This is a genomic window from Bradyrhizobium sp. USDA 4369, assembly GCF_054056435.1.
The window spans coordinates 4,486,628-4,600,099 of sequence record NZ_JBSRYH010000001.1 but is presented as its reverse complement, the minus strand read 5'-3'; the positions used below and the strand labels follow the sequence as shown (position 1 = coordinate 4,600,099).

103 protein-coding genes, 1 other RNA gene, 2 pseudogenes and 2 riboswitches (2 of these 108 only partly in view) are annotated in these 113,472 nt (G+C 65.9%); of the genes and pseudogenes, 48 read left to right on the top strand and 58 right to left on the bottom strand.

All coding sequences use genetic code 11. The annotated features are described in order from the left end of the window. The 4 genes from ACVIJ6_RS20640 to ACVIJ6_RS20625 form a co-directional block, all read right to left on the bottom strand. Nucleotides 1-106 carry the start of a TRAP transporter small permease gene (locus tag ACVIJ6_RS20640; RefSeq protein ID WP_456774194.1) on the bottom strand. 461 nt of this gene lie to the left of the window's left edge, so the window shows 106 of its 567 coding nt (coding positions 1-106); the start codon lies at nt 104-106; its stop codon lies beyond the left edge, outside the window. Nucleotides 107-252: 146 nt separating this feature from the next. Continuing rightward, nucleotides 253-1,287 carry a TRAP transporter substrate-binding protein gene (locus ACVIJ6_RS20635; protein WP_456774193.1) on the bottom strand — a complete coding sequence of 345 codons (1,035 nt, stop codon included), beginning with the start codon at nt 1,285-1,287 and terminating at the stop codon, nt 253-255. A 221-nt stretch (nt 1,288-1,508) separates the two neighbouring features. Continuing rightward, nucleotides 1,509-3,080, bottom strand: a complete 1,572-nt coding sequence (locus ACVIJ6_RS20630; protein WP_456774192.1) for a 2-isopropylmalate synthase — start codon at nt 3,078-3,080, stop codon at nt 1,509-1,511. A gap of 126 nt (nt 3,081-3,206) precedes the next feature. Further along, nucleotides 3,207-3,332 carry a hypothetical protein gene (locus ACVIJ6_RS20625; protein ID WP_456774191.1) on the bottom strand — a complete coding sequence of 42 codons (126 nt, stop codon included), beginning with the start codon at nt 3,330-3,332 and terminating at the stop codon, nt 3,207-3,209. Nucleotides 3,333-4,005: 673 nt separating this feature from the next. Here ACVIJ6_RS20625 and ACVIJ6_RS20620 point away from each other — a divergent pair. The 5 genes from ACVIJ6_RS20620 to ACVIJ6_RS20600 all read left to right on the top strand — a co-directional run bounded on the left by ACVIJ6_RS20620 (nt 4,006) and on the right by ACVIJ6_RS20600 (nt 12,341). Beyond that, nucleotides 4,006-4,740: an alpha/beta fold hydrolase gene (locus tag ACVIJ6_RS20620; protein WP_456774190.1), complete on the top strand. Its 735-nt coding sequence runs from the start codon at nt 4,006-4,008 to the stop codon at nt 4,738-4,740. A gap of 407 nt (nt 4,741-5,147) precedes the next feature. Further along, nucleotides 5,148-6,710: a serine hydrolase domain-containing protein gene (locus ACVIJ6_RS20615; RefSeq protein WP_456774189.1), complete on the top strand. Its 1,563-nt coding sequence runs from the start codon at nt 5,148-5,150 to the stop codon at nt 6,708-6,710. Nucleotides 6,711-6,955: 245 nt separating this feature from the next. Beyond that, the gene (locus ACVIJ6_RS20610; protein ID WP_456774188.1) at nt 6,956-8,407 is read left to right on the top strand and encodes a sensor histidine kinase; all 1,452 of its coding nucleotides are present in this window, start codon (nt 6,956-6,958) and stop codon (nt 8,405-8,407) included. A 412-nt stretch (nt 8,408-8,819) separates the two neighbouring features. Next, nucleotides 8,820-11,120 carry a TonB-dependent siderophore receptor gene (locus tag ACVIJ6_RS20605; protein WP_456774187.1) on the top strand — a complete coding sequence of 767 codons (2,301 nt, stop codon included), beginning with the start codon at nt 8,820-8,822 and terminating at the stop codon, nt 11,118-11,120. Between the two features lie 54 nt (nt 11,121-11,174). Beyond that, complete coding sequence (locus ACVIJ6_RS20600; RefSeq protein ID WP_456774186.1) at nt 11,175-12,341, top strand: PepSY-associated TM helix domain-containing protein; 1,167 nt, start codon at nt 11,175-11,177, stop codon at nt 12,339-12,341. Nucleotides 12,342-12,364: 23 nt separating this feature from the next. Here ACVIJ6_RS20600 and ACVIJ6_RS20595 read toward each other — a convergent pair whose 3' ends face one another. Then, nucleotides 12,365-12,925 carry an HXXEE domain-containing protein gene (locus ACVIJ6_RS20595; protein WP_456777038.1) on the bottom strand — a complete coding sequence of 187 codons (561 nt, stop codon included), beginning with the start codon at nt 12,923-12,925 and terminating at the stop codon, nt 12,365-12,367. Nucleotides 12,926-13,094: 169 nt separating this feature from the next. Beyond that, a complete protein-coding gene (locus ACVIJ6_RS20590) occupies nt 13,095-13,328 on the bottom strand; it encodes a hypothetical protein (RefSeq protein WP_456774185.1) in 234 nt (77 codons plus the stop codon). A gap of 132 nt (nt 13,329-13,460) precedes the next feature. Between ACVIJ6_RS20590 and ACVIJ6_RS20585 the strand changes: the two genes are divergently transcribed. Beyond that, a complete protein-coding gene (locus ACVIJ6_RS20585; RefSeq protein ID WP_456774184.1) occupies nt 13,461-14,186 on the top strand; it encodes a Crp/Fnr family transcriptional regulator in 726 nt (241 codons plus the stop codon). A 120-nt stretch (nt 14,187-14,306) separates the two neighbouring features. On the opposite strand, the gene ACVIJ6_RS20580 is transcribed toward ACVIJ6_RS20585, so the two are convergent. From ACVIJ6_RS20580 to ACVIJ6_RS20570, 3 genes are all read right to left on the bottom strand, one after another. Next, entirely contained in the window at nt 14,307-14,660 is a 354-nt protein-coding gene (locus ACVIJ6_RS20580) for a hypothetical protein (RefSeq protein ID WP_456774183.1), read from the bottom strand. A gap of 189 nt (nt 14,661-14,849) precedes the next feature. Next, the gene (locus ACVIJ6_RS20575; RefSeq protein ID WP_456774182.1) at nt 14,850-15,491 is read right to left on the bottom strand and encodes a CAP domain-containing protein; all 642 of its coding nucleotides are present in this window, start codon (nt 15,489-15,491) and stop codon (nt 14,850-14,852) included. Nucleotide 15,492: 1 nt separating this feature from the next. After that, the gene (locus ACVIJ6_RS20570) at nt 15,493-15,813 is read right to left on the bottom strand and encodes a hypothetical protein (protein WP_456774181.1); all 321 of its coding nucleotides are present in this window, start codon (nt 15,811-15,813) and stop codon (nt 15,493-15,495) included. Between the two features lie 208 nt (nt 15,814-16,021). On the opposite strand from ACVIJ6_RS20570, the gene ACVIJ6_RS20565 reads away from it, so the two are divergent. Continuing rightward, nucleotides 16,022-17,266, top strand: coding sequence for a multidrug effflux MFS transporter (locus ACVIJ6_RS20565; RefSeq protein ID WP_456774180.1), 1,245 nt, complete (start codon nt 16,022-16,024; stop codon nt 17,264-17,266). 6 nt (nt 17,267-17,272) lie between these two features. Here the strand turns inward: ACVIJ6_RS20565 and ACVIJ6_RS20560 are convergent, their stop codons facing one another. After that, a complete protein-coding gene (locus ACVIJ6_RS20560; RefSeq protein WP_456774179.1) occupies nt 17,273-18,994 on the bottom strand; it encodes a ShlB/FhaC/HecB family hemolysin secretion/activation protein in 1,722 nt (573 codons plus the stop codon). A 207-nt stretch (nt 18,995-19,201) separates the two neighbouring features. Here ACVIJ6_RS20560 and ACVIJ6_RS20555 point away from each other — a divergent pair, with 207 nt between their 5' ends. Together ACVIJ6_RS20555 and ACVIJ6_RS20550 are read left to right on the top strand one after the other, a co-directional pair. Beyond that, nucleotides 19,202-20,476, top strand: a complete 1,275-nt coding sequence (locus ACVIJ6_RS20555) for a FecR domain-containing protein (RefSeq protein WP_456774178.1) — start codon at nt 19,202-19,204, stop codon at nt 20,474-20,476. Between the two features lie 146 nt (nt 20,477-20,622). Further along, a complete protein-coding gene (locus tag ACVIJ6_RS20550; protein WP_456777037.1) occupies nt 20,623-23,364 on the top strand; it encodes an EAL domain-containing protein in 2,742 nt (913 codons plus the stop codon). A 19-nt stretch (nt 23,365-23,383) separates the two neighbouring features. Here ACVIJ6_RS20550 and ACVIJ6_RS20545 read toward each other — a convergent pair whose 3' ends face one another. The 5 genes from ACVIJ6_RS20545 to ACVIJ6_RS20525 form a co-directional block, all read right to left on the bottom strand. Beyond that, nucleotides 23,384-24,310 carry a polyphosphate kinase 2 family protein gene (locus ACVIJ6_RS20545; RefSeq protein ID WP_456774177.1) on the bottom strand — a complete coding sequence of 309 codons (927 nt, stop codon included), beginning with the start codon at nt 24,308-24,310 and terminating at the stop codon, nt 23,384-23,386. Further along, entirely contained in the window at nt 24,307-25,023 is a 717-nt protein-coding gene (locus ACVIJ6_RS20540) for an NUDIX hydrolase (protein ID WP_456774176.1), read from the bottom strand. The genes ACVIJ6_RS20545 and ACVIJ6_RS20540 overlap by 4 nt, the downstream gene beginning before the upstream one ends. Nucleotides 25,024-25,026: 3 nt before the next feature. After that, nucleotides 25,027-26,055 carry an ABC transporter substrate-binding protein gene (locus ACVIJ6_RS20535; RefSeq protein WP_456774175.1) on the bottom strand — a complete coding sequence of 343 codons (1,029 nt, stop codon included), beginning with the start codon at nt 26,053-26,055 and terminating at the stop codon, nt 25,027-25,029. Between the two features lie 161 nt (nt 26,056-26,216). Beyond that, nucleotides 26,217-27,002 (bottom strand): ABC transporter permease, encoded by a 786-nt coding sequence (locus ACVIJ6_RS20530; protein WP_456774174.1) that lies wholly within the window; start codon nt 27,000-27,002, stop codon nt 26,217-26,219. A 193-nt stretch (nt 27,003-27,195) separates the two neighbouring features. Continuing rightward, entirely contained in the window at nt 27,196-28,008 is an 813-nt protein-coding gene (locus ACVIJ6_RS20525; protein WP_456774173.1) for an ABC transporter ATP-binding protein, read from the bottom strand. Nucleotides 28,009-28,163: 155 nt separating this feature from the next. Here ACVIJ6_RS20525 and ACVIJ6_RS20520 point away from each other — a divergent pair, with 155 nt between their 5' ends. Together ACVIJ6_RS20520 and ACVIJ6_RS20515 are read left to right on the top strand one after the other, a co-directional pair. Next, nucleotides 28,164-28,958, top strand: coding sequence for an ATP-binding cassette domain-containing protein (locus ACVIJ6_RS20520; RefSeq protein WP_456774172.1), 795 nt, complete (start codon nt 28,164-28,166; stop codon nt 28,956-28,958). Continuing rightward, nucleotides 28,955-30,511 carry an ABC transporter permease/substrate-binding protein gene (locus tag ACVIJ6_RS20515; RefSeq protein WP_456774171.1) on the top strand — a complete coding sequence of 519 codons (1,557 nt, stop codon included), beginning with the start codon at nt 28,955-28,957 and terminating at the stop codon, nt 30,509-30,511. The genes ACVIJ6_RS20520 and ACVIJ6_RS20515 overlap by 4 nt, the downstream gene beginning before the upstream one ends. 90 nt (nt 30,512-30,601) lie before the next feature. Here ACVIJ6_RS20515 and ACVIJ6_RS20510 read toward each other — a convergent pair whose 3' ends face one another. From ACVIJ6_RS20510 to ACVIJ6_RS20500, 3 genes are all read right to left on the bottom strand, one after another. Further along, nucleotides 30,602-30,997, bottom strand: coding sequence for a rhodanese-like domain-containing protein (locus ACVIJ6_RS20510; protein ID WP_456774170.1), 396 nt, complete (start codon nt 30,995-30,997; stop codon nt 30,602-30,604). Nucleotides 30,998-31,117: 120 nt separating this feature from the next. Beyond that, nucleotides 31,118-32,827, bottom strand: a complete 1,710-nt coding sequence (locus ACVIJ6_RS20505; RefSeq protein WP_456774169.1) for a sulfatase-like hydrolase/transferase — start codon at nt 32,825-32,827, stop codon at nt 31,118-31,120. A gap of 216 nt (nt 32,828-33,043) precedes the next feature. Then, complete coding sequence (locus ACVIJ6_RS20500; RefSeq protein WP_456774168.1) at nt 33,044-33,988, bottom strand: DUF2380 domain-containing protein; 945 nt, start codon at nt 33,986-33,988, stop codon at nt 33,044-33,046. A gap of 188 nt (nt 33,989-34,176) precedes the next feature. On the opposite strand from ACVIJ6_RS20500, the gene ACVIJ6_RS20495 reads away from it, so the two are divergent. After that, on the top strand, nt 34,177-35,592 hold the full coding sequence (locus tag ACVIJ6_RS20495) for a histidine kinase (RefSeq protein ID WP_456777036.1): 1,416 nt from the start codon (nt 34,177-34,179) through the stop codon (nt 35,590-35,592). Beyond that, nucleotides 35,589-36,230, top strand: coding sequence for a response regulator (locus tag ACVIJ6_RS20490; protein WP_456774167.1), 642 nt, complete (start codon nt 35,589-35,591; stop codon nt 36,228-36,230). Before ACVIJ6_RS20495 ends, ACVIJ6_RS20490 begins: the two co-directional genes overlap by 4 nt. Before the next feature lie 30 nt (nt 36,231-36,260). On the opposite strand, the gene ACVIJ6_RS20485 is transcribed toward ACVIJ6_RS20490, so the two are convergent. Together ACVIJ6_RS20485 and ACVIJ6_RS20480 are read right to left on the bottom strand one after the other, a co-directional pair. Continuing rightward, on the bottom strand, nt 36,261-36,563 hold the full coding sequence (locus tag ACVIJ6_RS20485; RefSeq protein ID WP_456774166.1) for a hypothetical protein: 303 nt from the start codon (nt 36,561-36,563) through the stop codon (nt 36,261-36,263). Nucleotides 36,564-36,571: 8 nt separating this feature from the next. Then, nucleotides 36,572-37,429, bottom strand: coding sequence for an SDR family oxidoreductase (locus tag ACVIJ6_RS20480; protein WP_456774165.1), 858 nt, complete (start codon nt 37,427-37,429; stop codon nt 36,572-36,574). A gap of 48 nt (nt 37,430-37,477) precedes the next feature. On the opposite strand from ACVIJ6_RS20480, the gene ACVIJ6_RS20475 reads away from it, so the two are divergent. From ACVIJ6_RS20475 to ACVIJ6_RS20465, 3 genes are all read left to right on the top strand, one after another. Then, complete coding sequence (locus ACVIJ6_RS20475) at nt 37,478-37,600, top strand: hypothetical protein (RefSeq protein ID WP_456774164.1); 123 nt, start codon at nt 37,478-37,480, stop codon at nt 37,598-37,600. 364 nt (nt 37,601-37,964) lie between these two features. After that, nucleotides 37,965-39,077, top strand: a complete 1,113-nt coding sequence (locus ACVIJ6_RS20470) for a DUF2336 domain-containing protein (protein WP_456774163.1) — start codon at nt 37,965-37,967, stop codon at nt 39,075-39,077. A 98-nt stretch (nt 39,078-39,175) separates the two neighbouring features. Further along, nucleotides 39,176-39,392, top strand: a riboswitch (cobalamin riboswitch). Between the two features lie 110 nt (nt 39,393-39,502). Continuing rightward, on the top strand, nt 39,503-41,545 hold the full coding sequence (locus ACVIJ6_RS20465) for a TonB-dependent receptor plug domain-containing protein (RefSeq protein WP_456774162.1): 2,043 nt from the start codon (nt 39,503-39,505) through the stop codon (nt 41,543-41,545). 12 nt (nt 41,546-41,557) lie between these two features. Here the strand turns inward: ACVIJ6_RS20465 and ACVIJ6_RS20460 are convergent. After that, nucleotides 41,558-41,668 (bottom strand): annotated as a pseudogene (locus tag ACVIJ6_RS20460) (hypothetical protein); the annotation flags it as partial. Between the two features lie 8 nt (nt 41,669-41,676). After that, nucleotides 41,677-41,890: riboswitch (cobalamin riboswitch) on the top strand. A gap of 113 nt (nt 41,891-42,003) precedes the next feature. Here ACVIJ6_RS20460 and ACVIJ6_RS20455 point away from each other — a divergent pair. The 3 genes from ACVIJ6_RS20455 (at nt 42,004) to ACVIJ6_RS20445 (ending at nt 45,742) form a co-directional block, all read left to right on the top strand. Beyond that, nucleotides 42,004-44,073 carry a TonB-dependent receptor plug domain-containing protein gene (locus tag ACVIJ6_RS20455; RefSeq protein ID WP_456774161.1) on the top strand — a complete coding sequence of 690 codons (2,070 nt, stop codon included), beginning with the start codon at nt 42,004-42,006 and terminating at the stop codon, nt 44,071-44,073. A 30-nt stretch (nt 44,074-44,103) separates the two neighbouring features. Then, the gene (locus ACVIJ6_RS20450) at nt 44,104-45,102 is read left to right on the top strand and encodes a DUF6925 family protein (protein WP_456774160.1); all 999 of its coding nucleotides are present in this window, start codon (nt 44,104-44,106) and stop codon (nt 45,100-45,102) included. Between the two features lie 64 nt (nt 45,103-45,166). Next, nucleotides 45,167-45,742: a hypothetical protein gene (locus tag ACVIJ6_RS20445; protein ID WP_456774159.1), complete on the top strand. Its 576-nt coding sequence runs from the start codon at nt 45,167-45,169 to the stop codon at nt 45,740-45,742. A 322-nt stretch (nt 45,743-46,064) separates the two neighbouring features. Here the strand turns inward: ACVIJ6_RS20445 and ilvC are convergent, their stop codons facing one another. The 7 genes from ilvC to miaA all read right to left on the bottom strand — a co-directional run bounded on the left by ilvC (nt 46,065) and on the right by miaA (nt 53,728). Continuing rightward, a complete protein-coding gene (gene ilvC / locus ACVIJ6_RS20440; RefSeq protein WP_456774158.1) occupies nt 46,065-47,084 on the bottom strand; it encodes a ketol-acid reductoisomerase in 1,020 nt (339 codons plus the stop codon). Between the two features lie 150 nt (nt 47,085-47,234). Continuing rightward, nucleotides 47,235-47,840: a LysE family translocator gene (locus ACVIJ6_RS20435; RefSeq protein WP_456774157.1), complete on the bottom strand. Its 606-nt coding sequence runs from the start codon at nt 47,838-47,840 to the stop codon at nt 47,235-47,237. A gap of 235 nt (nt 47,841-48,075) precedes the next feature. After that, nucleotides 48,076-48,765, bottom strand: a complete 690-nt coding sequence (locus ACVIJ6_RS20430; RefSeq protein WP_456774156.1) for a class I SAM-dependent methyltransferase — start codon at nt 48,763-48,765, stop codon at nt 48,076-48,078. Between the two features lie 3 nt (nt 48,766-48,768). After that, nucleotides 48,769-49,311, bottom strand: a complete 543-nt coding sequence (ilvN, locus tag ACVIJ6_RS20425) for an acetolactate synthase small subunit (RefSeq protein ID WP_456774155.1) — start codon at nt 49,309-49,311, stop codon at nt 48,769-48,771. Between the two features lie 135 nt (nt 49,312-49,446). Next, a complete protein-coding gene (locus ACVIJ6_RS20420; protein ID WP_456774154.1) occupies nt 49,447-50,430 on the bottom strand; it encodes a threonine dehydratase in 984 nt (327 codons plus the stop codon). Between the two features lie 158 nt (nt 50,431-50,588). Then, on the bottom strand, nt 50,589-52,358 hold the full coding sequence (locus ACVIJ6_RS20415; protein ID WP_456774153.1) for an acetolactate synthase 3 large subunit: 1,770 nt from the start codon (nt 52,356-52,358) through the stop codon (nt 50,589-50,591). Between the two features lie 452 nt (nt 52,359-52,810). Next, complete coding sequence (gene miaA, locus ACVIJ6_RS20410) at nt 52,811-53,728, bottom strand: tRNA (adenosine(37)-N6)-dimethylallyltransferase MiaA (protein WP_456774152.1); 918 nt, start codon at nt 53,726-53,728, stop codon at nt 52,811-52,813. Nucleotides 53,729-53,731: 3 nt separating this feature from the next. Between miaA and serB the strand changes: the two genes are divergently transcribed. The 3 genes from serB to arsH all read left to right on the top strand — a co-directional run bounded on the left by serB (nt 53,732) and on the right by arsH (nt 56,370). Beyond that, nucleotides 53,732-54,622: a phosphoserine phosphatase SerB gene (gene serB / locus ACVIJ6_RS20405; RefSeq protein WP_456774151.1), complete on the top strand. Its 891-nt coding sequence runs from the start codon at nt 53,732-53,734 to the stop codon at nt 54,620-54,622. A 443-nt stretch (nt 54,623-55,065) separates the two neighbouring features. After that, nucleotides 55,066-55,347, top strand: coding sequence for a hypothetical protein (locus tag ACVIJ6_RS20400; RefSeq protein ID WP_172235699.1), 282 nt, complete (start codon nt 55,066-55,068; stop codon nt 55,345-55,347). Nucleotides 55,348-55,656: 309 nt separating this feature from the next. Next, on the top strand, nt 55,657-56,370 hold the full coding sequence (arsH, locus tag ACVIJ6_RS20395) for an arsenical resistance protein ArsH (protein WP_456774150.1): 714 nt from the start codon (nt 55,657-55,659) through the stop codon (nt 56,368-56,370). Between the two features lie 39 nt (nt 56,371-56,409). Here arsH and ACVIJ6_RS20390 read toward each other — a convergent pair whose 3' ends face one another. Further along, nucleotides 56,410-57,831, bottom strand: a complete 1,422-nt coding sequence (locus tag ACVIJ6_RS20390) for an MFS transporter (RefSeq protein ID WP_456774149.1) — start codon at nt 57,829-57,831, stop codon at nt 56,410-56,412. 118 nt (nt 57,832-57,949) lie between these two features. Between ACVIJ6_RS20390 and ACVIJ6_RS20385 the strand changes: the two genes are divergently transcribed. Next, nucleotides 57,950-58,849: a LysR substrate-binding domain-containing protein gene (locus ACVIJ6_RS20385; protein WP_456774148.1), complete on the top strand. Its 900-nt coding sequence runs from the start codon at nt 57,950-57,952 to the stop codon at nt 58,847-58,849. A 45-nt stretch (nt 58,850-58,894) separates the two neighbouring features. Continuing rightward, nucleotides 58,895-59,425 carry a GNAT family N-acetyltransferase gene (locus ACVIJ6_RS20380; protein ID WP_456774147.1) on the top strand — a complete coding sequence of 177 codons (531 nt, stop codon included), beginning with the start codon at nt 58,895-58,897 and terminating at the stop codon, nt 59,423-59,425. A gap of 940 nt (nt 59,426-60,365) precedes the next feature. On the opposite strand, the gene ACVIJ6_RS20375 is transcribed toward ACVIJ6_RS20380, so the two are convergent. The 11 genes from ACVIJ6_RS20375 to ACVIJ6_RS20325 form a co-directional block, all read right to left on the bottom strand. After that, nucleotides 60,366-61,862, bottom strand: coding sequence for a Do family serine endopeptidase (locus ACVIJ6_RS20375; protein ID WP_456774146.1), 1,497 nt, complete (start codon nt 61,860-61,862; stop codon nt 60,366-60,368). Nucleotides 61,863-62,107: 245 nt separating this feature from the next. Beyond that, nucleotides 62,108-62,314, bottom strand: coding sequence for a DUF2065 domain-containing protein (locus ACVIJ6_RS20370; RefSeq protein ID WP_008960820.1), 207 nt, complete (start codon nt 62,312-62,314; stop codon nt 62,108-62,110). A 107-nt stretch (nt 62,315-62,421) separates the two neighbouring features. Further along, complete coding sequence (gene hflC / locus ACVIJ6_RS20365) at nt 62,422-63,357, bottom strand: protease modulator HflC (RefSeq protein WP_012045973.1); 936 nt, start codon at nt 63,355-63,357, stop codon at nt 62,422-62,424. After that, nucleotides 63,354-64,487 carry an FtsH protease activity modulator HflK gene (gene hflK, locus ACVIJ6_RS20360; RefSeq protein WP_456774145.1) on the bottom strand — a complete coding sequence of 378 codons (1,134 nt, stop codon included), beginning with the start codon at nt 64,485-64,487 and terminating at the stop codon, nt 63,354-63,356. Before hflK ends, hflC begins: the two co-directional genes overlap by 4 nt. A 250-nt stretch (nt 64,488-64,737) precedes the next feature. Further along, on the bottom strand, nt 64,738-65,250 hold the full coding sequence (locus ACVIJ6_RS20355; protein ID WP_456774144.1) for a dihydrofolate reductase: 513 nt from the start codon (nt 65,248-65,250) through the stop codon (nt 64,738-64,740). Beyond that, on the bottom strand, nt 65,247-65,732 hold the full coding sequence (locus ACVIJ6_RS20350) for an N-acetyltransferase family protein (RefSeq protein ID WP_456774143.1): 486 nt from the start codon (nt 65,730-65,732) through the stop codon (nt 65,247-65,249). The genes ACVIJ6_RS20355 and ACVIJ6_RS20350 overlap by 4 nt, the downstream gene beginning before the upstream one ends. A gap of 3 nt (nt 65,733-65,735) precedes the next feature. Continuing rightward, a complete protein-coding gene (locus ACVIJ6_RS20345; RefSeq protein ID WP_456774142.1) occupies nt 65,736-66,530 on the bottom strand; it encodes a thymidylate synthase in 795 nt (264 codons plus the stop codon). A 147-nt stretch (nt 66,531-66,677) separates the two neighbouring features. Then, nucleotides 66,678-68,189 carry a tripartite tricarboxylate transporter permease gene (locus tag ACVIJ6_RS20340; RefSeq protein ID WP_456774141.1) on the bottom strand — a complete coding sequence of 504 codons (1,512 nt, stop codon included), beginning with the start codon at nt 68,187-68,189 and terminating at the stop codon, nt 66,678-66,680. A 7-nt stretch (nt 68,190-68,196) separates the two neighbouring features. Continuing rightward, nucleotides 68,197-68,976 carry a tripartite tricarboxylate transporter TctB family protein gene (locus tag ACVIJ6_RS20335; protein WP_456774140.1) on the bottom strand — a complete coding sequence of 260 codons (780 nt, stop codon included), beginning with the start codon at nt 68,974-68,976 and terminating at the stop codon, nt 68,197-68,199. Nucleotides 68,977-69,072: 96 nt separating this feature from the next. Continuing rightward, nucleotides 69,073-69,606, bottom strand: a complete 534-nt coding sequence (locus tag ACVIJ6_RS20330; protein ID WP_456774139.1) for a chromate transporter — start codon at nt 69,604-69,606, stop codon at nt 69,073-69,075. Next, nucleotides 69,603-70,199 (bottom strand): chromate transporter, encoded by a 597-nt coding sequence (locus tag ACVIJ6_RS20325; protein ID WP_456774138.1) that lies wholly within the window; start codon nt 70,197-70,199, stop codon nt 69,603-69,605. Before ACVIJ6_RS20325 ends, ACVIJ6_RS20330 begins: the two co-directional genes overlap by 4 nt. A 94-nt stretch (nt 70,200-70,293) precedes the next feature. On the opposite strand from ACVIJ6_RS20325, the gene ssrA reads away from it, so the two are divergent. From ssrA to feoB, 7 genes are all read left to right on the top strand, one after another. Continuing rightward, nucleotides 70,294-70,662: a transfer-messenger RNA gene (ssrA, locus tag ACVIJ6_RS20320) on the top strand. 271 nt (nt 70,663-70,933) lie between these two features. Beyond that, nucleotides 70,934-71,458 carry an SspB family protein gene (locus ACVIJ6_RS20315; protein ID WP_456774137.1) on the top strand — a complete coding sequence of 175 codons (525 nt, stop codon included), beginning with the start codon at nt 70,934-70,936 and terminating at the stop codon, nt 71,456-71,458. A 96-nt stretch (nt 71,459-71,554) separates the two neighbouring features. Further along, nucleotides 71,555-72,979, top strand: coding sequence for a class II fumarate hydratase (fumC, locus tag ACVIJ6_RS20310; protein ID WP_456774136.1), 1,425 nt, complete (start codon nt 71,555-71,557; stop codon nt 72,977-72,979). A 235-nt stretch (nt 72,980-73,214) separates the two neighbouring features. Then, nucleotides 73,215-73,400 (top strand): DUF4169 family protein, encoded by a 186-nt coding sequence (locus ACVIJ6_RS20305; protein WP_456774135.1) that lies wholly within the window; start codon nt 73,215-73,217, stop codon nt 73,398-73,400. Beyond that, nucleotides 73,400-73,687, top strand: coding sequence for a ribbon-helix-helix domain-containing protein (locus ACVIJ6_RS20300; RefSeq protein WP_456774134.1), 288 nt, complete (start codon nt 73,400-73,402; stop codon nt 73,685-73,687). Before ACVIJ6_RS20305 ends, ACVIJ6_RS20300 begins: the two co-directional genes overlap by 1 nt. Before the next feature lie 107 nt (nt 73,688-73,794). After that, a complete protein-coding gene (locus tag ACVIJ6_RS20295; RefSeq protein ID WP_456774133.1) occupies nt 73,795-74,070 on the top strand; it encodes a FeoA family protein in 276 nt (91 codons plus the stop codon). Between the two features lie 24 nt (nt 74,071-74,094). After that, entirely contained in the window at nt 74,095-75,972 is a 1,878-nt protein-coding gene (gene feoB, locus ACVIJ6_RS20290) for a ferrous iron transporter B (protein WP_012045987.1), read from the top strand. Between the two features lie 22 nt (nt 75,973-75,994). Here the strand turns inward: feoB and ACVIJ6_RS20285 are convergent, their stop codons facing one another. Continuing rightward, nucleotides 75,995-76,786, bottom strand: coding sequence for an NAD(P)H-dependent oxidoreductase (locus ACVIJ6_RS20285; protein ID WP_456774132.1), 792 nt, complete (start codon nt 76,784-76,786; stop codon nt 75,995-75,997). Between the two features lie 91 nt (nt 76,787-76,877). On the opposite strand from ACVIJ6_RS20285, the gene ACVIJ6_RS20280 reads away from it, so the two are divergent. Next, entirely contained in the window at nt 76,878-77,801 is a 924-nt protein-coding gene (locus ACVIJ6_RS20280) for a LysR family transcriptional regulator (protein WP_456774131.1), read from the top strand. A gap of 1 nt (nt 77,802) precedes the next feature. On the opposite strand, the gene ACVIJ6_RS20275 is transcribed toward ACVIJ6_RS20280, so the two are convergent. The 13 genes and pseudogenes from ACVIJ6_RS20275 to ACVIJ6_RS20215 form a co-directional block, all read right to left on the bottom strand. Beyond that, the gene (locus ACVIJ6_RS20275) at nt 77,803-79,674 is read right to left on the bottom strand and encodes a bifunctional sugar phosphate isomerase/epimerase/4-hydroxyphenylpyruvate dioxygenase family protein (RefSeq protein WP_456774130.1); all 1,872 of its coding nucleotides are present in this window, start codon (nt 79,672-79,674) and stop codon (nt 77,803-77,805) included. Continuing rightward, the gene (locus ACVIJ6_RS20270; protein WP_456774129.1) at nt 79,671-80,408 is read right to left on the bottom strand and encodes an ABC transporter ATP-binding protein; all 738 of its coding nucleotides are present in this window, start codon (nt 80,406-80,408) and stop codon (nt 79,671-79,673) included. Before ACVIJ6_RS20270 ends, ACVIJ6_RS20275 begins: the two co-directional genes overlap by 4 nt. A gap of 11 nt (nt 80,409-80,419) precedes the next feature. After that, nucleotides 80,420-81,165, bottom strand: a pseudogene (locus ACVIJ6_RS20265) (ABC transporter ATP-binding protein). Beyond that, a complete protein-coding gene (locus ACVIJ6_RS20260; protein ID WP_012045993.1) occupies nt 81,162-82,160 on the bottom strand; it encodes a branched-chain amino acid ABC transporter permease in 999 nt (332 codons plus the stop codon). Before ACVIJ6_RS20260 ends, ACVIJ6_RS20265 begins: the two are co-directional and overlap by 4 nt. Next, the gene (locus ACVIJ6_RS20255; RefSeq protein ID WP_456774128.1) at nt 82,157-83,032 is read right to left on the bottom strand and encodes a branched-chain amino acid ABC transporter permease; all 876 of its coding nucleotides are present in this window, start codon (nt 83,030-83,032) and stop codon (nt 82,157-82,159) included. The genes ACVIJ6_RS20260 and ACVIJ6_RS20255 overlap by 4 nt, the downstream gene beginning before the upstream one ends. A gap of 75 nt (nt 83,033-83,107) precedes the next feature. Beyond that, the gene (locus ACVIJ6_RS20250; RefSeq protein WP_456774127.1) at nt 83,108-84,247 is read right to left on the bottom strand and encodes an ABC transporter substrate-binding protein; all 1,140 of its coding nucleotides are present in this window, start codon (nt 84,245-84,247) and stop codon (nt 83,108-83,110) included. 78 nt (nt 84,248-84,325) lie between these two features. Then, on the bottom strand, nt 84,326-85,207 hold the full coding sequence (locus ACVIJ6_RS20245) for a shikimate dehydrogenase (protein WP_456774126.1): 882 nt from the start codon (nt 85,205-85,207) through the stop codon (nt 84,326-84,328). A 123-nt stretch (nt 85,208-85,330) separates the two neighbouring features. Further along, nucleotides 85,331-86,272, bottom strand: a complete 942-nt coding sequence (locus ACVIJ6_RS20240) for a LysR family transcriptional regulator (RefSeq protein WP_456774125.1) — start codon at nt 86,270-86,272, stop codon at nt 85,331-85,333. A gap of 31 nt (nt 86,273-86,303) precedes the next feature. Continuing rightward, nucleotides 86,304-90,080, bottom strand: a complete 3,777-nt coding sequence (locus ACVIJ6_RS20235; RefSeq protein WP_456774124.1) for an AsmA family protein — start codon at nt 90,078-90,080, stop codon at nt 86,304-86,306. Between the two features lie 170 nt (nt 90,081-90,250). Further along, a complete protein-coding gene (locus ACVIJ6_RS20230; protein ID WP_456774123.1) occupies nt 90,251-91,483 on the bottom strand; it encodes a cytochrome P450 in 1,233 nt (410 codons plus the stop codon). A 71-nt stretch (nt 91,484-91,554) separates the two neighbouring features. Beyond that, nucleotides 91,555-92,859: an MFS transporter gene (locus ACVIJ6_RS20225; RefSeq protein WP_456774122.1), complete on the bottom strand. Its 1,305-nt coding sequence runs from the start codon at nt 92,857-92,859 to the stop codon at nt 91,555-91,557. A gap of 811 nt (nt 92,860-93,670) precedes the next feature. Next, nucleotides 93,671-94,483, bottom strand: coding sequence for a DODA-type extradiol aromatic ring-opening family dioxygenase (locus ACVIJ6_RS20220; protein ID WP_456774121.1), 813 nt, complete (start codon nt 94,481-94,483; stop codon nt 93,671-93,673). Between the two features lie 243 nt (nt 94,484-94,726). Further along, nucleotides 94,727-95,161, bottom strand: coding sequence for a DoxX family protein (locus tag ACVIJ6_RS20215; RefSeq protein ID WP_012046003.1), 435 nt, complete (start codon nt 95,159-95,161; stop codon nt 94,727-94,729). A gap of 102 nt (nt 95,162-95,263) precedes the next feature. Here ACVIJ6_RS20215 and ACVIJ6_RS20210 point away from each other — a divergent pair, with 102 nt between their 5' ends. The 4 genes from ACVIJ6_RS20210 (at nt 95,264) to ACVIJ6_RS20195 (ending at nt 98,798) form a co-directional block, all read left to right on the top strand. After that, nucleotides 95,264-96,181: a LysR family transcriptional regulator gene (locus tag ACVIJ6_RS20210; protein WP_456774120.1), complete on the top strand. Its 918-nt coding sequence runs from the start codon at nt 95,264-95,266 to the stop codon at nt 96,179-96,181. Between the two features lie 42 nt (nt 96,182-96,223). After that, nucleotides 96,224-97,915: a SulP family inorganic anion transporter gene (locus ACVIJ6_RS20205; RefSeq protein WP_456774119.1), complete on the top strand. Its 1,692-nt coding sequence runs from the start codon at nt 96,224-96,226 to the stop codon at nt 97,913-97,915. Between the two features lie 117 nt (nt 97,916-98,032). Continuing rightward, nucleotides 98,033-98,263, top strand: coding sequence for a hypothetical protein (locus tag ACVIJ6_RS20200; protein ID WP_456774118.1), 231 nt, complete (start codon nt 98,033-98,035; stop codon nt 98,261-98,263). Nucleotides 98,264-98,534: 271 nt separating this feature from the next. After that, nucleotides 98,535-98,798 carry a GCG_CRPN prefix-to-repeats domain-containing protein gene (locus tag ACVIJ6_RS20195; RefSeq protein ID WP_456774117.1) on the top strand — a complete coding sequence of 88 codons (264 nt, stop codon included), beginning with the start codon at nt 98,535-98,537 and terminating at the stop codon, nt 98,796-98,798. 175 nt (nt 98,799-98,973) lie between these two features. Here the strand turns inward: ACVIJ6_RS20195 and ACVIJ6_RS20190 are convergent, their stop codons facing one another. Further along, nucleotides 98,974-100,395 carry an FAD-binding oxidoreductase gene (locus ACVIJ6_RS20190; RefSeq protein ID WP_456774116.1) on the bottom strand — a complete coding sequence of 474 codons (1,422 nt, stop codon included), beginning with the start codon at nt 100,393-100,395 and terminating at the stop codon, nt 98,974-98,976. Between the two features lie 72 nt (nt 100,396-100,467). Between ACVIJ6_RS20190 and ACVIJ6_RS20185 the strand changes: the two genes are divergently transcribed. Next, nucleotides 100,468-100,974 carry a thioesterase family protein gene (locus ACVIJ6_RS20185; protein ID WP_456774115.1) on the top strand — a complete coding sequence of 169 codons (507 nt, stop codon included), beginning with the start codon at nt 100,468-100,470 and terminating at the stop codon, nt 100,972-100,974. Nucleotides 100,975-100,976: 2 nt separating this feature from the next. On the opposite strand, the gene ACVIJ6_RS20180 is transcribed toward ACVIJ6_RS20185, so the two are convergent. Beyond that, nucleotides 100,977-102,476, bottom strand: coding sequence for an amidase (locus ACVIJ6_RS20180; protein ID WP_456774114.1), 1,500 nt, complete (start codon nt 102,474-102,476; stop codon nt 100,977-100,979). Nucleotides 102,477-102,739: 263 nt separating this feature from the next. Here ACVIJ6_RS20180 and ACVIJ6_RS20175 point away from each other — a divergent pair, with 263 nt between their 5' ends. From ACVIJ6_RS20175 to ACVIJ6_RS20160, 4 genes are read left to right on the top strand one after another with little or no spacing between them, the layout of a single operon-like run. Then, nucleotides 102,740-103,573 carry a roadblock/LC7 domain-containing protein gene (locus ACVIJ6_RS20175; protein ID WP_456774113.1) on the top strand — a complete coding sequence of 278 codons (834 nt, stop codon included), beginning with the start codon at nt 102,740-102,742 and terminating at the stop codon, nt 103,571-103,573. 60 nt (nt 103,574-103,633) lie between these two features. Continuing rightward, complete coding sequence (locus ACVIJ6_RS20170) at nt 103,634-104,395, top strand: oxygen-binding di-iron domain-containing protein (RefSeq protein WP_012046012.1); 762 nt, start codon at nt 103,634-103,636, stop codon at nt 104,393-104,395. A gap of 1 nt (nt 104,396) precedes the next feature. Next, nucleotides 104,397-105,209 carry an OmpA family protein gene (locus tag ACVIJ6_RS20165; RefSeq protein ID WP_456774112.1) on the top strand — a complete coding sequence of 271 codons (813 nt, stop codon included), beginning with the start codon at nt 104,397-104,399 and terminating at the stop codon, nt 105,207-105,209. Continuing rightward, nucleotides 105,206-105,850: a hypothetical protein gene (locus tag ACVIJ6_RS20160; protein WP_012046014.1), complete on the top strand. Its 645-nt coding sequence runs from the start codon at nt 105,206-105,208 to the stop codon at nt 105,848-105,850. Before ACVIJ6_RS20165 ends, ACVIJ6_RS20160 begins: the two co-directional genes overlap by 4 nt. A gap of 83 nt (nt 105,851-105,933) precedes the next feature. Here ACVIJ6_RS20160 and ACVIJ6_RS20155 read toward each other — a convergent pair whose 3' ends face one another. Beyond that, nucleotides 105,934-106,107: a DUF1328 domain-containing protein gene (locus ACVIJ6_RS20155; RefSeq protein WP_008964634.1), complete on the bottom strand. Its 174-nt coding sequence runs from the start codon at nt 106,105-106,107 to the stop codon at nt 105,934-105,936. Between the two features lie 272 nt (nt 106,108-106,379). On the opposite strand from ACVIJ6_RS20155, the gene ACVIJ6_RS20150 reads away from it, so the two are divergent. From ACVIJ6_RS20150 to ACVIJ6_RS20120, 7 genes are all read left to right on the top strand, one after another. After that, nucleotides 106,380-106,676: a UvrD-helicase domain-containing protein gene (locus tag ACVIJ6_RS20150; protein WP_456774111.1), complete on the top strand. Its 297-nt coding sequence runs from the start codon at nt 106,380-106,382 to the stop codon at nt 106,674-106,676. After that, a complete protein-coding gene (locus tag ACVIJ6_RS20145; protein ID WP_456774110.1) occupies nt 106,582-108,957 on the top strand; it encodes an ATP-dependent helicase in 2,376 nt (791 codons plus the stop codon). The genes ACVIJ6_RS20150 and ACVIJ6_RS20145 overlap by 95 nt, the downstream gene beginning before the upstream one ends. Before the next feature lie 118 nt (nt 108,958-109,075). Next, on the top strand, nt 109,076-109,492 hold the full coding sequence (locus ACVIJ6_RS20140) for a hypothetical protein (RefSeq protein WP_456774109.1): 417 nt from the start codon (nt 109,076-109,078) through the stop codon (nt 109,490-109,492). Then, nucleotides 109,492-110,160, top strand: coding sequence for an OmpA family protein (locus tag ACVIJ6_RS20135; RefSeq protein WP_456774108.1), 669 nt, complete (start codon nt 109,492-109,494; stop codon nt 110,158-110,160). Before ACVIJ6_RS20140 ends, ACVIJ6_RS20135 begins: the two co-directional genes overlap by 1 nt. A gap of 252 nt (nt 110,161-110,412) precedes the next feature. Next, entirely contained in the window at nt 110,413-110,964 is a 552-nt protein-coding gene (locus ACVIJ6_RS20130) for an Mpo1 family 2-hydroxy fatty acid dioxygenase (RefSeq protein WP_456774107.1), read from the top strand. Continuing rightward, nucleotides 110,964-111,989, top strand: coding sequence for an NAD-dependent epimerase/dehydratase family protein (locus tag ACVIJ6_RS20125; RefSeq protein ID WP_456774106.1), 1,026 nt, complete (start codon nt 110,964-110,966; stop codon nt 111,987-111,989). Before ACVIJ6_RS20130 ends, ACVIJ6_RS20125 begins: the two co-directional genes overlap by 1 nt. A gap of 41 nt (nt 111,990-112,030) precedes the next feature. Further along, on the top strand, nt 112,031-112,654 hold the full coding sequence (locus tag ACVIJ6_RS20120) for a methyltransferase family protein (RefSeq protein ID WP_456774105.1): 624 nt from the start codon (nt 112,031-112,033) through the stop codon (nt 112,652-112,654). Nucleotides 112,655-112,685: 31 nt separating this feature from the next. Here the strand turns inward: ACVIJ6_RS20120 and ACVIJ6_RS20115 are convergent, their stop codons facing one another. Next, a protein-coding gene (locus tag ACVIJ6_RS20115; RefSeq protein WP_456774104.1) for a LysM peptidoglycan-binding domain-containing protein crosses the window boundary here: on the bottom strand, nt 112,686-113,472 show its 3' portion. Its footprint extends 248 nt past the window's final position; 787 of the gene's 1,035 nt are visible here — the last part of the coding sequence; its start codon lies off the right edge, out of view; it ends in the stop codon at nt 112,686-112,688.

Below are 113,472 nucleotides of genomic sequence, written 5' to 3'. Positions count from 1 at the left end.
GGTAGCGGTGCAGCACGGCCACGAAAATGATCGAGGTCGCGGCCGCGATCAGGAATGCGATCAGAATCTCCTCGAGCCGATCGAGGATGCGCAACAGCAGACCCAAGTCCCCCACCCCCAAAAGTCCCCTACCCCCAAAGCCATCCGACGCCCGCGCGCTTTGCGCGCCGTCGGGTGATCTCGGCATCTCAGCCAGACGCCGCCACCTCACGATGCGCGGGCCACCCGCCCGCGCATCCGCGCCTCAGACCATCAGTTCGTCGTGCCGCGCGTCTCCTTCAGGAACTCGTCGATCAGCGGCTGGCCGACGCGCCCGGCGACGTCCTTGTAGACCGGCATCATCGCCTTGCGCATCGCCTCGTCCTGCGCCGGCGTCAGCTTGACGAACTCGGACTTGCCGGACTTGCGGATCTCTTCCAGCGCGTCGTCGTTCTCCTTGGCCGACTGGTTGTTGCCGTAAGCGGTGGCCTCCTTCATCGCCTTGTCGCAGGCTGCGCGGATGTCCGGCGGCAGGCCGTCCCAGAACTTCTTGTTCACGACCACGACGTAGCCGATGTAGCCGTGATTGGTGAGCGTGATGTATTTCTGCACCTCGTGCATCTTCTGCGTGTAGATGTTCGAGGGCGTGTTCTCCTGGCCGTCGACGACGCCGGTCTGCAGCGCCTGGTACACTTCCGAGAACGCCATCACCTGCGGAATCGCACCGAGCGTGCGGAACTGGGCGTCCAGCACCTTCGAGGACTGGATGCGGAACTTCATGCCCTTGTAGTCGGCGGGATCGACGAGCTTCTTGTTGGCGGTCATCTGCTTGAAGCCGTTATCCCAATAGGCCAGCCCGATCATCCCCTTCGGCTCGAGCAGCTTCAACAGCTTGGCGCCGAGCGGGCCGTCGGTCACCTTCCGCAAGGTGGCGAGGTCCGGCAGGATGTAGGGCAGATCGAACACCTCGAATTCCTTTATGCCGATCGGACCGAACTTGGAGTTCGACGGCGCCAGCATCTGCACCGCGCCGAGCTGCAGCGCCTCGAGCTCTTCCTTGTCCTTGTAGAGCTGGGAGTTCGGATAGACTTCGACCTTGACCTTGCCGTCGGTGTACTTCTCGGCCAGTTCCTTGAACTTGTCAGCCGCAAGCCCCTTCGGCGTGTTCGCCGCCACCACATGGCTGAACTTGATCACGATGGGATTGTCGGCCGCCATGGCCGGGCCGGTCAGCGCGAGCACCGCCAGCGAGGCGGCGGTTGCGATCACATGGCTCAAGCTGAGCTGGCGGAATTTGAACTGCTGCAAGGTGGCCTCCCGACGTTTCGGGGGGCATTGCAATGACGCCCCCGCTTTGTATGCCAAGGACATTGTTAGCGGCTCGCGGGACGGATTACCATTGACCGTTAGCCGCAGACACGGGATTCCCCGCGCTGCAATGCAACAATGATTGTCCCTCGCTTGTTCGTCCCGGCCGCTTCGCCATTTCGGGGGAGCCGCTTTGCGGTGCCCCGAATGACCTGGTCACATCAGCTTGCCGCCGCGGCCGCCGTACCCTGCGCCACATCGCGCTGGCGCTTCATCACCAGCTTGTTCAGCGCGCCGAGATAGGCCTTGGCGGACGCCACCAGCGTATCCGGATCGGCCGCGCGCGCCGTCATCGAGCGGCCGTCCTGCGACAGGCGGACCGAGACCTCGGCCTGCGCGTCGGTGCCCTCGGTCACGGCGTGGACCTGGTACAGCTCCAGCTTGGCCTCGTGCGGCACCAGCGACTTGATGCAGTTGAACACGGCATCGACCGGACCGTTGCCCTCGCTCTCCTCGATCTTGGTCACGCCGTCGACGTCGAGCTTCATGGTGGCGCGCTGCGGGCCGCGGGTGCCGGCGATGACGCTCAAGGACAGCAGCTTGATGCGGTCATGGGCGCTCACCATGCCCTCGTCGATCAACGCCTCGATATCCTCGTCGTAGATGTGCTTCTTGCGGTCGGCCAGGGCCTTGAAGCGGACAAAGGCGTCCTCGACCTGGTTGCCGGCGAGCTTGTGGCCCATCTCCTCCAGCTTGTGGATGAAGGCGTGGCGGCCGGAATGCTTGCCCATCACCAGCGAGGTCTGCTTCACGCCGACCGTCTCCGGCAGCATGATCTCGTAGGTCTGGGCGTTCTTCAGCATGCCGTCCTGGTGGATGCCGCTCTCATGCGCGAACGCATTCCGTCCAACGATCGCCTTGTTGTACTGCACCGGGAACGAGGTCGCCGCCGACACCACCTTCGAGGCGTGGGTCAGCTGCGTGGTGTCGATCTTGTTCCAGAACGGCAGCTTGTCGTTGCGCACGCGCATCGCCATCACGACCTCTTCCAAGGCCGCATTGCCGGCGCGCTCGCCGATGCCGTTGATGGTGCACTCGATCTGGCGGGCGCCGGCGCGGATGCCGGCCATCGAGTTGGCGACGGCCATGCCCAAATCATTGTGGCAGTGCACGGAGAACACCGCCTTGTCGGAGTTCGGCACCGTCTCGCGCACGCGCCTGAACAGGTCGTAATATTCTTCCGGCACGGCGTAGCCGACGGTGTCCGGAATGTTGATGGTGGTGGCGCCGGCCTTGATCGCGGCCTCGACGCAGCGGCACAGGAAATCGAATTCGGTGCGGGTGCCGTCCTCCGAGGACCATTCGACGTCGTCGGTGTGGTTGCGCGCGCGGGTGACCGAGGAAATCACCAGCTCGAACACGGCTTGCGGCTCCATCTGCAGCTTGTACTTCATGTGCACCGGCGAGGTGGACAGGAAGGTGTGGATGCGGCCACGCTTGGCGGGGCGGATCGCTTCCGCACAACGGTCGATGTCCTTGGCGCCGGCGCGCGACAGGCCGCAGACCACGGCGTTCTGGGTGCGCTTGGCGATCTCGTTGACCGCCTCGAAGTCACCGTCGGAGGCGATCGGGAAGCCGGCCTCGATGATGTCGACGCCCATGCCGTCCAGCATGGCCGCGATGTTGAGCTTCTCCTCGAACGTCATGGTGGCGCCGGGGCATTGCTCGCCGTCGCGCAACGTGGTGTCGAAAATGACGACGCGGTCCTTGTCGGACGGGGTGGTGCTGGACATCTGCTATTCCTTGGATTGTCGGGTGGTGCGCATGTTTGTCAGGATCTCTGATCAATTGGGCGCTGAAGGGTGTTTCGTGTCGAAGCCAACCCCTGAGTGCCCAGGCGCATCCCGCCCAGCCGGCCCTCAGGGGCAGCTAAGAAGCAGAAGCTCAAGCGCGCCGATCAAGCCGCGAGCCGGCAGCGAGGCGAGCACGATCGACCGGGCATCTGCCCCGGCGATGGCCTCGATCTCTGCGCTGCGAATCAGCATTGCCAAACCCTTTTGCGAGAACACGAAAACTGTGCGGCAAAACCGTTGATGGATCGTTGCTGCGATGTCCTCAATGGTGGTTTTACCGTGAATAAGAGGGCCCCGCAACGCCGAATAAGGGTCAGGAGATATGACGTATTGGGCCCCTGCACCCTCGTGGCCCGGGCCAATCGTGACGACGCGTACGCCCCTTGTGTGGAGAAGCTCTGCCAAGATGCGCAAACGGGCGGTTCTGACCAACCGCCCGTCGCTGGATCTGAGCCCGTTACGTCCTTACGTCCCAAAAGCGATGAAGCTTGTTTCAGAGCGAGGGACAGATCCGGTGTCTTCCTCAACCCGAACAGTTGCAAGGGCTTTGAGCCCGAACCGAGCAAGGAAGGGAGTCGAAGATGGCACAAACTGACAGCGTTGTCGCGGGCATCGATGTGGCAAAGGACAAGGTGGATACGTGCGTTCGGACAGTCGCCGAACGTCCAACTTTTCTGAGCGCCGCGGTAGGACAACGCCGGTTGGTCGCCTGGGTGCGTAAGCACAAGGTCACCAAGGTCGTGATGGAGGCGAGTGGAGGCTCTTCGACGAGGCGGGATGGCGAGAGATAAGCATAATTTCTAAAAAAACGAAAATGAAATTTCGCGCGGGACCGAAGCTCACGGATGATATGGTAACAGGCGCCATGACCAACCGCATCTTTCTCCACGGCGTGCCGGACACGCCTGCGATCTGGGGGCCGCTGATCGCGGTGCTCGGCGAGACCGTCGCAGTTCCCTGCCTGCCCGGCTTCTGCGACGAGGCGCCGTCGGGCTTTGCATGCACCAAGGACGCCTATGCGGACTGGTTCGTCGCGTTGATCGAGGCGCAGCATGCGACGTTCGGGCCGCTCGATCTGGTCGGGCATGATTGGGGCGCGCTGCTGGTGCTGCGCGCGGCGTCGCTGCGGCCGGAGCTGGTGCGCACCTGGGCCGTCGCCGGTGGCGCACTCGATGCGGACTATCGCGGCCATCGCATCGCGCGGATCTGGAACACGCCGATCCTGGGTGAGGTCTTCATGGCGCTGTCGTCACGGCGGATGATGGCGCGCATGTTTCGACAGAGCGGGCTGCCGGCCGACCTCGCCGCGCGCGAGGCCGCCGCATGGCAAGCGCCGATGCGGCGGTCGATCCTCGCGCTCTATCGTTCCGCCGATGGGCTTTGCTTCAGCGGCGACTGGATCGAGCGGCTGGCGCAATTGCCGCGGCGTGGCCTCGTGATCTCGGGCACGCAAGACCCTTACGTGCCGCTCGACACGCTCAGCCGCTTCGCACAACGCCATGGCGCGCCACTGCATGTCGAGCAGGACGCCGGCCATTGGAGCATCGTCGAGCGGCCACAGAGCATCGCGGCGGCGCTGCGGGCGCATTGGAACGACTGAGAGCTGAACCGGTGTGGATGCCCCCTGCGGGAAGCCCCCGTGCCTCGCCCATGTCGCTGAGGTGTGTGATCCCGGATCGGCGCGTGCGCTGCGCGCCTGTCCAGGACGACACCGAATAAGAGACGAACGCCGGCGGCAGCATGACGTCGTCAAGGGCACTCAGTCATGGATCCTCGTTTGGCCCACGACGCCAGCCTATCGCTCGTTGCTGCGCAATCTCGCCAACCACGCTTTGATCGATAGCAGCGGATCGGGCGAGAACCAGCCGTTCACAAATCGGCGTTGCACAAAATCACAACCGCAAAAGCCCCGCTTGTTCGATGCGCGCAGTGATCATCACGCAATCTTTGATTGATCATGTCGCGCTGATAGCATGTGCTGCGCGCAGTTGCCGAGGGGGAAATGCCATGTTGCGTGTCATGACCAGCATCTGGTTTGCGATCGCCCTGCTGCTTGCTTGTTCGTTCACCCTGCACCATGCGGTCGCCGACGAGGTGAGCCGAACCGGCTTTCCGCAGGCCGACTGGCCGGTCGCCACGCCCGAGGACGAAGGAATGGACTCGGCGGCGCTGGCCAAGCTCGTCGACGCGGGCAAGGCGTTCAGGTTCGATAGCCTGCTGATCACGCGCCATGGCCGCATCGTGCTCGATGCTTCCTACGCGCCCTACAAGTCGAACGAACTGCACATCATCAATTCAGCGACCAAGGCGGTGGTCGCCACCTTGATCGCGATGCTGCTCGAGGACGGCGTGCTCGACAGCCTCGATCATCCGGTGCTCGACTTCTTCAAGGATCGCCAGATCGACAATGTCGATGCGCGCAAACAGGCGCTCACCGTGCAGCATCTGCTCAACATGACCTCCGGCCTGGACTGGGACGAAGGCTACAATGGCGGCACCGAGAGATCGCTCTTCGAGATGGGTCGGAGCCCCGACTGGGTGCAGTACATTCTCGACCGGCCGATGGCGCATGCGCCGGGCGAGAGCTTCTACTACAATAGCGGCAACTCGCATCTGCTCTCCGCCATCGTCACCAAGCTGACCGGCCGCAGCGCGGAGGACTTCGCCGGAGAGCGACTGTTTGCCCCGCTCGGCATCACCGAGCACGCCTGGTTCAAGGATTCCAAGGGGATTTCCAGCGGCGGCTTCGGGCTGGCGCTGAAGCCGCGCGACATGGCGCGGATCGGCTATCTGTATCTACGCGGCGGCCGCTGGGGCGGACAGCAATTGCTGCCGCCCGGCTGGATCGAGGCCGTCAACCACGCCACGACCAGCATGAACGCGACATTCGATCCGGGCCTGCACTATGCCGATCAGTTCTGGGCCCTGCCGGACCGCAACGTTTTCATGGCGGTGGGCTATCATTGCCAGCTCATCATGGTGCTGCCCGATGCCGACATCGTGGCGGTGATGACCGCCCGCAATTTCTGTCCCTTCCGCAAGCTCGCGAACGATATCCTGGCGACGGTGAAATCGAGCGAGGCCCTGCCCACCGCGCCCGAAGCGACGGCGGCCCTCGCCGCAGCCGTCAGCGATGCCGCCACGGAGACGCGAAGTGCTGTCGGAGCCGTACCCGACATCGCGGCGGCCATTTCGGGCAAGACCTTCAGCTTCGCGCCGGGCCCGCTCGGCATCAATGCGATCACCCTCGACCTCACCGGACCCGACCCGCATGCCGCGTGGGACATTCCGCGGCAAGGCGGCGGTGGCGGCACCTTGCACCTGCAGAGCCCGATCGGCCTCGACGGCTCCTATCGCACGACGGCGCAACCCCATCCATGGCAGCCCTACGCCTATCGGGCCATGAAGGGCAGTTGGGTCGACGCCACGACCTTTGCGATCGACGTGCAGTTCATCGGCCAGGGCGAAGAGCGCAACTGGCGGCTCAGCTTCGATGGCGACAAGGTGACCCTCAAGACGAAGGGGCGATACGGCAAGGAACTCGCGGTCGAGGGGCAGGCGCTGCCATGAATTTCTGAGACCGCCACGAGCATGTTCGTCGCCTCGCCGGGCGGCTGGATCAATGCCCTCATCGTGCTGTCGCATGCCCGATGGGGAGATTTGGAACGGTTCTAATAGCGCTGCGCGTGCCGCAGGCGGCGGATGCGATCTCCCGTCGTTTTCTCAACCAACTCATCTCGTGTATGTCTGCCCTCCCGCCGGGCTGGAGCCTGCTGCTCGCCGGTGGGGGATCGTTTTTCGATTGCGGTGGCATAATGTTGAGATTGCTGGAGCGGCTGGGGCTGCGTTTCGAGGATGCCGTCGAGGAGCGGCGTTTCGTCGACCATTACGTCCGCGGCAGCACCGGCTGGACGCAGATCGCGATGCTGCTCGGCGCCTTCACCTTTGCCGGCTACACGCTGTGGGACTGGGTGCTGTATCCCGAGATCGTGCCGACCACGCTCGCGATCCGCGGCGGAACCGCCGTGCTGGTGCTGCTGCCGCTGACGGCGCTGCTGTCGACGCCGGCCCGCAAATGGGCTGAGCCGATCCATCTGCTCTATTGCGTCATCCCCGGCTGCGTGCTGCCGACGATCTATTGGGTGCTGCCCTCGGGCTTCACCTACTCCGCAGCCGGCATGATCATCGTCATCCTGTTCGTCTCGACCATGCTGCCGCTGCGCATCGGCTCCTACGCGACCTTCTGTGCGACGAGCTGGAGCGCGTTGGCGGTGGCCGAGAGTCTTGCGACCGAGCCGCTGCCGCCGGGCCTGCGCTTCATCGATCATTCGCTGGTCGGCAATGCCTGCCTGCTCTCGCTCTATGCCGTCGGGGCGCGCGAGTACCAGGCACGCAAGCAGTTCCGCACCGCCGAGGCGCTGCAGCGGGAAAAGGAGCGCTCGGAGGCCTCGCTGCGCGATCTGCATGCCACGCAGGCCCATCTGGTGCAGGCGGAGAAGCTCGCCTCGCTCGGCCAGCTCGTCGCCGGCGTCGGCCACGAGGTCAGCACGCCGCTCGGGCTGGCGCTCACGACGTCGACGGCGATGGAAGGCGACGTCCAGGCGATCGCCCGCATGCTCGGCAGCGGACTGGTGCGGCGCTCGGATCTAGCGAAGGGCGTCGCGCGGCTGCAGGAAGGCCTGCAGCTGACCACGCAGAGCCTGCATCGGGCCTCCGAGATGGTGCACAGCTTCAAGCAGGTCGCCGTCGACCAGGCCAACGAGGCGCTGCACAGGTTCGAGCTGCAGGGCTGGATGGCCGATCACATCGCCAAGCTCCGCCCGCTGCTGGCGCGGCAAGGCCTCACGGTCGCGCTGTCCTGCCCCGAGGGCATCGTGCTCACCAGCTATCCCGGTGCACTCGGACAGGTCATCAGCATCCTCGCTTTCAACGCCGCGACGCACGCTTATCCCGGCGAGATCGGCGGCATCTTCACTGTCGAGGTCGCGCCGCCCGCCGATGGCGCCGTGCGCATCCTGTGCGCCGATCACGGCGTCGGCATGCCCGGCCATGTGCGCGGGCGGGTGTTCGATCCGTTCTTCACCACGCGCCGCGAGAAGGGCAATGCCGGCCTCGGCCTGCACATCGCCTTCAACCTCGTGGCCTCCACGCTCGGCGGCCGCATCGAGCTCGACAGCGAGCCGCAGCAGGGCACGCGCGTCACGCTCGACATTCCGCTGTTGGGACCGAACAAGCCGGCCGAGCTGGAGCTCGCCGCGGCACAGTAGGCACGGCTGAGACGTCATCGCGACCGACAACGGCACCACGGGCATGATGAGTCCGCAGTCCGGCACGATCACGCCGAAGCGCTGAAATCAGCCGGCGCCTGGTCCCGAAAAATGAGACCGGCGGTGCTTCATCCACAGTGGATGGAGCACTGTCGTGCGCGCCGCGGTCTCCTTCATCTGCACGAATTGCACGCGTCCGCAGGACGCTCTGCGCAAGCCGTGATCAGCCAGGGCCGATGACGCAAAGTCGCCGCGCGCCGGCGCAGCTTCGCAGCATTTCGAACACTTCGGCACCGCACGACTTAGAGGGATTCAACGGCGCGCGACGTATTCTTGGCTGCACTGCATTGCTAGAGCTCACGTCAAGCAGACCGTTCGCTTGAACGGCGCGACGTTGGAAGTGTAGTGAACGATGACGGACGATGAAGGCCGGCGCGATGTTCGCGCGCGAACCGGCATGTGTGGCGCGATCGCGCTGGTGAGTGCCCTGACCGCAGACCTGGTTTGCTCCTCTCCGATCCATGCTGAGGCGACGCTGCCGGCAGTGACGGTGGACGCACCGGCGCCGAAGCGCAAGCCCGCGACATCGACCGGCGCGCCGCAGCGTCAGGCGCGCGCCACACCGTCGCGCCGCGCCATGCAGCCGCCACCGATGCCGACGCGCGCTGAGCGCGCCGCAGCGGACGCCGTGGTGCTGAATGCGGCCAAGCTGAATTATCGCGCGATGCCGAGCGCGACGACGCTGCGCAGCGGCACCTCGCCGCTCGACACCGCGCAATCCGTCAACGTCGTGCCCGAGCAGGTGATCAGGGATCAGCTGCCGCGCAACATCGACGATGCCCTCGCCAATGTCAGCGGCGTCACCCAGGCCAACACGCTTGCCGGCACGCAGGACGCGGTGATGCGGCGCGGCTTCGGCGACAACCGCGACGGCTCGATCATGCGCAACGGCATGCCGCTGGTCCAGGGCCGCAGCCTCAATGCCGCCGTCGAGAGCGTCGAGGTGCTGAAGGGGCCCGCGTCGCTGCTCTACGGCATCATGGATCCCGGAGGCATCGTCAACACCATCAGCAAGCGCCCCGAACTGTATCAGCACGGCTCGGTGACGCTGCTCGGCTCGGCCTATGCGAACGACAGAACCGGCGCGGACGGCACCATCGACGTGACAGGCCCGATCGGCGATGGCGGCCTGGCCTATCGCTTCATCGGCTACGGCGTCAGCGAGGATTATTGGCGCAATTTCGGCCGCCATCGCGAGATGCTGGTGGCGCCGTCGCTGGCCTGGTATGGCGACATGACGACGGTGCAGCTCAACTACGAGCACCGCGAATTCATCACCCCGTTCGATCGCGGCACCGCCTTCTTCAACGGCGCGCCGCTGGCGATCCCGGCCACGCGTCGCCTCGACGAGCCCTTCAACAACATGTGGGGGCAATCCGACCTGGTGCAGGCCTCGGTCGAGCAGAAGCTCAACGACGACTGGAAGCTCATCGCGGCCTACAGCTACAACACCGAGAGCTTCAGCGCCAACCAGCTGCGCATCACCGCGATCGATGCACGAACGGGCCGCGAGACGCGCAGCAATGACGGCACCTGGGGCTCGCTGAGCCGGGTCAGCTACGGCACGTCCTATCTGCAGGGCGGCTTCTGGCTCGGCGGCCTGCGCAACGAGGTGCTGTTCGGCGGCGACGCGCAATACCGTACGATCTACCGCCAGGACCTGATCCGCCAGACCGTCGCGACGCAATTCAATATCTACAACCCGGTCTATGGCCTTATCCAGCCGGGCACGACGATCTCGGCGACCGACAGCGAGCAGACCGACAAGCTCGGTCAGTACTCCCTGTTTCTGCAGGACACCCTGCATCTCACCGACAGGCTCGCGCTGGTCGGCGGCGTGCGCTACATGGATTATGAGCAGATCGCCGGCCGTGGCCGGCCGTTCAAGGCCAACACCAACGTGGCCGCCGACAAGGTGCTGCCGCTCGGCGGCGCCATTCTCAAGCTCAATGACCAGCTCTCGCTCTACGCCAGCTACACGCAATCCTTGAAGCCGAACTCGACCATCGCGCCGCTGACCGGCGGCGTCGTACTCGGCTCCAACATCGCGCCTGAGCAAGGGACGTCCTGGGAGACCGGACTCAAATTCGATCTCGACAAGCGGCTGTCCGGCACCATCGCGGTCTATGACATCGATAAGAGCAACGTGCTGGTGTCGCAGCTCAATGCCAGCAATGTGCTCGAATACACCACCGCCGGCAAGGCGCGCTCGCGCGGCGCCGAGATCGACATCACCGGCAGGCTGTCGCAGGCCTGGAGCATGATCGGCAGCTATGGCTACACCGATGCGCGGGTCACCGATGACCCGACCTACCGCGGCAAGCGGCTGCAAAATGTCGCACTCAACACTGCCTCGCTGTATCTCGTCTACGATTTCGGCGCTGCTGTGCCCGGCAAGCTCAGGCTCGGCGGCGGCGCGCGCTATGTCGGCGACCGCGCCGGCGATGCCGCCAACAGCTTCGTGATGCCGTCCTATGTGGTCGCCGATCTGTTCGCGACCTACGAGACCAAGCATCCGAACCTGCCAGTGATCTACCAGCTCAACGTCAAGAACCTGTTCGACAACGTCTACTACCCGTCGGCCAACAGCGTCCTGAACGTCGCGGTCGGCGATGCCAGGCGGGTCTCGCTGGCCGCGACCGTCAAGTTCTAGCCGGCAGGATCGCGCCGTTCGACAGCTCGCAAGACAGGCAAAAGGGAGCTTCCTTTGACGACATCACACATCAAGTCGGCTCTGCTGCAGCTCCACTCGATCCTCGGGCTGGCGACGGCGCTCATCCTCTCGGTGATGGGCGTCACCGGCGCGATCATGAGCTTCGAGGACGAGATCCAGGCGGGTCTCAACGGCACCCTCGCCCATGTCGTCGCGCGCGATGCGACGCCGCTGGCGCCGGCCGAGCTCATTGCCCGGCTCCAGACCGATCCCGCCCTCGGCAAAGTGGCTGCGCTCTCGCTGTCGCGCGATCCGACGGCCACCTTGAGGGTCCGCTTCGCGCGCAGCGAGGATGGCGGCCATCCCTCCTCCGTGCTCGTCGATCCCTATGACGGGCGCGTGCTCGGCACGCCGCTCGGCGAGAGCTTCTTCGCTACGACCCGCCGGCTGCATCGCTGGCTGCTGCTGCCCGGCGACGGCAAGGGCGCCGGCCGCCAGATCACCGGCGCGACCGTGCTCGGGCTGATCGTACTGTTGATGTCCGGCCTCGTACTGCGCTGGCCGCGGCGGGCGAGCAGCGCGGCGTTGTGGCTGAAACCGCAATGGCGATTGAGCGGGCGCGGCCTGCACCGCTCGCTGCACAGCGTGATCGGCACCTGGCTGCTGCCGGTGTATCTGGTGATCGCGCTGTCGGGCCTGTCATACTCCTATGTCTGGTACAAAGACGGGCTCACCTGGCTGTTGAGCACGAAGCCGCCTGCTGCGCCGAAGCCGGCACGTGGCGAGCGCGATGCCAGTCCCGCCTCGCAGCAGCCATTGGCGCTCGACCTGGTCTGGGCGACCGCGCGGCGCGAGGCCGGCGACCGCTATATCACGCTTGACCTCATGCTGCCTGCGGGCGGCGCGACCGCCGTGCGGGTACGATCCTGGCTCGACGAGACGCACGACATCCGCGACGAGTTCCGGATCGATGCCGGCACAGGACGGCTGATCGCCGCGGAGCGCTATGCCGACAAGTCGGCCGGTGAGCGGGTGCTAGCGCGCGTGTTCGATATTCATCGCGGCAGCATGCTCGGCTGGCCCGGCCGGATTCTGTTCATGCTGGCGGCAGCAACGATGCCACTGTTCGCGGTCACCGGCCTGCTGCTCTATCTGTCGCGGCGACGATTGCGGCGGCCGCCGCAGCCGGCACGAACGGTCCAGCTGGTCCCCGGCGAATGACGACAGCGCCGCTGCAGGCGCGTTCAGGCCGCCCGCGCCTGCGCGGCACGGCGGAACGCGTTGGCCGCGATGATGACATGCAGCAGCAGTGACGCGCCAAAGCCCAGGGCATGCTGGGCCGCCGTCGCCGGGATGGTGAGCACGGTCACGAGACCGAGCGGAATGAACAGGATGATGCCGGAGACAAGGCCCGGATTGTAGCCGCGGAAGCGCAGCGCCGGACCAATATGCCCGAGCGAATTGACCAGCATCAGATAGGGCGCGACCAGGGCCCAAGCAGGACCGGCGATCCAGGCCACATAGAGCGCGATCAGGTCGATGCCCCAGACCGCGCCGCAATTGACCCAGAGCACGTCGATCGTGGTCAGCGCTTCGCGGCCGCCGAACATCACCTGATTGACGAAGCGGCGAAAGCGATCCCCGGTATGCTCCTCCACCTGGTGGATCATGTAGCCCGGGGAATGCAGGAATATCAGCAGCAGCGGCAACGGCCAGTCCGCGGCCAGCACCGGCACCAAAGCCAGCAGCGCTGCAGCCATGAACACGGCACCGGCAACCCAATGGCGGGCGAGGAGGTCGAGCATCTTCAAGTGATGCGCGAGTCGCCGGATCTTGCCAAGCGAAGTTCCACCGGGGAAATACCGGGGCATGGGCTCCGGCCACGGCCCAAGCGGCCTCCGCCGCCGGTGTTTGGAAGGTACGTATGGAAGGTACAACGGCTGCTGCTGCCGCTGACGACCCCGCGTCCCTGCTCTAATTCGTCTTCTGCTCGGCGCCAGACAGGCGCTGCGCCAGCTTCTTCAGCGTCGCCTCCGACGGCGGCGCGCTCTGGAACTCGCGGATCGCGCGGGCCAGTTCATGATCCGACATCGGCTGGGCCGGCTGCCTGAGCTCGCCACGGGTCAATGCCGCCGCGATGCTGTCGAGATGCGGCCCTGAGCCGCCAAACAGGCGGCGAATCCGGTAGAGGAACGCAATGTGGGGCACGGCTGTTCTCCCGATGCGGCGACCACCAACTTTCTTCACCGCATCCCGTGATACGATCGTCGACTTTAGTAGGACCGGCTGAAAGCATCGGCTCATTTGATACGGAAGCTGAGCAGCGAGCTTGAATTTCCCATGGATGTGGACCGGATCGTCGTCAACAAGCTGAAGGAACATTCCCGGTTGTCAAGCGACGACATCGCCGAGATCAAGACTCTCAGCTTCACGCAGCGCGAGCTGGCCGGCCATGAAGACCTGATGAGGCAAGGCGACGAACCTGACAAATCCGTCGTGGTGATGTCCGGCTGGGTCGCGCGCTATCATCTGCTCCGCAACGGCGGGCGACAATATCTCTCATTTCACATGGCCGGCGACTGGCCGGATTCGCAGGCGCTGTTCCTCGACCGCATGGACCACGCGGTCTGCGCAATCGGCTCCGCTGCGGTCGCGTCCGTTCAGCACAAGGAGCTGACGCGGGCGATCAACCGGCGGCCTTCGCTGGGTTTTGCGATCTGGCGCGAGACGCTGGTCGACGCGTCGATCTTTCGCGAGGCGATCACCAATAACAGTGCGCGAGGCAAGCCGGCGCGCATGGCGCACCTGTTCTGCGAGCTGTTCTACCGCGCCAAAGCGCTTGGCCATGTGGACGGCAACCTGCTGCAGCTGCCGGTCAGCCTGATCCAGCTCGGCGAGGCGCTGGGCATGGCCATCGCGACCGTCAACCGCACATTGGTCGAGCTGCGCGCCAGCCGCGCTGTCGATTTCCGCAGCGGCACGCTGATCGTCCATCATTGGCCGCGGCTGTGCGCGATCGGCGAGTTCGATCCCGGCTATCTGCATCTCAACAGCCACCCGCGCTGAAGTGCAAGCTCATGCTGCGCGAGGCTGGATGCGGGCGGCGACGTGTCGCCCGCAAGGTTTGCTTCAAGGCGTCATCGCCGCGTACGCGATTCACGACCCGCGACGACGATGCAGACGCGGTCAGGTGCCCTTGGTGACGAGCTTCAGCGCATAGGCGTAGGGCCCGTTCGGACTCTTCTCGGCGATCCAGGAGCAGTGCCAGTCCGAGCCGTAGCGCAGGCCGGTATTCCATCCCGAGCCGCCGCCGTGCTCATTGTCCCACGACCAGGCCTTGCGATCCTTCTGCGGATCGGACGGGAAGCTGCTGCTGTTGTAGACGGAAATCTGCCCCTGCTGCGCACGGAAAGGTGCGGTCGTGCTCCACTTGAGCCACAGATTGCCCTGCTCCTCATACGCCGTGAGCGTCCATTGAAAGGATGCCGACACAGGCTGCGTATTGGTGCTGGTGGCCGACGCTTGCTCAATGACTGACATGGATCATCTCCGTTTGAAATAAGATGAAAAATCTTCACGAGAATGGCTGCCGAAAAACAACAACCTCAGCTTGTATAAGAAAATTATCTCACGCAAACAACGGGGCTCCTCGCACAACCCCGTGATCGCTGCGTGAGATCAACCCGCGAAGGACGCAGCGTTGCGCAAGCGACCTCGGATCAATCGACCTCAGATGCAGAGGCCGATCACCTTGATGTTGAGATGACAGTCCTTGGAGGCCGGCGGCTTGGCGCCCCAGCGCGTCACCGGCTTGGTCTCGCTCTTCTCTTGTTTGGGCGCGGTCTGTGCGACCACGGCCTTGCCCCTGCTCTTCGGGACAGCCTTCGGCCGGTCGCTCTCATAGTCGCCCGCGATCACCATGGCCCAATAGGTACGCTTGCCGCTGGCATTCCGCGCGCTGGCGATGCCGACCTTGGTCGCCTTCGGCAGCAGCAGGTTCTTGCGGTGGCCCGGCGAGTTGATCCATTGGCCGAGCGTCTTGTCGAAATTGTCGTAGCCGTAAGCGATGTTCTCGGCGGCACGCCCGGCCTTCGACGGCGCGACACGACGGGTGAATGGACCAAGGACCTCGTGGCTGAGATCATCCTTCTCGGCCATCGCGCGCGCCTGCTCCAGCGCGATGCGGTCGAGCGTGGCATCGCGCGTCACCCGGCCCTCGCCATTCTTGAGCCGGAACGCCGAGATCTGCGCCGCAGGCGAGGCATCCTCGGCATGTGCCACCGGGACCGCCACAAACATGACCGCAATCAACATGACCGCAGCGACGACAAGCGCGCGCAGACCATGCGACATGAAACGAAGAACCGTCATCCTACGCGACCACCTCGATCGGATAGACGTCGATGGCCGGCTCTTCATAGGGATGTGCGGCGCGGACCGCCGTGAGCACCGCCTTCAACCTGTCCTCCGTGCAGAACGTCTCGATCCGCTCCTCCTCGACAGCCTCGATCCGGCCGACACTGCCGATCGTCGGCTTGGCCCCGGCGAGCGGGCGGAAGCGCCCGATGCCCGTCACGGTAAACGAACAGTAATCGTAATTGCCGATCCGCCCAGCGCCGGCCTCGCCCATGGCGCCACGCACGGCCTCACCGGCGGCTGCGGGAACGTAGACGACGATCTTGTAGGTCTTCATGCGCGGCCAACGTCCAACTGGATCACACGCGCGTTACCACCACAGCCGATATGGCGCAATTTCACAGCAGGCAACGCCTGGTCACAATCCCGCCAGTGCGCCGCAGCAAGGCGACGACCAGCCATTCCGAAACGCGCCTTGTGCGCCGCAGCAAGTCCGGTACACAGGGAGCATCATCCGATCCTCCCGACCTGACGGAAGCCGCGCCTTGACTGACACCAGTGCCGACATCGAGATCGTCCGCCATCGGCCGATGGGGTTCGCCGAATTCGTGATCGTCATCGCGGCGATCATGGCGCTCAATCCGCTGGCCATGGACATGATGCTGCCGGCCCTGCCGAACATCGGCTCGACGTTCCACATCGACGTCGCCAACCGGGTGCAGGCGGTGCTGTCGGCGTTCGTCATCGGCTTCGGGCTCGGCCAGTTCGCGATCGGCCCGCTGTCGGACAGCTTCGGCCGCCGCCCGGTCCTGATCGGCGGCATGGTGCTTTACGTGCTGGCAAGCTTGTTCGCGATCGCCGCGCCGTCGTTCGAGGTGCTGCTGCTGGCGCGCGCATTGGAGGGTCTCGGCACGGCCGCCACGCGCGTGATCGCGACCTCGATCGTGCGCGACTGCTATGCCGGCCGCCGCATGGCGAGCGTGGTGTCGCTGGCGATGATGGTGTTCATCGCGGTGCCCGTGATCGCGCCGTCGTTCGGTCAGGCCGTGATGATGCTGACGCAATGGCGCGGCATCTTCGTCGTGCTGACGGTCTATGGCATCGTCGCGCTGCTGTGGACCGCAGCCCGGCTCCCCGAGACGCTGCCGGAAAAGGAGCGCAAGCCGTTCTCCATCGCCGAAATCACGGCTTCTTTCCGCAAGACGCTGACCGACCGCCAGACCCTCGGCTATGCACTTGCCGCCAGCGGCGTGTTCGGCGCGCTGTTCGGCTACGTGCTGTCGTCGCAGCAGCTGTTCACCGGCGTCTATCATCTCGGCCATTACTTCCCGCTCGCCTTCGCGGCGATAGCCGTGACCATTGCGCTCGCGGGCTTTCTCAACGCCCGGCTGGTCGGCCGCCTCGGCATGCGCGTAATCTCCCATGGCGCGCTGGTCGGCAGCGTCGCGATCGCGCTGGCCTGCTTCGCAGCCGCCATGCTCGGCAGCTTGCCGCTGTGGCTGTTCATGACGCTGTCGGCGGCGATGATGTTCTCGTTCGGCCTCACCTTCGCGAACTTCACGGCGCTGGCGCTGGAGCCGCAGCGCGCCAATGCGGGCACGGCGTCCTCGATCTACGGCTCGATCACAACGTTGCTCGGCATGGCCGCCGGCGCGGTGGTCGGCCAGGCCTTCGACGGCACGGTCTTGCCGTTCGCAACCGGCTTCCTGGCCTGCACGGCCAGCGCGCTCATTGTCGTGCTGATCACCGAGAAGGGCCGGCTGTTCCACAGCCATCATAAGCCGGTCTGATCGACCTCACATGCAGGCGCCCTGCCCGCGCTGCGGGCACAGCTTGAGCACGCTCGACAGCGACAGCAACAGACGCACGCCGCGCGTCGAATTGTCCGGCGCGCGGTAGCCGAGCGGCACCGCGAAGCCAAGATCGGCACGCCAGTCATTGGGGAAGGTGAAGCGCACGCCGGCTCCGGCCGACGTCAGCGCAACGCCATCGGACGGCCGAAAGCCGTCATTCCAGGCAAGCCCCGCATCGAAGAAGCTGTAGAGCTGATAGCTCTTCAGATAGTCCCAGTTCGGCGTCTGCTCGAAGCGGACCTCGAACGTGCCCGCAATGCCGTTGTCGCCGCTGATCTCGGCGCTGCCATAGCCACGACCATAGGACAGGCCGCCGAGATAGAACTGCTGGGAGTTATACAGCGGCCCGGAGGCGAGCTGGCCCGCGGCCGCCAGCTTCAGCGACCAGCCCTCCGACAGCGCCTGATACCGCGTGAACCAGCCGTTGACGACGGAGAAGCTCGGCGAAGCCCCCGGACGCGACGCCATGATATCGCCAGCCGGCGTCGCCCCGAAGGCATTGAGCCCCTGCCGATAGGCGAGCGTCAGATAGCTGTCACCGCCGAGATCATCCTTCCAACGGTAGTCCGAGGTGAACGTCAAGCTGCGGATACGGTCACGATACCAGATGCCGAAGATGTCGCGCTCGGTCACGTCGCTGAAGGCGGCGGCCATCGTCAGATTCAACGATGCGCGTTGCGACTGGATCGGCGCGATGCCACCGCGCAGTTCGGCCGTCTCGGTCACTGTGTTGTCGTTGAAGCGGCGCCTGATGTCGCCCGGCCGCACCTCGCTATACAGCGCAGAGGCGCCGATATGCACCCCGTCGGTTCCGATCGGAACGTCATAGGACAGCCGCCCGAACGCGAGCTGGCGCGGATCGCCCGGGGTCGTCGACAGGTTCGCCGTCAGCGTGTCGCCCGGGAGCAGATAGGAGTTGAAGGCGGCCGTGGCATAGCTCTGCCAGGGCCCCACCGTCGACGATCCCAGATTGTCGATCCCTGCGAAGCCGTAGACGTGCCAGGTCTTGAGTTCGAGGATCAGGCGAAAACGGCCGGTGGTGCCGCCGATCTCCTCCAACGAGGAATCGACCAGGCGGACGCCGCCGCGCGTGTTGATCAGGAGCAACTGCCGCTCCAGGGTGGCAAGGCGCGAGGGCTGCTCGGCCAGCACCGGGCCAAGCATCGCGCGGATTCCGAACTCCTCCACACCGGGCCCCTGCAGGCTGACCTCGGTGATGCTGCCCTCGATGATCTGGATCCGCACCGTGCCATTGCTGACGTCCTGCGGCGGGATGATCGCCCGGCTCAGATGGAAGCCGGCGGCGCGATAGAGATCGCTGATTGCGGTGGCAATGGCGGCGAGATCGGCTTGCGACACCGGCTTGCCGATGTAGCTCTGATAGGCTGCCGCGAGCTGGTCCGCCGGCAGCGCCGACGCGCCCGTCAGCGCGACTCCGCGGAGGGTGAACAAGGTCTTACGATCACCGCCCTTGTCTTGCGCGCCGAATGTCGGCGCCCGCGGGCGCGGCGGAACCTGCTGTGCGGAGCGCGACTGTTCATCGAAATACTTCTCGGTCTGCCGGGGATCGAAGCTCGGCTGATTGACCTGCTGCGCTTGACCCGATGCCGCGCCCAACAAGGCGGAGAACGCCATGCCCGCGGCGACCGCGGTTCGCTTGAGCATGCGCGATACGCGCGGCCCGGCGGCTCCGTCGCGCCGGCCCGCGTATTTCCCGACGCTCTCGACACAACGGCGACCCATGCCGTCGTTCTTAATTTGTTAAGGTCAATGAAGCGTAAACGCGGGAGAAAAACCTAGGCACAACTCATAAGGCTCTCTTGAAACATTTTGTCTAGTTTTGGGAGACAGCAACCGCCGCGAGTGTGGACCATGTCAGCCAAGCGCTTCCTGTTACCGGCTCTGATCGCCGCGTTCGTTCTCGGTGCGGCCCCCGCCGCATTCGCGGCCGACGGCGAGCCGTGGCTGGTCAGCAAATTCTCGGGCGATGTCTGGGTCACAAGCTCGGGCGCCACGCAGGTTTCGCTCGGACGCGAGGACGTGCTGAAGCCAGGAGACACGATCCGCACCGGGCCAAGCGGGCACGTGCGCCTCACGCGCGGCGCCGAGATGATGATGATCGGGCCGAACTCGGAGGTCGGTCTCCCGGCCACAGCCAAAGACGGCATGGCGACGACGATCCTCCAGCGCGCCGGCTCGATCCTGCTCGAGGTCGAGAAGCGCAATGTTCAGCACTTCGAGGTCGAAACGCCATATCTCGCCGCCGTGGTGAAGGGAACCAAGTTCAGCGTGACGATCAGCGGCCGCAACACCAGGGTCGACGTCAGCCGCGGACAGGTCCAGGTGTCGGACTTCAAGACCGGACAGATCGCCCAGGTGATGCCCCGCCAAGCCGCCACCGCGTATGCGAGCGGCCGCGCGGGCCTTGTCCTGTCCGGTGCGGGCACATTCAGCCCGATCGAACAGGGCCGGCCGCGCACCCCGACCATCGATCGCATCCCGGTGCCGAGAGACGGCCTGCGCGCGCCGCGCGATGCCAAAGGCGGCGTGATTCATGCGCTCAACGCCAGCGGCGCCGCGCTCCGTGCCGCGGCATCGACGCCCGCTTCGCAGCATTCCGGACCAGCATCTGCTGCTGCAAGGCCGAACGTCGTCCGAATTTCGACCTCGATCGGTGAGGTCAATCTCAACGTTCAGAAGGCGACGCGCGGCCTCGCCCATGGCGCGCACACGGCGACGGGCGGCCCCGGACGCAGCACCGCCTGGAACGACCCGCGCAGCAGCAGCGGCAATTCGGCGAGCAGTTCGGCCACGAGCAGCGGGTCCGGAGATTCGTCGGTTGCAGCCGCAGTGACCGCCGCTGTCGGCTCGCCGGCCACATCTGCCAGCAATGGCAACGCCAACGCTGCCGCCAATCTCGCCGCCGCCAACGGAAATGGCAACGGCAACGGCAACGGCAACGGCAACGGGAACGGGAACGGGAACGGGAATAACGGCAACGGCAATAACGGCAACGCGGGAAACAACGGCAACGGAAACAGCGGCAACGGAAACGGAAACGGAAACGGAAACAGCGGCAGTAGTGACGACCATGGCAGCAATCGTGGCCGCGGCAATGCCTACGCCTACGGCCACAACAAGAACTGATGCGATCGCCCGCGTAGCAAGGGCGCAATCGGATGAATGCGGACGACGTCGTTGGCGCGGGCGAGCACCGCGCCAATGGCGACACCAATGAAGCCGGGATCGCACGGATGGAGGTCGGCGTGATCCGCGTACAAGCGGGAGGGGGCATGTTCAGGCGGTTCATGCCGCATATTCTGGTCGTTGTTGCGTTGCTCTCCGTCGGCGTGTCGGGCGGTTACGAGCTCCTCAGCCATGCGCTGGTCGATCTGCGCTTCCGTCTCGACCGTCATTCGGCCAGCGGCGAGATCGCGGTCGTGGCCATTGACCCGCGCTCGATCGAGGCGATCGGTGTCTGGCCGTGGCCGCGGACACATCATGCCCGTCTGGTCGAGCAGATTCAGCGCGCCGGCGCACGCGACATCGCCCTCGACATCGACTTCAGCGCGCCGTCGGACCCGGCCGCGGATCAGGCCTTTGTGGAGGCGCTGGTCAGCACCAAGGGGGCCGTGGTGCTGCCGGCCTTCAAGCAGCTCAAGGACTCGGTCCTGTTCGCCAACCGGCCGCTGCCGCGGTTCGAACAGCTGGCGTGGTCCGCCTTCGTGAACATCGTGGTGGAGCGGGACGGCCGCGTCCGAAGCTATGCCTATGGCGATTACGACAAGGACAGCTTCCTGCAGTCGATGGGCGCCTTTCTCGCAGGCAGCAATGTCACCAGGGACACGACGTTCCTGATCGACTACGGCATCGACCCGTCATCATTGCCCAGAGTGTCCTATGTCGATGTGCTGCGCGGCGACGCGGCGGCGCTGGCGAAGCTCAAGGACAAGCGTGTCATTGTCGGCTCGACCGCCGTCGAGCTCGGTGATCACTACAGCGTTCCGAATGGCCGCGTCCTGCCCGGCGCTGTGCTGCAGGCGCTCGCGGCGGAATCGATCCTGCAGAACCGCACGCTGGTCGCGACATCGAGCGTGGCGACGGTCGCGGCTCTGCTGCTGATCGTCGTCACGATGCTGCTCAGCTGGCCGCATCTGTCGGCCGCGCGGCGCGCCCTGCTGGTCGGGATCCTCAGCATCACGATCGAGGTCGTTGCGCTGATTCTGCATGATCGCTTCGCGCTGGTGTTCGACACCGCGCTGCTGCAGATCGCGCTGGTCGCCTATCTGGCGGCCACCGCGCTCGACGAGATCGACTTTCGCGGCCTGCTGCGCCATGTCGCCGAGAGCCGCTTCGAGCGGATCGCGATGTCGATCGGCGACGGGCTGGTGTGCACCGACAAGGACAAGCGCATCACCGTGTGGAATCCCGGCGCGGTCGCGATCTTCGGCTATGGCGCAGAGGAGATCATCGGTCAGCCTTTCGCGCGCTTGCGGGCGGACCGCAGCGACACTGACGACCTGTTCCCGCAGCAGGAAGCGGCGCTGCCGGCCACCTTGTTGCCCGGCGGCGCGACGGTCGAATTCGATGGCCGGCGCAAGGACGGCGAGGTCTTCCCGGTCGAGGCGAGCGTCTCGGCCTGGCAGGGCGCCGATGGTCTGCAATATGGCGTGATCCTGCGCGACATCTCGGTGCGGAAGCGCGAGGCGGAGCGCATTCGTTATCTGGCCGAGTACGATACTCTGACCGGGCTGATCAACCGCAACACGCTGCAGACCGAGCTTGCTGCGATGATCGAAACGGCCGATGCGGGGGCAGACCGGCTGGTGCTGCTGGTGATCGGCCTCGATGGGTTCCAGCACATCAACGACATGCTGGGGCATGCCTTCGGCGACAGCGTGTTGCGGGCGGCCGCCGGGCGGCTGCGGTCCGAAATCGGCGGCATGGGCCGCGTCGCCCGGCTCAGCGGCGACGAATTCGCCGTCGCCATTCCCTTCTCCGCCATCGGCGGCACCGTCGCCGAACTCGCGGAGCACGTCTCGCATCTGTTCGAAACACCGATGGAAGCTGCGGCGCGACAGCAGCGCGTCAAGGTCACCCTTGGCGTCGCGGTTCATCCGGACGGCGGCCAGAGCGCGGACGAACTGCTCAGCAACGCCCACCTCGCTTTGTGCCGCGCCAAGACCGACCGGCGCGGCAGCCACGTGATCTTCGAGCCGGCGATCCGTCAGGAGCTCGAGCGGCGCCTCACCCTCGAAGCCGAGCTGGCGCTCGCCGTCGAACGCCGGGAGTTCGAGCTGTTCTACCAGCCGCAGGTCGACCTCTTGAGCGGCCGCGTGATCGGCGCCGAGGCGCTGATCCGCTGGCGACATCCGACCCGCGGCCTCGTGCCGCCCGGCGATTTCATCCCGGTCGTCAACACCTCGCCATTGTCCGAAGCCGTCGCCACCTGGGTCATGGCGACCGCCTGCCGCCAGGCACGGGAATGGCAGCTCGCCGGCCATGAGATCCGCGTCGGCATCAACCTGTCGCCCTCGCAGTTCCAGTCCAGCGATCTCGCCGCCTTCGTCAGCAAGCTGCTGACGGCCACGGGCCTGTCACCGGGCCTGATCGAGCTCGAAGTCACCGAGGACATTCTGCTGCACGACGAACCCGGCGTCCTGCAGACGTTCAACCGCCTGCAGGCGCTCGGCGTCAGCCTGGTGTTCGACGATTTCGGCACCGGCTATGCAAGCCTCAGCTATCTCAAGAAATTCCCGCTGGACGGACTCAAGATCGACCGGTCCTTCGTTCGCGACGTGCTGACACAGGCCGACGACGCCGCCATCGTCGGCTCCACCGTCAGCCTGAGCAGGCAGCTCAATCTGTCCGTCATAGCCGAAGGCATCGAGAACCAGGCGACGGCCGACTTCCTCCTCGCGCTCGGCTGCGAGCACGGCCAGGGCTATCACTTCGGCAAGCCGATGCCGGCCGCCGATTTCGAGCGCCGATTCCTGTCGACAGAAAACATGGCGCGGCAGGCCGGCGCGGCGTGAACGGACGCTGACGCCCGCCTCACCCGCCGCCTTTCTTGCCGCCCTTGCCTTCGCCTTCCAGCGCCTTGCGCACCGCCTTGAACTCCTGGAGCGCGGCGCCATCGACGCGCGGGAAATGCAGATCGAGCGCTTCCAGCGCGGCCACGATGGTCGATCCGATCACGACGCGGGCAAACCATTTGTGGTCGGCCGGGACGACATACCAGGGCGCATACGACGTCGAGGTGTGGCGCACGATGTCCTGATAGACCGCCTCGTAGCGATGCCATTTGGCGCGCTCGGTGACATCGCCCATCGAGAACTTCCAGTTCTTCGCCGGCTGCTCGAGCCGGTCGAGAAATCGCTCGCGCTGCTCCTCCTTGGAGATGTTGAGGAAGAACTTCAGGATCACCGTGCCGTTGCGCGTGAGGTAACGCTCGAAGGCGGAGATGTCCTCGAAGCGCTCACGCCAGATGTTCTTGGTGACGAGCCGCGCCGGCAGCTTCTCGGCCTTCAGCACCTCCGGATGAACGCGCGTGACCAGGCACTCTTCGTAATAGGAGCGGTTGAAGATGCCGATGCGGCCGCGCTCCGGCAGAGCAAGCACGGTGCGCCACATGAAATCATGATCGAGCTCCTTCGAGGTCGGCTGCTTGAACGAAGTGACCTCGCAGCCCTGGGGATTGACGCCCTCGAAGATGCTCTTGATCGCGCTATCCTTGCCTGACGCGTCCATGCCCTGCAGCAGCACCAGCACCGACCAGCGGTCCTGGGCATAAAGCTTCTCCTGGAAGTCGGAGAGACGCTTGCGGTTCTGCTCGATGATGGCTTCGCCGTCCGCCTTGTCGAGACCGCCCTTCGCCTTGGTCTTGTGCGACTTCAGGTGAAATTTGTGCCCGCCATCGATTCGGAACGGCGAGATGAAGCCGTCGAGCTCGGTGGCCAAGGTGCGGGCCTTCTTGCTCATGCGGAGCGCTCCGGTTCGCTGAACTGGGTGTCGAGAAAGGCGGTGACGAAATGCGGCATCGCCGCCGTGAGATCGGCCCGGCTGCGGACCAGGTGGATCGCCGCCAGTTCCGGCTCGGCCTGCGCGGCGAGATTGGCCTCGATCCGGCGCTTCAGGATCTCGCCGGTCTCGGCCGCATCGAGCACGCGCATCAAGGCGATCGATGCGCCGGTCACGACGCAGTCCCAATGCGGCGATGCCTGATAGTCCGCAGGCGCAAGCCCGGTCTCCTCCTCGACCTCGCGCGCGACATTGGCGACGAGATCGAGCGTGCCGTCGCGGACGTCGTCGAGATCCGGCGTGCCGGCGGGAAAATACAGCCGGCCGGCATTGGCGGTATGCGCGCCCATCTCGCCGAGCACGAAGGCGCCGTCGGCAGCGCGCAGCGCGCCCATGCCGAAGCCGTTGAAGGCGGTGCGGTCGGGAAAGCCCCAGTCCCGCCACGCCAGCAGGCTGGCGAAATCCGCCTCGAAATAGCTGGCCGAGAACGTGCCACCGTCGAAGCGGGCATTGCGCCCGAGCAGAATGCGGCCGTTCCACAGGCCCGGCTTGTCCCGCTGCCGCTCGGCGAAATGCGCCGCGATGTCGCCGCGGCGCTCACGCGCGAACGGCCAGTCCCAGGACTCGACCTTGAGGTCGAGCGCGGTGACGCGATGGATGACGGCGCCGGTCATCCGCTATTTCGCGCCCGTGCCGGTCGTGCCCTTCGCCTGCTCGACGAATTTGTTGGTGAAGGTCTTGCTGACGTCGATATTGGCCTTGGCAACATCGGGCGAGCCGGTGCTGAACACCGCGAGCACGGCATCGGCGCCTTTGGGATCCATCTTGCCGGTCTGCGAATACATCGGAATGGTGTTCTTCAGCGCCGCGAGATACAGCGCCTTGTCCTTGCCGACCAGTTCCTCCGGCATCTTGGCCATGATCTCCTCTGGACTATGCGCGTGGATCCAGCCGAGCGTGGCGACGATCGCGTTGGTCAGCGCCTGCGTCTCCTTCTCATGACCGGCGATCCACGCCACGGTCGAATACAGCGCCCCGCCCGGATATTCGCCGCCGAACACCTCCAGCGTGTCGTGCTGGGTGCGGGTGTCGGAGAGGATCTTGAGGTCCGGATGCGTGCCCTGCAGCACCGTGACGGAGGGATCGAGCATCACGGCGGCGTCGATCTGACCCTGCTCCATCGCCGCGACCGCGGTGGCGCCGAGGCCAACGCCGATCACGGCGGTGCCGGTCGGGTCGAGCCCGTTCTTCTTCAACAGATACTTCAGGAAGAAATCGGTCGAGGAGCCGGGCGCGCTGACGCCGACCTTCTTGCCGGCGAGATCCTTGATCGAGTTGATCTCCTTGTTGTGCGACGGCGACACCACCAGCACCAGGCCGGGATAGCGGTCATAGACCACGAAGGACTGCATCTCCTGCTTCTTGGCGGCGAGATTGACGCAATGATCGAAATAGCCGGAGACGACGTCGGCGCTGCCGCCGAGCACGGCCTTCAGCGCGTCCGAGCCGCCCTTGAGATCCACCAGTTCGACGTCGAGCCCGGCCTTCTGATATTCGCCGAGCTGCTTGGCCAGCACTGTCGGCAGATAGCACAGGCAGGCGCCGCCGCCGATCGCGATGGTGACCTTGCTCGCGGCCGTGGCGAGACCGGTGCTCAGGCCCAGCGCCAGCAGCGCGCCGGTGATCCGGCCGATGATCTTGTTCATGCATTTCCTCCGTTCATGTCGTCGATCAGATTAGGCTTGTGAGCGCGGATTGAGAAGGTCGCCCCAAACTCCGCTGTCGTGCAAACCCGCCCGCCAACAACTCCGCTGTCGTCCCTGCGTTCGCAGGGACGACAGCGGTGGGTGTGGCGACACCGCGGCACTCATCGGCCGTCGGTGGCATCAGGCCGCCATACCAGCAGCCGCCGTTCCACCAAAGTCACGCCGATGTCGATCAGGATCACGAAGGCCGACAGCACGAACATGCCGGCGAACACGCCGGCGACGTCGAACACGCCTTCGGCCTGCTGGATCAGATAGCCGAGGCCGGCCGCGGAGCCGAGATATTCGCCGACGACGGCGCCGACCACCGCGAAGCCGACGGAGGTGTGGAGCGACGAGAACATCCATGACAGCGCCGACGGCCAATAGACATGGCGCATCAATTGTCGCTCGTTCATGCCGAGCATGCGCGCATTGTCGCGCACCACGGTCGAGACCTCCTTGACGCCCTGATAGACGTTGAAGAAGACGATGAAGAACACGAGCGTGACTCCAAGCGCGACCTTGGACCAGATGCCGAGGCCCAGCCACAGCGTGAAGATCGGCGCCAGCACCACGCGCGGCAGCGCATTGGCCATCTTGACGTAGGGGTCGAACACCGCGGCGACCAGCGGCTTGCGCGCGAACCAGAAGCCGACCAGCACCCCGCCGAGCGAGCCGATCGCGAAAGCGAGGATCGACTCCCACAGCGTGATCGCAAGATGCTTCCAGATCGCCCCGCTCGCGAACCATTTGACAACCTGGGCAAACACGTCGACCGGGTTGGAGAAGAAGAACGGCGGCAGCAGAATGCGGCCGAACACCGGCACGGTGGCCAGCAATTGCCACAGCGCGAGCGCGACGATCGCAACGAGCAGCTGCAGCGCGAGCAGACCGAGACGCGACATCATGCGGCTCCGTCGGGCGTAAGAGATGCGCGATGCGCGCCCCGCAGGCGGTGCGCCCCCTCCCCCCTTGCGGGGGAGGGTCGGGGTGGGGGGACCACACGGGAAGTCTTTCCTGGGACCCCCACCCCCTCCCCGCAGGTGGGAGGGGCTTTGGACCTGAGCATTTGGCTGTCAGCAACGTCCCAACGCGACATCACAACGCCTCCGCCTGCTTGTAGGTCTTCTCGACCTCGGCCTTCAGCGTCTGCCAGATCTCGCGGTGCAGCTCATGGAACTCGTGCTTCATCCGCACCTCGAAGATGTCGCGCGGGCGCAGCAGGGTGACCCGCCAGTCGCCGATAATGCGCGAGGCGGGACCGGCCGACATGATGACGACGCGATCGGCGAGCGCGATCGCCTCCTCCAGGTCATGCGTCACGAACAAGACCGCCTTGCGGTCGGCGCTCCAGAGATCGAGCAGCAGATTGCCCATGATCTGCCGGGTCTGCGCGTCGAGCGGCCCGAACGGCTCGTCCATCAGGATGATCCTGGGATTGCGTATCAGCACCTGGGCGAGCCCGACGCGCTTGCGCTGGCCACCTGACAGCATATGCGGGTAGCGGTTGCCGAAGGCGCCGAGGCCGACTGATGTCAGCCATTGCTGCGCCTTCGCAGCCGCGTCGGCCCGGGCGGTGCCCGCCACCTCCAGCCCGATGGCGACGTTCTCCAAGGCCGTCTTCCAGGGGAACAGCGCATCGGCCTGGAACAGGTAGCCGGCGTCGTGATTGAGGCCGGCCAGCGGCTGGCCGAAGATGCTGACGCTGCCGGCGGCCGGCTTGAGCAGCCCGGCGGCGACGTTGAGTAGGGTGGATTTGCCGCAGCCGGTCGGCCCGACAATGGCGACGAACTCGCCATCGGCCACGCTGAGCTGCGCCGTTTCGACGGCGGTGTAAGTGCGTCCGCCGGCGAGACGGAATGCCACCGTCGTCCCGTTCAGCGAGACCGCGGCGGCCGTGGGCGTCGTCACGTTCCAGATTCCTCCCCGAAAATGGCCGGGACGGCTTAGCCGCTTGCGCGGCGAAGTTCAACGCACCGGCGGGACGTGCTAGGTCCGGTCGAGCGGGCCCTTGCCCTCCCCTGGGAGGGGAGCAGCGCGCGAGCTTCGAGATCGCCAAAGGCCGCATGCAGCCCACGCCCCTGATCAGCTACGATCGCGTCCACAAGACCTTTGCCGGCCCGGCAGGCGCGGTGGCCGCGGTCGACGACGTCTCGCTGAACATCGCCGAGGGCGAGTTCCTGGCGATCGTCGGCAGCTCCGGCTCGGGCAAGACGACGCTGCTGCGGCTCGCCAACCGGCTGATCGAGCCGGATGGCGGCACCGTCCGCATCGCAGGCGAGGACATCAGCCGCCTCGAACCGGTCGCCCTGCGCCGGCGCATCGGCACCGTGTTCCAGAATGGCGCGCTGTTTCCGCACATGACCGTCGCGGCCAATATCGGCATCACGCCGCGGCTGCTGGGGACGGCGCCAAAGGCGATCGCCGCCCGGGTCGACGAGCTGCTCGACCTCGTCCAGCTCGACCGCGCCGCCCATCGCGACCGGCTGCCGGATGCGCTCTCCGGCGGCCAGCGCCAGCGCGTCGGCGTGGCGCGCGCGCTGGCCGCCGGTCCCCGCATCGTGCTGATGGACGAACCGTTCGGCGCGCTGGATCCGCTGACCCGCGATACGCTCGGCCGCGACTACCGTGCCCTGCACGAGAAGCTCGGGCTGACCACGGTGATGATCACCCATGACATCACCGAGGCGCTGCTGCTCGCCGACCGCATCGCGGTGATGCGCAGGGGGCGCCTGGTCGAGGCCGGCACGCCCGCCGCGCTCGCCGCCAGCGACGAGCCCTACGTGGCGGAGCTGATGACCACGCCGCGCCGGCAGGCCGCACGCCTTGCCGCGCTGCTGCCCGAGAGCGGTGCGGCATGAGCCTCTTCTCCGATCCGCGCTTCGCCGAAGCGCTGTCGCATCTTGCCGATTATCTCGGCAGCCATCTGCGCGTGAGCATCACCGCGCTCGCGCTCGGCCTCGCGGTCAGCTTTCCCCTCGCGCTGCTGGCACGCAACCGCCCTGCTTTGCGCAATCTCCTGCTCGGGATCGCGAGCGTGGTGCAGACCGTTCCGGGATTGGCGCTGCTCGCGCTGTTCTACCCGCTGCTGCTTGCACTCGCCGCGCTGACGCTGCGCTGGTTCGGCCTGTCATTCTCGGCTTTCGGCTTTCTGCCCGCGGTGCTGGCGCTGGCGCTGTATTCGATGCTGCCGGTGCTGCGCAACACCATCACCGGGCTGAACGGCGTCGACCCCGGCCTGATCGAGGGCGCCAAGGGCGTCGGCATGACCGAGCGCCAGGCGCTGATCATGGTGGAGCTGCCGCTGGCGCTGCCCGTGATCATGGCCGGCATCCGCACCGCTGCGGTGTGGGTAATCGGCACCGCCACCTTGTCGACGCCGATCGGCCAGACCTCGCTCGGCAACTACATCTTCGCCGGGCTGCAGACCCAGAACTGGGTGCTGGTCGTATTCGGCTGCGTCGCCGCCGCAGTGCTGGCGCTCGCCGTCGATCAGCTGCTGGCCTTCATCGAGCTCGGCCTGCGGACACGCAGCCGCGCCCGCGTCGGATCGGGGACCGTGGCCATCGTGCTGATGGTGGGCGCGAGCCTGCTGCCCTCGCTCGGCGGCAGCCCGGCACGCTACGCGATCGGCGCCAAGACTTTCACCGAGCAATATGTGCTGTCGGCGTTGATCAGCGAGCGGCTGCAGGCGGCCGGCCTCTCCGCGACCTCACGCGCCGGCCTCGGCTCCAGCGTGATTTACGAGGCGCTCAAGAACGGCGACATCGACACCTATGTCGATTATTCGGGCACGCTGTGGGCGAACCAGTTCCATCATCAGGAGCCGTTGCCGCGCGCGGCGCTGCTCGCCGCCTTGCAGCAGGATCTCGCCAGGGACAGAGTCACGTTGCTCGGCGAGCTCGGCTTCGAGAACGCCTATGCGCTGGTGATGCCGCGCCAGAAGGCTGCGGCGCTCGGCATTCGCTCGGTGGAGGATCTCGCACGCCGCGGCCGCGACATGTCGATCGCCGGCGACTACGAGTTCTTCTCACGCCCGGAATGGGCTGCCTTGCGCGACGCCTATGGTCTCGGTTTCCGCACCCAGCGCCAGATGCAGCCGGATTTCATGTATGCCGCGGTCGCCTCGGGCGAGGTCGACATCATCGCCGGCTACACCAGCGATGGCCTGATCGCGAAATACGATCTCGTCGTGCTCGACGATCCCAAGCATGCGATCCCGCCCTATGACGCGATCCTGCTGGTGTCGCCCAAGCGGGCCGAGGACCACGCCTTGCAGGACGCGCTGCGGCCGCTGCTCGGCCGCATCGACATCACGACCATGCAACAAGCGAATCTGCGCGCCTCCGGCAGCGACGCGTACTCGTCACCACAAGCCGTTGCGCGCTGGCTGTGGAGCAGGCTAGCGAAGTAGGTCGCGCCATCGCCTCCGCGTCATTGCGAGCGCTCACAATGACGGAGGTGGTTGGTGCGACGACCACCGCTCCCAATCAACGGAGCAGGATCACATCCCCGGCTCGATCGGCTTCTCCACCGCGCCGCCATGATCGGCCCAATCCTTGAAACCGCCGATGTTGAACACCTTGTCGTAGCCGAGATCCTTCAGCGTCTTGCCGGACAGCGCGGCGCGGCCGCCGGAGGCGCAATAGATGATCACGCTCTTGTCCTTGGCGAAGGTCTTGTCGTGATAGGGCGAGTCCGGGTCGGCGCGGAATTCCAGCATGCCGCGCGACACGTGCAAGGCTCCGGCAATCTTGCCGCTCTTCTCGACCTCCGGCGCATCGCGCACGTCGAGCACCAGGGCATTGCCCTTGGCGATCATCGCCTGCGCCTCGGCCGGCGTGATCTTCGGCACCACGGCATTGGCGGCGGCCAGCAGCTCTTTCACCGATGTGGACATGTCGGACCTCCCATTGGATGGAGCGCACGGGGTAGCCCAGCACGGCCTCCCCTGCAATGCTCCGATCGGTCGACCCGCTGATCGCGAATCCGTGAGATCTCCCGCCAGCGACGGCCTGCTCTACAAGCCCCGGATCAGCTCGGCATCGATCAGCATCCGGTTGAAGCGGCGTGCCTCGGCGCCGTCGCCGCAGGCATAGAACACGCCCTTGCAGCGCAGCATGATGTCCTTCTGCTCGGCGAAGGACGGGTCGAGCGGAATGCCGGCCGCCTCCAGGGTGACTAGCGGCAAATAGGCCGCGTCGATCCTGTCCATCACGATTTCGCTGCGGCGCGGCTCGAAATTGACGCCGTCAATGGCGTAATAGGTCGCGTAGTAGCGCGGATCGTAGGTTTCCAGCTTCTGGCCGATGCCGGCCTCGTCGAGCTTGGGATCGAGAATGTGCGGCGAGAACTCCGGCTGGTGATCGCCATAGCGCACGATCAGGAACGGCTGGTCGCCGAAGCGCTTCTTCAGGCTCGCCACGAAGCGCTGATAATCCGACGCGCTCATCGCCTGCCGGCGCAGATACTCATCGATTGCCGGCAGATTGCCGGGCGCGCGCCAGGCGGGCGTCAGATCCGGCCGGAACGTGGTCTCCCAGGGGAAATGATTGGCGGCGAGATAGACGAACATGAACAGCGGCTTGGTCCGCTGCCGCTGCTGCATGAGATCGAGCGCCGCGTCATAGAAGAAGCTGTCGGGCTCGACACCTTTGGCGCCGAGGTCGCGCGCGTCGAGGAAGCGCTCGATCCCCATTGTCGTCTGGAAGCTGCGCGCGCTCATGAAGGCGCCGTGCGCGGGATAGATCGAGGCGGTGTCATAGCCGCATTGCCGGAGCGCCAAGGGCAGTCCGCGTTCGACGCGGCCGGCGGCGATCCGGGTGACGAAATAGGCAAAACGGCCGAACGAGCGTGACGACAGGCCGGCGAGCACATTGTATTCGGTGAACCAGCTCGGCCCGCCATTGCTCTCGGCCATGAACTGCCGCGCCTTGCCGTCATAGGACTTGAAATGACTGCCATACCCCTCGGGCACCTTGATGCCGGGGGCGGAGCGGATGTCGAAGCTGGATTCGTCGTGAATCAGCACGATGTTCGGCCGCCGTCCGGCCGGATGACAGGAGTCCGGGAGCGCGGCCGCCAGCCGGCGATCGGCCGTTGCGTCGGATTCCATGAAGCCGTTGGCGAGGAAATCCGAGACCGCGGTCACGCCGGAGCGCGCGAATTTGGAGAGATAGCCGTCGTCGTAATAGCCGCGCCAAGCCTCGTCGCGCCAGTTCAGTGAATAAAGCGTCAGCGCGGCGAGGCAGGCGAGCTTGCCCGCCAGCGCCGGCAGCCGCGCGACGCGGAACGGATCGACCCACCACAGCAGGCCCATCAGCGGCAGCACCACGGCCGCCGCCACCAGCACCGAGAGCTTCAGGTTCGGAAAGATCGTGAACAGGAATGCCGCGCTGTCGTGGTCGATCAGCATCACGTCGACGAAGTTCGCGGTCATCTGGACCACGGCGTGCTTCAGCTGAGACAGCAGCACCAGCACCACGACCATGGTGAGGGCCAGGGCGCCCGACACCGCCGGCCGCCGCAGCAGCACCAGCCAGAAGCCGTTCAGGATGCCCCAGGCCAGCACGAAGCCGAGCCGCGAGCCGAAATCGGTCTCGGTGTGCAGCATCAGCGCCAGCGCCGCGACATGCGGTGCCGCGACGGCCGACAGCCGCACCGCGGTAGATCGCGTCGCGCTTGCCGCTGCGAGCGTGGTGATCGGTTCGTGGTTCGGAGTCAGCGACATGACGCGGCGATACTCGGACCGGACAGTCCCCGCGCCGGCACCTGCCAGCCGGCCAGGACGCCCTACTGTGTCATCCGACCGTAATCAAATCGTCACAAATAACAACAACCGGAATTGCACGGAGTGCCGCCGCTCGGCCGGCATCGCAGCATGGCGCAGCGGCACCGCCGCGGCGCGCGATCCCTGACGGCAGCACCTGCGCGGTCGGTCCGGCGATCACCGTTCGGAAGCGCCGCCGCCGAGCAACCGCTCGCGGATCAAGCGCACCGCGCCGCGGCTCCAGGACTCGTTGGCGCCGAGGCGCAGCCCGCTGTCCCCCGTAAGCACCAGCGCACCATTGTCTGCTTGGCGGACACGAAAGCCGACGATGTATTCCGTGCGGCCGATCCGTCTGATGATCCCGAGCAGGCTCTGCTGCGCACCGGACTCGCGGGCGATCCGAGCCTCGCAATCGTCGCAGACGCGCAGCGCCTGGCCCGGCTTGATGCCGCCGGCCACGTCCACCAGGCGGTAGCGTCCGGACTGCTCCAACACCTGCCGGACCGCATCGGTCGCCACCTGCAGCTCCTTGTGGTCCGCCTCGGTCTCGCCGAGCGCAGCGCCGGCGCTGGTGTCGTCGAGCTCGAACGGCAGCAGGGCCAGCCGGACCGGCGCCGGCGTGACCAGCGCCTCGCGCATCTGGCGTGAGACGAAGATCTCGGCACGCTCCCAAGCCTCGTCATTGTCCCCGCGGAAGGTGAACAGCTTGTCGAACAGCACCCGGTTGGATGCGACGTCAATGGCCGCCACCCGCGCCCACTGCACCAGGGTCGACAGCTTCTGCACGCCGCCGGTGATGACGATGCCCGCGCCGGCCGCGGCGGCCATCTGCAATCGGGCGGCCGGCGGAGCATCCGCCGCGGGACAGGCGGCGCCGCAGGACGGGCTGACCAGCCGCAGACGCTGATCGGTCGCGACGTCGTGCTTCAACGCCGCCACGAAGGCCTGCAGCCGGCGTTGATGTGCCGCCGTCTGGTCGATCGGCTCGCCGGACGTGTCGAGATAGCTGAAATCGTCGACCATCACAGCCGGGACAGGATCGGATGCGGCCGCGCTGCGGAGCGAACCGACGACGACAAGAAGCGCGAGAACGAGACAATGGACGGAGCGGCGGTGTGACATGGCGGTCTCCAGGGACATGCTTGCAGGACCGAATGCTAGGTGTGCAGCCCTCGCGCAGAACCGGCTCCGCTCCCGACGGCCCACGGGAAAATTTCACGACCGCGCGGCCACTCGCCCGCGGCGCTTTCGGCCCCGCCGGTTCTGCCATTAAATGCCGACCGGGTTGGGCTGCCATGGATGCGCTGAAGATGTGGACCCGCTACGACCTCAAATACCGGCTGACGCTGCGCATCTCCGGGGTGGCAACGCTCTGTTTCGCGGCGATCTGCGCCTATGTCCTGTTCGACATCGCGAAATCGGCGGATGCGCGCAATGCGCGGATTGCCGAGATCACGGCCCGGACGCTGCAGTTGCAGCAGAGCAAGATGCAATGGGTCAACAATCCGCCGGCCGGCTTTCCCGACCTCGATGCGGTCGCAGCAGCCAGCATGACGCCCGGCCTCTGCATCGCCTACCGCGCGGTCGGCGACAAAATGCTGCAGCGGATTTGCGGCGGCGCGGACGCGCAGAGCGACGAACCGCCGCGCGCCTTTGCAATGCTGTATCGCGGGCTGTTCGGTCCGGGCCAGGAAGCCACGCGGCCGGTGCTGTCGCGTGACCGCAAGATCGGCGACGCGGTGGTCTGGATCGATGCGGACGTGATGACGGCGGACGCCTGGCGAGAGTTGCGCCGGCTGCTGCCGGTGCTCGGAACAGCGCTGGTGCTGCTCTGCGTGCTGGCCCATGCGGCAGTGGCGCGCGCCCTGCGCCCGACCCGCTTGATCTGCGCCGGCCTCGAGCGGATCGTGGCCAACGATCTGACGGCGCGTTTGCCGTCCTTCGACCTCGCTGAGCTCTCAGCCGTCCGCGACGCCTTCAACCAGCTTGCCGACGGGCTGCAGGCGGCGCTGGCGCAACGCAGCGAGCTGACGCGGCGCCTGATCGCCCTGCAGGACGACGAGCGGCGTCACCTCGCCCGCGAGCTTCACGATGAGTTCGGACAGTCGCTGGCAGCGATCCGCGCGCTGGCGGCGGCCATGCGCGAGAGCGTCGCCCTGGAGTGTCCCGCCGCGCTCGGCGAGTGCGACAGCATTGCTCGCACCGCCACCGACATGATGGAGACGCTGCGCGGTGCGCTGGTGCGGCTGCGGCCGCCGGATATCGACGAGCTCGGCCTGGCCGCCAGCCTTGAAGGCCTGGTCGCGGGCTGGAACAGGCGGCAGCGCGGACCAGCCCGGTTCGAGATCAACCTGTCCGGCCCGATCGATCGGCTCCCCGACACAACCGCCAACAATCTCTATCGCATTGCGCAAGAGGCGCTCACCAACTGCGCCAAGCATTCCGCGGCCACGCGGGTCCGCCTGCAGCTGGCGGCACAGAACAGCCTGGGCCAGGGCCCTTCGCCGGATCGGATCGTCCTTACGGTGGCGGATGATGGCGCGGCCAGCGATCTCATGGGCCCGCCAGGCATGGGCCTGCTCGGGATCCGCGAGCGCGTGGCCTCTCTCGGCGGCGACATGAGCTTCGCCGCCGGAGATCATGGCGGCTCGCGGCTTCAGGTCACGATCCCCGTCCCAGCCTTTTCGCCCGTGCAGGCGCAGGCACCGATCGGGTGCGCGGCATGACGAACGCGGCGGGCACGATCATGCTGGTGGACGACCACGCCGTCGTTCGCGAGGGCTATCGGTCCATGCTGCAGAAGCAGCACGGCCTGAGGGTGATCGCCGAAGCGTCCGACGGCGCCGAGGCCTACCGGCTGTTCAAGGAGGTCAGGCCGGATCTCGTCATCATGGACCTGACGATGCCGGGCGTCGGCGGCATCGAGGGCATTCGACGCATCCGGCAATGGGATCGCGGCGCGCGCATTCTCGTGTTCACCATGCATGAGAACGCGGGATTCGCCGTGCAGGCGATCCGCGCCGGTGCCCGCGGCTATGTCACCAAAAGCAGCCCCCCGGAGATCCTGGTGCGCGCGGTCATGGAGGTGCTCGGCGGCGCTATCGCGATCAGCCCCGACATCGACCACGAACTCGCGCTCAGCCGCCTGTGTGGCGAAAGGGCCGCCGCCGACGTCCTCACGGCGCGCGAGTTCGAGGTCATGCAGATGCTGCTCGCCGAGCGCACCACCGAGGAGATCGCCTCCGCGCTTCACCTCAGCCCCAAGACGATCGCCAATCTGCATTCGCTGATCAAGGACAAGCTCGGCGTCGGCACCGACATCGAACTGGTGCGCCTGGCGCTGCGCCAGGGCCTGCTGACCTGAGCCCGATCGGCGTCCACGGTTTATCGGGGGTCAGGACTGCTCCGGGTGAACGCGTGCCGCGTCAGCCGTCTCCGAAGCAGGCTCCGGGCTTTCGGGATCAGCCGTCAGATGAAACTCCCGTCCCAGCCGGCGCTGCACGCTCATGACGGCGCGGTCGATGTCGCTGATCAGGCTGTCGCCGAGGACGACATGGGGAATTTCCCAGTTGCGGCCGCTGGGCACGTCCACGGCCTGGACGGACGGCACGCGCGCGGTCTCGCATCCCGGCTGCGCGCGGATCGCGTCTTCCACCAGGCGGGTCAGCTCCGCCCGGGTCTTGCCGATGGTCGTCATGGCCTGCATCAGACCTTGGCCGGTGGCGTCAGGCCGAGCCGCTTGGCGATGATGCGGTCGACGGTCCGCTTCGGCAGCAGCCGGGTGATCCACTGCCGCAGCGGATCCGGCGCAATCTCGTAGCGCACCTTGGGCGCGGGCGCCGTCAGCGCCTCGAACACCCGCTCGGCGATGGTCTCAGCCGGCAGCCCGATCTTGCCGAGATGCAGCATGAAGCCGCGGATCCGCTGCAGCGCCGGAAAGAACGGCGAGCTCTGATAGGCCGAGAGGTCGACCTCCTCCGCCTTGGCCCAGATCGGCGTCTTCACCGCGCCGGGGGCAATGATGATGACGTCAATCCCGAACAGCATCAATTCGCGGCGCAGGCTTTCCGACAGACCTTCGACCGCGTGCTTGGAGGTCGAATAAGGCGCCATCAGCGGATTGCCATTGCGGCCCGCCACCGAGCTGATCATCACGATCCGCCCTGGCGCGCCGGACTTCGCGGGATCCGCCCCGAGCAGCGGCGCGAACGCCTGGGTGGCAATGACCGGGCCGATGACATTGACCTCCATCTGGCGGCGGAACTCCGCGATCGGCAGCTCCGTCACCGGACCAGCCACCGCAATGCCGGCGTTGTTGACCAGGCCGGCGAGCGCCTCGCCGCCAAGCGCTGCCCGCACCTCGCCGGCGGCGGCCTTGACCGCCGCCTCGTCAGTGACGTCGAACTGCAATGGGGTGAAGTTCGCGCCGAGCTCGGTGCGCAGCCGTTCCGCATCAACCGGGTTGCGAACACTCCCGAAGACTCGAAAGCCGCGTGTGAGCAGAAGCTTTGAACAGGCGAAACCGATGCCCGTGGATGCGCCGGTGACGACGACGGATTTCATGGCGACCTCAACGATTTGCCGGATGATTATCGCATGAGATGCAGCCTCATGCTGGTGCTGTTTTCAGCAGCGAACGCGCGCGACAGCAAGCCGCGCTTCCGGCGGCCGTTCGGGCCGATGACATCGGAGATCGTCTCGTCGGTGTCTTCCCTGACCGCCGCAAGAATGTGATTTAGAATTCGATCCTTGAGCGGATGACCGCTGAGGTGAGCTGAACGAGGCCGGACAATCGAGATGAAGAAACGTCTCTGACCTTATGAGATCATTAACCTTTCCAACTCTACCCGGAGCTCTTTTGCCGATCGTGATGAGCGTGACCGATCGTCCGATGCAGCGCTGCGGCGGCGCCAGTCGGCACCTGTTTAGCAGCGCTAGCCGCTTCGTCTTAATTTTCCGTATCCGTGTTTCTCCGGAGTACTACGCTCCTGGCCCCTAACACATTGTTATCGCCGATACGGAAAGCTGCGCGGTGCCGAGCCCGCAGCGGAGCAGAAGCGCAGCCGCTGCGGCAATTCCGGACCAGACGAGCGTGACCGTGTCTCAGCCAGAACAGCTTCCAGATTCAGAACATTCTATCATCTCCGAACTCGAGGACGCGGTTCGCGGCGGCTCCTCCGAGAAGCGCGTCCACACGCTCCGCCAGGTCACCAACCTGTTCCTGCATGATGGCGAACGCCTCAGCGAGGAGCAGATCAAAGTGTTCGACAATGTGCTGTGCATGCTGGTGTCCCGCGTCGAGACGCGGGCGCGGGCCGAGCTCAGCAAGCACCTGGCGCCGGTCGATTACGCGCCGGTCGACGTCATCCAGCGCCTCGCCCGTGACGACGAGATTTCGGTCGCCGAAAGCGTGCTGATGCACTCGACCCGGCTGTCCGAGCATACCTTGGTCGAGGTCGCATCGACCAAGGGCCAGGACCACCTGATGGCGATCTCGAGCCGCCCGCATCTGACCGAGGCCGTCACCGACATCATCGTCGACCGCGGCGAACGTCGAGTCATCCGCAAGCTCGCCAACAACCAGACCGCCCGTTTCTCGGAGACCGGCTATTCCGGGATGATGGCGCATGCCGAGGACGACGACGAACTGACCGAGATCATCGGGCTGCGCGTCGACCTGCCGAACAAGCATTTGCGCGACCTGCTGCGCCGCGCCACCGATGCGGTGCGCACCAAGTTGATGGCCTCCGCCCCGCCGGCGCTGCAGAAGGAGATCAAGAAGGTCCTGAAGACCATCAGCGACGTCGCGCGCAGCGATGGCGGCCTGGTCGGGCGCGACTTCACGCTGGCCGAAGAGGCCGTCAAGCGCATGAAGGGGCTGAACGAGCTCAACGACACCGCCATTGCCTTCTTCGCCGAGACCCGCCGCTTCGGCGAGGTGGCGGCCGCGCTCGGCCTGCTCAACAACGTGCCGACCGAGATGATGGCCAAGGTGCTGGAAGGCCCGCGCACCGACATCGTGCTGATCCCCTGCCGGGCGGCCGGGGTGACCTGGTCCGCCGTCGCCAAGATCCTGACTCACCGCCCGATCAAGCACGCCATCGACAGCGAGACGCTCAAGCTGGCGGAGCGCGATTACACCCGGCTGTCGCTGGACACCGCGCAGCGCACGCTGCGGTTCTGGATGGTGCACAACAAGGTCGAGAAGTAAGCCAGAGCGACCTTGCCGATTTCGCGGGACGGAATTACGCGATACCGGCCTATCGCCGGGAGATCGCGACGCCGTGATTGACTCGGCCACACCCGCACACCTACTGTGATGACGACGGTGCCCCATAACCGGGGCTCAAAAAGGAATGCGGCGCCGGACGCGTCTCGCAAGGGAGATGATCGAAGGCGCAGCTGCCCTCGGTCGTGCAGGCGGCAAATGACGCGTCATAGGCCACTCGGAAATCCTGGTCCCGTAACGACGTCATGGCGGTTATGACACGCGAGCCAGGGCACACGCCGTCAGCGCTGGTCACACGCAAGGATATCGGTCCGGATGGTGTTGGCATCGTTTTCAGGCCGGCCGGCAACGACCTGCGTGGCACCTCGTTCGCGGTGACGTGCCACTGACGTGATGCCGAGGTCCACGTGTCTCCTGTTTCCCATGCCCGGCGCTGCCGCGCCGTCCTGTCCTCGTCCTGTGTGGTCACGTCGATTGCGCTGCTCGGTGCGTTTTCTGCAGCCGCGCAGCAATCCGCCTCCCCGCATCTGCTGCCGCCCGTCGAGGTCGACCCGCCACACAAACCGGGCGCCCGGAAACCGGTCGTCGCCGGCGGATCTCAAGCCCGCAGCGCGGCATCAGCGCAGAGGCCGGCAACGCCGGCCGCCGTCAGTCCGTCGCGCATCGCCACGCCGGTCGCCGAGGCCGGCACGTCGATCACCGTGGTGACCGACAAGGATATCGCCACCCAGCAGGGCCGCAGCCTGCCGGACATCCTGAGCACGGTCCCCGGCTTGACCGTCGTGCAGGCCGGCGGTCCAGGCGGGCAGAGCACCGTCTCCACCCGCGGCACCAGCGCCAACCATACCAAGCTCGTCATCGACGGCGTCGATGTCGGTAACGTCACCAACAGCAATGGCGCGCCCGATGTTGAGCATCTGCTCACCGCCGACATCCAGCGGCTCGAGGTGCTGCGCGGGCCGCAGAGCGGCCTCTATGGCGCGGATGCGCTCGGCGGCGTGATCTCGATCACCACCCGCAAGGGTGACGGACCGGCACAGGCCACCGGCTCGATCGAAACCGGCGCGTATCGGAGTTTCAACCAGACCGCGGGACTCAGCGGCTCAAAGGATCAATTCAACTACGCGTTCAACATTGCGCACCTTCACGCCGGCGATGTGCCGGTGACGCCCTGGCAATTGCTGCCGCCAGGACGGAAGGCGATCGGCAACGCCTATGACAACGTCACGGCGTCGACCAGGCTCGGCGTCGACCTGAACGAGGCTTGGACGCTGAACGCGCTGGTTCGCCACACCGACGCGAGCCTGCTGTTCACCGGGGACAGCGGATCTCCGAGCTTTCCGAATGCAACCCAAAGCCATCACACCGACCGCCAGTTGACGACCCGCGAGGAAGCCGTCTGGTCGCTGCTCGGCGGCCGCATCCGCAACCATTTCGGCGTGAACTACGTCAACAACTGGTCTTACGATCTGGCGCCCGGCAATCCGGCGCCTACCATCGCCACCGGCGAGCGCATCAAATATGACTGGCGCGCAGTGGCCGAACTCTCCCCGCGCAATCATCTTGTGGTCGGCGTGGAGCAGCAGGCCGAGCGGCTGAAGGCGGCCGACGTCCTGGCCGAGAACGGCAACAAGGCCGGCTTCGTCGAGCTGCAGACCGAATTCGCCAAGCGCTGGTTCGTGGTCGCGAGCCTGCGCGACGACGTCGACGATCGGTTCGGCGGCCACGGCACCTACCGGATCGCGCCGGCGGTGATCCTGCCGGGGACCGAGACCCGGCTGAAGGCGAGCTATGGCACCGGTTTCAAGGTGCCGACCTTGAGCCAGTTGTATCAGAATTTTCCGGCCTTCAATTTCTTCGCCAATCCGAACCTGAAGCCGGAGGCGAGCATCGGCTACGATGCCGGCTTCGAGCAGCCGCTGTTCGAGGACCGGTTGCGCTTCGGCGCGACCTACTTCCACAACGACATCACCAACCTGATCAGTTTCAACGCGAACGCCACCTCCTTCGCCAATATCGGCTTCGCCACCACCGAAGGCACCGAGAGCTTCGTCGCGGCGAAACTGACCGATCGCATCTCGCTCCGCGCAGACTACACGTTCACCCGCGCGGTCGACGCGAGCACCGGTCAGCAGCTGTTGCGCCAGCCGAGAGAGAAATGGAGCGCCACCGCCACATGGCTGCCGGTCGATGCGCTGACGCTGTCGGCCACCCTGCTGCGCGTCGGCGACTGGCTCGATGTCAGCCGCGACGGCACGACCACCGGCATCGTCGCGCCCGGCTATACGCTGGTGAATCTGCGCGGCGACTACGCACTCTCGGACCAGGTCAAGCTGTTCGCCCGGATCGATAATCTGTTCAACCGCCATTACCAGAACCCGACCGGCTTCCTGGCGCCCGGCTTCGGCATGTTCGGCGGCATCCGGATGGCCACCTCGGGGTTGCAGTGACGATGCCAACACACTGCTCTTTGCGGTCGCGATCAGGCAGGGCACACGGCCGCGCTCATACTCGGAGCGGACGGTGTGGCCGGGTCCCTTCGGCGCCATCATCGTCGCGATTGACTCGGCCACACGCGCACACCTACTGTGGTGGTGACGGTGCCCCCTGACCGGGGCTCAAAAGGGAATGCGGTGCCGGACGTCCTCAACGGGTCGTTCGAAGGCCGCAGCTGCCCCCGCAACTGTAAGCGGCGAATCTCACGTCAGATGCCACTGGGAATTCTCGGTCCTGGGAAGGCGGCGTTGAGGTGATGACCCGCGAGCCAGGAGACCTGCCGTCAGCCGTGGTCACACGCGAAGATGCCGGTCGGGGCGTTTATTGGCATCGTTTTCACGCCGGGCAGCATTGGCCGGCATGAGACCTCGTTCGCGGTGACGTGCCACTGACGTCATGCCGAGGTTCCCTCGTGTTCTCTTCCCTATCCGCCGTCCGGCGCCATCGCGCCGGCTCGTTGTCGTCCGCCGTTCTCTTTTCCATTGCGACCTTCGGTGTGGCTCCGGCTATCGCCCAGCAATCCGCCTCCCCCAACCTGCTGCCGCCGGTCGAGGTCGACCCGCCGCTCAAGCCGGCTCCGAAGCCGGCCGTGCAGCGTGGGGCGCAGACGCCGCGCGCACGCGCATCGCAGCCGGCGGCCGCGCAGAGCGCCGCCGCCCAGGCCAACGCACAACTCGTCGTCAGCCCGACCGGCATCGCAACCCCGGCGGCCCATGTGGCGAACGCGATCACCGTCGTCACGGCCAAGGACATCGCTACGCAGCAATTCCGCAGCGTGCCCGACATCCTCGCCGCCATTCCCGGCTTGAACGTCGTGCAGACCGGCGGCCCTGGCGGGCAGAGCTCGGTCTTCACCCGCGGAACGAATTCGAATCACACCAAGATCCTGATCGACGGCATCGATGTCGGCGACGTCACCAATGCCAACGGCGCATTCGAGTTCGCCCACCTGCTGACTTCGGACATCCAGCAATTCGAGGTGCTCCGGGGGCCGCAGAGCGGCCTCTATGGCTCCGATGCGATCGGCGGCGTCATCTCGGTGATCACGCGCAAGGGCGATGGCCCGGCGCGGGCAACCGCGTCGATCGAGACCGGCACGTATCAGACCTTCAACCAGTCGGCCGGCGTCAGCGGGTCTGAGGACAATGTGAACTATGCGGTCAACGTCGCGCATCTCCATGCCGGCGACATTCCGGTCACGCCGCAGCAATTGCTGCCGGCGGGACAGAAGGCGATCGGCAACGCCTATGACAACGTTACCGCCTCGACCAAATTCGGCATCGACCTCAACGAGGCCTGGTCGCTGAATTCAGTGGTGCGCTATACGGACGCGACCCTGCTGTTCACCGGCGACGGCGGCTTTCCCAGCGTCCCGAACGCGACCCAGAGCTCCCATGCCGTGCAGCAGTTCGCCACGCGCGAGGAAGCCGTGTGGTCGCTGCTCGACGGCCGCATCAGGAACTATTTCGGCGTCAACTACGTCAACAACCGGACGTCCGATCTCACCGCGGGCAATCCCCTCGCCGCGATCTCGACCGGCGGGCGCATCAAATATGACTGGCACGCGGTCACCGAGCTCGCTCCGCACAACAATTTCATCGTCGGGCTCGAGCAGCAGACCGACCGCCTCCAGACCACGGGCCTGACGGCCGAGAACAGCAACAGAGCCGGCTTCGTCGAGGTGCAGACGGAGTTCGCACAGCGCATGTTCCTGGTCGCGAGCCTGCGCAACGACATCAACGATCAGTTCGGCAGCCATGGCACCTACCGGATCGCACCGGCCGTGATCCTGCCGATCACCGAAACCAAGCTGAAGGCGAGCTACGGCACCGGCTTCAAGGCGCCGACCCTGAGCCAGCTCTATCAGGACTTTCCGGCGTTCAACTTCTTCGCCAATCCGAACCTCAAGCCGGAGCAGAGCAGCGGCTATGATGCGGGATTCGAGCAGCCGCTGTTCGACGAGCGCATCCGCTTCGGCACGACCTACTTCCACACCAGCATCACCGATCTCATCAACTCCAATGCGACCTTCACCTCCTACGCCAATGTCGGACTCGCCACCACCGAGGGCACCGAGAGCTTCGTGACAGCGAAGCTGACGGACCGGCTCTCGCTGCGCGCGGACTATACGTTCACGCGCGCGGTCGATGCAACGACCGGTCAGCAGCTGCTGCGCCGTCCGAAGGAGAAATGGAGCGCGACAGTGGTCTGGACGCCGCTGGCCCCGCTGACGGTGTCGGCCACCTTGCTGCGCGTCAGCGACTGGCGCGACGTCAGCCGCGACGGCATGACCTCGGGCCTCGTCGCGCCCGGCTATACGATCGTGAACCTGCGTGCCGATTACGCGGTCTCCGACCAGGTCAAGCTGTTCGGCCGCATCGATAACCTGTTCAACCGCCACTATCAGAACCTGACCGGCTTCCTGGCTCCGGGCCTCGGCGTGTTCGGCGGCATCCGGGTGGCGAGCTTCGGGGTGCAGTAGGACGATGATGTCACGACGGGGAGAGATGACATGACGCCCATGGATCAGCTTCGGGATTTCCTCGCCGACAGCGACACCGGCTGGAGCCTCGGCACCTTCGGTGCGATCGGGGAGTTCACGCGCGATGAAGGAGAACCGGTCCAGCATCTCGATGATGCCGGCATGATCGGCGCGGTGACGGCGCGGGGCGGCATTCGCTTCCGCACCCATGCCGACCTTCGCCTGATCGCATCGGAGTTACCGACGCGCGACGATTGGAGCCATCGCGTGGCGCTGTGCCTGCCGCGCACGGCTTGCGCGATGCACGGGCGAACCGGCATCACCGAACTCGGCCCCGACCACGAGGCCCTGCGTCCGGAGGACCGGGACGCCGTGCTGTTCGATCTCGGCCTGTCCACGCTGCAGGTCGACGTCTGCGTCCGCAGCAACGATCCGGAGGTGATTGCCGCCCTGCGTCGGCATGCCGGCGTCTCACTCTTTGCGGCCAGCGGCGAGCTGATGCAGGTGATGCTGGCGGCGAGTCCGCACCGCGTCTTCATCAGCCGCATCGGCCGGGCCGAGATCTTCCAGCCGATCCCGCCGCCGGGCGGCCGCAGCCCGGACGGACCGCACACCCACATCCTGCCGAAGCTGCTAGCCCATGGCCGCACCCACGCCGCGACCGAACCTCTGCCGGACGGCTGGATCCCTTGCGCCCACGCCTATCCGCCGCATCCCCTGCGCGACCCGCTCGGCCGCCCGACACCGTTCGTCACGAGCCATTTGGCGGCTTTCCAGCAACTTCTGATTCGCTATGGCGACCCGCGCCTGGTCGCGCTCAAACGCGACATCGCGGCGCATGTCGCGGCGGACCGGACGCCTGCGGACGCAGCCCTGCCCGACGACCGCATCGCGCGTGCCACGCTGCGCGTGACCTTGCGCCAATTGCAGGCATCGGCCGTGAACTCCGCGACGCTGCCGGCATGGCTCGCCAGTTATGACCACTCCGGCTCCGGCGATGAAACCGAGACCGCGGAGATCCCACACTGAACGGCCCAAGCGGCTGTTGCCCTCGTCACGAATGGACTACCATCACCCCCCAAGGAGACGACCCATGGCTCTCGACATCCTCAACTCCCCAGCGGAGGCCCGCCTCACGCCCGTTCCGCCGCGGCATGCTGCGACCTTCTGCTTCGCGCTGCTGGTCACCGCCTGCGCGCTGGCGAGCTTCGTCTTTGCCTGCGCCACCCCGTTCGCGGCCTTCGCGGTGATCGCAGCCGCCATGCTGCCGCTGCGCTCCGCGTTGCTCTGCGTGCTCGGCGCCTTCCTGGTCAACCAGGGCATCGGCTTCGGCGCCCTGCATTATCCCGTCGATGCCAATACGTTGGCCTGGGGGATCGCCATCGGCGCCGCCGCGCTCGGCGCCACGCTCATCGCGCGCCTCGTGCTGCAGGCGTTGCGCGCCGCACCGGCGCCGCTCGCACTCACCGCCGCCCTGCTCGGCGCCTACGCGGCCTACGAGCTGCTGCTGCTCGCGGCCACGCCCGTGCTCGGCGGCGCGGCGAGCTTCACGCCTGCGATCGTCGCGCGCCTCGGACTGACCAGCGCCGCCTGGCTGGTCGGGCTCGTTGCCGTCTGCGAGATCGTCCGTCTGCTCAGGCCACGCCTCTCACGCCGCGCGATGTCCTGACGGACCAGCATCAGCGCATGAGAGGGGCGCCGCCGCCTCATCCTCAGCTGTCATCCCCGCGAACGCGGGGACCCATACCGCGTGATCTGCGTTGGCGGAAACAAATCCGAGCCACCACCGTTCGTCACCACGAACGACGGTGGTTATGGGTCCCCGCGTTCGCGGGGACGACAGCGTGGTTTGTGGCGGGCAGCGGGGCTGAACGACGCGACATCGTCATCGCTGTGACGAAAAAGCCTCCGCCTAAGGAGGGCGGAGGCTTTCAATCGAACTCCAGGTCGAGACTGCACGACCCGCAGTCTCGACCAGCCATCACGACCAATCAGTTCTTGCTCTTGTCGACCAGCGCGCCCTTCTTGATCCAGGGCATCATGTCGCGCAGGCGGGCGCCGACTTCCTCGATCGGGTGCTGCGACAGGCGGGCGCGGGTGGCCTTGAACGAGGACTGGTTGACCTTGTTCTCCAGCATCCAATCGCGGGCGAAGCGGCCGGACTGGATGTCGTCGAGCACGCGCTTCATCTCCGCCTTGGTCTCCGGGGTGATGATGCGCGGGCCGGTGACGTACTCGCCGTACTCGGCAGTGTTGGAGATCGAGTAGTTCATGTTGGCGATGCCGCCTTCATAGATCAGGTCGACGATCAGCTTCACCTCGTGGAGGCACTCGAAATAGGCCATCTCCGGGGCGTAGCCGGCCTCGGTCAGGGTCTCGTAGCCGGCCTTGATCAGCTCGACCAGGCCGCCGCACAGCACCGCCTGCTCGCCGAACAGGTCGGTCTCGCACTCTTCCTTGAAGGTGGTCTCGATGATGCCGGCGCGACCGCCGCCGATCGCCGACGCATAGGACAGGCCGAGATCATGGGCGTTGCCGGAGGAATCCTTGGCGATCGCGATCAGGCAGGGGACGCCGCCGCCGCGCTGGTATTCGGAGCGGACGGTGTGGCCAGGGCCCTTCGGCGCGATCATCAGCACGTCAAGATCGGGGCGCGGGTCGAGCAGGTTGAAGTGCACGTTGAGGCCGTGGGCGAACACGAGCGCGGCGCCCTGCTTCATGTTGTCGTGCAGGTGCTCGCGGTAGATGTCGCCCTGCAGCTCGTCCGGGGTCAGCATCATCACCAGGTCGGCCCACTTCGCGGCCTCGGCGACTTCCATCACCTTGAAGCCGGCGCCTTCGGCCTTCTTGGCCGAGGCCGAGCCCTTGCGCAGCGCGATCGCGACGTCCTTGACGCCGGAATCCTTCAGGTTCAGCGCATGGGCATGGCCCTGGCTGCCATAGCCGACGATGACGACCTTCTTGCCCTTGATCAGGTTCAGATCGGCGTCGCGATCGTAGTAGACACGCATTGTCGTTTCCTCTTTGAGATGGCCGGAATTGGCTGGAAAGTCAGACGCTTGGGTGAGGCACGGGCGGCTGCGCCCGGACGAAATCCGGCCCGTGTCTAGAGCATTTTGAGGTGCTATGGAAACCCCGATCTCGCATGGCGGCCGCCCCTCTCATGCGTCCATGAACACGGGATAGAGCGAGGCCAGCAGCAGCACGGCCATCAAGATGTTGAAGCCGCGGACCGCGCGCTCCGAGCTCAAGAGCGGCCGCAATGCGGTGCCGAACAGGGTCCAGGTGATGGTCGAGCCGATCGCCATGACAAAGCTGATGGCGACCTGCAACGCAACGTTGGCGGGAAAGCGGGCGATGGCGGCATAGGCCGTGATGGTGCTGATCACCATCACCCAGCCCTTGGCATTGACCCATTGGAACAGCGCCGCGCCCCAGAACGACATCGGACCGCGCGACGCCGTGGTGTCGTCGGTCTTGGCCGATCCGGAGAATGCGATGGCGACCGCGAGATAGATCAGATAGGCGGCGCCGAGATATTTCAGCACCTCCTGCAGCACGGGATAGCGGATGAACACCGTGGCCAGCCCGAAGCCGACCGCGCCGACCATGAAGGCGAAGCCGAAGCTGACGCCCATCATGTGCGGCACCGTGCGGCGGAAGCCGTGGGTCACGCCCGACGATAGCAGCATGATGTTGTTCGGCCCCGGCGTGAACGCCATCACGAAGGCGAAGGTAACGAAGGCGATGAGGAGCTGCTGGGACATTCACGAGGCTCGCGGGGTACGAAAACTCTTCACCCTGCCCTGGAGGGGGAGGGTCGATCGCGGATGCCATGCGCGATCGGGGTGGGGTGGGCCCCAGGCGCAGCTCCGGCGTGGAGGCATCACCCCACCCCGGCTCACATCGCGGCTTCGCGCGATGTGAAACGACCCTGCCCCTCCAGGGGAGGGTGGCAGCGTGCTCGCCTCGCCGTCTCGCGCAAACATCAACACAGCTCGCCTAGCCCTGCCCCGCCGGCTTCTGCAGCACATAGGTCGCGTGCATCGGCGCATGGTAGTCGGCGGACACCAGGACGAAGCCGACTTCGGTCAGCATGCGTTCCATCACCCAGGCGAAGGTGGAGTTCTCGTCGCGCATATGGGTGATGACGCTGTCGCGGGCGAGATCGTGGTTCTTGATGTTGAACTCGGCCCATTGCTCGACCGAGCGATCGGCACCGTCGGGCATGCTGACATAGACGATGTCGCGCAGGAAGAACTGCGCGCCCGGCTTCAGCGCGCCGTAGATCCGCGCCAGCGCCACCGCCTTCCAGAAGTCCGGCAGATGATGCAGCGTGAACTCGCTGGCGATCAGGTCGTAGGAATTGGCCTCATAAGCGAACGACAGCAGGCCGGCCGAATGCATCCGCACCGCGGTGCGGCGGTCGCGGGTGTAGATCTTGGTCAGCGCCAGCATCGCCGGGGAGATGTCGATGGCATCGACGACCGCGCCCAGCAGCGCCGCTTCCGTCGCCAGCACGCCATTGCCGCAGCCGATATCGGCCACTCGCCAGCCGGGCTTGACGCCCAGCATCTTGAGCGCCGCGCGCGCGCGCTCGTCCGCATCATCCCCCGCACCGTAGATCGAGGCCACGGCATGATCCAGCCCGATCCGGTTCCGTTCGTTGTAGTACCAGTCGCGCGCCAGCATGGCTCACATCCCTTCCGGTCCCCGCCCGATCGCCGCAATGCCGGTCCTGGCCACTTCGACCAGCCCGAGCGGACGCATCAGATCGATAAACTGACTGATCTTGTCGGTGTTGCCTGTGATCTCGAACACGAAGCTTTCCGTGGTGGCATCGATGACGCGGGCGCGGAACGCATCCGCCAGCCGCAGCGCCTCGACGCGCGGCTCGCCGGTGCCGCGCACCTTGATCATCGCCAGCTCGCGCTCGATCGCACGCTTCGTCAAGGTCATGTCGACGACGCGATAGACCGGGACCATGCGGTCGAGCTGATGCTTGATCTGCTGGATCACCATCGGCGTGCCCGTGGTCACGATGGTGATGCGCGACAGGTGTTTCTGGCTCTCGGTCTCGGAGACGGTGAGGCTCTCGATGTTGTAGCCGCGGCCGGAAAACAGGCCGATCACCCGCGCGAGCACGCCGGGCTCGTTCTGCACCAGCACCGACAGCGTGTGCGTCTCGTTGGGATCGTGGCGGTCTTCGATGAAATAGGCGGATGCTGGCTGGTTCATTGCTGTCCCCGTGTTAGCCAAGTCGTCATGGCCGGGCTTCTCCCGGCCATCCACGTCGCACATCGCTTGCGCGGCTCGTGGATGCCCGGGACAAGCCCGGGCATGACGCGGTGTGTGTGGTGTGCAGAGTGCCCATTACGACGCCCCAGCCACTTCTTCAGCGGCCGCCGGCATGACCCAGCGCCTGAACAGATCCAGATCGATATTACCGCCGGTCAGCACCAGGCCGACGCGCTTGCCGGCGAGCTTGCGCTTGTCCTGCAGGGCCGCCGCGAGCGAGGCTGCGCCGGCACCTTCGGAGAGATTGTGCGTGTCGGTCCAGAAGATGCGGACGGCCTCGGCGATCTCGGCGTCGCTGACCTGCACGATGCGCGATGCCCCCTTGAAGATGATCGCGAGCGCATCGGCATCGGGGCTGCGGGTGGCCAGGCCGTCGGCCTTGGTGTCCGCGCTGTTGGTCGTCACCACGGTGCGCGCCGCGAATGACAGCGCATAGGACGGCGCCTCCGTCGACTGCACGCCGACGATCTCGGTCTTCAGGCCGAGCAGGTCACGCGCCAGGATGCAGCCGCAGATGCCGGAGCCCTGCCCGATCGAGACGTAGAGCACGTCGAGATCGGGAGCGGAGCGGAACAGCTCCAGCGCATAGGTCGCAACACCGCGCACGAGATCCGGATGGAACGACGGCACCATCTGCAGACCATCGCGCGCCGCGTGACGCCCGGCCTCCTCGCGCGCTTCCTGGAAGTCGCTGCCATGCTCGATCAGCTCGGCGCCGAACGCCGCCATCGCGCGGTTCTTCTCGACGGAGTTGCCACGCGGCACGTAGATCGTCACCGGCAGGCCGTTGCGGCGGCCGGCGAACGCAACGCTCTGGCCGTGATTGCCGCGCGTCGCGGTGATCAGGCCGCGGACCTCCGGCTGCGTGCGCTTGAGGTTGTCGACATAGACCAGCCCGCCCCGCACCTTGAAGGCGCCGGCCGGCGTGTGGTTCTCGTGCTTGACGACGACCTCGGTCCCCAGCCGCGCGGCGAGCAGCGGCCACGCATGCGCCGGCGTCGCCGGCACCGCCGCCGCGACGATGGCATGGGCGGCTTCGAGCTCAGCTAGCGTGAACATGAGCGCCTCCTCGCGTGAGCTGTCATGCCCGCGAAAGCGGGCATCCAGTACGCCGCGGCCGACATGAGACCCACGGCCGCCGCGGCATACTGGATCGCCCGGTCAAGCCGGGCGATGACAACGGAGTTTATCAGGAGCGCTATGCTCACGAGCTGTCCTCACACCAGCGCCTTGCCGCCCGCGAACGCCGCAGATGGATCCGACGCTTCGGCCGGCAGGATCATCTCATTGTGCGCCTTGCCGGAGGGGATCATCGGGAAGCAGTTTTCCAGCGCGGCGACGCGGCAGTCGAACAGCACCGGCTTCCTGACCGAGATCATCTCCTTGATGGCGCCGTCGAGATCGCCGGGTTTCGACACCTGCAGGCCGACGCCGCCATAGGCCTCCGCCAGCTTGACGAAGTCCGGCAGCGCCTCCGAATAGGAATGCGACAGCCGGTTGCCGTGCAGCAGCTGCTGCCACTGCCGCACCATGCCCATATACTGATTGTTGAGGATGAAGATCTTGACCGGCAGCTCGTACTGCACGGCCGTCGACATCTCCTGCATCGTCATCTGCACCGAGGCGTCGCCGCCGATATCGATGACCAGGCTGTCGGGATGCGCGACCTGGACGCCGATCGCCGCCGGCAGGCCATAGCCCATGGTGCCGAGCCCGCCCGAGGTCATCCAGCGGTGCGGCTCCTCGAAACCGTAGAACTGCGCCGCCCACATCTGATGCTGACCGACCTCGGTCGTGATGTAGGTGTCGCGGCCACGCGTCAGCTCGAACAGCCGCTGGATCGCGTATTGCGGCATGATGACGTCGCGGTTCGGCTTGTAGGCCAGCGAGTTGCGCGCCCGCCAGGTGGCGATCTGCTGCCACCACGCCTTGATGTCCGGCGTCTTCGCCTCGGCCTTGAACACCTGCAGGATGTCGGCGAGCACGTCGCCGCAATCGCCGATGATCGGCACGTCGACGCGGATGTTCTTGTTGATCGAGGACGGATCGATGTCGATGTGGATCTTCTTCGAGTTCGGCGAGAACGCATCGGTGCGGCCGGTGATGCGGTCGTCGAAGCGCGCGCCGACGCACAGCATGACGTCGCAATCATGCATCGTCATGTTGGCCTCGTAGGTGCCGTGCATGCCCAGCATGCCGAGCCAGTTGTTGCCCGACGCCGGATAGGCGCCCAGCCCCATCAGGGTCGAGGTGATCGGGAAGCCCGTGACCTCGACCAGTTCGCGCAACAGCCTGGAGGCCTCCGAACCCGAATTGATGACACCGCCGCCGGAATAGATCACCGGCCGCTTGGCGCCAGCCAGCAGCGCCACGGCTTTGCGAATCTGCATCGGATCGCCCTTGACGCGCGGGGCGTAGGAGACGTGGACGTCGGACTTGCGCGGCGGATGATAGGTGCCGGTGGCGAACTGCACGTCCTTCGGCACGTCGACGACGACAGGGCCCGGCCGGCCCGAGGTCGCGACATAGAACGCCTCGTGCAGCACCTTGGCGAGATCGTTGACGTTGCGGACCAGCCAATTGTGCTTGGTGCAGGGCCGGGTGATGCCGACCGTGTCGCATTCCTGGAACGCGTCGTTGCCGATCAGATGCGTCGGCACCTGGCCGGTGATGCAGACCAGGGGAATCGAATCCATCATCGCATCCGCCAGCGGCGTCACCATGTTGGTGGCGCCGGGACCGGATGTCACCAGGACGACGCCCGGCTTCCCGGTCGAGCGTGCATAGCCTTCGGCGGCGTGGCCGGCGCCCTGCTCGTGGCGGACCAGGATGTGCTCGACTTCGCTCTGCTGGAAGATCTCGTCATAGATCGGAAGCACCGCGCCGCCCGGATAGCCGAAGATATGCTGCACGCCGTGGTCGATGAGCGCGCGCACGATCATCGCGGCGCCGGTCATCTGGTTCGGATCGTGGCTCTTGTCGGTCATGGCAGGCTCCGGATCGCTGTCTTCAGCGGCTTTGTCGTCTGGGTCAGTCGGTTTCGGTCAGATGTTTCGGTGGCTCTGTTCAGGGTCGTCTCGGTCGGGTTCGTCCAGGCAATAAAAAAGGGCCCTGGAAGGCCCTGCGCACCGCTCGGATCATGGATGGCCGCTAGCCATCCCCGGCGATGCGCCTGGGTACGACTACGATAAGGATGGCGGTAATAATGTTGCGCATGTTGCCGAGCAGACTTCCCAAAGGTTGCGCGAACATAGCTACGGATGCCCCGATGTCAAGGCAAAGCCAGCTCATGCCCGCGATTTTGTCAGGTTAACGCGGAATTCGCCGTTCGGCGAGCGGTAATTTGGCCGCCACGCCGTCATTGCGAGCGAAGCGAAGCAATCCGGGGGCCTCTCGACAACTCTGGATCGCTTCGTCGTTCCGCTGCTCGCAATGACGATCAGTCGGATGCCACCCACCGCCGCGCCTGCTCCGGCGTCAGCCATTCGAATTCCGGCAGTTGATGCCTGAACCAGGTGAACTGCCGCTTGGCATAATGGCGGGTGTCGGCCTTGCCGATCGTGGCCGCCTCCTCCCGCGTGATCTCTCCGCGGAGATAACGGATCAGCGCCGGCACGCCGTGGGCCTTCATCGCCGGCAGCAGCGGATCGAGCCCGCGCGCCGCCAGCCGCGCGACCTCCTCCAACGCCCCGCCCGCGAGCATGGCGTCAAACCGTGCATCGATCCTGGCGTACAGCGCCTCGCGCTCCGGGGCGATGAACAGCGCCCGATAGCTTCCCTCCGGCAGCAACGGCGGGGTGGTCTCGGCATGCCACTCAGCCAATGGCCGACCGGTGGCCTCGATCACCTCCAGTGCCCGGGCGATCCGGGTGCGGTCGCGGACATTCAGCCGCGCCGCCGCGCTGGCATCGCTCCGCGCCAGCTCGGCATGCAGCGCCTCGACCCCGTCGCGATCGAGCCTGAGACGCACCGCCTCGCGCACCTTGTCCGGCACAGGCGGCACGGCCGACAGGCCGCGCGTCAGAGCCTTGAAGTAAAGCCCGGTGCCGCCGATGAAGACCGGCAGCCGCCCGCCTCGTCGCACCTCGTCGAGAACCTCTTTGGCATCACGGACATAATGGCCGGCCGAGTAGTTCACGGCTGCATCGACATGGCCATAGAGCCGGTGCGGCACCGCGGCCTCTTCGGCAAGGCTCGGCCGGGCCGTCAGCACCCTCAGATCGCGGTAGACCTGCATCGAATCGGTATTAATGACCGCCCCGCCCGCTTTTTGCGCAAGTTCCAGCGCGAGCGCCGACTTGCCGCTGGCGGTCGGCCCTGCGATAAGCACGGCTTTGTTAATCCCTGGCAAAGTCACCGGATGTCTCTCGTCGCCACGTTCATCTGCAATCCCGCCGATCCCGCACTTGATACCACGATCGTGGAGGCCTTCCTGGCCGTGCTGCCATCGCCGGGGACGCCGCGCTGGCTGTTCGACGAAGTCGCGATCGACATCCCGTTCGCCGGCGAGGGCGAGGTCCACAAGATCGAGGCGCGCTTGCGCGACCTGCGCGGCGACATGCCGATCGACATCGTCGTGCAGGCGGAAGCCGTCCGGCGCAAGAAGCTTTTTCTGGCCGACATGGACTCGACGATGATCGGACAGGAATGCATCGACGAACTCGCCGAATTCGCCGGGTTGAAGGCGCGTGTCTCCGCCATCACCGAACGGGCGATGCGCGGCGAGATCGCGTTCGAGCCGGCCTTGCGCGAACGCGTGGCGCTGCTGAAGGACCTGCCGGTAAGCGTCGTCGACGAGGTTCTCGCCAAGCGCATCAAGCTCACCCCGGGGGGCCGCCAGCTGGTCATGACCATGCGGGCGCATGGCGCCTACACATGCCTGATCTCCGGCGGCTTCACGCTGTTCACGCGTCCGATCGCGGCCACGATCGGCTTTCAGGAAAATCGCGCCAACGAACTCGTGGTGGCCGACGGCAAGCTGACCGGCGAAGTGCGTGAGCCGATCATCGGGCGCGACGCCAAGCTCGCTACCCTGACCGAGCTGCGCGAATCCTTCGACCTCGACGAGATCGACACGCTGGCCGTCGGCGACGGCGCCAACGATCTCGGCATGATCGAGGCGGCCGGCCTCGGGGTCGCCTATCACGCTAAGCCCGCCGTCTCCGCGGCAGCCTCCGCGCGCATCGACCATGGCGACCTCACCGCGCTCCTCTACGCCCAGGGCTACACGCGCGCCGAATTCGTGGAATGAGACCTGGATAGAGCAGCCGCTCCGCAGCGGCGCGCGTCATCGCGTCACACCCGTGAGACGGATGATGAACACGGCGCGCCTCGTCCGAACGAATGACACCTCGCGCAGTCATGACCACCGAACAACCCACACCGCATTGAATACGAATCATGCATTCAAGCGCGAGGACATGTGCATCCTCCTCGCCGCACTTGGACTGAACGTTTATTTCAATCTGCCGCGCTCACGCGCAACCACGTTCCAAATCATTTCAAAACGCCGATCGTATCATTCGACACTCGCATCAGATCCAGCAACGACGCCGCTAATTTTAACCGCGTCACCGTTCCATCAATTGTCAAATCATGCTGCATCGCATATATGGTTTTTCAGGTGAGGAAGCGTCCAAGACACGAACACGATTGCGCATGACGCGATCGATCATCGTCACAAAAGGACCTCCGATGACCATCAAGCGACTCATTCCCAGCACTCTGCTCGTTCTCGCCGCGCTCAGCAGCGCCGCTGTTGCAGCCGAATTGCCGAACTACGAAGTCAAGGCGCTGCCCGCCACTCCGCATCAGCTGTCCGTCGTCGGCGCTTCGGCCGCCGAGGAGCAGGCCCCCGCTGCCGATCTGACGCGCGCCGGAATGCCCGCCACGAACCACCAGCTCGCCGTGCTGACCACCCACCGCCGCAGCGCCGCTCTTGTTGTCCCGACCACGGTCGGCAGCGCACGCAACTAAGCGCCTGATGTGATCTCTCGACCCATCTCCTCGAGCCCCGTTCTTTCATAGCTCGAGGAGGTGTCGCCTGTCGCGGGCGCCACCGCCCGGGACAATGCCGACCGGGACATGGCGATGGTGAGCCGCGACGTCGGAGCAGTCGAGGCAACCGAGCCTCCTCCGACTCCTCCCTTTCCCCGCCGTTGACATCAGATGATCCAACCCGCCATGTTGTTGGCGAGGGTTGTTTTCGTCAGCATCTGATTGCGAGCCATTGATCCCCGCTCCAGAGTGGATGTCGGCTGCTGCGTGAGGCCGGAGGGAGCCGCGTTGACTGACACGACGCCGCAATTGGACGATGCCGCGTTCCGTCCGATCGACCGGACGAAGCTGCTGGAGCCAGCCCCGTCCTCGCATCCCCCGCGCATCCTGCTGCTCTATGGATCGCTGCGGCAGCGCTCTTTCAGCCGACTGCTCACCGAGGAGGCCGCGCGCATTCTCGCCCGCTATGGCGTGGAGACGCGGAGCTTCGATCCGCACGGATTGCCGCTGGTCGACGAGGCCGGGCCCGATCATCAGAAGGTTCAAGAGCTCATGCAGCTCGTGACCTGGTGCGAGGGCATGGTGTGGTGCTCGCCCGAGCGGCACGGGGCGATGACCGGCGTGATGAAGACCCAGATCGACTGGATTCCGCTGTCGGTGGGAGCAGTCAGGCCGACGCAGGGCAAGACGCTGGCGGTGATGCAGGTCAGCGGCGGCTCGCAGTCTTTCAACGCCGTCAACCAACTGCGCGTGCTCGGCCGCTGGATGCGGCTGGTCACCATCCCGAACCAGTCCTCGGTCCCGAAGGCCTTCGCGGAGTTCGACGAGGCCGGGCGCATGAAGCCGTCGGCCTATTATGATCGCCTCGTCGACGTGATGGAAGAGCTCGTCAAGTTCACGCTGCTGACACGCGACCGGGCCGACTATCTGGTCGATCGCTACTCCGAGCGCAAGGAAAGCGCCGAGGCGCTCTCGCAACGGGTCAATCAGAGGTCGATCTGATCGGTCCTGGAGCAGGTCCGGAAAATGGCTTCCCGCCCATCAGGCCGCTTGCTGCTGCTTCTGCCCGCCGATCCGCACGACGGTGGCCGAGGGCAGCAGCAGGAGTGCGGAAACGCTGGCCAGAGCGCAGACCGACGCCGCCACCAGGAACATCCGGGCATAGTCAAGTGCCCCTCCCGAGCGACCCAGAACCGCACCGAGCGTCGCGATCCCGATCGCGAAGCCGGCCTGGCGCATGATCACCGTGACCGCCACCGCCATGCCGGCCTGATCAGCCGGCACCAGCGCAACGACCGCCCCGGACAGTTGCGGATGCGCCAGCGCGGCGCCCAATCCGATCGCGCCCATGGCGACGCACACCAGCCATGATCGGAGCGTCGGATCTGGTGTGGCCAACGCGCCGACGAACAGGAGATTGCCCACCGCCGTGATGGCGAGCGCAACGCTGAAATGCCGTCGCCAGCCCCACCAGCCGACCAGCCTGGCTCCGAATGGCGGCACCACGAGCATCGGGACTGTCGCCATGAGCATCGCCAATCCGCATTCGGCCGCGTTCCAGCCGAATGCCGCAGCCAAGAAATTCGGCAGATAGACCAGGACGGCCCAATAACCGAGCGACACGGAATTCAGCAGCAGCGCGACCGCGACCATCGCGCGGTTGACGAAGATCGCGGGATCAAAGATCGGCTGCGGCCGGCGCCGCTGCTGCCACAGAAAGGCCCCCAGAAGCAACGCGGCCAGGACGATTCCGAGGACCAGATCTGCGCCGCCACGGGCGTGCAGCAGCGCAGCGATCAGCATGCAGAGCGCTGCGCTCAGAAGCCCCATGCCGAGGTAGTCGAGCGGACGTTGCGCCGAGTTGCGCATTTCGGGCACGAGCCGGGGAATGCTCCAGGCGGCCAGTAGGCACGCCGGCAGATTGGCGGCGAAGATCCAGCGCCAGCCGACCCACGTGGAGATGCCGCCTCCGATGCTCGGTCCGAGCGCCATGGCAACGCCAGAGACCACGCCGAGCCAGCCCAGCGCCCGCGTGCGCGCGTCCGGCGCCGGATAGAGCGCGGCGATCAGCGCGACGCCAGCGGTCATCACGAAGGCCGCTCCCAATCCCTGCAATGCGCGCGCGAGCCCGAGGGTCAAACCATCCCCCGCCAGCGCGCACACAACCGAGGCCGCCGCGAAGACGAGATTGCCGGCCAGCATAGCACGGCGACGGCCCATGCTGTCGGCGAGGCTGCCCGCGACCAGGAGCGCCGCCGTGAAGGCGAGGCTGTAACCGTCCATCACCCAGGCCCGGCCGGCGATTCCGAGCCCCAGCCCGTCCGCGATCGCGGGCAAGGCGACGACCACGGCGGTCACGTCGAAATTGGTGAGGAAGGCGGCCAGGCTCAAGGCGAGCGCCGGCCACATCGACGTGGCCGTCTCCAGTTCGGACGGCGATGACACTGAACGGGCTGCGGGCACTGAGCGCACTCCAACATGACAAACGACGCCCTCAGAAATGACCGTCGCACCTGTTCACGTCAGCATGAATTTCATTCATACTGGCATCATGCGATCTCTCCCGCCTTTCGATGGGCTCGTGGCCTTTGAAGCTGCGGCACGCCACCGCAGCATCACGTTGGCTGCGACCGAACTCGGACTGACACAGAGCGCGGTGAGCCACCGGCTGCGCAAGCTCGAGACCTATCTCGGCGCCAGGCTGTTCAATCACCGCAGCGGGACTGGGCTGTCGCCGACCACGGCCGGCGCCTCGCTGCTCACCGAGACCGTGGGTCTGCTCGACGAACTGGCGATGCTGCGTGCGCGCTACCGTGCCGCCGCACAGCCCGCGGTCTTGAAGGTCGGGGTGGGCGCGGCACTATCGCATTATTGGCTGGTGCGGAGGTTGCCCGGCTTTCTGGCGCGACACGGCGATGTCGGCGTCGAGCTCGTTGTCGCGGAAAGCGAAGCCCAGGCGCGGGCGGCCGATGTCGACCTTCAGGTGCTGTGGCTGCCGAAGACAATGGCCCGCGCAAGCTCGACGCAACGGGTGCTGTTCCGGGAGCGTGTCTTTCCCGTCGCGATGCCGCGCCTGTTGCCGCGCAGCCGCGCCCTGCACAACGTCCGCGATCTCGCGAACTATCCGATCATTCACAAGGGGCGCGCTGGCCGCGACGACGGCGCGGAATGGTCATGGCCGGCATGGTTCGAGCGGCTCGGTCTCGGCGCGGCGGCGCCGGGCGGCATGCGGGTCGACTCGATCAGCCTGGCGCTGGCCGCGGCGATCGCGGGCGCGGGCGTGGCGCTCGGGCGATCACTGCTAGTGCACGACGCGCTGGCCGACCGGCGCTTGACTCGCGTGCTGGCAGCGGAATGGGATATGCCGTCCAGCAAGGTCCATGTCGTGCGCTGGCCCGCCGTGCTGAGCGCGGACCCGCGCATCAAACTGTTCACGGGCTGGTTGGCCGACGAAGCGGCGCTGCTGTCGGAAAACGATTGAGATCCAGGCCCTTCGAGATCCGGGCCTTGACCCGTGGAGACTTGCGTGAACACCATCACCTTGCGGTCAGCCAGTAAAGACGATGCGCCGGCCATCGCCGCGCTGCACGCGGCGAGCTGGCGAGAGGCCTATGCCAACATTCTTGCGCCGGATTTCCTGAGCGGCGAAATCGAAGCCGACCGGCGCATGGTCTGGGCGCAGCGCCTGGACACGCCGGATGCTGATCAGCTCGTCAACGTCGCCTGCGATCCCTCTGGACGCCTTCGCGGCTTCATCTGCTGCTATCGCGATGCCGACCCGGTCTGGGGCAGCCTGGTCGATAATCTTCATGTCGCTGCCGACACCCGCGGCTCCGGCCTCGGCGAGCGGCTGCTGCGCGACGCGGCACGCCGGCTCGCGGCACACGGCTCTGGTCCGGCGCTGCACCTCTGGGTGTTCGAGGCCAATGTGGCGGGCCTGCGCTTTTATACGCGGCTCGGCGGTCGCGTCGTCGAGACCGGCCGCTCGCAGATTCCGGCTGCCGGCGGCAAGACAGTTCTTCGCGTGCATTGGCCGGACCTGGCACAACTGGCGTGATCCGGCCCGGCTGGCAGCAGCCAGGAGGCCGCATGCGGCGATGCCCGAGCCGCCTGGGCTCCGACTGCCCCGGCGGAACGTCTTCTGAAAAAAATAAATCTATTGCTATTTTTCAGAATTAACGGTTGTCTTCTGCCATCCCACCTCATCGCGGAGGGGCGTTGCGCGCGATCGTCACGACACGCGAGGCGGGAATGCGATGGCCGCACATCTGCCGCAGCGTGTCCTCACCGGATGCGCGGACGAACGGCAGACTGCGGACGTGAAGTCGCAGCGTCCTGATACCCCGATGCTGGTATCAAGCCGCGATGGCGCTGACATGCCGCGTGGTGATGGTGGCCAACAAGCCCGGCGCACCAGGGAGACTGCGTATAAGCGTGAAGACCATCGCGCAGGGAATGCCGGTTACGGCTGCACCTGTGGTACCTGCCGCCTGCATTTTTTCCGCAGGCGGGCCATGGGTGAGGCCTTCACCCGGCATTCCCTGCGCCCTCCGCACTCTTGCGAGGGACGAACTGGTCGCAGACCTCGGGCGCGATGCGCCGCGAGAAAGCACCATCGTGTCGAGCGCTGTTTGAACCGTAAATTCGACCTGCTCACCGCTGTCGTCCCGGGAAAGCCGTGACGCGCAGCGCGCGTCGCGGCGCCGACCCAGGACCCCACGCCGCGGCGGACGTGAGGCTGCGAGGTGTTGCTGACAACGTGCCCAAAACCGCTCCCTGGAGTTATGGGTGCCGGCTCAAGGCCAGGACGACAGCGGAGTTCGGAGCTGCCGTAGGGTGGGCAAAGCGGGCGCCCGAAGGGCGACAGCGTGCCCACCGTCCATCCACGAATTCCGACGAAAACGGTAAGCACGGTGCGCACGAGAGCATCGTGCCAGCGCAGATCACGGCGCGCCTTTGCCCACCCTACGCAACGTGCCCCGCGGCGAGGCCGCCTCTTACTGCAGGCTGAGCGCCACGAAGCGGAGCTCGCCGTCGGCGTTGGAGACCAGGAGCAGCACCGACTTCTTGCCGTCCTTCTTGAGCTGGTCGACCCGCTTCTTGATATCGGCGCCGGAGGTCACAGCCTCCTGCGCGACCTCGACGATGACGTCGCCGGCCGACAGGCGCTTCTCGGCGGCATCGGAGCCCTGGTCGACGCCGGTGACGATGACGCCCTTGACGCTGTCCTTGATCTTGTAGCGCGTGCGCAGGTCCTTCGACAGCGCGGCGAGATCGAGCCCGAGCGCCTTCTGCGTCTGGGGCTTCTCGGCCGGCTCGTCCTTCTTGATCGCCGCCTGCTGCACCTTCTCGTTGTCCTCGAGCCGGCCGAGCTTGACCTTGAGCGTCTGCTCCTGGCCCTTGCGGATGACGATGACGTCGACCTCCTTGCCGACCGCGGTGTCGGCGACGATCCGCGACAGGTCCTTCGGCTCCTTGATGTCGTGACCGTCGAACTTGACGACCACGTCGCCCGGCTCGATGCCCGCCGGCTTGGCCGGTCCCTTGTCGTCGACGCCGGCGACCAGCGCGCCGCGAGCCGGCTTGATGTTGAGACTCTCTGCGATCTCGTCGGTGACGCCCTGGATGCGCACGCCGAGCCAGCCGCGGCGCAGTTCGCCGAACTGGCGGAGCTGGTCGACGACGCCGGCCACCGTCTTCGACGGCACCGCGAAGCCGATGCCGATCGAGCCGCCCGACGGCGAGATGATCAGGGTGTTGACGCCGATGACCTCGCCGTCGAGGTTGAACAGCGGACCGCCGGAATTGCCGCGATTGATGGCGGCGTCGGTCTGGATGTAGCTGTCATAGGGCCCGGACGAGATGTCGCGGTTCTTGGCCGAGACGATGCCCGCGGTGACCGTGCCGCCGAGGCTGAACGGGTTGCCGATCGCGACCACCCAATCGCCCAGCCGGAGCTTGTCGGAATCGCCGAACTTCACCACCGTTAGCGGCCGCGGCGGCTTGAACTTGAGCACCGCGAGGTCGGTCTTCTTGTCGACGCCGACCAGCTCGGCCTTGATCTTGGTGCCGTCGTTCATGATCACGTTGATCTCGTCGGCATCGGCGATGACGTGGTTGTTGGTGACGACCACGCCGGAATCGTCGACGATGAAGCCCGAGCCCAGCGAATTGGTGCGCCGTGGCGAGTTGTCGGCACCGCCCCGGCCGCCTGGGCCGCCGCGGCGGTTCTTGAAGAAGTCGTCGAAAAACTCCTCGAAGGGCGAGCCCGGCGGCACCTGCGGATTGGCGCCGCGGCCCTCTCCGCCGCCCTTGGCCTCGACGGTCTGCGAGGTCGAGATGTTGACCACCGCGTCGATCACCTTCTCGGCGACGTCGGCGATCCCCTCGGGCCCCCGTGCCGAAGCCGGCGCCGGCGCGAGCGCCCAGCCCACGGCGAAAACCGCCGCGGTCACGAGCGGGCGCAGGCGGCTGAGAGCAAGGGTTGCGGTCATCGGGCGGATCTCCAAAAGGACAGAAAATTCAGTCGATACAGTGCGCCGGAACCGGGCGAGGACGCAAGCATGCCGGCCCGGAGCGCCGAATTCATCATTGAAGGCGACCTAATACGGCAAAATGGCGCGGCCATCGCCTCACAAAGGCGTTGGCCGGGCGGCAGGCCAAGGGCGCCATCGCAATGGCCGCAATCGTCCGGGGTTCCTGTCGGGCCGATCGTGCGACGGCGCGAGCGCCGCCGGGTTCAGATCGGCCGCCGGATGACCCAGATCAGCACCAGCCCGGCCACCGCGGACCCGATTCCAACCGCGCGCAGCACGTTGTCGGGCGTGGTCATCGCCGTCTTCATCGCCCGCCGCATCCACTCCGGACTTGCCGCGAACATCAGACCCTCGAGCACGAACAGGATACCTAATCCGATGAGGAAATCGGAAAACGCAATGGACCTCATCGGACCCGGACCTCCCATTCGACCTTCTTGATATCAGACGGGGCGAAGCAACGGCTTCGCCCCGTTTCTGTCAACTCTTATTCACCGGGATCGACCGCCCGATGACATCAGGGTTTGGGCGCCTGCGCCGCGGCCGCCGTCGCGCCGGCCGGTGACGGCGTGTCCGATCCCGCCTTGCCCGAGGGATTGGCGAAATAGCGGAAGAACTCCGAATCGGGCCGCAGCAGGAAGCGGGTCTCGCCGGACTTCAGTCCGTTCTCATAGGCCGACATCGAGCGGTAGAAGGCGAAGAAGTCGGGATCCTTGCCATAGGCCTCGGCGAACAGCCGGTTGCGTTCGGCATCGCCGGCGCCGCGGGTCTGCTCTGCCTGCGAATTGGCCTCGGCCACGATCACCGTCGCCTCGCGGTCGGCCTTGGACCTGATCTCCTGCGCCTTCTGGCCGCCGAGCGCCCGGAACTCCTCGGCCTCGCGCTGCCGCTCGGTCTTCATCCGGTTATAGACCGCCTGGCTGTTGGCCTCCGGCAGGTCGGCACGACGGATGCGGACATCGACGACCTGAATGCCATAGGCATCGGCCTCCTTGTCGAGCTGATCGCGGATCTTGCGCATCAGCCCTTCGCGTTCGTCGCGCACCACCTGCGTGAAGGTGACCTCGCCGAGCACGCGGCGCAGCGAGGCGTTGAGCAAGGTGCCGAGCTGAACATTGGCGGTCTGGATCGAGCCGACGCTCTGGTAGAACTGCAGCGCGTTCTTGATCCGGTAGCGCGCGAAGGCATCGACCACGAGACGCTTCTGGTCGAAGGCGATCACCTCCTGCGACGGATTCTCCAGGTCGAGAATGCGCTTGTCGATCGAGATCACGTTGTCGATGAACGGCGCCTTGAAGTTCAAGCCGGGTTCGGTGACGACATCGACCGGCTTGCCGAACCGCACGACGAGCGCCTGCTCGGTCTGCTGCACGGTGAACAGCGAGCTGTAGCCGATGACGACGAGGGCTAGCGCCACGACCAGCGCGACGATGCCTGCGACGGGGGACCTCATCGGACGCCTCCCTGCTGGGTCGCCGGGCCTTGGCCTTGGCGGCGCGGCGCGAGATCGCCGAGCGGCAGCAACGGCACGGGGCCGCCGGACGGGCCGCCATCGAGCACGAGCTTCTCGGAGCCGGAGAGCACGCGCTCCATCGTCTCGAGATAAATGCGTTCGCGGGTCACGTTGGGGGCCTTCTTGTATTCGTCATAGACCTTGATGAAACGCGCGCTCTGACCCTTGGCCTCGGCGATCGCCTGCTCCTTGTAGCCCTCGGCAACCTGCAGGATCTGCGCGGCGCGGCCGCGCGCATCCGGCACCACCTTGTTGGCGTAGGTCTGCGCCTCGTTCTGCAGCCGCTCGAGGTCGGCACGGGCCGCCTGAACGTCGCGGAACGCCTCGATCACCTGCGCCGGCGGGTCGACCTTCTGCATCTGCACCTGGGTGATCTGGATGCCCGAGCCGTAATTATCCAGCGTCTTCTGCATCAGCTCCTGCACGTTCTGCTCGATCACGGTGCGGGCGCCGGTGAGGATCGGCTGAATGTTGGAACGGCCGATCACCTCGCGCATCGCGCTTTCGGCCACGGCCTTCACCGTGCCCTCAGGGTTCTGGATGTTGAACAGGAAGTCGGCAGCGCCCTTCGGCTTGATGCGCCACAGCACCGTGACGTCGACATCGACGATGTTCTCGTCGCCGGTCAGCATCAGGCTTTCCTCGGGCACATCGCGACCGCCACGGCCACGCCGGCCCGGATCGTCATTGGCGGTGATGCCGATGGAGATCGAATTGACGCGCAGCGCCTTCGGCAGCAGCACGGTCTCGATCGGATAGGGCAAATGGTAGCGCAGGCCGGGCTGCTCATCACGGACATATTTGCCGAAGCGCAGTACGACGCCGAGCTCTTCGGACTGCACCCTGTAGAAGCCGGACAGGAGCCAGATCGCGATCGCGCCGACCACGATCAGAAGCACGCCGACGGCGCCGAAGCCGCCCCCCGGAATGAACTGCTGAAGCCGGTCCTGACCGCGCCGCAGAAGATCTTCGAGGTCCGGTGGCCTTGGACCGACCGGTTGCGGTCCCGAGCCCCAGGGCCCCTTCGGACCCGGACCCCAAGGGCCTCCGCCCTGATTCTTCCACGCCATCGATCGATCTCCTCCGAGAGGCTCATGGTGCACAAACGCCGGCCCCGACGGTGGCCGGTTTATAAGGGACGGCCCGGTCCCTTACAATGTAGCGCTCCAGCTAAGCCCGAACCGGGTTTTGTCAATGTAAACAGCGGCCGAAGCGCTGGTTTGCCGCGGTCAAGGCGGCCTGGAGCGGCCCAACGACGCGAACTTCATCATTAACGGATGGTCTTGAGATGACGGCACGGCGTCAGGCGGCCGCCAGCGCTCACCGCTTCCGGCGATAGGTCACATAGGAGAAGTCGGCCTGATCGTCCGGTCCCGACGCATGGCGCTCGCGCGCCACCTGCTCCCACCGAGCCGGATCGACGGCCGGAAATAGCGTATCGCCCGGCGGGCTCGTATGCACCTCGGTGATCTCCAGACGGTCGGCCAGCGGCATCGTCGCGGCATAGATCTCTGCCCCGCCGACGATGGCGATTTCCGCGGCCGAACGCCGCAGCGCGTCACCGCGGGCGACCGAGAGTGCCTCGCTGATCGAGCGGGTCACGATCGCGCCATCAGCGCGGAACGCGGTATCGCGGGTGACGATGATGTTGGTGCGGCCCGGCAGCGGGCGGCGCGGAAACGAGATGAACGTCTTGCGGCCCATGACAATGGGCCGTCCCATCGTCATCGCCTTGAAGCGCTTCATGTCGCTCTTCTGCCGCCACGGAATCGCCCCGGCGGCACCGATCACGCCATTCTCGGCCATTGCAACGATAAGCACGATCTCGATCATGGCGCCCGCTCCGCAAGCTGCACGAGCGCCGCGCCCGTCACCTTGCACAGGGTCCAGTCATCCAGCAGCTCGGCGCCGAGCGACTTGTAGAAGGTGATCGAGGGCGCGTTCCAGTCGAGCACCGACCATTGCAGCCGTGCCCAATTGCGCGCGATGCAGCGGCGCGCCAGATGGCCGAGCAGCGCCTGGCCGATGCCGTTGCGGCGGAACGCAGGCCGCACGAACAAATCTTCGAGATAGATGCCGGGACGGCCTGCGAAGGTGGAGAAGTTGACAAACCAGACCGCGAAGCCGGCGACCTCGCCGTCCCACTCCGCGATGTCGCAGAACAGCGTCGGGTGCTCGCAGAACAGGGCCGCGGCGATGTCCGCTTCGCTCGCCACGACCTCGTGCGACAGCCTCTCGTAGTCGGCGAGCTCCCGGATCAAGGCAAAGACCGCGCCGCTATCAGCCGGCCCGGCGCCACGGATGACCAGCGACATGCGCTACACCGCCACCTCGGCCTTGATGTGCGGATGCGGGTCGTAGCCGGCGAGCGCGAAATCCTCGTAGCGGAAGGCGAAGATGTCCTTGACGTCGGGATTGAGCGTCATCGTGGGCAGCGACCGCGGCGCACGGGTCAATTGCAGTCGCGCCTGTTCGATGTGGTTGGAGTAGAGATGGACGTCGCCAAAGGAGTGCACGAACTCGCCCGGCTTCAGGCCGGTCACCTGCGCCACCATCATCGTCAGCAGCGCATAGGAGGCGATGTTGAAGGGGACGCCGAGGAAGACATCGGCCGAGCGCTGATAGAGCTGGCACGACAGCTTGCCATTCACGACGTAGAACTGGAACAAACAGTGGCACGGCGGCAGCGCCATCTTCTCAACATCGGCCGGATTCCACGCCGTGACGATGAGCCGGCGCGAATCCGGATTGCGCTTGATCATCTCGACCACATTGGCGATCTGGTCGATATGGCCGCCGTCGGGCGTCGGCCAGGAGCGCCATTGATAGCCGTAGACCGGGCCGAGATCGCCATTGGCATCCGCCCACTCGTCCCAGATCGTGACCCCGTGGTCGTGCAGATATTTGATGTTGGTGTCGCCCCTCAGGAACCACAGCAGCTCGTGCACGATCGCCTTGAGCGGCAGCCGCTTGGTGGTGACGAGGGGAAAGCCGGCGCCCAGATTGAAACGCATCTGGTGGCCGAACACCGACAGCGTGCCGGTGCCGGTGCGGTCGTGCTTCTCCGCGCCGTCGGACAGGATGCGTTCGAGCAGGTCGTGATACTGGTGCATGGCCGATGCTTGCCGTTAAAGCGCAAGCTGTAGCGGAGGAGATTTCCTCCGGACACAAGATTCAGGCGATTATACCCAGGAAGCTGGCCGCTGTCGAAGCCGCGCAGGCGCGGGAACCCAAGTTCCCGCCCGCCTCCCGGATCCGCGCTAGCCCTCGACGAAGACCTCGTCGCGCTTGCGCCGCAGCGCCGGAAGCACGGCCAGGACGAGGAGCGCGGCCGCGATCGCCAGCAGCGCGGCCGACAGCGGGCGCGTGATGAAGACGGACCAATCGCCGCGCGAGATCTGCAGGGTCCGGCGCAGATTCTCCTCCATCAGCGTCCCCAGCACCATGCCCAGCAGCAGCGGCGCGGGCTCGAAATCATGCTTGATCAGCCAGTAACCGAACAGGCCGAAGGCGCCGGCCAGGACCACGTCGACCGGGGCATTGTTGATTGAATAAATGCCGATGGCACAGAACACCACGATCGAAGGGAACATCAGCCGGTAGGGCACGCGCAGCAGCCGCACCCAGATGCCCACCAGCGGCAGGTTGATGATGATCAGCATCAGATTGCCGATCCACATCGATGCGATCATGCCCCACACCAGGTCCGGCTGCTTCTGCATCACCTGCGGCCCGGGCTGAATGCCGTGGATAGTCATGGCCCCGACCATCAGCGCCATCACCGCATTCGGCGGAATGCCGAGCGTCAGCAGCGGAATGAACGAGGTCTGCGCCGCCGCATTATTGGCGCTCTCCGGCGCGGCCACACCCGCGATGGCGCCGCGGCCGAAGCGGGACGGGTCGCGCGCGATCTTCTTCTCGAACGTATAGGCGGCGAAGGAGGCGATCACGGCGCCGCCGCCCGGCAGGATGCCGAGGATCGAGCCGAGAATGGTGCCGCGGAGGATCGCCGGCGCCGATTCGGCGAGGTCCTTGCGGGTCGGCATCAACCCGGTGATCTTCTGCTGCACCAGCTCCCGATCGGATTCGGCGCCGCTGTCGAGGTTGCGGATGATCTCGGCAAAGCCGAACACGCCCATGGCGACCGTGGCAAAGCCCAGGCCATCGGCGAGCTCGGGGATATTGAACGACATGCGTGAGGCGCCGGTCTCGAGGTCGGCGCCGACCATCGACAGCAACAGGCCGAGCGCGATCATTGCCACCGCCTTGAGCACGCTGCCCTTGGCGAGCACCACCGCGAAAATCAGGCCCAGCACCATCAGCGAAAAATACTCGGCTGGCCCGAACAGCAGCGCCAGCCTGGTCAGGGGCGCGCCAAGCACGGCGATCAGCACGGTGGCCGCGCAACCGGCAACGAACGAGCCGATGGCCGCGATCGACAAAGCCGGCCCCGCCCGCCCCTGCTTGGCCATCTGAAAACCGTCCAGCGTGGTAACGACCGATGTCGCCTCGCCCGGGATGTTGACCAGAATCGATGTAGTCGAACCGCCATATTGGGCGCCGTAATAGATGCCGGCGAGCATGATCAGCGCGCCGACCGGCGGCAGGCCGAAAGTGATCGGCAGCAGCATCGCGACGGTCGCGATGGTGCCGATGCCGGGAAGCACCCCGACCAACGTGCCGACCAGCGCGCCGACCAGGCAGAGCAGCAGGTTGATCGGGCTCAAGGCGACGGCAAAGCCATGTGCGAGGTTTTGGAACAGATCGAGCATGCCGGCCTCACTGCACCAGAAGACGTGGAAACAACGGCATCGGCAGCCCGAGCACGTAAGGAAACAACAGCGCGCAGCCCAGGGTCAGGACGACGCCCACGATGAGCGTCTCGCCCCAGCGCGTTTCGGATGTGCCGAGCGCGGCGATCAGGAAGCTCGCGAGCGCCGCGACGATCAGCCCCAGGGGGCGGATCGCCACGGCAAAGCTCAGGATCGCGAGCGACACGAACAACGGCCCGCGCCAGTGATAGACTTGCAGCGACGGCCCCTCGGTCACCACGCCGATCACGGCGACCGCAGCCCCCATGCCCAGCAGCAGCACGCCGAGCATGCGCGGCGCGGTGCCCGGACCGAAGGTGAAGCCCCGCATGCCCGACAGGTCGCTCGCAGCCCACAGGGCGAACAAGGCGATCGCCATCAGCACGACGCCGCCGAAATAGTCCTGCGGCGCGCGCGGCCGGACCAGCCAGGTGAACAGCGCGATCGCCAGCAGCGGATAGGTGTAGATCAGCACGAGCAGCGCATCGGATCGCAGCGTGATCTTGCCGCCCTCCGCCCATTGGCGAACGAGCGCCGGCAGCGATTCGACAAGGGCTGCGCCATGTGCCGACACGACCTGCAGCGGAGACCGCACCGCGAGCGCGGCAATCTGGCCCGCGAGCGCCATCGCAAGCTCGACGAGCTGCGGCGCAAAGGCGAGGAGCAGGATGATCAATGCGCCGATTGCGTTGCGTGCGGCCGGCGCATTCGCCGAACTATCCGACAACTGGCCCGTGGTGTCGGCCATGCCTCGCCCTCCCCCGATCGACCTTGCTGGCCGACATTGTTCTCGTTTGCGGATCCGAAGCGATCCGGACCCACTTTGTTTGCCTAGCGGCTTTCTCTAGAGAAGGCCAGCGAAACCAAGACAGCCTCCCGCCGCCAAGAGCCAGAGCGGATTGAGCCGTGTCATCGATGCGACGAGGGCGGCGATGACGGTCAGCACGAAGCCTGTCCACGTCCGGTCGGAGGCCAGCCCGAGGATCCATGCGCTCGCGGCCATCAGACCGATCGACAGCGGCACCAATGCGGCCTGCAGCACGCCGGACCAGCGCGCCTCTCGCGCATTCGCCAGCCACCGGCTGACAAAATAGGAAAGAACGGCGGTGGGGCCGCACATCGCGATGGTAGCGACCGCAGCGCCAGCGACGCCTGCGACCGAATAGCCGATCAAGGCGACGATCAGGACGTTGGGTCCGGGAGACAATTGCGACAGCGCGAACGCGTCGGCGAACTGCTTGTCGGTCATCCAATGCCGGACATCGACCGCAATGCGATGCAATTCGGGAATCGCCGCAACGGCGCCGCCAATTGCAAACAGCGAGATCAGCGCAAACGTCCAGAACAGCTGGAAGAGCGGATTGTCGTCACCGCTCATCGCGCCCATCGCATCTTGGCATAGGTCACAGCAAGGCTGAGCGGCACGGCGACCAGCAGCACTTCGGCCAGCGGCAGCCGCGCCAGCCCGATGGCGATGAACACCGCGAGCATGACGGCGAGGCCGGGCACGTCGCTCTTCTTCAAGAGCGGCGACATCATCCGAAACACCACCGAGGCCAGCAGGCCCACGGCCACGCAGGACACCCCGGCCAGTGCCTGTCGCAGTGCATCGATCTGCCCGAAATGGCCGTAGAGCGCCGCCAAGGCGGTCACCAGCAACAGCGGCGGGCCGAGCAGGCCGGCAAAGGCCGCAAGGCCTCCGGCCACGCCGCGCAGACGCGCACCGAAGACCATCGCGAGGTTGACGATGTTGGGCCCGGGTAGGAAATGGCACAGCGCGAAGGTCTCGTTGAACTCCTCGGCCGTCATCCAGCGGTGCTCGTCGACAATCGCGCGGCGCGCGAACACCAGCACGCCGCCGAACCCCGACAGCGACATTTTCGCAAAAGCGAAGAAGAGCGTACGAAGACTGGGCGGATCTTTGGCGATGTCGGCGCCAGGCGAGGCCGCCGACACAATTCGGTTAGCCATGCAGTACTGTAAGAGGATGAAAACGGGCCTGCCAAGATCGAACCAGGGGTTCCCTGCCACAGCCCACATTTTTGTCGCACAACGCCGCCCTCAGGGTCTGTGCATCCACCGCCGAGCGGCCTATATAGGGGGTGCCGGCTTGCCGGCTATGGAAATAAATCGCCGTCGAAATAAACCATTCGGACCCGGGGGCGGTACCCGGCGCCTCCACCAAAGTCCGCCTTTAGAGACATCTCGGATGTCGGGCTTCGGCGGGGGCGAAATAGGATCGACGAGGGCGTAAAGGGCGAGCTTTTTCCCGGTATTGTTCCGCCGTTATCGGGCTACTGCAATAGTTGCCAACGACAACTTTGCTCCGGTTGCTCAGGCTGCGTAACGCAGTTTGAAAGACCACCTTAAAGTCCTAACGGGTTAAGCTCCGTTAGGCGGGGTTCGGAGGCACCTGGCAACAGAAGCCTCCACTTTACCTTGATCCCACTACCTTGAATCCCACTGAGTTTCACTTTGTCGCGTTTCACTGCCTTGTATTGAGCTGCCTTTCCTGTTCATTCCTTCCCGTCCGGGCTTTCGCCGTTTGGGGCACCGCCCTATGTCAGATGGAACCGGCTTGGTTGCTGACCCCGGCGCAGAGGCGCGGTACGATGGGTGACGACGAGTCGGGAACGCTGCTTTTCGAGTGGGCGCGGCAGCCCGGCACAGGCGGGCGGGCGCCCCGCGACGATACAGGACCGAACATGGCGACGGATCATATTCGATACGATGTGTTGGCGCGCGACGCGCTGCGCGGGGTGCTGCGCCGGGTTTTGAGCGATGCCGCCGCCCATGGGCTTCCCGGCGAACACCATTTCTTCATCACCTTCGTGTCCAAGGCCGAAGGCGTGAAGCTCTCGCCGCGGCTGCTGGCGCAGTATCCGGAGGAGATGACGATCATCCTTCAGCACCAGTTCTGGGATCTGGTGGTGACCGAGGATCGCTTCGAGGTCGGGCTGTCGTTCGGCGGCATTCCGGAACGGCTGGTCGTGCCGTTCCACGCCATCAAGAGCTTCTTCGATCCTTCGGTGCAGTTCGGGCTGCAATTCGAGCCGTCCGAGGCCATTGCCGAGACGCCCGCCAGCCCGAAGCTTCCGGCAGCCCCTGCCCCTGCGATGGCACCGGCTCCGGTCGCCGCGGCCAGCGCGGCGGATGACCAGCCGGAACCGCCCGCTCCCTCCGGAGAAGGCGCGGAGGTCGTTCGCCTCGACCGCTTCCGTAAGAAGTAGGCGCATTCGTCGCGCACGGAACGGCGGACCACGCCATAGATTGAAGCATGCTTGAACCGGAACAGTCCGGTTCGCGACCAATCATGGGCATGCTTCATGACGAATTCAGCTAATTCATTTTCAGATCGGCCGACGCGCACCGAGACCGACAGCCTTGGCCCGATCGAGGTCGCAGCCGACCGCTACTGGGGCGCTCAGACCGAACGCAGTCGGCAGAATTTTCGGATCGGAAACGATCGGATGCCGATGGGCCTCGTGCGCGCCCTGGCGCTGGTGAAGCGCGCTGCGGCACAGACGAACCGCGAGCTCGGACTTCTGGAGCCACCGACGGCGGAGGCGATCATCAGCGCCGCCCAGGAGGTCATCGACGGCAAGCTCGACGACCATTTCCCACTCGTCGTCTGGCAGACCGGCTCCGGCACTCAGACCAATATGAACCTCAATGAGGTGATCGCAAACCGCGCCAGTGAGCTGCTGGGCGGCCAGCTCGGGACCAAAAAGCCCGTGCACCCGAACGATCACGTCAACATGAGCCAGTCGTCGAACGATTCGTTCCCGACAGCGATGCATATCGCGGCGGCGCAGGCCATTGCCGGCCACCTGCTGCCGGCCCTCTCGGAGCTGCTGGCGGCTTTGCGCGCCCGGCAGGAGGCGTTCTCCGGCATCGTCAAGATCGGCCGGACCCACACCCAGGATGCAACGCCGCTGACGCTCGGACAGGAGTTTTCCGGCTACGCGGCTCAAGTCGAGAGCGCCATCGCCCGGATCGAGACCGCCGCCCGCGATTTGTTGCCGCTGGCCCAGGGCGGCACGGCCGTGGGCACCGGGCTGAACGCCGCCCCCGAGTTCGCCAATTTGTTCGCCAGACACGTCGCGGACATCGTCGGGCTGCCCTTCACCAGTGCCGTCAACAAATTCGAGGCTTTGGCGTCGAACGACGCCTATGTCTATGCGCACGGCGCGATCAATGCCGCCGCCGCCGGCCTGTTCAAGATCGCCAACGATATTCGCCTGCTGGGGTCCGGCCCCCGTTCAGGGCTGGGCGAACTGATTCTGCCCGAGAACGAGCCCGGCTCTTCCATCATGCCAGGCAAGATAAATCCGACTCAGTGCGAAGCACTAACGATGGTATGCTGCCAAGTATTCGGTAATCACACCGCTATTACGATCGCCGGCAGCCAAGGTCATTTCGAACTGAACGTCTACAAACCATTACTCACACATTGCATGATGCAATCCATACAATTACTAGGTGATTCTGCCCGTTCATTCAGCGAACATTGCGTGGCCGGAATTCGCGCCGATGAGAAGCGGATTCGCGAGCTAATGGAACGTTCGTTGATGCTGGTGACCGCGCTGGCGCCGAAGATCGGCTACGACAACGCCGCCAAGGTGGCGAAGACAGCGCATCAGAACGGCACCACCTTGAAAGAAGAAGCGACGCGGCTCGGCTTCGTATCCGAAGATGAATTTGATGCTCTGGTCCAGCCTGAGAAGATGACCAGGCCCGGGAGATCGTGACGGTAGTACCGTAGTACTACGGGGGGTGATGCAATTCTCGCCGTTAACCCCTAAAGGATACTCTCGACTACAAGTTCTGCTGCGTTTGGTGAAATACTTGCCCCGCTCGCAACGAAGCGATTGGCGACGAACTATCAGGGAGCGATGACGTGATCGTCCGAATAACGCCTTGGCTCATCTGTGCGACGGGGCTCGTCCCGCCGCAAGGTTCGACAGCTTACTGATCGGAGTGAAAATGGGGGACGTCATCAATCTGAAGCGTTTCAAGAAGCGCGTCGAGCGCGATCAGGCGACGAAAGCCGCTGAGACCAACCGCGCACGCTATGGCAGGACGAAGTTCGAACGCGCAACTGACGCTCAACGCGACAAGCGCGCGAATGAATTACTCGATCAACATCGTATCAATGGCGAGGACGCGTGATGAAGTCGCCCGTCGTAAAACGTTCAATCGTGGTTGCTGGTCACAAGACCAGCGTCAGCCTCGAAGAGGCGTTCTGGAACGGAATGAAGGAGATTTCGGGTCTCCGTAATATGACCCTGTCCGAACTGGTCGGGGAGATCGACAGCAATCGCCAGCAGGGCAACCTGTCGTCAGCGATCCGGCTGTTCGTGCTCGATCACTTCAAGAACCGCGCCGCCGGCACCCCCGCGGGCGAGCCGAAGGCGACGGTGGACAGCCGGCATTCGGCCTCTGCCGCGGCTCCTTGAGGCAGATCAGAGGGCGGTCCGCCCGGCCTGTTTAAAATCGCTCTAAGATGCAGCGGCATTTCGCATGCCGCGCTTGACCTCTTGGCACGCGATTGAAAATACAGGCTATGAGCGAAATCTGCGATACACGGCCGCCTCAGCCGCTCGGCTTGGCCCGGCGGGGCTATACTGGAACGATCCAGCACCTCGCCGCTGGCGACGCGAGGTCGTCTCTCTCGGACATCGAGCTCGAGAGCCGGCTCATCGAGCTCGGCTTTGTCGAGGGCGCCCGCGTCGAAATCCTGCATGAGGGGATCGTCGGGCGCGACCCGATCGCCGTGCGCGTGGATAACATCACTGTCGCGGTCCGCCGGCGCGAAGCCATGGCCGTCATCGTGGCGTAACAAGCCGCGCGGAAGGCGTTGCCCATGGAAAGCCCCTTGCTGCATTTGGCCCTGGTGGGTACGCCCAACAGTGGCAAGACCTCGCTGTTCAACGCCCTGACGGGAAGCCGTCAGAAGGTCGCGAATTATCCCGGGGTCACGGTCGAGCGCAAAGAGGGCGCCTTTGTCACCCCGCAGGGTCGTCAAATCTCGCTGGTCGACCTGCCGGGCACCTATTCCCTGCGCGGCCGCAGCCCGGACGAGGAGATCACGCGCGATTTCGTGCTTGGACGCGCCACCGGCGAAGTCCTGCCCGACCTCGTCCTGTGCGTGGCCGATTCCACCAATCTCCGATTGACGATCCGGCTCCTGCTCGAGCTCAAGAGCACCGGGCGCCCGCTGGCGCTCGTGCTGAACATGTTCGACATCGCCAAGCGGCGCGGCGTGACGGTCGACGTTGCCGGCCTGTCGCAAGCGCTGGGCGTTCCAGTCGTCACCTCGATCGCGGTCCGCAAGGGCGGGACCGACGACCTCCTGCGGCTGACCGACCAATTGCTGGCCCAGGCGGCTGACGCCGCCGGCGATCGCGCCAATACCTGGCGCCCTCTCACCGTCCCGGAGCTGCGTGCCACCCAGCGCGAGGCCGATCGGATCATCGCGGCCACCGTCAGCCTGCCCGAGCGTCCCGATACCTGGACGGCTCGGATCGATTCGGTGGCGTTGCATCCGGTCGGCGGTCTGCTCGTTCTGCTGGTCATTCTCTTCGTGATGTTCCAGGCGGTGTTCGCCTGGGCGCAACCATTGATGCAAGTGCTGTCGGCGTCGTTCGACGCGCTCGGCCAGCTCGTTCACGACCAACTGCCCGAAGGGCTGCTGCAGAGCTTCCTGCAGAACGGCGTGATTTCTGGAGTCGGCAGCGTCATCGTCTTCCTGCCGCAGATCATCATCATCTTCCTGTTCATCCTGCTGCTGGAAGATTTCGGCTACATGGCCCGCGCCGCGTTCCTGATGGACCGCATCATGGGCGGCGCCGGGCTGCATGGCCGGGCCTTCATTCCCCTGCTCTCGAGCTTCGCCTGCGCCATTCCCGGCATCATGGCGACGCGCGTGATCGACAACAGGCGCGACCGGCTCACCACGATTCTGATCGCGCCGCTGATGACCTGCTCGGCGCGCATCCCGGTCTATACGCTGATCATCTCGGCCTTCATCCCGCCGACCAAGGTGTGGGGCTTGATCAACCTGCAGGGCCTCGTGATGTTCGGGCTCTATGCCGCGGGGATCGTGAGCGCGCTCGCGGTGTCGTTCCTGATCAAGTTCTTCATGATGCGCGACTATCAGCCGGCGCCGTTCATGCTGGAGCTGCCGGATTACAAGATGCCGCGGCTGCGCGGCATCGCGATCGGTATCTACACCCGCGCCAAGATGTTCCTGCAGCGGGCCGGCACCACGATCTTTGCGATGATGGTGCTGATCTGGTTTCTGGCCTCGTTCCCCCAGCCCCCGGAGGGCGCCACCGAGCCGGCGATCAATTACAGCCTGGCGGCCATGATCGGCCAGGCCATCGCTCCCCTGCTCACCCCGGTCGGCTTCAACTGGCAGATCGCGGTGGCGCTGGTGCCCGGCATGGCCGCCCGCGAGGTCGCGGTGGCGGCGCTCGGCACGGTCTATGCGATCGAAGGCGGCAAGGAGGCGGCCGAGCAGATCGGACAGGTGCTGGCGAGCAAATGGAGCCTCGCCACCGCGCTGGCCCTGCTCGCCTGGTACATCTTCGCTCCGCAATGCGCCTCGACGCTTGCTGTCATCCGCCGCGAGACCGGCAGCTGGCGCTGGATGGCCGTGACCTTCTTCTACATGTTCGCGCTCGCCTATGCGGCGGCGTTTGCGACCTACCACATCGCGGTCGCGATGGGCGCGGGCTGACCTGTCCCGCGCCCCATGCGCGTCATCGCGCGGCAGGATCGACGTGCAGTGCGAAACCGCAGGCTTGGGAATTACCGAGTTCGGGCCGCAACTGCATCGACGGGATCAGATAGTCGCCGTGATTCTGCCGCCGGTAGGGGATCGGCTGGTCCGTGAACAGCGTCCGCATCCGCTCCCGCAAGCGCCCAGCAATGGCATCGAAGCCGGTCTCATCGAGCCGATTTACCCGGTGCGCCACAAAGGCCGGCAGCACATCGAAGCCGGGATAGAACAGAATGCCGTGGTTGATCGGAAACAAGAGGTCATCGATCGGCCCATTGATGCCGCGCTCGGAGTAGTGCTCCTCCCAGCCCCCGGTGGTCACGATCAGCATCGCGCGCTTGCCGGCGAACACGCCCTCGCCATAGCGGTTGCCCCAGCGCTTGTCGCTGTGTTCGCCGACGCCGTAGGTGAAGCCGTAGGAATAGACCCGATCGACCCAGCCCTTCAGGATCGCAGGCATCGTGAACCACCACAGCGGAAACTGCAGGATGACAGCGTCGGCCCAGAGCAGCTTGTCCTGCTCGGCCCTGACGTCCTCGGTGAGGGTATGGGTCTTGAAGGCTTCGCCCGACGCCGTCGCGACGTTGAGGCGCGCGTCCGCCGGCAGCTGCGGGAAGTCGTCGCGGTCGGCCGACGGCTTCCAGCCCATGGCGTAGAGGTCGGAGATCCTGACCTCATGGCCCTGGGCCTTGAGCTCAGCGACCGCGGCGTCGCGCAGGGCGCCGTTCAGCGAGCGGGGTTCGGGATGGGCAAAGACGAGCAGGACATTCATGGCGGCGATCCTTTTGCTGGAACCGGCCACGACATAGACCTTCGCCCATTTACCCACTATCCTGCCAATATCGATAACATTATGCCGCTTTATGGATAAATTGGACGTCAGCATCGCCAATATGCGCAGCTTCGTCCGGGTGGCCGAGCGCGGCAGCCTCTCGGCGGTGGCGCGCGAGCTCGGGCTCGGCCAATCCACGGTCTCACGTCATTTGCAGGACCTGGAGGATGCAATCGGCGTCCCCCTGCTCAGCCGCACCACGCGGCGCGTCACACTGACCGACGAGGGCCGCCGCTATTACGCCAACTGCGTCCAGATCCTGCGGCTCGTCGAACAGGCCGGCGACGAGGCGCGCGGCACGCGCGGCGCGGCTGCTGGCATGATCCGCATCTCCTGCACGGCAGCGTTCGGCATCCTGCATGTCACCCGGCTCGTCTTCGCCTTCCAGGACCGCTATCCGGATATCGCGGTCGATCTCAATCTGACCGACGAACGCATCGACCTGGTGCGCGAGGGGGTCGACATCGCCCTGCGCCTCGCGCCGCTCACCGACAGCTCGATGAAGCTGCGTGGGCTCGGCCACTCGCACCGGCTGCTGGTCGCCGCTCCGGACTATCTGGCAGAGCGAGGCACGCCGCGCATGCCACAGGATCTGACTGGCCATGACGGCATCCGCATGCCCAACGTCGCCGGCAGCGACGTGCTCACCCTCGTGGCCCCGGACGGCGCGCACCATGAGGTGCCGTTCATCGGTCGCTTTCGTACCAATCACGGCCTTGCCGTCCGCGAAGCCGCGCTCGCCGGGCGTGGCATCGCGGCCGCGCATGGCTGGCTGGTCGACGATCTCATTACCACCGGCAGGTTGACGGCGATCCTGCCCGACCATCGCCTGCCCTCGGTGCCGCTGAACATGCTGATCGTGCCGGAGCGAGCCGGCATCGCGCGGGTGCGGCTGCTGATCGAGCATCTGGCGGAGGAGATCGTCCGCCTGCCGGGCATCAGGCCGGAGCCGTGAGCTACAGCCGCGGCATCGTATCCGGCCGCACCTCGCGGGACTGGGCGGCGAGCCGGATCGGGGCGTTGACGGCCCCGAAACCCTGGTAATTGCGCCGCTGTACGATCTCGAAGAAGAAGCGCTCCTCGAAGATGTGCGTGTACACCTGGAAGAACTCGGCGTCGCCGTCCCGGTCGTAGAGGATCTCGTTGGCGCGAAGCGACGCGATCGTCTCGGGCGCCAGATCGTATTTGGCTTCGAGATCGTCGTAGTAGTTGTCGGGAATGTCGAGGAAGCCGGCGCCGCGGGCGCGCATCTCGGCCACCGCGGCAAAGATGTCGTCGCAGGAGAACGCGATATGCTGGACGCCGGAGCCGAAGAATTCCGAGATGAAGCGCGACGAGAGCGTGCGGGTCGCAGTCGATCCGTTGAGGATGAAGCGCAGGCTGCGATCGCCGTTGACGATCGCCTGGCTCTGCACGAGGCCCCTGGGATCGGCGATCTCCATCTGCGGCAAGCGGGAGAAGTCGATGAGCCCGGCATAGAACAGCAGCCAGGACAGCATCTCCTCATGCGGCATCGACTGCGCGATGTGATCGACCGCAACGAGACGATCGACCGCCTTGTCGCTGGCAACCGGTTCGAAGTCGACATCCCAGTGCCGGCCATGCGTATCGAGGAAATACAGCAGGCTGCCACCGACGCCGTGGATCGCCGGGATCTCCAGCTCTCCCGGACCGACCGGCTGCACGAAGGTGCGGGTCTTCAAGGACTGCGCTCGCGCCATGGCGCGGTCGGCGCTGTCAACGTCGAGCGCCAGCGCGCAAACGCCGGGTCCGTGCGTGACGTAATGCGAATGCGCGAAGCTCGCCGGCTCACAATTGATCACCAGCTCGATCGCGCCCTGCGACCAGCGCTGCACCGCCTTGCTGCGATGGCGCCCGGTGTTGCGGAAACCAAGCTGGCCAAACAACGCCGCCAGCGACGCCGCCTTGTCCTCGCTGACGGCGAATTCAACGAAGCCGATGCCATGGCTGGTGACGCGCGGCGCGAAGCGTTCCGCAGCAGCCGTTGGCATCTGCCCGGCCAGATCATCCTGCAGCAGCAGCAGCGAGCGCATGCCGTCGAGCGCGGTGCGCGGCGCCGAGCCGGCGCGGAACTGGTCGTTGAAGATCTCGAGCGACAGCGGCCCGGAATAGCCGGTCGCGGCCACGGCCTCCATGAATGCGCCGACCGGCAGATCGCCCTGCCCGGGAAAACTCCGGAAGTGACGACTCCAGGACAGTACATCGAGTTCGAGCTTCGGCGCGTCCGCGAGCTGCACCAGGAAGATCTTGTCGGCGGGAATGGCGCGGATCGCGTTGGTCGGCAGCGCCGGTGCCAGCGCGTGGAAGCTGTCGAGAATCACGCCAATCGCCTTGTGATCGGCGCGGCGCACGATCTCCCAGGCGTCGCGATAGTCATGGACGTGGCGGCCCCAGGCCAGCGCCTCGTAGCCAACGCGCAAGCCGCGCTTGGCCGCGCGCTCGCCGAGCTCATGGAAATCGGCGGCGGCACGGTCGATGCCGCCGAGCGAGGCCGGCGACACACTGCTGCAGATCAGCAACAGATCCGTGCCGAGCTCCTGCATGAGGTCGAACTTGCGCTCGGCGCGGACGAAGTTGCGCGAACGCTGCGGCTCCGGCATGCCCTCGAAATCGCGGAACGGCTGATAGGCGCAGATCGACAGCCCCAGGTCGCGGCACATCTGCCCGATCTCGCGCGGGCGCAACCCGAACGCAATCAGGTCATTCTCAAAGATCTCGACCGCTTCAAAGCCTGCCGCGGCAATCGCCTTGAGCTTCTCGTCGAGCGCGCCTGAGATGGAGACCGTCGCGATCGAGCGCGTGTTCATGCCGCCGTCTCCTCCATTGCTCCGCCCAGGAACAGCTGGCCGACCCGCGGATCGGCCAGCACGCGATCAGCCTTGTCGACGATCCGGGTGCGGCCAAGCTCGAGCACGATGCCGTAATCGGAGATCTCCAGCGCCGAGCGCGCATTCTGCTCGATCAGGAGCACCGAGACGCCACGGTCGCGCAGCTGCTTCAGCATATCGAAGGTCTGCTGCACCATTAAAGGCGACAGGCCGATCGACGGCTCGTCGATCAGCACCAGCTGCGGCTCGAGCAGCAGGCCGCGCGCGATCTCGAGCTGCTTCTGCTCGCCGCCTGACAGAGTCGAGGCCTGCCGCTCCGCCTTCTTGCGCAGCACCGGAAAGACGTCGAGCGCCGCCTCGACGCGGGCGGGAAGATCGATGCTGGCCGGCGCAGCAACGCCGCCGAGCTCGATATTGTGCCGCACCGACAGCTCGCCGAAGATGTTGCGGCCCTGCGGGATGTAGCAGATGCCGGCGCCCAGCAGCGCGCGCTGGCTCAAGCCCGTGACGTCGCGGCCCTTGAACATCACCTTGCCTTCGCGCAGCTTCAACAGGCCGAAGATCGCCCTGAACACGGTCGACTTGCCGGCACCGTTCGGTCCGATGACGGTGGTGATCGATCCCTTCGGCACCGAGAAGGTGGTGCCGTTGAGGATCGTCATCTTGCCGTAGCCGCCGACGAGATTCTGGACGTCGAGAATGGGATCGCTCATCGCCGCCTCCGTCAATGTCCGAGATAGGCTTCGATCACGGCCGGGTTGGCCCTGATCTCATCCGGCTTGCCGATCGCCAGCACCTTGCCTTCCGCCATCACCATGACGCGCGAGCACAGCGACATGACAAATTCCATGTTGTGCTCGATCACGACGAACGTGGCACGGCGCTCGCGGTTGATCGCGATCAGCCGCTCCTTGAGATCGCCGAGCATCGTCGGGTTTACGCCGCCGGCGGGTTCGTCGAGCAGCACCAGCCGCGGACCGCCCATGAACGCCATGGCCGCATCGAGCAGCTTCTGCTGCCCGTAGGACAGGCCACCGGCCGGCTCGTTGGCGAGATGCTCCAGCTTGAAGAAGCCGATCATCTGATCGGCGGTCGCGGTGAGACCCGCATCCGATGGCCCGAACAACCGCGACAGCATGCTGCCACGATGCTCCTGACCGGCAAGGATCAGATTGTCACGCACGGACAGTTTCGGGAACACCTGCAGCAGCTGGAAGGTGCGGCTGACGCCCAGACGATTCAGATCCGACGGCCGCTGGCCGGTCACGAGCTTGCCGTCGACCCTGACCTCACCTGCGCTCGGCACCAGCTGGCCGAGAATGCAGTTGAACAGGGTCGACTTGCCGCAGCCATTGGGACCGATCAGGCCGAGGATCTCGCCCGCTCCTGCACGTCGAAGCTGACGCCGTTGACGGCGGTGATGCCGCCAAAGCTCTTCTTGACATCGCGAACATCGAGGACTGCGGTCATCGAGCGGCCTCCAGTTTGGATTGGGCGGCGGCGCGCAAGGCCGACGCCGCCTGGGTCCGCCGCGAGCTGAGATAGCGGTCGAGGATGCCGAGGATGCCGCTCGGCGAATAGATCAGCAGCGCGATCACGGCCGCCGCATAGAGCATGAGGTAATAGCCTTCGGCAAAGCGCAGCCACTCCGGCAGCAGCACCGCGATCATGGCGCCGAGGAACGGCCCGAGCATGAAGCCGGAGCCGCCGACGATCACCATCATCAGGAGATCGAGCGAGAGCTGCAGGTTGAACGGAACGGGATCGACGTATTGCGTCAGCGGCGCATAGAGCACGCCGGCGATGCCGCCGAGCGCGGAGCCGATCGCGAACGCCATCAACGTGTAGCGACGGGTGTCGATGCCGAGGGACTGCGCCCGGATGGGATTCTCCCGCAGCGCCATGAAGGCGCGGCCCCAGGGCGAGCGGATCAGCCACCACATTGCGAGCGTGACCAGGCCGAGCGAGCCCAGGCAGAGATAATAGAACGGCAGCGGCTTGCGGGTCGGGAAGCCGAAGATCTCCGGGCGGGGAATGTTGCTGATGCCGTAGATGCCGTTGGTGAGCCAGCTCTCGTTGCGGAACACCAGGAACATCAGGGTCGAGAAGGCGAGCGTGACGAAGGCGAGATAATGATGCTGCACGCGCAGCGCCGGATAGCCGAGCAGCCAGCCGACGATGAAGCAGATCACGATGACGAGCCCGAGCGCGGATATCAGCGGCCAGCCATGCGTGGTCAGGATCGCCGCACCATAGGCGCCGATGCCGACGAAGGCGCCCTGCGCCAGCGACACCTGCCCGGCATAGCCGAGCGTGAGGTTGAGGCCCATCGCCGCGATCGTCATGACCGCCCACTGGCTCAGGATGTACAGGCCATAGCGGTTGAAGTTCATCGGGATGATGATCAGGCCGGCAATGACGATAATCGCCAGCGCGACGAGGAGCAGTCTGCTGTGCTTGCTCATACCGTGCGCTCCTCGGCTCGTCCGAGCAGGCCCTGCGGCCGGAACAGGATCATCAGGATCAGCAGCAGCATCGGCACGGCGGCGCGATACTGGGTGGAAACATAGGCGGCGGCGAGATTGTCGACGACGCCGATCAGCAAACCGCCGGCGATGGCGCCACGCACCTGGTTGAAGCCGCCGACGATCGCGGCGATGAAGGCCGCCTGCCCCAACACCTCGCCGCTGGAGAATTTAGCCAGATAGATCGGCGTGATCAGCACCGAGGCCAGCGCCACCAGCACGGCGTTGATCAGGAAGGTCAACAGGATCATGCGCTCGACGGGCACGCCGATGATCCGCGCCACCGTCGGGTTCTGCGCCGCCGCCTGCATCTGGTGACCCAGCGAGGTACGATTCAGCAACGTGGTCAGACCGACGACGGTCAGGATCGCAACAGCGAGCACGCCGAGGCTCTGCAGCGAGATCGCGCGGCCGAGGATGGACACATCGCCAACCGGCACGATCGAGGGGAATGGTGAGGCCTCGGCGCTGAAGAACTGCTTCACCGCCTCCTTGATCCCGATGGCGAGCGCCATGGTGGCGATCGCCAGCGGCAGCACGCCGTGCCGCAGCATCGGATCGACCAGCAGCATCTTGAAGGCGAGACCGAGCAGCAGCGCCGACAGGGCGATGCCAACGAGCACCGCGAGCCAGAACGGCGCGCCGAGATGCATCACCGCGAGCATCAGGAAGGCCGGCAGCATCACGAACTCGCCCTGGGCGAAGTTGATGGTCTGGGAGGTCTGCCACAGCAAGGTGAATCCGACGGCGACGAGCGCGTAGATGGCGCCGGTGGCGAGACCCGCCACGATCAGGTCGAGCAGATTGGACATGGTTTCCCCGTGAGCCCTTGGGTGACGGCGGCGCCGGACATCACCCCTCCAAGCGCCGCCGATCCACCGTTGTCCTCAGTTGAGTTTCGGCAGCACCTGCTTCACCACCTGCTTGCCCTCGACCACCTCGACCAGGAAGCCCTGGCGATCGATGTCGCCGTTCTGGTCGAAGGTGACATCCATCAGGATATTCGGCTCGGTCGACGTCTTGATGGTCAGGCCGTGCAAGGTGTCGGCGAACGCCTTGGAGTCGACCTTGCCCATCTTCTCGGTCGTCGCCTTGACCATGTAGATCGCAAGGTAACCCTTGAGACCATTATGGTCGGGCACGTAGTTGTACTTCTTCACGAAGCGGTCGCGGAACGCCTTGACGGCCTCGACCGGCGCATCGGTGGTGAGGCCGACATGGCCGCGCGCACCGTTGGCGGCGTCGCCGGCGAGCTCGATCACCTTCTGGCCGACCAGCGTGGTCTCGCCGATCAGCGGCACGGTGACGCCCTGGCGCTTGATCTCCTTCAGGATGCGCGCGCTCTCTTCCTCGTTGACGTAGATGAAGACGGCATCAGGCGCCGCCGCTTTGATCTTGCTGACGTCAGCCGCGAAGTCGGCCTGGCCGGCTTCGGTCGAGAGATCGGCTGCAACCTTGATGCCGAGCCTGTTGAACTCCTTGGTGATGACGTCGCGTCCGCCGCGGCCGAAATCGTTGTTGACCCAGACCACCGCAACCGACTTCGCCTTCAGCTCGTCGTTGACGTATTTCGCGACCTTCGGCATCGACGATTGCTGGCCGAATGAAGTGCGGAACAGGAACTTGTTACCGGCCTGCGTGAGCTCGGCCGCCTCGCCACCCATGATCTGGGTGATGCCGGCTTCAGCGGCCAAAGGCGCCGTTACCTTCACCGAGCCCGAATAGCCGGGCCCGAGCAGCACATAGGGCTCGCCGTCCAGCGCCTTCTGCACCTGGGCCCGCGCGACGCCGGGGTTCGATTGCGAGTCAGCGTGGCTGACCTCGATCTTGCGGCCGAGGATACCGCCCTTGGCGTTGATCTCCTCGACGGCGAGGTCGATGCCGTTTTTCCAATTGTTGCCGACAGTGGCGCCGCCGCCTGAGAGCTCGGCGACGTCAGCGATCTTGATGGGCGCTCCGGATTGCGCGTAGGCAGCTCCGGTGAGCAGCGCGGCCGAGCACAGGCCAGCCAGGATGATCGATCTCACGTTGTTTCCTCCTCTGCTTTAAACGCTTGTTTGCGTTTCTTGCTTGAACGAATGGTCCGGCGCGTATTGACCGCCGGCTCAGGCGGCGTCAACCGCCGGATATCTTTCCGCCATGTGATTGTCGAACGCCGCCCCCATCGCTTCGGTCGAGGGCGCAAGCCCGGTGAACAGCTCGAAGGCGTCGGCGGCCTGATAGATGGCGAGTTCGCGGCCGAGCAGGACCTGCGCTCCCCTCGCCTTGGCGGCCTTCAGCAGCGGCGTCCACAGCGGTGAGTAGACGGCGTCGGCCACCCAGAGACCGGTGCGCAAGAGATGATCGGGGACTGGCGTGCCGCGGTTTGGCAGCATTCCGATCGGCGTCCCATTGACGGCACCGGCCGCGCCCTGCAGCGCCTGCTCGAGACTGTCGACGACCACTGCTCCGATGCTTGCAGGAAGGAGACGCGCAAGCCGCTCGGCGCGGGCGCGTTCAGTGTCATAGATGCGCAGCCCAGCGACGTTGAGGTTCGCAAGTGCGAAGGCAATCGCCTTGCCGACGCCACCAGCGCCGATGAGCGCCACGGCGCCGCGACCGGTCTGGTTCAACAACGGCGCGACCGCGCGCTCAAAGCCTGTGGTGTCCGTATTGTGCCCGACCAGCCGGCCGTCGCGCACGACGACGGTATTGACGGCGCCCATCGCTGCCGCCTTCGGCGCGAGTTCGTCGAGCAGTTCGACCACGGCTTCCTTATAGGGGTAGGTCACATTGACCCCGGCGAAGCCCAGCCGGCGCACGCCTTCGAGCAGCGTCGTAAGGCCCGCCCGGTCGGCACCAGCGACCTCGATCAGCTGGTAGTGGCAGCGGACGCCGAGCGCCGCCGCAGCATGTTCGTGCATCGCGGGAGACGCCGAATGCGCGATCGGCGCACCGATCAAGCCGGTCAGGAATTTGCGGGCTTTGAGCGCGGAAAGATCAGGCACGTTCGCTTCAGTCTCTGCTGCCGCCTCGCGCGATCGCCGCACGAGCGATGAATGATGCGGCGCACGATAGCGCGTCCGTCCGCTAACACAATTACCCAATTATCCGCCGAACCTAACATCATGTTATCTTTCGTTGGCGGGCGCCTTGGCGGCCTTCGCTGCCGGGCGGCGGCCCGGCTCCACAGCGCGCATCTCGGCACGCAGACAGTCGATGAAGTGCTCGGCATAGAGCGACAATGGCGTTCCACGCTTGACGGCGATGTAGGTGTCGAAGCGGGTCGGCTCAGCGATCTTGATGAGCTCGATGCCAGGATAGCCGCCATGCGCCACCGTGAACTGGTCGATGACCGCGATGCCGAGCCCGGCCTTCACGAGCGCACAGACCGTGGTGCCAAAGCGCGCCTTGATCGAGATGTTGTAGCTCAGCCTGTTGCGCGCGAAGATCTCGGCCATGATCCGGCCGTAGGGATCGTTGGGATCGATGCCGATCAGCGGATAGCGCGTCATCTCGGCGGCGGAGACCTGCTTGCGGCCGGCGAGCTCATGGCCGGACGGGACGATGCAGAACAATTCGCCCGACGCCAACGGCAGGAATTCAAGCGCGGAATGGTCGAGGCGGTAGCTCATCGCCACGCACTCGCCTTTGCCCAGCATCAGATAGTCGATCGCCTCCTCGATCTTGAGGATGTTGATGTCGATGCCGAGATCGGGATAGCGGCGGCGGACGCGCTCGATCGCGCGCGGCACCATGACCTGGGAAATGCTGGGGACCGAGCCGATGCGCAGCTCGGACAGCGCGCCGCGGCCGATATTGGAGATGATGTAGCTGAGATCGTCGACCTTCTCGTAGACGCTGTTGATCTGCGCGAAGATGTTCTGCGCCTCGGGGGTCGGGAAGTAGCGACCGTTCTGGCGCTGGAAGAAGCGGATGCCGAGCGAGCGCTCGGTGTATTTCACCAGCCGGCTGACGCCCGGCGCCGACACCTTCAACAGCCGCGCCGCGCCATTGATGGTGCCCGTCACCATGACCGCGCGGATGACCTCGACCTGGCGCAACGTCATCATCGGCGCTGCCCCTCCCCGACGCGCGTGGTCGTCACGGGCTGCCCAGCGGCGTCAACACGACCGGCGGACGCGGCAAGGGCCGGGGCCGCGGTGGCACTGCGCCGGGCGCAGGCTTGATCTCGACCGGCGGCGGCAGCGGAGCAACCTGCGGCTGGCTCGATGCCACAGGGGCGGCCGGCGCAGGGGCCGTTGCGGGAGCCGAGAGCGGCGCGGTCAGCGGCGGCACCGCCGCACGCGGACCGCCGAGCCTGGCGCGCGGATCGCGCCGCGGATCACGTCCGGGCACCGGCACGTCGGCGGCATTGGGCGGGGCCGGCGCGGCATCCGGACCGCCCGGCAGCGACGCGGTCGACGACGGATAGGCCGGCGGCGCCTCGCCGCGCGCGATCGCGTCCAGACGGCGCGTCTCGCGGTCGATCGCGCGCACGGCAAGCCAGGAGGACAGCGAGGTGACGTCGACCGCGCGCGTCAGCGTATCGGGCGTGCCGACTGCAAACAGCTGAACCTCCGGCCGGCTGTTGGCGCTGCCGATCGTGTTCGAGCTGAGGCTGGCGCGAATGTCAGCCTGATCGGCCGGGATATCGAAGCCGCCGGAGACGATCGCACGCGCCCCCTGGGCTTCCAGCGGGGTGGCGCCGACGCGCAGCCGGCCGTCACGGATGATGAACGGGATCTGAGCCGACGCAATGGACAACGTGCCCAAGGTCAGCGCCGGCTCGATGACCTGCCGGAGCTTGCCATCATCGCCGAGCTGTCCCGCATCGGCGGCGCGCAAGGCCGCATCGAACGCCCGGGGATCGAGATTCGGAATCGCCGCATTGTCGAGCGTGACAGTGCCATTGCCCGACAGCGCGCTCACGAGTCCCTGCACGCTGCGCCCTTCGGCAGCGAGCGCCATCTGGGCCGACACCTTGCCGGCCGGCATCTTCAGACTGCGATAGCGCAGTGCGTTGCCATCGATGCCGGCGAGCTCGACGCGTCCGTTCAGAACCAGCCCATTGGCGTTGGAACGCGCCTCGACGGTCGCGGTCACATCGCCGCCGCCGAGCTTGCCCTTGAGATTTTCGATCGTCAGCGATTGCCCGTCACTCGCGACGGCGCCACCGAGGGGCCGCAGCTCGGTGCCGTTCAAAACAGCGCCGGTCAAAGCCTGGAACGACACCCGCCCGCGCCAGCCCTTCAAGAGGCCCGGGCCAAGCGGCGCGGCCACGTCTTGGCCGGCCGCGCCGACCAGCACCGAAAACACCTGCGGGACGTCGAGCGTATCGAGGCCGAGTTCGCCGTCGATCTGCTTTTCATCGTCCAGGTTCATCGCCAGTCGACCGCGCAGCCGCGAGCCGCCGACCGTGCTGTCGATATCGTCGAGAGTCACGCGGGTGCCGGAGAGACCAAGCCGGCCGAACAAACGGACGTTCTGGGCTGCGCTGTCCTGGGGCTTCAATCCAACCAACGGCGCCAGGTTGGCGCTGCGCACGCGCAGATTTGCCGTCGCCTTGGTGAACTCTCCCCATGGCTCGATCGTCCCCTGTGCGTCGCCGTCGAGACCCGCGCCGGACAGCTTGGCATTGACGCGCAGCGGCGCCCGCCAGCTGCCGCTCACGCTCGCTTCAAACTGCGCCGGGCCGTTGCCCACCGCTGCAAAGCGGTCGAGGCCGAGCAGCGCAAGCACGAGATGGCCCTGCTCCGATGACAGCCGGCTCTCGATGCCGAGTTCGGTACGGTCGATCGCCTCGACTTCGAAGCTGCGGAGCGCTGCCGCCGACGGCTTTGCCGTCAGGGTCGCCGAGCCCTTCAACTGCGGCGCATCCAGATCGAGCACGGCTTTCGCCTGGCTGCGCTCGAGGTTCGTCGGATCCTTGGCAAGATCGAGCGTGAGCTTCAGCCGCGCCGCGCCCGAGGGGACGCTCAAGGCATCGAAACGGGCGGCGATCTTCGGCGCGATCGGCTGGACCAGCGAGGTAATCTCCTTCAACGAGCCGGCCATCGAGGTCAGGACCAGCCGTCCGGTCGCGTCGGCGCGATCAAACCGGCCGGAGCCCTCGCTGCTGACGCCGCCGCTTTGGCCGAATTTGAGCTGATCGAGAGCGATCGTCTTGGGGTCGTAGGAGAAGCGGGTCGCCAGCGGACTGAGCTCCTGGCCGCTGATCTTGGCGCGGCCGATGTCCAGCGCCACGCTGGCCTCGGTTGGCCACTCGCCCGAGGCTCCTGCGAGCGAACGCGCCACCGCCAGCGCGGCATCGAGGTCGAGCCTGTCACCCTTGAGCGCCGTTTCCAGCCGGGAGCCCGCTCCAGCGGCCTTGGTGATCAGCGCGATGCGTCCATCGACGGACCCGCCGTCAATGTCCGCCTTCAGACCATCGATGGCCACCCGATCCGGCGCCACGCTGATATCGCCGCGCAGCCGCAGCGGACGCTGGGTGCGGTAGGTGGTATCGCTGCGGCCCTGCATCCAGGCCACCAGGGCGTCAGGCTCCGATGATGAAAGATCGAGCGCGCCGCTGAAGCCGGACGTGACCGCGGTCGAGATGCCGATCGTGCGGAACGTCAGATGCGTCGCGCCGGGCGCGCGCAGATCGACCTTTTCCAGGCTCCATGCAGTGGTCTCGTTGTGCAGGTCGGCGGTGAAGTTCTGCACCGGACGGCCCGACAGCATGATCTGCTCGGTCGAGAATTGCACATTGGCGGGGAGCGGCAGGGTCGGCAGCTGCGCGATCCAGTTGCGCAAAGCGGGCAAGACGCGGGCCGGCGCCATCGCGCGCCTGTCCTTCACATCGCCGCCGCCGGAGAGCAGCTTGTCGGCATCGAGCTGGCGCGCAGACAGCGTCGCGCGCAGCATCGGTGCGGCGCCAAACCGCACGTCGCCGCTGCCGGTGAACTTGAGCGAGCGATCCTCCTCGCCGAAGGTCACCTCAATCTGGTCGAGCTTGGCCGCAGCCTGGTCGCCTCCGACCTTGGCGGCGATCCGCCACGGCGTCGCGCCCGCCGCCACGGCCGGACTGCTCTTGGCGGGCGGCGGATTGGCCGATTGCGGCTTGGCCGGGTCGCCCGCGGCGAGCTTGTCATTGCCGTCGCTCTGCTCTTTGGGCGGCGAAGACAGCGTGAGCGCGCCCTCGAACCGCGGTGAGCGGTTGGGGAAGCTGATCAGACCTTCGACATCAGCGATGACGGCACGCTCGCCCGGATCGATATTGAGGTGGACGCGCAGGCCGCCGGACTCCTTGTCCTGGCTCGACGACACCCGGAACGGGAAACGGGCGCCGCGGATCGAGACCGCGCCGTCGCCGCGCAGCGAACCGGCCAGCGAACGCACGTCGCCGGAGAAGACGATATCGGTAAGCTCGAGGGTCGAGCGGCTGGCGGCGTCGTGCAGAGCGACCCGACCGGTGAGGTTGAAACGGTCGATCGCCAGCGCGGCCAGATTGAACCGGCCCGAGGCGGCCGGCAGGTCGACCTGGCCCTTGGCATCGAGCCCGAGATCGGCGGCCATGCCGCCGATGGTGAGCTCATTCGCCTTCCACTCCCCGCGCATCAGATCGCCGAGGCTGAACTCGACGTCCAGCTTGTCGGCGCGCAGCTTGCCCAGATGATTGGCGCCGCCGAACGTGACCTGGCGGAGCCGCAACGTGGGAGTTGGCAGCAGCCGTGCGTCCAGCGCACCGGCGACCCGCACGGGCACGCCAATGATCTTGCCCGCTTCGGCCTCGAACTGCGGCCGGAACTGGTTCCAGTCGACGAAGAACGGGCCGATCAGCGCAGCAAGGAGCGCAAGGATGAAGGCAATCGCCAAGCCGAGCAGGGTTGTCTGCACGGGGTCTCCCTCAAAGGACAACGCTCCGGCGTCCCAACCTTCAAACCAATGCGGCAGCGGGCCCACTGGCTTCGATACCGGAGCGCTGCATCATATAGGATTAAGTATGGCGAAGTCACAGCGCTGTCGGTATTTCCGGGGGCGTTGCACAACTCCGTTCACGAAGATGGTTACCAGTGCGCCGGCAGCCGCTTGAGGCCGCGCAGCACGAAGGTCGGCCGCCATTCCGGGGTGTCCGGATCGTCCAGCTTCAGCTCCGGCAGGCGCCGCAGCAGGGTTCCGATCGCGACCTCGGCCTCGATGCGGGCGAGCTGCGCCCCCAGGCAATGGTGGATGCCGCCGCCGAACGAGAGCGGCTTGACATTCGCCCGCGTGATGTCCAGCCGCTCCGGATCGTCCGGATAGACAGCCGGATCGCGGTTGGCCGAGCCGAGCAGGCACAGCACGGCCTCCCCCTTCGGAATGCGCCGGCCGCCGAGATCCTCGATGTCCTCGAGCGCCACCCGCCCCGTCAGCTGCACCGAGGAATCATAGCGCAGGAACTCCTCGATGGCGTTGGTGATCAGCTCCGGCCTTGCCTTCAGAAGCGCCAGCTGGTCGGGATTGCGATGCAGCGCCAGGAGGCCGTTGCCGATCAGATTGACCGTGGTCTCGTGGCCCGCCCCGAACAACAGGATGATGTTGGCGGTGAGCTCCTCATGGCTGAGCTTGGCGCCGTCCTCCTCTGCCTGCAGCAGCTGCGTCGTCAGGTCGTCGCCCGGATGCTTCCGGCGCAGTTCGAACAGATGCTGGAAATAGGCTGTCGACACGGCATTGCCGGCATTGCCCTCGGCGATTTCGGCTTTCGACAGCGGCACCGGATCGAGCAGGCGGCCGCCTTCGCGCGAGCTCCTGTAGAAGGCCTCGCGATGTTCTTCGGGGATCCCCAGCATGTCGCAGATCACCGTGACCGGCAGCTTGAAGGCAAAGTCTTCGATCAGGTCCATGCGGCCGTGCGGGATCACCTCGTCCAGCGTGCGGTCGACGATCTCCTGGATCCGCGGCCGCATGTCCTCGACCCGCCGCGCCGTGAACGCCTTCACGACGAGTCCGCGCAGCCGGGTATGATCCGGCGGATCCTGCTGCAGCATCCAATGGCTCATGCTGCGGAAGATCGGCTCCTGCATGATCTCAGGCCCATAGCGGCGGATCGCGCGATCGACGAAGTCCTTGCCGAAGCGCTTGTCGCGCAGCACGAGGCTTGCTTCCGCATGGCGACTGGCGAGAACCGAGCCGAACGGCGTCACATGCATCGGGTCGTTGTCGCGCAGCTGCCGATAGAAGGGATAGGGATCGCGGATGAAGTCCGGCGACAGCGGGTTGAACAGCGGTGCGGCCTTCGCGGCCTGGACGAGCTCGTTCATGTTATCCCTCTCCCAGATTAGACCGATTAGTTCACGGCCGCGCCATTATGACAAGTCGACCAGATCACACATCATGCGGCAGTCCCGGCCACCGTCTTTAACCTGTGCAATTGGCCCGCGACGAGGCGAACCCGGCGCGGCGCTGCGATCCAGACCGCAGCTGCAGAGACGAAGGCGCCGACGAAAGCGATCACAAAGCCAGGCGTGTAGCTCTGGGTGTGATCATACAGCACCCCGGTCACCCAGGGGCCTGCGGCACCGCCGCACAGGCCGATCAGCATCAAGGTTCCGAAGATACTGCCGAAATGCGCGCCCTGAAAGATTTCGAGCGCGACTGCGCCCATCACCGAGGTGAGGCCATAGCCAAGCGCGCCCTGCGTCGCCACCATCACGTAGATGAGCAGCAGCGACGGCGCGGCCTTGAGCGCGATCAGCGCGGCGAAGCAGATCGCGAAGCCGAGACAACCGAGCCCCCACACCGCCTCGCGGCCGAGCCGGTCCGACAGGTGACCGAGCGCGATCTGGCCGGGAATCCCGAGCAGGCTGACGGCGCCGAGCGCCCACACCGCAACGCTCGAGCTGAAGCCGATCTCGAGCAGATATTTCGTCTGATGCACCTGCACTGCGTACCAGACATAGAGCCCGAAGAAGTAGCCAAGCGCGAGCCACCAGAACCGCGCGGTGCGCAGCGCGCGCGCCAAGGTCCAATCGACGCCGGCCCAGGCGGCGTCGACGACGTTGGAGACGGGCTTGGCGGCGTTGGCCAGCGGCGCCGCATCGCCGTCCGGACGCAGGCCGATCTCTTCCGGCTTCTTGCGCAGCAGCAGATTGATCGGCGCGAGCACGACCAGCACGAGGAGGCCCATCGCCGTGCAGGCGGCGCGCCAATCGGTCTGGGCGATCATGTGCTGGACCCAGGGCAGCAAGGTCATCGAGCCGATGCCGACGCCGGCAAATGCAATGCCGATCGCGAGCCCGCGGCGGCGGATAAACCAATTCGGCAGGAACAGCGATTGGCCGGAATAGCCGAGACACACGCTGCCGGCGCCGACCATCACGCCGATCGTGACATAGAGGTGCCAGGGCTGCGAGGTCAGCGGCGCCAGCAACAGGCCGCCGGCCATCAGCGCGACGCCGAGTTCCATCACCGCCCGCGGGCCGGTGCGATCCATCAGCCGTCCGATCAGCGGACTGACGATGCCGGAGACGACGAAGCCGAACGAGAATGCGCCCGCCGTGACGCCCCGCTCCCAGCCGAACTCGGCGATGATCGGCGGATAGAACAGCGAGAAGGCGGTACGCGCATTGACGCCGATCGCCATGGTCACGAAGGTCACGGCCACGATGACCCAGCCATAATAAAACGGCAGGCGCATTGGTTTTGTCTCACTCCCTGGTGCACCCTTCGCAACATTTGCATGCGAACGGGTCAAGGGTTTTCTCCGCGCGATGCGTCCGTGTCAGTTACCTCCGAGGTCATGTGTTGCGGCGCACTGTCCTCATCCCAGGTGTCGTCCCTGCGAACGCGGGGACCCGTACCGCGTGATCTCACGGTGAGAAAAGACTGGTCGTCGCGCGTGCCCCAAACACCACTCTGGGGTTATGGGTCCCTGCGTTCGCAGGGACGACACCAAATGTGCGGTGGCTTCGCTCAGTCATGGCGACGCGCTCCCCGCGGCGCCATTGCGTCCGGGCTTTGTTCATTCGCTCCCCCTCTTCAAACAGGAGGGTGCAGGGAAGGCCGGGCGCCGGCCGCGCCCGTGGCCCGCCTGCGGAAAAAAATGCAGGCGGCAGGTACCACAGGTTCAGCCGAGATCGCCCGGCCCTCCCTGCGCGATGGTCTTCACGATTATACGCAGTCGCCCTGGTGCGCCGGGCTTGTTGGCCACCATGCTCCACGCGATGCGTCAGCATCGTCGCGAAGGAACACCAGCATCGGGGTGTCAGGCCGCTGCGATTTCACGTCCGCAAGACATTCGTTCGTCGGCATGCTCGTCGAGCCTGCTGCAAACACCTCACGGCCACCGCTCCCCGCCTCGCGTGTCGTGACGACCGCGCGCAACGCCCTCCAAAGTGAGGCGGGATGCGCGAAAAGATCGCGGTGATTTGCCCGACGACACAAGCGACATCGCCTGCGACATAATAACCCGACGGGCAAACCGTTTGCGAACGAACAGATCTCGCCACCTACGCAGCGGCTTTCGCCGCGTCAGCGCCATGGAACGCATAGACGTCCATGCGCAGCACGCCGTAGTTCGCGCTGTTGTGCAGCCGCTCGACGCGGGCGCCTGCGCCGGCTGCGCCCAGGGCTGCGAACAGCGGCAGGAAGTGTTCGTCGGTCGGATGGTTGTCGCGCGCATGCGGCGCCAGGCGGCGATAGTTGATGAGATCGTCGACGCGACCTTCGATCGCGGCCGCATGCACCCAGTCGGCGAAGTGGACCACCCAGGACGGCGCGGGATCGTCGATCTCGGGCCGGCGCTTGCGGAACTCGCCGAGATTATGTGTGAAGCTGCCGCTGCCGATGATCAGCACGCCTTCATCGCGCAGCGGCGCCAGCGCACGGCCGAGCGCCAGATGATGCGCAGGGCCCCGCTCGGTCTGGATCGACAGTTGCAGCACCGGAATGTCGGCTTGCGGATACATCAGGAGCATCGGCACCCAGGCGCCATGATCGAGCCCGCGGGCGCGGTCGACGCCAACCGGAAGACCGGCGGCCTGCAGACGCGCGGCCACAGCCAGCGCAAGATCGGGCGCGCCCGGCGCCGGATAGCGCAACTGATAGAGTTCACGGGGAAAGCCGTAGAAGTCGTAGATCGTCTCATTGGCGGCAACGGCATTGACGGCGGGAATATCTGTCTCCCAATGCGCCGAGATCACGAGGATGGCTTTCGGCCGCGGCAGGATGTTGCCGAGCCCCGTCAGGAAGTCCCGCGCCGCCGACGCCGTCAGCGGCAGCATCGGCGAGCCGTGTGACAGGAAGATGGTGGGCAGGGTCATGTCATCGCTCCTCGTTCGATTCGTATCTCAGGTCGTGCGCCAACCACAATTGTCGTCCCGGGCAAGCCTGAATGTCGCACCGCGATGGTCGGGCGCCGACCCGGGACCCATAACGCGTGATGTCGCGATTGGAACAGACGGGTCGTCTCGCCTGCCCCAAATGACGCCCTGCAATTATGGATCCCCGCTTTCGCGGGGATGACAGTGGGGGTGGGGTGACGGCCAGCGGACTTCACGTCAGCGTCAATGAGCGCTGCGCAATTGGCCGCCGGCGAGGCTGGTGCGCAGGCCGCCGAGCGCGAAGGCGCCGTCGCCGAGCAGGGCCTGGATCACCAGGGTGACGGCCCAGAATGCCGGGTACTCCCAGCCGCCCTTCGGATTGTTGAAGAAGAACCCGGCGGAACCATGCACGGTGAAGATGGCGCCGAGCAGGATCGGCACGGCGGCGAGCGCGACCCAGCGGGTATAGACGCCGAGGATCAGGGCAATGCCCGCCAGGATCTCGGCCGTGATCACGGCATAGGCAAGCTCTGGCGGCAAACCGATGCTGCCGAAGAACTTTGCGGTGCCGGCCGGGCTGAACACGAACAGTTTGAGGCTGGCATGGGCCAGAAACAGGCCGCCGAGCGTGAGGCGGAGCAGGAGCGCAGCATAAGGCGCAGTGCGGGAATCGATCATCAAAACCTCCGGTGGGGACCCCCGGGATATGGATCATTTCCCGTTAGGAGATAATCCGGTACAATGGAAATTCAGTTCACCCCCCTAGAGTGAGATGATGGAGTGCTTGACCGGCTGACAGGGCTGGAAGTCCTCTCGAAGGTGGCCGGATCCGGCAGCCTGTCCGGAGCGGCACGGCTGCTCGGCATGTCTCCGACCATGGTCACCAAGCACCTCGCGGCGCTGGAGACGCGGCTCGGCGCCAAGCTGTTTCACCGCACCACGCGGCGGCTGACCATCACCGAGGCGGGCCGGCGCTATCTCGACCTCGCCGAGCGCGTGCTCGGCGATTTCGAGGCGGCCGAGAGCGCAATCGCGGCCGACCGCGTCGAGCCGCGCGGACTGTTGCGGCTGAACGTCCCGCTGGCGTTCGGCACGCGTCAAATCGCGCCGCTGCTCGCCCGCTTTGCCGCGCTCTATCCCGGTGTCAGCGTCGAGCTCGGGCTGAACGACCGACTGGTTGACCTGATCGAGGAAGGCTGGGACCTCGCGATCCGGATCGGCACGCTGAAGGACTCCAGCCTGGTGGCGCGGCGGCTCGCGCCGTGCCGGATGATGATCTGCGCCGCTCCATCCTATCTCGAAGCGCATGGCACGCCGCGCCGGGCGGCCGATCTCACCGGCCACAATTGTCTCGGTTACACCTTGGCAGCGGCGGGCCCTTCGCGCTGGCGCATGGGCGGCAAGACGGCGATCGATGTGACCGTGAGCGGCAATCTGCGCGCCAACAATGGCGATGCGCTGCTCGCCGCCGCGCTGGCTGGCCAAGGCCTGATCTACCAGCCGACCTTCATCGTCGGCGACGAGGTGCGCGCCGGACGATTGGTGCCAGTGAGGCTGGATGTTCCGCCGTCGGAGCTGCTGGCGGTCCACGCCGTCTACCTGCCGGACCGCACGCCGTCGGCCAAAGTGCGCGCCTTCATCGATTACCTCGCTGCGGCCTTCGCTCCGGAGCCACCTTGGGATCGCGACCTTGCGTGAACCGACCAGCAGCTCTTGGATCGTGCTTTGGGAGATATCGACATGACCCTGTCAACGCGCAACGAAGATGGCCAGCACTGGCCCTTGCTGCGCTCGCTCGCGGGATGGCGGATCGGCTCCCTTCCCGCCGACCTCGCTGCCGGCCTGACGCTCGCCGCCATCGCGATCCCCGAGCAGATGGCGACCGCCAAACTCGGCGGCTTCACACCGGAAACCGGCTTTTTCGCTTTCATGGCCGGCTCGCTTGGCTTCGCCCTGTTCGGCGCCAACCGCTTCCTGTCCTGCGGCGCCGATTCCACGATCACCCCGATCTTCGCCGCCGGCTTGGCTCTGGTTGCCGCCACCGGCACGCCGGAGTATGGCAGCCTGGCCGCGGCGCTGGCCCTGCTGGTCGGGGTCCTGCTGGTGCTCGCCGGAGGCTTCCGGCTCGGCGGCATCGCGAATCTGTTGTCGGTGCCGGTGACGGTCGGCTTTCTGGCCGGCATCGCCGTGCACATCATCGTCTCGCAATTGCCGAGCGTGCTGGGACTGCCGTCTCCAAGCGGACCGACATTGGCGCGGATCGTCGGCCTCGCGGGCGAACTCGGCAAGACCAACGTCCACACGCTCATCATCGGCTTCGGCGTGCTGGCGACCGTGATGGTGTGCGAGCGGATCAGCGCGCGCATTCCCGGCGCGCTCATCGCGCTCGTCGCTTCGACGCTGTACGTGGCCTCGGCGGGGCTCGAGGCGAAGGGCGTGCATGTGATCGGCGAGATTTCCGGGACGCTTCCGATGCCCTCCATGCCGCTGATCGGTGCCGAGCAATGGGCCAAGCTGGTGCCGCTCGCCTTCCTGATCGCCGTGGTCGTCATGGTGCAGACATCGGCAACGACCCGGTCGTTCCCCTCCTCTATCGATCGTCCGGCCGATGTCGACCGCGACTTCCTCGGCGCGGGCGCCGGCAGCCTGCTGGCCGGCTTGTTCGGGGCGTTTCCGGTCAATGCGAGCCCGCCGCGCACCGGGATCGTGGTCGAGACCGGCGGACGCTCCCAGGTCGCGGGACTGCTGGCCGCCATCATCGTGCTGCTGCTCGTGCTGTTCGGGGCGCGGCTGCTGGCGCATGTGCCGGAAGCGGCCCTGGGCGGCGTGCTGCTGTTCGTCGCGCAGCGCATCATCCGCGTGGCGCAGATTGCCAGGGTGTATCGCGCGTCGAAGGGCGAGTTCCTGCTGATCGTGGCGACCGCGGCCGCGATCGTGGTGCTGCCCATCGAGCAGGGTGTCGCGCTCGGCATCACGCTATCGCTGCTGCACGGTATCTGGAGCACGACCCGCGCGCATCTCATCACCTTCGAGCGCGTGCCCGATACGACGATCTGGTGGCCGGCGCATCCGCACATCAGGGGCGAACAGCTGTCCGACATCGCCGTGATCGGCTTCCAGGCGCCGCTCAGCTTCCTGAACGCCGCGACATTTCGCGCCGACCTGCAGCACCTGTTGCAGCGCCGCAGTCCGCGCCTTCTCGTGCTGGAAGCGAGCGCGATGGTCGAGATCGACTTCACCGCTGCGCAAGCGCTGCACGAGGTGATCGAGCAGTGCAACAAGGACGGCATCGTCTTCGCGGTGGCCCGGCTGGAATCGCTGCGCGCCCAGGAGGCGTTCGAGCGCTTCGGCCTGTACGAGGTGCTGCCGCGCGACCGCGTGTTCCGCAGCGTCGACCTCGCGCTGCGAAAGCTGCGCGGAACGACCGGCTGACACCGCGTGAGGCGGGCGATACAAATCGTTACAAACACGGCAGCGCGCGACACATTCGAGAGAACATCGTCGGCGAGACATCCGGCTTCATGACGCCATGAGGAAGGATCATCGTTCATGCGCAAACTGGTTCCGCTGCTATTGATAGCTGTTTCCATCACGAGCGCACGGGCGCAGGACAGGAGCGCGCTGCGTCATGCCTGCGCTGACGATATGCGCACGCTCTGCTCCGGAGTCACGCCGGGAGGCGGCCGCATCAAGCAGTGCATGATCGAGACGTTCGACAGACTGTCCGATGGCTGTAGAACAGCGCTGAAGGATGCCAAGGCGCGCCAGGCCGGCAATTGATGCCGGCAATTGAGGCCGCTGCGCCGATCGCCGTGCATGGCCGCAAGCAGCGTTCATGTTCCCTGCAGCAAACATATTGTAGATTCGCTGATAGAACGACAGCGATGCGGCAAATGATCAGCAGTGCTGCGCGGCATGATCACCATCTGGCTCATCTGCTGTGGTATTCGGACGAGGTTTCGCCACGTCGAAAGAATTGCGAAACCAAATTGCGTCCGGCAACGTCTAAGGACTGCAAGCAAGTCGAAACCAACGAGAGGACCGCACTGCAATGCGCAATCTGTTCACCTCCGCCCTGTTCGCCGCGACCGTGCTGCTCGGCGCATCGGCCGCGCACGCCTTTACGCTGCCGGCGCAGCCGGCCGCGCCGGACAGCAATGTCGAGCGCGTCGCTGGCGGCTGCGGTCCGGGTTGGTTCCCCGATCGCTGGGGCCGCTGCCGTCCCGCGCCGCGCGCCTACTACGGCTATGGCTACGGCCCGCGCACCTGCTGGGTGCGTCCGACCCCGTGGGGACCGCGCCGCGTCTGCCGTTGAACCTGTCATGACGACAGGGCCGCCGCGTGTCGAACGCGGCGGCGCTTCTGTTTGGGAATCTTACTTCGTTTGGTGATCCCCACCCGAAGAGGCTGGCTCAGAGCTGTCGGCGCCTCGGCGATGCGCTCCCTCTCCCCGTCGTTCGACGGGAAGAGGTCCAGAACCGCCAACGAGGTCAGTTCGCCGGAATGATCTTGCCGGGATTGAAGATGTTCTGCGGATCGAGCGCCTTCTTCACCGCCCGCATTGCATCGAGGGCTTCCTCACCGAGTTCGGATTTGAGGTATTTCTGTTTGCCCTGACCGATGCCATGCTCACCGGTGCAGGTGCCGCCCATCGCCTGGGCGCGCTCGACCAGCCGGTGCATGAACTCCTCGCCACGCGCCATCTCGCCGGCGTCGTCGACGTCGCACATCAGCGAGCAGTGGAAATTGCCGTCGCCGACATGGCCGACGATCGGCGAGGTCAGGTTGAGACGCGCGAGATCCTCCTCGGTCTCGCCGACACAATCGGCCAGCCGCGAGATCGGCACGCAGACATCGGTCGCAACCACGCCGGCGCCCGGCCGGATGGCCTTCACGGACCAGTAGGCGTCGTGGCGCGCCTGCCAAAGCTTGGTGCGGTCCTCGGGCTTGGTGGTCCAGCTGAACTCACCGCCACCGCATTCGGCGGCGATCTCCGCAAAATTCTTCGACTGCTCGGCGACCTCGGCCTCGCTGCCATGGAACTCCAAGAGCAGCAGCGGCGTCTCCGGCAGGGTAAGCTTCGAATAGGCGTTGCAGGCCTTGACCTGCGCGGCATTGAGCAACTCGATGCGCGCCACCGGGATGCCAGTCTGGATCGCCAGGATGGTCGCCTGACACGCCCCGCGCACCGTTTCAAACGAGCATGCGGCCGCGGCGATGGTCTCGGGAATGCCGCGCAGCCGGATCGTCATCTCGCAGATGATGCCGAGCGTGCCCTCGGCGCCGATGAACAGATGCGTCAGATCGTAGCCCGCCGCCGATTTCTTGGCGCGGGTGCCGGTCTTGATGATCTCGCCATCGGCCCGCACGACCTTCAGCGCCAGCACGTTCTCGCGGATGGTGCCGTAGCGCACGGCGTTGGTGCCGGAGGCCCGGGTCGAGGCCATGCCGCCGAGCGAAGCGTCGGCGCCGGGATCGATCGGAAAGAACAGGCCCTGGTCGCGGAGATATTCGTTGAGCGTCTTGCGGGTGATGCCGGGCTGGATCACGCAGTCGAGATCCTCGGCATGCACCTCCAGCACCTTGTTCATGTCGCGCAGGTCGATGCAGATGCCGCCGGCCGGCGCGTTGACCTGGCCCTCGAGCGAGGTGCCGGTGCCGAACGGAATGATCGGCACGCCACGGGCAGCGCAGATGCGGACGACGTCCTGGATGTCGGAGGTCTCCTGCGCCAGCACCACGCCATCCGGCGGCTGCGTCGGCAGCCAGGTCGTGGTATGGCCATGCTGCTCGCGCACGGCCTGCGAGGTGATCAGCCTGTTGCCGAAGCGGGCCGCGAGCGCGTCGAGCGCGCTTTTCAGCGCCTCCGGCGCCGGCCGCTTCAGGTCGTGATGGGGAAGAGTCGTCGCCACAATGTCCTCCGCGAGTTGGGCGGACCGTGGCAAAGGACGCAACAAGGGTCAAGGGAGCAAACGGAAGAGCCGATGAGCGATAATGCAGTGCCCACACCGGCCGGCGGCGGCCCGTTTCTGTCGCAGATCATGCAGATCGAGCCGCAATGGATCGACTACAACGGCCACCTCAACATGGCCTATTACAACGTGATGTTCGACCGCGCGATCGATCAGATGTGGGCCGAGCTCGGCATCGGGCCGGCCTACATGAAGGACCGCCAAGGCTCGACCTTCACCGCCGAATGCCATGTGCGATATCTGCGCGAGATCCATCTCGGCGATCCCGTCCGGATCGCGGTCTGGCTGATTGCCGCCGACGAAAAGCGGCTGCACACTTTCGAAGAGCTGCGCCACGCCGACGAAGGTTGGATCTCCGCGACCTCCGAGAACATGTCGGTGCATATCGACATGACCAGGCGCAAGGTCGCGCCATTCCCGGCCGATATCCAGGACAATATCGGCCGCGTGCTGCAGGCGCATGCTGCGCTGCCGCGGCCCGAGGGCCTTGGCCGCGCCATCGGCATGCCGAAGAAATAGGTTCAGCCCGAAAGCACCCAGTCCGGAAGGCGGTCGAACCAAGGCTGCGCCTGCTCGAGCTGACGGGCGAGCTGCAGCAGCCGGAGTTCATCGCCCAACCGGCCCGTGAACTGGACGCCGAGCGGCAGGCCCTCGGCGGTCCAATGCAGCGGCACGCTCATCGCCGGCGTGCCGGTCAGATTGGCGAGCTGGGTGAACGGCACATATTGCAGGCTGTCGCGGGCGATCTTGTCGATCATGCCGTCGAGCCAGCCCAAGCGCGTCAGCAATCCGAGCAGGCCGACGCGATCGAGCATGTCGAGCAATATCTGCTCGGCCGCCGTCGGATCGCCCTGGCCGTGGCGCACCGGCGGATGCGCCAAAGTCGGCGTCAGCAGCATGTCGTAGCGCGCATGGAAACGCGCCAGCGCGCGGGCGAAGCCGTTCCATTTCAACAGCTGCGTCGTCAACGCGCCGGCGGAGATCGCCCCGCCGAGCGTCGCCAGCACGCGTGTCAGAAGTTCGAACTCCGCGCGCCCGGCGCCTTTGGCGCGCGCCTCGGCCACCAGCGCCGCCACCTGGCCGAAATAGATGTGCAGGAACGAGGTCGCGAGCGCACCGCCGTCGATCTCGGGCGTCGCCTCCTCGACCTGATGGCCGAGGCCCTGCAGCAGTTTGACGGCATGCTCGGTCGCGAGCTTCGCCTCGGCATGAACTGCCGTGCCGATCGGCGAGACCGTCGTGACACCGATGCGCAGGCGCGGCGGATCGCGCGTCACGGCGTTCGCGAACACCACGCCAGGCTCGGCCACGAGAAACGGATCGCCAGGCTCGGGCCCGGTGATGACGTCGAGCGCCAGCGCCGTGTCGCGCACGCTGCGCGAGATCACGCCTTCGCTGGAGGCGCCGTACCAATATTCGCCGAAGCCCGGCCCGGAGGAGACCCGGCCGCGCGACGGCTTCAGTCCAAACAGGCCACAACAGGCGGCGGGAATGCGAATGGAGCCGCCGCCGTCATTGCCGGCGGCCATCGGCACCACGCCCGAGGCGACGGCCGCCGCGGCGCCGCCGCTCGAACCGCCGGCCACATGCGCCGCATTCCAGGGATTGTTGACCCGGCCGAAGGCGCGCGAGTCGGACACGCCCTTCAGCGCGAGCTCCGGAAGATTGGTCTTGCCGAAAATCACAAGACCGGCCTCGATATAGCGCCGGACGACATACGCGTGCTCAGCGGCGACGACGCCGGACAGCGCCTTGCTGCCACAGGCCGTCGGCAGGCCGGCATAGTCCTGCGCACAGTCCTTGATCAGAAACGGCACGCCGGTGAACGGGCCGGCCTCAAGCCCGGTCAGTTGCGCGCGCGCCTCGCGCTCCATCAGCTTGCAGATCGCGTTGGTTCTCGGCTGCGCCCGCTCGCTCTGCTGCAAAGCGAGCTGCAGAAGCTCGGCCGCCGTGGTCTCGCCTGTCCTGACCGCGTCAGCCAGCGCCGTCGCATCGCGCTGCACATAATCCTGGACGCTCACATTGCCCTCCCCGCATGGCAATCAGCCGACCGTCATCGTAGCAGATTCCGGCCGGAATGGCGGCGCAGCGGCGAGAAAAAACGGCGACAATACGGCCAAACAACGGCCATTGCGGCAGAGTCGCGCCCGCAATCAGCCGGCGCGACGGCGATATTAAGTAATAGCATCACACGTTAGTTAATTTGATTCAGATCATTCGTGGTGCTGCCGATGACGACTTACGCTGACGCATCGTTGTGTGGCGTTGAGTTGACGAGACTGCAATGGGACGCTTGGCAAGCCTGCTGAAGACATCACAAGCCTCGGACGCGACTTCGCCGATTGGCCGCGTCACCACAGCCGACTACTTCATCCTGCTGTCGCGCGCGATGGAGAACCTTCCCGATTCAAATGCAGAGCGCCGCGCCGAAGTCTATCAGTCGGCCCGCCACGCTTTGCTCACTCAGCTCGAGGCGATGGATCCGCCCGTCTCGCGATCGCGCATCAAGGCCGAGCAGCGCGCGCTCGACGACGCGGTCGAGACGATCGAGACGCGCGCGCTGAGCGCACCGCTCGACGATCCGGAGCCGCCGGTGACGCTGGCTCCCGGCCACTTCCCTCGTTTCTTTGCTGCAAATTCCGACGTTCCCACCGTTTCCGCTTCAACAACTCACGATGACGACCAGGACCCCGCCATGGCTCAGAGTCAATTTCATTCCAAGTTTTCGGCGCGCGCCGTCGAGGAGAAACCGATGTCACGTCTCGATGAAATCAACCGGGTGCTGCGCAAGCTTCAGAGCGACTCCTTCGGAGTCGAGGCCTGCGCTCTGATCTCGGAGGACGGGCTGATGATCGCAAGCGTGCTCGCCGCCGACATGGAGGAGACGCGGGTCGCCGGCATGACCGCAACGCTGCTGTCGCTCGGTGGCCGCGCGGCGATGGAGCTCGGCCGCAGCCATCTGCAGGAGGTCATCATCCGCGGCGAGTCCGGCTACGCGGTGCTGGTCAGCGCCGGCCGCGGCGCGCTGCTGCTCGCGCTGACCAACGAGAACAGCAAGCTCGGGCTCACCTTCTTCGACATGCGCGAGGCGGTCCGGTCGCTGCAGAAAGTCCTTTAGCGCAATCGTCGTCAAAACAGCCGGCGCGTGCAATGGCGCGGCGTCGGAGGGAGTAGTTTCATGGCCAATACCGTCCTCTATGATGACGGCGTTCACAAGAACATCCTGCTGGAGGATTTCAACGCCGGCGACCTCGCCGTGCAGGCGAACCAGCATCTGATCATCCATGACCGCGTCGGCATGCTGCTCGACCCCGGCGGGCACAAGGTCTATTCCAAGGTGCTGGGCGAGACCTTCAGCGAGCTCTCGGGCGGGCGGCTGAAATATCTGTTCCTGTCGCATCAGGATCCCGACATCGTGGCGGCGATCAATGGCTGGCTGATGACCACCGACGCCGATGCCTACATCTCCGAGCTGTGGACCCGCTTCGTGCCGCATTTCGGCTTCGATCACATCGTCGCCCATCGGCTGAAGCCGATCCCCGACGAGGGCATGGTGTTCGATCTCGCCGGCAGCAAGCTCTACGCCCTGCCCGCGCATTTCCTGCACAGCGAAGGCAATTTCCAGCTCTACGATCCGATTTCGAAAATCCTCTACAGCGGCGATCTCGGCGCCTCGATCGGTGTCGACTACACGGTCACCCGCGACTTCAAGGCGCATATCCGCTTCATGGAGGGCTTCCATCGCCGCTACATGGTGTCGAACCGGGTGATGAAGGCGTGGGCGCAGATGGTGCGGCCGCTCGACATCGAGATCATCGCCCCGCAGCACGGCGCGCTGTTTCCGGATGCGGGGATGTCGCGCCAGTTCATCGAATGGTGCGCCGGGCTCGAATGCGGCATCGACCTGATCACGCCGAAATTCAAGGTGCCCGCGGCCTGACATGCTGGCGCCGTCTTCCCATTTCGGTCCGTCACCGCTGCCGCACGGCACGCCACCGTCCTCGGCCGCAGCGCGTTTCGAGCCCTGCACCGTCGCCGGCGAGGAGGCCCCCGTCTGGCTCGCAGCGGCGTTTGCCGTCGCCGGCGTGCTGATCGCCATCATGTCGGCGGCGCTGTGGCAGCAGAGCTTGGCACGCGCTCCGGAGGTCGCCGCGTCAGCACCGCCGGCGGTGACGCCAGCGCCAATGCCAGCGCCTGCGCCGGCGGAGCGGGCGCCCGAGCCGATGCTGAAGCCACCGGAGACGCCGTCGCCGGAGCCGTCGCAGACCCCTGTGACGATCGCAGCCCCAGCCGCGGCGCCGGAGCCTGTCATCAGCGTGCCCAGTCCGACGCCCGCCGCCGCCCCGCCCGAACCGGCGACCGCCGCCCGCAAGGCCGCCACGGAATGTTTCGCGCCGCTGTCGATCGCCTTCGAGCGCGGCAGCACGCGGCCCAATCCGGCCGACGTGAAACGGTCGCTGCCGATCCTGCAAAGCGCGTTGTCGCGACATGGCGACGCGGCGGTCCTGGTCGAGGGGCATACCGACGCCAGCGGCAGCGAGGATCTCAACGTGCTCCTGAGCTATTCGCGCGCCAAGGCCGTCGCGGAGCTATTGAAGCGCGATGGCATCGCGGCGCATCGCATCACGGTGCGCGCTGCAGGGGCCGGCGAGGCGCGCGGCACGGCCGAGGCGGTGGCCGGCGACCGCAAGGCAGTCCTGCGGCTCGCCGGCGTCGACGATTGCGATCAACTCACGGCAGCGAAGCGACCATGACGATCTATGCCATTCTCAGCGGCCTCGGCGCCGCCATTCTTCTGCTCACCGGCGGTTATCTGTTCGGCGCACGCCAGGGCGCGCAGGCGCGCGATCTGCTGCGCCGGCAGGTGCAACTGCAGGCGGCCAGTCTCGACCAGCTGCAGGAGCGGAGCAATCAGGAGGCTGCCGAGCGGGAGACCAGCCTGCGCAGCGCCATTCAGGACGTGCTGGCGCCGCTGGTCGAGCGCGAGCGCATCTCGCTGGATCTGGCTCAGCTTGCAACCCGCCCCGGCCGCCGTCGCGAGCTGGTGCCGCTGCTCGACCGGATCGCCGAGGTCGGCCGTTTCCAGACCGTGCTGCTGACCAATGAAGAGGGCCTGCCGCTCGCGGCCAATACCACCGCCCGTCATACCGAGCGGCTGGCCGCGGCCGCAACACGGCTTTCGCTGGTCGCCGAGAAGGTCAGCGGTGAGCACGCCGTCGCGCCGCTCTCGGTGATGCTGCGCGATGCAACGGAGGCCACGACGCTGTGCCGGATCTTCCGCGTCCAGGACCAGACGCTGACCCTGACCGCGCTGTCCAATGATCCGCGGCTCGCCTCCGTGGCGCTCGATCCGGCTCTCGCCAAGGTCCAGGTCGCGCTCACTGCGCCGGCGTGACGGAGCAACAAAGCGCAAAGGGCGCAGCACCTCTTGCGAGGCGCTACGCCCTTCGCCGACCTCATTGTCAGGGATGAGGCCGACTACACGCGGGTGCGGCCGCGGGCGAGGCCCACGACGGCCGACACCAGAAACAGCACGATAGCGATGAAGAAGATGATCTTGGCGATCTCGATGGAGGCACCGGCGACGCCGCCGAAGCCGAGGATGCCGGCGATCAATGCGATAACCAGGAAGGTGACGACCCAGCCTAACATGACACGACCTCTGTCTCTCGATTGCGGTTCAAAGCGACGCGAGCCTGCGCCGTTGCCGGGACAATCGGGACCGGGAACAATGGTTCCAGGGCGCTGCACGGCTAAAAATTCGCGAATCGCCGGAACAATCGGCCCTGCCGCTGCCCCGAATTAGGGCTGTAAAACGCGGCGATCGGCCCCATATAGCCGTCAATCCCTGCTATGAGGGCTCCTCCTGCAGACCCGTTGATGCCGTCGTATGATGCCGGCAACGGGATGAGACTGATTCGCCGATGACCGAGCCCAACCGCGTGAGCCCCTTTCCTGCGCCTGACCACCAGCCCGTCGCCGGCGGTATCGCCGCGCGTGCGCGTGCCGCCGCTTCGGGGGGCGCACGCTATCTCGCAGGCCTCAATCCGGAGCAGCGCGACGCGGTCGAGACGCTGGATGGCCCTGTCCTGGTGCTGGCCGGGGCAGGCACCGGCAAGACACCGCGTGCTCACCACCCGCATCGCGCATATTCTGAGCCAGGGCCGGGCGCGCCCCGGCGAGATCCTGTCGGTGACCTTCACCAACAAGGCGGCGCGTGAGATGAAGACGCGTCTCGCCGAGATGCTCGGACAGGCGGTCGAAGGCATGCCTTGGCTCGGCACCTTCCACTCGATCGCCGGGCGCATCCTGCGCAGCCATGCCGAGCTGGTGCAGCTGAAATCCAACTTCACCGTGCTCGACGTCGATGACCAGATCCGCCTGCTCAAGCAGCTGTTGCAGGCCGAAAATATCGACGACAAAAGGTGGCCGGCGCGCATGCTGGCTGGCCTGATCGATGGCTGGAAGAATCGCGGCTTGATGCCGTCGCAGGTGCCGCCCGGCGAAGCCGCGGTGTTCGGCAACGGCAAAGGCGGCAAGCTCTATGCGAGCTATCAGGAGCGGCTGAAGATCCTCAACGCCGCCGATTTCGGCGATTTGCTGCTCGAAAACATCCGGCTGTTCCGCGAACACCCCGATGTGCTCAGGCAGTATCAGAGCCGCTTCAAGTTCATCCTGGTCGATGAGTATCAGGACACCAACGTCGCGCAATACCTCTGGCTGCGCCTGCTTTCGCAGGCGCCGTCGTCCTCCGGTTCGTCATTGCCGGGCTCGCCCCGGCCATCCATCACCGCTTCAGAGGACGGATCACCAGGTCTCGACGCTGCGCGCCGGGCCGGTGATGACGACAAGAGCGTTGCGGTTGCTGGCGCGCCCCCCCACCCCAAGAACATCTGCTGCGTCGGCGACGACGACCAGTCGATCTATGGCTGGCGCGGCGCCGAGGTCGACAACATCCTGCGCTTCGAGCACGACTTTCCCGGCGCCAAGGTGATCCGGCTGGAGCGCAATTATCGCTCGACGGCACATATTCTCGCCGCGGCCTCGCATCTGATCACGCACAATGAAGGCCGCCTCGGCAAGACCCTGCGAACCGAGGATGTCGAGGGCGAGAAGGTCACGGTCACCGGCGCCTGGGATTCGGAGGAGGAAGCGCGCGGCATCGGCGAGGAGATCGAGGAGCTGCAGCGCAAGGGCGAACCGCTCAACGACATCGCGATCCTGGTGCGCGCCTCGTATCAGATGCGCGAGTTCGAGGACCGCTTCGTCACGCTCGGCCTGCCCTATCGCGTCATCGGCGGCCCGCGCTTCTATGAGCGCGCCGAGATCCGCGATGCGTTGGCCTATCTGCGCGTCATCAATTCGCCGGCCGACGATCTCGCCTTCGAGCGCATCATCAACGTGCCGAAGCGCGGGCTCGGCGATGCCACCGTGCAGATGCTGCACGACCACGCCCGCAAGCGCCGCATCCCGCTGTTCGAAGCGGCGCGCGCAGTGGTCGAGACCGACGAGCTGAAACCGAAGGCGCGCGGGTCGCTGCGCGGGCTGATCCTGCAGTTCGAGCGCTGGCGCGCCCAGCGCGAGGTGACGCCGCACACCGAGCTCGCCGAGATCGTGCTCGACGAGAGCGGCTATACCGAGATGTGGCAGAAGGACCGCTCGGCCGACGCCGCAGGGCGGCTCGACAATTTGAAAGAGCTCATCCGTTCGATGGAGGAGTTCGAGAACCTGCACGGCTTCCTCGAGCACATTTCGCTGGTGATGGACCGCGAGGGCGCGGCCGACGAGGATGCGGTCTCGTTGATGACCTTGCACTCGGCCAAGGGATTGGAGTTCGACAACGTGTTCCTACCGGGCTGGGAGGAAGGCCTGTTCCCCAGCCAACGCACGCTTGACGAACAGGGCCGCGCCGGCCTCGAAGAGGAGCGTCGCCTTGCCCATGTCGGCCTGACGCGCGCGCGTCGACGCGCGAAGATCTATTTCGCCACCAACCGCCGCATTCACGGCACCTGGACCACGACCATCCCGTCGCGCTTCCTCGATGAACTGCCAGCGGACAGCGTCGAGATCACGGAATCCAAGGGCGGTTCCGGCTGGGGCGGCGCCGGCGGCTACGGTCCGTCGCGCTTCGACAATGTCGAATCGTTCGGATCGAGCTATTCCACGCCGGGCTGGCAGCGCGCGCAGGCGCGGCGCCCCGCGTCACGAGGCTCTTCGGAGGGCGGCTTCCAGGAGGAGCCGTCGCCGTTCGCAGGGCGCGATCCGTTCGGCGGCAGCTTCGGCGGTCAATTCGGCCGGAACAAGCGCGGACCGCTGACGATCGAGGGTGAGCTGGTCGCGAAGTCCACCGGAACGACCTCCGAATTCGCGCTCGGCGACCGCGTGTTTCACCAGAAGTTCGGCTATGGCAAAGTGGTCAGGATCGATGGCAACAAGCTGACCATCGCCTTCGACAAGGCCGGCGAGAAGAAGGTCGTCGACAGCTTCGTCCAGCGGGCGTGACCCGAGAGCCACGGTCGAGCGGGCATCGGTCCGCAGCATCGGACGATAGCAACCGAACCTCACACTTCGCCTTGGTTAGGCCTTGACCATGGCAGCGCGCGTCGTATGAGATGCAGCCATGGTCCGGGGATATGTTCTGCTCATCATTGCGGTCGCGTTGGGCTCGCCGTCATTTGCGACGGCGCAGACGGTGAGCTTTGGCGAGTCGGCCGGCTTGATCGCGTCGAGCTGCGGCGTCGACATCACCGCGAATTGCCGCGGCGTCAATCTCGATTCAAACCGGCTCAAGGAGTGCCTGTCGCGCAACCAGGACGTGGTGTCCGCGCAATGCAAGGCCACTTATTTCAAGGCGTTCGAGGCGATCCAGAAGCGCATTGCCGCGCGGGTCACCGTGGCCAGTGCCTGTCAGCGCGAGATCGTCAAGCTGTGCAGCGGGTCCACCAAGGAGACCAGCAAGTCGATCTCCTGCCTGACCACCGCCAGCGGCGTCAGTGCGCGCTGTCAGCAGGCGATCAGCGACGCGGGGTATCGCTGATGCGCAGAGCGGGCTCGTTGATCGGCGGGCTGATGGCTGCCGTCGTGATTGCGGCGATGGCGCCGGCACGGTCGCAGGAAGTGACGCGCGACGACATCGTGCGCCAGCTCGCCCGCTTCGAGGCGGCGCCCACGCTCGATCTGCCCGCGCTGAAGCAGCAGACTCAGGAACGATCCAAGATGCGCGGCCGCAACGAGCCGCCGCCGCAGAAGCGCCCGCCGATCGCGCCCGAGCTGATGAACCTGCCGGCCCTCAATGTCGACATCCAGTTCGACCAGGACACGCCGATCGTGCGCCCGGACTCCTACCAGACCGTGGGACGAATCGCCGACGCGATGGTGCATTCCGAGCTGCTGCCCTACACCTTCCTGATCGTCGGCCATGTCGAGGCCAATGGCCGGCGTGAGGCCAATGTCATCCTGAGCCAGCGCCGCGCCGATGCGATCCGCGATATCCTGGCCAACACGTTCAAGATCTCGGTCAAGCGGCTGCAATCGATCGGGCTTGGCGAGGAGCAGCTGCTCGATCCGTCCAAGCCGGCGGCCTCGGTCAACCAGCAGATCCAGATCATCACGGTGGCCAAGGTCGCCGAAGAGGCGGCCGCTCCGTCTCCAGCCGCGGCTCCGGCACCGCTGGGCAAGCAGGCGCCGCGCAAGCATCGCAATTGATGCAGCCGAGACCTGCGCGGTGACCATGAACCCCGCGCGCTCCTGCCACGACTTCCTCTCAGGGTACCGCGTCAAATCATCGGCGTCATGGCGCGAATGGAACCTGTTCTCAGATGCTTGCGTTCGAGCCGCGGCGCGGACACGCCGGGATGTCGATTGCCGGTTTGTCGATGGTGCCGCTTGATGGTATAGCCCGATCTTTGCGGCCGTCGATTGAGCGGTGGTCGGTCTCATTGACGAGCGAGTGAGCCCATGAACGCCATGTTCCGACGTCAGATGGTCGACTATGTCGAATACCATCGCGATCCGCGCAACGGGTTGATGCATGTGTTGGGGATCGTCCTGCTGTTCCTTGGGGCGGTGCTGCCCCTGAGCTTGTGGCATTTCGACGCGTTCGGGATCCGGATCAGCCTGGGTGCGGTGCTGGCCCTGCCCGTCCTGCTGTATTGGCTGCTGCTCGATGCCGCACTCGGCGCCGGCATTCTCGCTTTTGCCGTCTTGTTCCTTTCTGTGGCCATGATGATTGCCGATCACGTCCATGGACCGGCCCTGTGGGCCCTGTTTGCCGCGCTGGTGATCCTTGGCCTCGTGTCGCAGGCCGTGGGCCACCGGCTGTTCGAGCGCAACAACCCATCGTTGCTGGATCACCCGGCGCATCTCTTTCTCGGACCGATGTTCGTGATGGCGAAACTGTACATGGCGCTGGGATTCCGGCCTTCGGTGGCCGACCTCGTCGCGCCCAACTGGTCGTCGGATCGGCTCGGCTCGGACCCTCTCCAAGGCGATCAGCACTCGCGTCCGTAATGAAAGTCCTCGTCACCGGCGGCAGCGGTTTTATCGGACACCACCTTGTCTCTGCGCTGGCAGCGCGGGGCACCGAGGTCCGTGTGCTCGACATCCGCTGCCCGACCCACATGATCGACGAGGTGGAGTATGTTGAGGGCTCGGTGCTCGATGCCGGCCTCGTGCGCAACGCGGTCGCCGGCGTCGACCAAGTCTACCATCTGGCCGGGCTGCCGGGCATGTGGATGCCGGACCGCGAGGATTTCTACCGCGTCAACTGCGTCGGCACGGAAACCGTTCTGGCGGCAGCGCGCGCCAGCCGCATCCGCCGGTTCCTGCACTGCTCGACCGAATCGATTCTGTTCGACTATCCGGGTTCAATGGGAGCTGCGGCGGCCGAGACGGCACCGCCGGCCGAGGCCATGCCAGGGGCCTATACCCGCTCCAAGGCGCTTGCCGAGGCGCGGGCCATGGCCGCCGCCGCCGAGGGCTTCCCGGTGGTGGTCGGCACGCCGACGATGCCGATCGGCCCGCACGACAGCAACCTGACGCCACCATCGGCGATGCTGCGCCATTTCCTGGACAGCCGGGTTCAGCTCTACCTCGATTTCATCGTCAACCTGGTCGATGTGCGGGACGTTGCCGCTGGCCTGATCCTCGCCATGGAGCGCGGCAAGGTCGGCGGCCGCTATGTGTTCGGTGGCGAGAGCCTGCGGCTCAGCCGGATTCTGGAATTGATGGCTGCGATCAGCGGCCGCAAGCACGTCGCCATCTCAGTCCCGGGCCGGCTGGCCGAGCTGTCGGCCGGACTGCTCGAATTCGTCTCCGATCACCTCACCAAGCAGACTCCCTCCGGCACCGCCGAAGGCGTGCGGATTGCGCGGTCGGCCTCCGACCTGTCGATCGACCGGGCCAAGCGCGAGCTCGGCTACGCGCCCCGCCCGATCGAGCCCACTTTGCGCGAGACGATCGCCTTTTTGCTCGATTCCGAGCCGGGCAAGCGGCTCGACGAGAAACAACACCCTTTTCGCACGGCGGCCGAGTAGCTAAGAGCGGCCGGTCCCACGTCACATAGCGGTTTCCAAACATGTCCGGCGATGCCAGCCCCATCTCGTCGTTTGCCTTCAGCGGCTGGACCACCACCTGGCCCACCTCGCTTCTGGCCATCATCTGGCTGATCTGGCTCGCCAGCTGGGTCGGCGCATCGTTCTGGTCCGGGCAGACCCGCAAGCATGTCACGGTGATCAAGACTAGCCGCTATCATGCGCTGATCGTGCTCGGCGGCATCCTGTTCACGCCCTGGACGTCACGGATCCTCGGCGAGAAGCCGTTCTGGAACCCTGGCGAGACCGGAGTCTATGTGCTGACCGTGGTGACGCTCGCCGGCATCGCCTTCACCTGGTGGGCCCGCATCCATCTCGGCCGGTTCTGGTCGAACGCGATCACCCACAAGGAAGGTCACAAGGTGATCGATACCGGCCCTTATGGCCTGGTCCGCCACCCGATCTATACGGGCCTGATCCTCGGGATGATCGCGACCGGCATAGCGGTGGGCACTGTCACCGCCGTGCTCGGCGCCGTCCTGATCTCGCTCGGCATGGCCTGGAAGGCCAAGATGGAAGAGGTCTTCCTCGCCCAGGAGCTCGGACCGGAGTACGTCACCTACCGCCAGCGGGTGCCGATGATCATCCCCTTCCTGCCGCCAGGTTGATCTGGCGGCTCAGCGCCGGGCATCTCGCGGCTCAGCGCCGGACTGGCGCTTCCGGGGATGCCGCCGCCGCCGGCTGGTTCGCCGCTTGCGGAAGCAAGTGCCGCGGCAGGATGATGCGCTGGCCGGGAATCAGAGGCGTGGTGGCGAGCCCGCGATTGGACTGCTGCAGCGCCCATAAGGGAACGCGATAATTGGCCGCGATCTGATCGATGGTCTCGCCCGGACGGACCGGCAGCGCGACGCCGCTGTCCCACAATTCCACCGATGTCTTCGGCGGCACCAAATAGCGCAGCGGCACCGGATCGGCGTCGGCGGTCGCCGAGGTCTGCGACAGCTGGCTGATCATCGTGACCAGTTGCGCATGCACATCCTCCATCTTGTCGATGTTGATATGCGTGACCTCGTCATGGTCCTTCATGTCGAAGCTGGCGTAATGGCCGCGGAAGCCGGGCTCCGGCTTGACGTCGCCCCCGCCCAGGATGTTGTCCGACAGGAACAGGTTGATGAAGCGCTGCACGTTGGGCGGCACGCTCTTGGTGGCATGCGCCGGATCGACAGTGACGACCAAGCTGACCGGGATGTTCTGCTCCTGCAGCGTGATCGCGATGCGGACGCTGCACAGCCCGCCCATCGAATGGCCGATCAACACGATCGGCGCCTGGTCCTGGCGGTAATTCTTCGCCACCTGCAGCGCGATCAGGTCGCACAAGGTGAACTCATAGACGCTGGCCAAGAACCCGGCCTTCTCGATCTTCTCGGCGAGGCGGTCCATGCCGGTCGAGAACAGCGGGCCGAGCGCGCCGCGGAACAGATAGACC

What these genes read in the sequence shown, in the direction of transcription:
- ACVIJ6_RS20630 (WP_456774192.1), bottom strand. Translation starts at nt 3,080, where the DNA reads ATGTCCAGCACCACCCCGTCCGACAAGGACCGCGTCGTCATTTTCGAC.
- ACVIJ6_RS20625 (WP_456774191.1), bottom strand. Translation starts at nt 3,332, where the DNA reads ATGCTGATTCGCAGCGCAGAGATCGAGGCCATCGCCGGGGCAGATGCC.
- ACVIJ6_RS20620 (WP_456774190.1), top strand. Translation starts at nt 4,006, where the DNA reads ATGACCAACCGCATCTTTCTCCACGGCGTGCCGGACACGCCTGCGATC.
- ACVIJ6_RS20615 (WP_456774189.1), top strand. Translation starts at nt 5,148, where the DNA reads ATGTTGCGTGTCATGACCAGCATCTGGTTTGCGATCGCCCTGCTGCTT.
- ACVIJ6_RS20610 (WP_456774188.1), top strand. Translation starts at nt 6,956, where the DNA reads ATGTTGAGATTGCTGGAGCGGCTGGGGCTGCGTTTCGAGGATGCCGTC.
- ACVIJ6_RS20605 (WP_456774187.1), top strand. Translation starts at nt 8,820, where the DNA reads ATGACGGACGATGAAGGCCGGCGCGATGTTCGCGCGCGAACCGGCATG.
- ACVIJ6_RS20595 (WP_456777038.1), bottom strand. Translation starts at nt 12,925, where the DNA reads ATGCTCGACCTCCTCGCCCGCCATTGGGTTGCCGGTGCCGTGTTCATG.
- ACVIJ6_RS20585 (WP_456774184.1), top strand. Translation starts at nt 13,461, where the DNA reads ATGGATGTGGACCGGATCGTCGTCAACAAGCTGAAGGAACATTCCCGG.
- ACVIJ6_RS20580 (WP_456774183.1), bottom strand. Translation starts at nt 14,660, where the DNA reads ATGTCAGTCATTGAGCAAGCGTCGGCCACCAGCACCAATACGCAGCCT.
- ACVIJ6_RS20575 (WP_456774182.1), bottom strand. Translation starts at nt 15,491, where the DNA reads ATGACGGTTCTTCGTTTCATGTCGCATGGTCTGCGCGCGCTTGTCGTC.
- ACVIJ6_RS20570 (WP_456774181.1), bottom strand. Translation starts at nt 15,813, where the DNA reads ATGAAGACCTACAAGATCGTCGTCTACGTTCCCGCAGCCGCCGGTGAG.
- ACVIJ6_RS20560 (WP_456774179.1), bottom strand. Translation starts at nt 18,994, where the DNA reads ATGCTCAAGCGAACCGCGGTCGCCGCGGGCATGGCGTTCTCCGCCTTG.
- ACVIJ6_RS20555 (WP_456774178.1), top strand. Translation starts at nt 19,202, where the DNA reads ATGTCAGCCAAGCGCTTCCTGTTACCGGCTCTGATCGCCGCGTTCGTT.
- ACVIJ6_RS20550 (WP_456777037.1), top strand. Translation starts at nt 20,623, where the DNA reads ATGTTCAGGCGGTTCATGCCGCATATTCTGGTCGTTGTTGCGTTGCTC.
- ACVIJ6_RS20545 (WP_456774177.1), bottom strand. Translation starts at nt 24,310, where the DNA reads ATGAGCAAGAAGGCCCGCACCTTGGCCACCGAGCTCGACGGCTTCATC.
- ACVIJ6_RS20540 (WP_456774176.1), bottom strand. Translation starts at nt 25,023, where the DNA reads ATGACCGGCGCCGTCATCCATCGCGTCACCGCGCTCGACCTCAAGGTC.
- ACVIJ6_RS20535 (WP_456774175.1), bottom strand. Translation starts at nt 26,055, where the DNA reads ATGAACAAGATCATCGGCCGGATCACCGGCGCGCTGCTGGCGCTGGGC.
- ACVIJ6_RS20530 (WP_456774174.1), bottom strand. Translation starts at nt 27,002, where the DNA reads ATGTCGCGTCTCGGTCTGCTCGCGCTGCAGCTGCTCGTTGCGATCGTC.
- ACVIJ6_RS20520 (WP_456774172.1), top strand. Translation starts at nt 28,164, where the DNA reads ATGCAGCCCACGCCCCTGATCAGCTACGATCGCGTCCACAAGACCTTT.
- ACVIJ6_RS20515 (WP_456774171.1), top strand. Translation starts at nt 28,955, where the DNA reads ATGAGCCTCTTCTCCGATCCGCGCTTCGCCGAAGCGCTGTCGCATCTT.
- ACVIJ6_RS20510 (WP_456774170.1), bottom strand. Translation starts at nt 30,997, where the DNA reads ATGTCCACATCGGTGAAAGAGCTGCTGGCCGCCGCCAATGCCGTGGTG.
- ACVIJ6_RS20505 (WP_456774169.1), bottom strand. Translation starts at nt 32,827, where the DNA reads ATGTCGCTGACTCCGAACCACGAACCGATCACCACGCTCGCAGCGGCA.
- ACVIJ6_RS20500 (WP_456774168.1), bottom strand. Translation starts at nt 33,988, where the DNA reads ATGTCACACCGCCGCTCCGTCCATTGTCTCGTTCTCGCGCTTCTTGTC.
- ACVIJ6_RS20495 (WP_456777036.1), top strand. Translation starts at nt 34,177, where the DNA reads ATGTGGACCCGCTACGACCTCAAATACCGGCTGACGCTGCGCATCTCC.
- ACVIJ6_RS20490 (WP_456774167.1), top strand. Translation starts at nt 35,589, where the DNA reads ATGACGAACGCGGCGGGCACGATCATGCTGGTGGACGACCACGCCGTC.
- ACVIJ6_RS20485 (WP_456774166.1), bottom strand. Translation starts at nt 36,563, where the DNA reads ATGACGACCATCGGCAAGACCCGGGCGGAGCTGACCCGCCTGGTGGAA.
- ACVIJ6_RS20480 (WP_456774165.1), bottom strand. Translation starts at nt 37,429, where the DNA reads ATGAAATCCGTCGTCGTCACCGGCGCATCCACGGGCATCGGTTTCGCC.
- ACVIJ6_RS20475 (WP_456774164.1), top strand. Translation starts at nt 37,478, where the DNA reads ATGCTGGTGCTGTTTTCAGCAGCGAACGCGCGCGACAGCAAGCCGCGC.
- ACVIJ6_RS20450 (WP_456774160.1), top strand. Translation starts at nt 44,104, where the DNA reads ATGACGCCCATGGATCAGCTTCGGGATTTCCTCGCCGACAGCGACACC.
- ACVIJ6_RS20445 (WP_456774159.1), top strand. Translation starts at nt 45,167, where the DNA reads ATGGCTCTCGACATCCTCAACTCCCCAGCGGAGGCCCGCCTCACGCCC.
- ilvC (WP_456774158.1), bottom strand. Translation starts at nt 47,084, where the DNA reads ATGCGTGTCTACTACGATCGCGACGCCGATCTGAACCTGATCAAGGGC.
- ACVIJ6_RS20435 (WP_456774157.1), bottom strand. Translation starts at nt 47,840, where the DNA reads ATGTCCCAGCAGCTCCTCATCGCCTTCGTTACCTTCGCCTTCGTGATG.
- ACVIJ6_RS20430 (WP_456774156.1), bottom strand. Translation starts at nt 48,765, where the DNA reads ATGCTGGCGCGCGACTGGTACTACAACGAACGGAACCGGATCGGGCTG.
- ilvN (WP_456774155.1), bottom strand. Translation starts at nt 49,311, where the DNA reads ATGAACCAGCCAGCATCCGCCTATTTCATCGAAGACCGCCACGATCCC.
- ACVIJ6_RS20420 (WP_456774154.1), bottom strand. Translation starts at nt 50,430, where the DNA reads ATGTTCACGCTAGCTGAGCTCGAAGCCGCCCATGCCATCGTCGCGGCG.
- ACVIJ6_RS20415 (WP_456774153.1), bottom strand. Translation starts at nt 52,358, where the DNA reads ATGACCGACAAGAGCCACGATCCGAACCAGATGACCGGCGCCGCGATG.
- serB (WP_456774151.1), top strand. Translation starts at nt 53,732, where the DNA reads ATGTCTCTCGTCGCCACGTTCATCTGCAATCCCGCCGATCCCGCACTT.
- ACVIJ6_RS20400 (WP_172235699.1), top strand. Translation starts at nt 55,066, where the DNA reads ATGACCATCAAGCGACTCATTCCCAGCACTCTGCTCGTTCTCGCCGCG.
- ACVIJ6_RS20375 (WP_456774146.1), bottom strand. Translation starts at nt 61,862, where the DNA reads ATGACCGCAACCCTTGCTCTCAGCCGCCTGCGCCCGCTCGTGACCGCG.
- ACVIJ6_RS20370 (WP_008960820.1), bottom strand. Translation starts at nt 62,314, where the DNA reads ATGAGGTCCATTGCGTTTTCCGATTTCCTCATCGGATTAGGTATCCTG.
- hflC (WP_012045973.1), bottom strand. Translation starts at nt 63,357, where the DNA reads ATGAGGTCCCCCGTCGCAGGCATCGTCGCGCTGGTCGTGGCGCTAGCC.
- hflK (WP_456774145.1), bottom strand. Translation starts at nt 64,487, where the DNA reads ATGGCGTGGAAGAATCAGGGCGGAGGCCCTTGGGGTCCGGGTCCGAAG.
- ACVIJ6_RS20355 (WP_456774144.1), bottom strand. Translation starts at nt 65,250, where the DNA reads ATGATCGAGATCGTGCTTATCGTTGCAATGGCCGAGAATGGCGTGATC.
- ACVIJ6_RS20350 (WP_456774143.1), bottom strand. Translation starts at nt 65,732, where the DNA reads ATGTCGCTGGTCATCCGTGGCGCCGGGCCGGCTGATAGCGGCGCGGTC.
- ACVIJ6_RS20345 (WP_456774142.1), bottom strand. Translation starts at nt 66,530, where the DNA reads ATGCACCAGTATCACGACCTGCTCGAACGCATCCTGTCCGACGGCGCG.
- ACVIJ6_RS20340 (WP_456774141.1), bottom strand. Translation starts at nt 68,189, where the DNA reads ATGCTCGATCTGTTCCAAAACCTCGCACATGGCTTTGCCGTCGCCTTG.
- ACVIJ6_RS20335 (WP_456774140.1), bottom strand. Translation starts at nt 68,976, where the DNA reads ATGGCCGACACCACGGGCCAGTTGTCGGATAGTTCGGCGAATGCGCCG.
- ACVIJ6_RS20330 (WP_456774139.1), bottom strand. Translation starts at nt 69,606, where the DNA reads ATGAGCGGTGACGACAATCCGCTCTTCCAGCTGTTCTGGACGTTTGCG.
- ACVIJ6_RS20325 (WP_456774138.1), bottom strand. Translation starts at nt 70,199, where the DNA reads ATGGCTAACCGAATTGTGTCGGCGGCCTCGCCTGGCGCCGACATCGCC.
- ACVIJ6_RS20315 (WP_456774137.1), top strand. Translation starts at nt 70,934, where the DNA reads ATGGCGACGGATCATATTCGATACGATGTGTTGGCGCGCGACGCGCTG.
- fumC (WP_456774136.1), top strand. Translation starts at nt 71,555, where the DNA reads ATGACGAATTCAGCTAATTCATTTTCAGATCGGCCGACGCGCACCGAG.
- ACVIJ6_RS20305 (WP_456774135.1), top strand. Translation starts at nt 73,215, where the DNA reads ATGGGGGACGTCATCAATCTGAAGCGTTTCAAGAAGCGCGTCGAGCGC.
- ACVIJ6_RS20300 (WP_456774134.1), top strand. Translation starts at nt 73,400, where the DNA reads ATGAAGTCGCCCGTCGTAAAACGTTCAATCGTGGTTGCTGGTCACAAG.
- ACVIJ6_RS20295 (WP_456774133.1), top strand. Translation starts at nt 73,795, where the DNA reads ATGAGCGAAATCTGCGATACACGGCCGCCTCAGCCGCTCGGCTTGGCC.
- feoB (WP_012045987.1), top strand. Translation starts at nt 74,095, where the DNA reads ATGGAAAGCCCCTTGCTGCATTTGGCCCTGGTGGGTACGCCCAACAGT.
- ACVIJ6_RS20285 (WP_456774132.1), bottom strand. Translation starts at nt 76,786, where the DNA reads ATGAATGTCCTGCTCGTCTTTGCCCATCCCGAACCCCGCTCGCTGAAC.
- ACVIJ6_RS20280 (WP_456774131.1), top strand. Translation starts at nt 76,878, where the DNA reads ATGGATAAATTGGACGTCAGCATCGCCAATATGCGCAGCTTCGTCCGG.
- ACVIJ6_RS20275 (WP_456774130.1), bottom strand. Translation starts at nt 79,674, where the DNA reads ATGAACACGCGCTCGATCGCGACGGTCTCCATCTCAGGCGCGCTCGAC.
- ACVIJ6_RS20270 (WP_456774129.1), bottom strand. Translation starts at nt 80,408, where the DNA reads ATGAGCGATCCCATTCTCGACGTCCAGAATCTCGTCGGCGGCTACGGC.
- ACVIJ6_RS20260 (WP_012045993.1), bottom strand. Translation starts at nt 82,160, where the DNA reads ATGAGCAAGCACAGCAGACTGCTCCTCGTCGCGCTGGCGATTATCGTC.
- ACVIJ6_RS20255 (WP_456774128.1), bottom strand. Translation starts at nt 83,032, where the DNA reads ATGTCCAATCTGCTCGACCTGATCGTGGCGGGTCTCGCCACCGGCGCC.
- ACVIJ6_RS20240 (WP_456774125.1), bottom strand. Translation starts at nt 86,272, where the DNA reads ATGATGACGTTGCGCCAGGTCGAGGTCATCCGCGCGGTCATGGTGACG.
- ACVIJ6_RS20230 (WP_456774123.1), bottom strand. Translation starts at nt 91,483, where the DNA reads ATGAACGAGCTCGTCCAGGCCGCGAAGGCCGCACCGCTGTTCAACCCG.
- ACVIJ6_RS20225 (WP_456774122.1), bottom strand. Translation starts at nt 92,859, where the DNA reads ATGCGCCTGCCGTTTTATTATGGCTGGGTCATCGTGGCCGTGACCTTC.
- ACVIJ6_RS20220 (WP_456774121.1), bottom strand. Translation starts at nt 94,483, where the DNA reads ATGACCCTGCCCACCATCTTCCTGTCACACGGCTCGCCGATGCTGCCG.
- ACVIJ6_RS20215 (WP_012046003.1), bottom strand. Translation starts at nt 95,161, where the DNA reads ATGATCGATTCCCGCACTGCGCCTTATGCTGCGCTCCTGCTCCGCCTC.
- ACVIJ6_RS20205 (WP_456774119.1), top strand. Translation starts at nt 96,224, where the DNA reads ATGACCCTGTCAACGCGCAACGAAGATGGCCAGCACTGGCCCTTGCTG.
- ACVIJ6_RS20200 (WP_456774118.1), top strand. Translation starts at nt 98,033, where the DNA reads ATGCGCAAACTGGTTCCGCTGCTATTGATAGCTGTTTCCATCACGAGC.
- ACVIJ6_RS20195 (WP_456774117.1), top strand. Translation starts at nt 98,535, where the DNA reads ATGCGCAATCTGTTCACCTCCGCCCTGTTCGCCGCGACCGTGCTGCTC.
- ACVIJ6_RS20185 (WP_456774115.1), top strand. Translation starts at nt 100,468, where the DNA reads ATGAGCGATAATGCAGTGCCCACACCGGCCGGCGGCGGCCCGTTTCTG.
- ACVIJ6_RS20175 (WP_456774113.1), top strand. Translation starts at nt 102,740, where the DNA reads ATGGGACGCTTGGCAAGCCTGCTGAAGACATCACAAGCCTCGGACGCG.
- ACVIJ6_RS20170 (WP_012046012.1), top strand. Translation starts at nt 103,634, where the DNA reads ATGGCCAATACCGTCCTCTATGATGACGGCGTTCACAAGAACATCCTG.
- ACVIJ6_RS20165 (WP_456774112.1), top strand. Translation starts at nt 104,397, where the DNA reads ATGCTGGCGCCGTCTTCCCATTTCGGTCCGTCACCGCTGCCGCACGGC.
- ACVIJ6_RS20160 (WP_012046014.1), top strand. Translation starts at nt 105,206, where the DNA reads ATGACGATCTATGCCATTCTCAGCGGCCTCGGCGCCGCCATTCTTCTG.
- ACVIJ6_RS20155 (WP_008964634.1), bottom strand. Translation starts at nt 106,107, where the DNA reads ATGTTAGGCTGGGTCGTCACCTTCCTGGTTATCGCATTGATCGCCGGC.
- ACVIJ6_RS20150 (WP_456774111.1), top strand. Translation starts at nt 106,380, where the DNA reads ATGACCGAGCCCAACCGCGTGAGCCCCTTTCCTGCGCCTGACCACCAG.
- ACVIJ6_RS20140 (WP_456774109.1), top strand. Translation starts at nt 109,076, where the DNA reads ATGGTCCGGGGATATGTTCTGCTCATCATTGCGGTCGCGTTGGGCTCG.
- ACVIJ6_RS20135 (WP_456774108.1), top strand. Translation starts at nt 109,492, where the DNA reads ATGCGCAGAGCGGGCTCGTTGATCGGCGGGCTGATGGCTGCCGTCGTG.
- ACVIJ6_RS20130 (WP_456774107.1), top strand. Translation starts at nt 110,413, where the DNA reads ATGAACGCCATGTTCCGACGTCAGATGGTCGACTATGTCGAATACCAT.
- ACVIJ6_RS20125 (WP_456774106.1), top strand. Translation starts at nt 110,964, where the DNA reads ATGAAAGTCCTCGTCACCGGCGGCAGCGGTTTTATCGGACACCACCTT.
- ACVIJ6_RS20120 (WP_456774105.1), top strand. Translation starts at nt 112,031, where the DNA reads ATGTCCGGCGATGCCAGCCCCATCTCGTCGTTTGCCTTCAGCGGCTGG.